At 72.6% G+C, this 113,036-nt stretch carries 105 protein-coding genes, 1 pseudogene and 1 riboswitch (2 of these 107 only partly in view); of the genes and pseudogenes, 62 read left to right on the top strand and 44 right to left on the bottom strand.

Annotated elements, in window-relative coordinates; all coding sequences use genetic code 11:
* Positions 1-443: the 3' portion of a cupin domain-containing protein gene (locus ACFUJY_RS13615; protein WP_383298314.1), read on the top strand. The gene continues 73 nt to the left of window position 1, outside the view; only the last 443 of its 516 coding nucleotides appear in the window; the start codon falls outside the window, past its left edge; it ends in the stop codon at positions 441-443.
* 33 nt (positions 444-476) lie between these two features.
* On the opposite strand, the gene ACFUJY_RS13610 is transcribed toward ACFUJY_RS13615, so the two are convergent.
* Positions 477-842: a nuclear transport factor 2 family protein gene (locus ACFUJY_RS13610; protein WP_383298312.1), complete on the bottom strand. Its 366-nt coding sequence runs from the start codon at positions 840-842 to the stop codon at positions 477-479.
* Between the two features lie 84 nt (positions 843-926).
* Between ACFUJY_RS13610 and ACFUJY_RS13605 the strand changes: the two genes are divergently transcribed.
* Complete coding sequence (locus tag ACFUJY_RS13605; protein WP_383298310.1) at positions 927-1,565, top strand: uridine kinase; 639 nt, start codon at positions 927-929, stop codon at positions 1,563-1,565.
* 21 nt (positions 1,566-1,586) lie between these two features.
* Here ACFUJY_RS13605 and ACFUJY_RS13600 read toward each other — a convergent pair whose 3' ends face one another.
* On the bottom strand, positions 1,587-2,489 hold the full coding sequence (locus ACFUJY_RS13600) for a carbohydrate kinase family protein (RefSeq protein WP_383298308.1): 903 nt from the start codon (positions 2,487-2,489) through the stop codon (positions 1,587-1,589).
* Positions 2,486-3,427, bottom strand: coding sequence for a pseudouridine-5'-phosphate glycosidase (locus ACFUJY_RS13595; protein WP_383298306.1), 942 nt, complete (start codon positions 3,425-3,427; stop codon positions 2,486-2,488). The genes ACFUJY_RS13600 and ACFUJY_RS13595 overlap by 4 nt, the downstream gene beginning before the upstream one ends.
* Positions 3,428-3,544: 117 nt before the next feature.
* Here ACFUJY_RS13595 and ACFUJY_RS13590 point away from each other — a divergent pair, with 117 nt between their 5' ends.
* Positions 3,545-4,366 carry a class I SAM-dependent methyltransferase gene (locus ACFUJY_RS13590; RefSeq protein WP_383298304.1) on the top strand — a complete coding sequence of 274 codons (822 nt, stop codon included), beginning with the start codon at positions 3,545-3,547 and terminating at the stop codon, positions 4,364-4,366.
* A 9-nt stretch (positions 4,367-4,375) separates the two neighbouring features.
* Here the strand turns inward: ACFUJY_RS13590 and ACFUJY_RS13585 are convergent, their stop codons facing one another.
* The gene (locus ACFUJY_RS13585) at positions 4,376-4,918 is read right to left on the bottom strand and encodes a methylated-DNA--[protein]-cysteine S-methyltransferase (protein ID WP_383298303.1); all 543 of its coding nucleotides are present in this window, start codon (positions 4,916-4,918) and stop codon (positions 4,376-4,378) included.
* A gap of 44 nt (positions 4,919-4,962) precedes the next feature.
* Positions 4,963-5,901: a glycerophosphodiester phosphodiesterase gene (locus ACFUJY_RS13580; RefSeq protein WP_383298301.1), complete on the bottom strand. Its 939-nt coding sequence runs from the start codon at positions 5,899-5,901 to the stop codon at positions 4,963-4,965.
* A 230-nt stretch (positions 5,902-6,131) separates the two neighbouring features.
* Between ACFUJY_RS13580 and ACFUJY_RS13575 the strand changes: the two genes are divergently transcribed.
* The 5 genes from ACFUJY_RS13575 to ACFUJY_RS13555 all read left to right on the top strand — a co-directional run bounded on the left by ACFUJY_RS13575 (position 6,132) and on the right by ACFUJY_RS13555 (position 13,304).
* The gene (locus ACFUJY_RS13575) at positions 6,132-7,010 is read left to right on the top strand and encodes an MHYT domain-containing protein (RefSeq protein ID WP_383298299.1); all 879 of its coding nucleotides are present in this window, start codon (positions 6,132-6,134) and stop codon (positions 7,008-7,010) included.
* A 39-nt stretch (positions 7,011-7,049) separates the two neighbouring features.
* On the top strand, positions 7,050-9,209 hold the full coding sequence (uvrB, locus tag ACFUJY_RS13570) for an excinuclease ABC subunit UvrB (protein WP_383298297.1): 2,160 nt from the start codon (positions 7,050-7,052) through the stop codon (positions 9,207-9,209).
* Positions 9,210-9,349: 140 nt separating this feature from the next.
* Positions 9,350-9,928 carry a TerD family protein gene (locus ACFUJY_RS13565; RefSeq protein ID WP_361029331.1) on the top strand — a complete coding sequence of 193 codons (579 nt, stop codon included), beginning with the start codon at positions 9,350-9,352 and terminating at the stop codon, positions 9,926-9,928.
* A gap of 163 nt (positions 9,929-10,091) precedes the next feature.
* The gene (locus ACFUJY_RS13560; RefSeq protein ID WP_383298295.1) at positions 10,092-12,032 is read left to right on the top strand and encodes a TerD family protein; all 1,941 of its coding nucleotides are present in this window, start codon (positions 10,092-10,094) and stop codon (positions 12,030-12,032) included.
* A 288-nt stretch (positions 12,033-12,320) separates the two neighbouring features.
* Positions 12,321-13,304 (top strand): TerC family protein, encoded by a 984-nt coding sequence (locus ACFUJY_RS13555; protein ID WP_383298294.1) that lies wholly within the window; start codon positions 12,321-12,323, stop codon positions 13,302-13,304.
* A gap of 51 nt (positions 13,305-13,355) precedes the next feature.
* On the opposite strand, the gene ACFUJY_RS13550 is transcribed toward ACFUJY_RS13555, so the two are convergent.
* Entirely contained in the window at positions 13,356-14,012 is a 657-nt protein-coding gene (locus ACFUJY_RS13550) for an MBL fold metallo-hydrolase (protein ID WP_383298293.1), read from the bottom strand.
* A 28-nt stretch (positions 14,013-14,040) separates the two neighbouring features.
* Positions 14,041-14,730, bottom strand: coding sequence for a maleylpyruvate isomerase family mycothiol-dependent enzyme (locus tag ACFUJY_RS13545; protein ID WP_383298292.1), 690 nt, complete (start codon positions 14,728-14,730; stop codon positions 14,041-14,043).
* A gap of 176 nt (positions 14,731-14,906) precedes the next feature.
* On the opposite strand from ACFUJY_RS13545, the gene uvrA reads away from it, so the two are divergent.
* The gene (gene uvrA / locus ACFUJY_RS13540) at positions 14,907-17,909 is read left to right on the top strand and encodes an excinuclease ABC subunit UvrA (protein ID WP_383298291.1); all 3,003 of its coding nucleotides are present in this window, start codon (positions 14,907-14,909) and stop codon (positions 17,907-17,909) included.
* Positions 17,910-18,116: 207 nt separating this feature from the next.
* Entirely contained in the window at positions 18,117-18,545 is a 429-nt protein-coding gene (locus tag ACFUJY_RS13535) for a Rieske (2Fe-2S) protein (RefSeq protein ID WP_383298289.1), read from the top strand.
* 31 nt (positions 18,546-18,576) lie between these two features.
* On the opposite strand, the gene ACFUJY_RS13530 is transcribed toward ACFUJY_RS13535, so the two are convergent.
* Positions 18,577-19,503, bottom strand: coding sequence for a hypothetical protein (locus tag ACFUJY_RS13530; RefSeq protein ID WP_383298288.1), 927 nt, complete (start codon positions 19,501-19,503; stop codon positions 18,577-18,579).
* A gap of 226 nt (positions 19,504-19,729) precedes the next feature.
* Between ACFUJY_RS13530 and ACFUJY_RS13525 the strand changes: the two genes are divergently transcribed.
* From ACFUJY_RS13525 to pgi, 12 genes are all read left to right on the top strand, one after another.
* Positions 19,730-20,380: a papain-like cysteine protease family protein gene (locus ACFUJY_RS13525; protein ID WP_383298286.1), complete on the top strand. Its 651-nt coding sequence runs from the start codon at positions 19,730-19,732 to the stop codon at positions 20,378-20,380.
* 4 nt (positions 20,381-20,384) lie between these two features.
* Complete coding sequence (locus ACFUJY_RS13520) at positions 20,385-21,227, top strand: hypothetical protein (RefSeq protein ID WP_383298285.1); 843 nt, start codon at positions 20,385-20,387, stop codon at positions 21,225-21,227.
* Positions 21,228-21,341: 114 nt separating this feature from the next.
* Complete coding sequence (uvrC, locus tag ACFUJY_RS13515; RefSeq protein ID WP_383298283.1) at positions 21,342-23,384, top strand: excinuclease ABC subunit UvrC; 2,043 nt, start codon at positions 21,342-21,344, stop codon at positions 23,382-23,384.
* On the top strand, positions 23,381-24,355 hold the full coding sequence (gene rapZ / locus ACFUJY_RS13510) for an RNase adapter RapZ (RefSeq protein ID WP_383298281.1): 975 nt from the start codon (positions 23,381-23,383) through the stop codon (positions 24,353-24,355). The genes uvrC and rapZ overlap by 4 nt, the downstream gene beginning before the upstream one ends.
* Positions 24,352-25,386 (top strand): uridine diphosphate-N-acetylglucosamine-binding protein YvcK, encoded by a 1,035-nt coding sequence (gene yvcK / locus ACFUJY_RS13505; protein WP_383298279.1) that lies wholly within the window; start codon positions 24,352-24,354, stop codon positions 25,384-25,386. Before rapZ ends, yvcK begins: the two co-directional genes overlap by 4 nt.
* Positions 25,377-26,366 (top strand): DNA-binding protein WhiA, encoded by a 990-nt coding sequence (gene whiA / locus ACFUJY_RS13500; protein ID WP_018104603.1) that lies wholly within the window; start codon positions 25,377-25,379, stop codon positions 26,364-26,366. Before yvcK ends, whiA begins: the two co-directional genes overlap by 10 nt.
* 260 nt (positions 26,367-26,626) lie before the next feature.
* Entirely contained in the window at positions 26,627-27,637 is a 1,011-nt protein-coding gene (gap, locus tag ACFUJY_RS13495) for a type I glyceraldehyde-3-phosphate dehydrogenase (RefSeq protein ID WP_073968324.1), read from the top strand.
* Between the two features lie 111 nt (positions 27,638-27,748).
* Positions 27,749-28,960: a phosphoglycerate kinase gene (locus tag ACFUJY_RS13490; RefSeq protein WP_383298277.1), complete on the top strand. Its 1,212-nt coding sequence runs from the start codon at positions 27,749-27,751 to the stop codon at positions 28,958-28,960.
* A 6-nt stretch (positions 28,961-28,966) separates the two neighbouring features.
* Positions 28,967-29,743: a triose-phosphate isomerase gene (tpiA, locus tag ACFUJY_RS13485; protein ID WP_164401362.1), complete on the top strand. Its 777-nt coding sequence runs from the start codon at positions 28,967-28,969 to the stop codon at positions 29,741-29,743.
* 110 nt (positions 29,744-29,853) lie between these two features.
* The gene (secG, locus tag ACFUJY_RS13480; RefSeq protein WP_143618920.1) at positions 29,854-30,090 is read left to right on the top strand and encodes a preprotein translocase subunit SecG; all 237 of its coding nucleotides are present in this window, start codon (positions 29,854-29,856) and stop codon (positions 30,088-30,090) included.
* Positions 30,091-30,199: 109 nt separating this feature from the next.
* Positions 30,200-30,535: an RNA polymerase-binding protein RbpA gene (locus ACFUJY_RS13475; RefSeq protein ID WP_073864697.1), complete on the top strand. Its 336-nt coding sequence runs from the start codon at positions 30,200-30,202 to the stop codon at positions 30,533-30,535.
* Positions 30,536-30,687: 152 nt separating this feature from the next.
* A complete protein-coding gene (gene pgi / locus ACFUJY_RS13470; RefSeq protein WP_383298636.1) occupies positions 30,688-32,340 on the top strand; it encodes a glucose-6-phosphate isomerase in 1,653 nt (550 codons plus the stop codon).
* 40 nt (positions 32,341-32,380) lie between these two features.
* On the opposite strand, the gene ACFUJY_RS13465 is transcribed toward pgi, so the two are convergent.
* The 6 genes from ACFUJY_RS13465 to tkt form a co-directional block, all read right to left on the bottom strand.
* Positions 32,381-32,737 carry a VOC family protein gene (locus tag ACFUJY_RS13465; protein ID WP_383298274.1) on the bottom strand — a complete coding sequence of 119 codons (357 nt, stop codon included), beginning with the start codon at positions 32,735-32,737 and terminating at the stop codon, positions 32,381-32,383.
* 96 nt (positions 32,738-32,833) lie between these two features.
* The gene (pgl, locus tag ACFUJY_RS13460) at positions 32,834-33,574 is read right to left on the bottom strand and encodes a 6-phosphogluconolactonase (protein WP_203601296.1); all 741 of its coding nucleotides are present in this window, start codon (positions 33,572-33,574) and stop codon (positions 32,834-32,836) included.
* A gap of 41 nt (positions 33,575-33,615) precedes the next feature.
* A complete protein-coding gene (opcA, locus tag ACFUJY_RS13455; RefSeq protein WP_383298273.1) occupies positions 33,616-34,626 on the bottom strand; it encodes a glucose-6-phosphate dehydrogenase assembly protein OpcA in 1,011 nt (336 codons plus the stop codon).
* Positions 34,623-36,155: a glucose-6-phosphate dehydrogenase gene (gene zwf, locus ACFUJY_RS13450; RefSeq protein WP_383298271.1), complete on the bottom strand. Its 1,533-nt coding sequence runs from the start codon at positions 36,153-36,155 to the stop codon at positions 34,623-34,625. Before zwf ends, opcA begins: the two co-directional genes overlap by 4 nt.
* Positions 36,156-36,160: 5 nt before the next feature.
* Positions 36,161-37,279, bottom strand: a complete 1,119-nt coding sequence (gene tal / locus ACFUJY_RS13445; protein ID WP_383298268.1) for a transaldolase — start codon at positions 37,277-37,279, stop codon at positions 36,161-36,163.
* Positions 37,280-37,311: 32 nt separating this feature from the next.
* On the bottom strand, positions 37,312-39,399 hold the full coding sequence (tkt, locus tag ACFUJY_RS13440; protein ID WP_383298267.1) for a transketolase: 2,088 nt from the start codon (positions 39,397-39,399) through the stop codon (positions 37,312-37,314).
* 476 nt (positions 39,400-39,875) lie between these two features.
* Between tkt and ACFUJY_RS13435 the strand changes: the two genes are divergently transcribed.
* Complete coding sequence (locus tag ACFUJY_RS13435; protein WP_383298266.1) at positions 39,876-40,823, top strand: heme o synthase; 948 nt, start codon at positions 39,876-39,878, stop codon at positions 40,821-40,823.
* A 92-nt stretch (positions 40,824-40,915) separates the two neighbouring features.
* Positions 40,916-41,278, top strand: a complete 363-nt coding sequence (locus ACFUJY_RS13430) for a hypothetical protein (protein ID WP_383298264.1) — start codon at positions 40,916-40,918, stop codon at positions 41,276-41,278.
* 82 nt (positions 41,279-41,360) lie between these two features.
* Here the strand turns inward: ACFUJY_RS13430 and ACFUJY_RS13425 are convergent, their stop codons facing one another.
* From ACFUJY_RS13425 to ACFUJY_RS13415, 3 genes are all read right to left on the bottom strand, one after another.
* Positions 41,361-42,374: a heme A synthase gene (locus ACFUJY_RS13425; protein WP_383298262.1), complete on the bottom strand. Its 1,014-nt coding sequence runs from the start codon at positions 42,372-42,374 to the stop codon at positions 41,361-41,363.
* Between the two features lie 108 nt (positions 42,375-42,482).
* Entirely contained in the window at positions 42,483-43,250 is a 768-nt protein-coding gene (locus ACFUJY_RS13420) for an ABC transporter permease (protein ID WP_383298261.1), read from the bottom strand.
* On the bottom strand, positions 43,247-44,179 hold the full coding sequence (locus ACFUJY_RS13415; protein WP_383298260.1) for an ABC transporter ATP-binding protein: 933 nt from the start codon (positions 44,177-44,179) through the stop codon (positions 43,247-43,249). The genes ACFUJY_RS13420 and ACFUJY_RS13415 overlap by 4 nt, the downstream gene beginning before the upstream one ends.
* 136 nt (positions 44,180-44,315) lie before the next feature.
* On the opposite strand from ACFUJY_RS13415, the gene ACFUJY_RS13410 reads away from it, so the two are divergent.
* The 9 genes from ACFUJY_RS13410 to ACFUJY_RS13370 all read left to right on the top strand — a co-directional run bounded on the left by ACFUJY_RS13410 (position 44,316) and on the right by ACFUJY_RS13370 (position 51,351).
* On the top strand, positions 44,316-45,056 hold the full coding sequence (locus tag ACFUJY_RS13410; protein WP_383298258.1) for a helix-turn-helix transcriptional regulator: 741 nt from the start codon (positions 44,316-44,318) through the stop codon (positions 45,054-45,056).
* Positions 45,053-46,474: a Fe-S cluster assembly protein SufB gene (gene sufB / locus ACFUJY_RS13405; protein WP_164637326.1), complete on the top strand. Its 1,422-nt coding sequence runs from the start codon at positions 45,053-45,055 to the stop codon at positions 46,472-46,474. Before ACFUJY_RS13410 ends, sufB begins: the two co-directional genes overlap by 4 nt.
* Before the next feature lie 70 nt (positions 46,475-46,544).
* A complete protein-coding gene (gene sufD, locus ACFUJY_RS13400) occupies positions 46,545-47,726 on the top strand; it encodes a Fe-S cluster assembly protein SufD (RefSeq protein ID WP_383298255.1) in 1,182 nt (393 codons plus the stop codon).
* Positions 47,726-48,043, top strand: a complete 318-nt coding sequence (locus ACFUJY_RS13395) for a bifunctional 3-phenylpropionate/cinnamic acid dioxygenase ferredoxin subunit (protein ID WP_018555702.1) — start codon at positions 47,726-47,728, stop codon at positions 48,041-48,043. The genes sufD and ACFUJY_RS13395 overlap by 1 nt, the downstream gene beginning before the upstream one ends.
* A 7-nt stretch (positions 48,044-48,050) precedes the next feature.
* A complete protein-coding gene (gene sufC / locus ACFUJY_RS13390; RefSeq protein WP_073968339.1) occupies positions 48,051-48,815 on the top strand; it encodes a Fe-S cluster assembly ATPase SufC in 765 nt (254 codons plus the stop codon).
* A complete protein-coding gene (locus ACFUJY_RS13385) occupies positions 48,812-50,068 on the top strand; it encodes a cysteine desulfurase (protein ID WP_383298253.1) in 1,257 nt (418 codons plus the stop codon). Before sufC ends, ACFUJY_RS13385 begins: the two co-directional genes overlap by 4 nt.
* Positions 50,069-50,088: 20 nt before the next feature.
* On the top strand, positions 50,089-50,544 hold the full coding sequence (gene sufU, locus ACFUJY_RS13380; protein ID WP_073968341.1) for a Fe-S cluster assembly sulfur transfer protein SufU: 456 nt from the start codon (positions 50,089-50,091) through the stop codon (positions 50,542-50,544).
* Positions 50,541-50,879 carry a metal-sulfur cluster assembly factor gene (locus ACFUJY_RS13375; RefSeq protein WP_018104628.1) on the top strand — a complete coding sequence of 113 codons (339 nt, stop codon included), beginning with the start codon at positions 50,541-50,543 and terminating at the stop codon, positions 50,877-50,879. The genes sufU and ACFUJY_RS13375 overlap by 4 nt, the downstream gene beginning before the upstream one ends.
* A 106-nt stretch (positions 50,880-50,985) precedes the next feature.
* On the top strand, positions 50,986-51,351 hold the full coding sequence (locus tag ACFUJY_RS13370; RefSeq protein WP_383298251.1) for a VOC family protein: 366 nt from the start codon (positions 50,986-50,988) through the stop codon (positions 51,349-51,351).
* Between the two features lie 19 nt (positions 51,352-51,370).
* Here the strand turns inward: ACFUJY_RS13370 and ACFUJY_RS13365 are convergent, their stop codons facing one another.
* Complete coding sequence (locus tag ACFUJY_RS13365; protein ID WP_383298249.1) at positions 51,371-52,432, bottom strand: hypothetical protein; 1,062 nt, start codon at positions 52,430-52,432, stop codon at positions 51,371-51,373.
* 108 nt (positions 52,433-52,540) lie between these two features.
* Here ACFUJY_RS13365 and ACFUJY_RS13360 point away from each other — a divergent pair, with 108 nt between their 5' ends.
* The gene (locus ACFUJY_RS13360; RefSeq protein ID WP_143618885.1) at positions 52,541-52,861 is read left to right on the top strand and encodes a multidrug efflux SMR transporter; all 321 of its coding nucleotides are present in this window, start codon (positions 52,541-52,543) and stop codon (positions 52,859-52,861) included.
* Positions 52,861-53,397, top strand: coding sequence for a TetR/AcrR family transcriptional regulator (locus ACFUJY_RS13355; protein WP_383298246.1), 537 nt, complete (start codon positions 52,861-52,863; stop codon positions 53,395-53,397). The genes ACFUJY_RS13360 and ACFUJY_RS13355 overlap by 1 nt, the downstream gene beginning before the upstream one ends.
* Before the next feature lie 15 nt (positions 53,398-53,412).
* Here ACFUJY_RS13355 and ACFUJY_RS13350 read toward each other — a convergent pair whose 3' ends face one another.
* Positions 53,413-54,714, bottom strand: a complete 1,302-nt coding sequence (locus ACFUJY_RS13350; protein WP_383298245.1) for a lipase — start codon at positions 54,712-54,714, stop codon at positions 53,413-53,415.
* A gap of 289 nt (positions 54,715-55,003) precedes the next feature.
* Here ACFUJY_RS13350 and dapD point away from each other — a divergent pair, with 289 nt between their 5' ends.
* Together dapD and ACFUJY_RS13340 are read left to right on the top strand one after the other, a co-directional pair.
* Positions 55,004-55,993 (top strand): 2,3,4,5-tetrahydropyridine-2,6-dicarboxylate N-succinyltransferase, encoded by a 990-nt coding sequence (dapD, locus tag ACFUJY_RS13345; RefSeq protein WP_383298243.1) that lies wholly within the window; start codon positions 55,004-55,006, stop codon positions 55,991-55,993.
* 393 nt (positions 55,994-56,386) lie between these two features.
* Positions 56,387-57,646, top strand: coding sequence for a hypothetical protein (locus ACFUJY_RS13340; protein ID WP_383298242.1), 1,260 nt, complete (start codon positions 56,387-56,389; stop codon positions 57,644-57,646).
* A gap of 64 nt (positions 57,647-57,710) precedes the next feature.
* On the opposite strand, the gene dapA is transcribed toward ACFUJY_RS13340, so the two are convergent.
* The gene (gene dapA / locus ACFUJY_RS13335; RefSeq protein WP_383298241.1) at positions 57,711-58,604 is read right to left on the bottom strand and encodes a 4-hydroxy-tetrahydrodipicolinate synthase; all 894 of its coding nucleotides are present in this window, start codon (positions 58,602-58,604) and stop codon (positions 57,711-57,713) included.
* 269 nt (positions 58,605-58,873) lie between these two features.
* Here dapA and ACFUJY_RS13330 point away from each other — a divergent pair, with 269 nt between their 5' ends.
* The 3 genes from ACFUJY_RS13330 (at position 58,874) to ACFUJY_RS13320 (ending at position 62,310) form a co-directional block, all read left to right on the top strand.
* Complete coding sequence (locus tag ACFUJY_RS13330; RefSeq protein ID WP_383298239.1) at positions 58,874-60,391, top strand: hypothetical protein; 1,518 nt, start codon at positions 58,874-58,876, stop codon at positions 60,389-60,391.
* A gap of 144 nt (positions 60,392-60,535) precedes the next feature.
* The gene (locus ACFUJY_RS13325; protein ID WP_383298635.1) at positions 60,536-62,032 is read left to right on the top strand and encodes an alkaline phosphatase PhoX; all 1,497 of its coding nucleotides are present in this window, start codon (positions 60,536-60,538) and stop codon (positions 62,030-62,032) included.
* Between the two features lie 47 nt (positions 62,033-62,079).
* Positions 62,080-62,310 carry a CarD family transcriptional regulator gene (locus tag ACFUJY_RS13320; protein ID WP_018104640.1) on the top strand — a complete coding sequence of 77 codons (231 nt, stop codon included), beginning with the start codon at positions 62,080-62,082 and terminating at the stop codon, positions 62,308-62,310.
* Between the two features lie 70 nt (positions 62,311-62,380).
* Here the strand turns inward: ACFUJY_RS13320 and ACFUJY_RS13315 are convergent, their stop codons facing one another.
* Together ACFUJY_RS13315 and ACFUJY_RS13310 are read right to left on the bottom strand one after the other, a co-directional pair.
* Positions 62,381-63,589, bottom strand: a complete 1,209-nt coding sequence (locus ACFUJY_RS13315) for a TerD family protein (protein WP_383298237.1) — start codon at positions 63,587-63,589, stop codon at positions 62,381-62,383.
* Positions 63,590-63,678: 89 nt separating this feature from the next.
* Positions 63,679-64,494: an NAD-dependent epimerase/dehydratase family protein gene (locus ACFUJY_RS13310; RefSeq protein ID WP_383298235.1), complete on the bottom strand. Its 816-nt coding sequence runs from the start codon at positions 64,492-64,494 to the stop codon at positions 63,679-63,681.
* Positions 64,495-64,692: 198 nt separating this feature from the next.
* On the opposite strand from ACFUJY_RS13310, the gene ACFUJY_RS13305 reads away from it, so the two are divergent.
* Together ACFUJY_RS13305 and ACFUJY_RS13300 are read left to right on the top strand one after the other, a co-directional pair.
* Positions 64,693-65,652, top strand: coding sequence for a 5-dehydro-4-deoxyglucarate dehydratase (locus ACFUJY_RS13305; protein ID WP_383298233.1), 960 nt, complete (start codon positions 64,693-64,695; stop codon positions 65,650-65,652).
* A complete protein-coding gene (locus tag ACFUJY_RS13300; RefSeq protein WP_383298231.1) occupies positions 65,649-66,827 on the top strand; it encodes a hypothetical protein in 1,179 nt (392 codons plus the stop codon). The genes ACFUJY_RS13305 and ACFUJY_RS13300 overlap by 4 nt, the downstream gene beginning before the upstream one ends.
* On the opposite strand, the gene ACFUJY_RS13295 is transcribed toward ACFUJY_RS13300, so the two are convergent.
* Complete coding sequence (locus ACFUJY_RS13295; protein ID WP_383298633.1) at positions 66,813-68,027, bottom strand: MFS transporter; 1,215 nt, start codon at positions 68,025-68,027, stop codon at positions 66,813-66,815. The genes ACFUJY_RS13300 and ACFUJY_RS13295 overlap by 15 nt on opposite strands.
* Before the next feature lie 265 nt (positions 68,028-68,292).
* Here ACFUJY_RS13295 and ACFUJY_RS13290 point away from each other — a divergent pair, with 265 nt between their 5' ends.
* The 12 genes from ACFUJY_RS13290 to ACFUJY_RS13235 all read left to right on the top strand — a co-directional run bounded on the left by ACFUJY_RS13290 (position 68,293) and on the right by ACFUJY_RS13235 (position 82,054).
* A complete protein-coding gene (locus tag ACFUJY_RS13290) occupies positions 68,293-68,949 on the top strand; it encodes a GntR family transcriptional regulator (RefSeq protein WP_383298230.1) in 657 nt (218 codons plus the stop codon).
* A gap of 29 nt (positions 68,950-68,978) precedes the next feature.
* Entirely contained in the window at positions 68,979-69,881 is a 903-nt protein-coding gene (locus ACFUJY_RS13285) for a dihydrodipicolinate synthase family protein (RefSeq protein ID WP_383298228.1), read from the top strand.
* Positions 69,878-71,605, top strand: coding sequence for an L-arabinonate dehydratase (gene araD, locus ACFUJY_RS13280; RefSeq protein WP_383298226.1), 1,728 nt, complete (start codon positions 69,878-69,880; stop codon positions 71,603-71,605). The genes ACFUJY_RS13285 and araD overlap by 4 nt, the downstream gene beginning before the upstream one ends.
* 144 nt (positions 71,606-71,749) lie before the next feature.
* Positions 71,750-72,679, top strand: a complete 930-nt coding sequence (locus ACFUJY_RS13275) for a carbohydrate ABC transporter permease (protein WP_383298225.1) — start codon at positions 71,750-71,752, stop codon at positions 72,677-72,679.
* A complete protein-coding gene (locus ACFUJY_RS13270) occupies positions 72,676-73,593 on the top strand; it encodes a carbohydrate ABC transporter permease (RefSeq protein ID WP_383298223.1) in 918 nt (305 codons plus the stop codon). The genes ACFUJY_RS13275 and ACFUJY_RS13270 overlap by 4 nt, the downstream gene beginning before the upstream one ends.
* Before the next feature lie 5 nt (positions 73,594-73,598).
* Positions 73,599-74,774 carry a Gfo/Idh/MocA family protein gene (locus ACFUJY_RS13265; protein WP_383298222.1) on the top strand — a complete coding sequence of 392 codons (1,176 nt, stop codon included), beginning with the start codon at positions 73,599-73,601 and terminating at the stop codon, positions 74,772-74,774.
* Positions 74,771-75,598 carry a PmoA family protein gene (locus tag ACFUJY_RS13260; RefSeq protein ID WP_383298220.1) on the top strand — a complete coding sequence of 276 codons (828 nt, stop codon included), beginning with the start codon at positions 74,771-74,773 and terminating at the stop codon, positions 75,596-75,598. Before ACFUJY_RS13265 ends, ACFUJY_RS13260 begins: the two co-directional genes overlap by 4 nt.
* Positions 75,595-77,136: a family 43 glycosylhydrolase gene (locus ACFUJY_RS13255; RefSeq protein ID WP_383298218.1), complete on the top strand. Its 1,542-nt coding sequence runs from the start codon at positions 75,595-75,597 to the stop codon at positions 77,134-77,136. The genes ACFUJY_RS13260 and ACFUJY_RS13255 overlap by 4 nt, the downstream gene beginning before the upstream one ends.
* Positions 77,137-77,218: 82 nt before the next feature.
* On the top strand, positions 77,219-78,553 hold the full coding sequence (locus tag ACFUJY_RS13250; RefSeq protein WP_383298216.1) for an ABC transporter substrate-binding protein: 1,335 nt from the start codon (positions 77,219-77,221) through the stop codon (positions 78,551-78,553).
* A gap of 109 nt (positions 78,554-78,662) precedes the next feature.
* The gene (locus ACFUJY_RS13245) at positions 78,663-79,484 is read left to right on the top strand and encodes a rhamnogalacturonan acetylesterase (protein ID WP_383298214.1); all 822 of its coding nucleotides are present in this window, start codon (positions 78,663-78,665) and stop codon (positions 79,482-79,484) included.
* Between the two features lie 60 nt (positions 79,485-79,544).
* Positions 79,545-80,894, top strand: coding sequence for a polysaccharide lyase family 1 protein (locus ACFUJY_RS13240; RefSeq protein ID WP_383298213.1), 1,350 nt, complete (start codon positions 79,545-79,547; stop codon positions 80,892-80,894).
* Between the two features lie 68 nt (positions 80,895-80,962).
* Entirely contained in the window at positions 80,963-82,054 is a 1,092-nt protein-coding gene (locus tag ACFUJY_RS13235) for a pectinesterase family protein (RefSeq protein ID WP_383298212.1), read from the top strand.
* 24 nt (positions 82,055-82,078) lie between these two features.
* Here ACFUJY_RS13235 and ACFUJY_RS13230 read toward each other — a convergent pair whose 3' ends face one another.
* The 7 genes from ACFUJY_RS13230 to ACFUJY_RS13200 form a co-directional block, all read right to left on the bottom strand.
* Entirely contained in the window at positions 82,079-82,789 is a 711-nt protein-coding gene (locus tag ACFUJY_RS13230) for a hypothetical protein (protein WP_383298211.1), read from the bottom strand.
* Positions 82,786-83,355: a SigE family RNA polymerase sigma factor gene (locus ACFUJY_RS13225; RefSeq protein ID WP_383298209.1), complete on the bottom strand. Its 570-nt coding sequence runs from the start codon at positions 83,353-83,355 to the stop codon at positions 82,786-82,788. The genes ACFUJY_RS13230 and ACFUJY_RS13225 overlap by 4 nt, the downstream gene beginning before the upstream one ends.
* Before the next feature lie 94 nt (positions 83,356-83,449).
* Positions 83,450-84,895, bottom strand: a complete 1,446-nt coding sequence (locus tag ACFUJY_RS13220) for a penicillin-binding transpeptidase domain-containing protein (protein ID WP_383298207.1) — start codon at positions 84,893-84,895, stop codon at positions 83,450-83,452.
* A gap of 100 nt (positions 84,896-84,995) precedes the next feature.
* Entirely contained in the window at positions 84,996-85,655 is a 660-nt protein-coding gene (locus tag ACFUJY_RS13215) for a response regulator (RefSeq protein WP_383298206.1), read from the bottom strand.
* Positions 85,652-86,917 carry a sensor histidine kinase gene (locus ACFUJY_RS13210; RefSeq protein ID WP_383298204.1) on the bottom strand — a complete coding sequence of 422 codons (1,266 nt, stop codon included), beginning with the start codon at positions 86,915-86,917 and terminating at the stop codon, positions 85,652-85,654. The genes ACFUJY_RS13215 and ACFUJY_RS13210 overlap by 4 nt, the downstream gene beginning before the upstream one ends.
* Positions 86,914-87,882, bottom strand: a complete 969-nt coding sequence (locus ACFUJY_RS13205; protein WP_383298203.1) for a hypothetical protein — start codon at positions 87,880-87,882, stop codon at positions 86,914-86,916. Before ACFUJY_RS13205 ends, ACFUJY_RS13210 begins: the two co-directional genes overlap by 4 nt.
* A gap of 87 nt (positions 87,883-87,969) precedes the next feature.
* A complete protein-coding gene (locus ACFUJY_RS13200; protein ID WP_383298201.1) occupies positions 87,970-88,740 on the bottom strand; it encodes an IclR family transcriptional regulator in 771 nt (256 codons plus the stop codon).
* Between the two features lie 169 nt (positions 88,741-88,909).
* On the opposite strand from ACFUJY_RS13200, the gene ACFUJY_RS13195 reads away from it, so the two are divergent.
* The 5 genes from ACFUJY_RS13195 to ACFUJY_RS13175 all read left to right on the top strand — a co-directional run bounded on the left by ACFUJY_RS13195 (position 88,910) and on the right by ACFUJY_RS13175 (position 93,607).
* Positions 88,910-90,430 carry an aldehyde dehydrogenase (NADP(+)) gene (locus ACFUJY_RS13195; RefSeq protein ID WP_383298199.1) on the top strand — a complete coding sequence of 507 codons (1,521 nt, stop codon included), beginning with the start codon at positions 88,910-88,912 and terminating at the stop codon, positions 90,428-90,430.
* Complete coding sequence (locus tag ACFUJY_RS13190; RefSeq protein ID WP_383298198.1) at positions 90,427-91,032, top strand: DUF1349 domain-containing protein; 606 nt, start codon at positions 90,427-90,429, stop codon at positions 91,030-91,032. The genes ACFUJY_RS13195 and ACFUJY_RS13190 overlap by 4 nt, the downstream gene beginning before the upstream one ends.
* Positions 91,033-91,081: 49 nt before the next feature.
* A complete protein-coding gene (locus tag ACFUJY_RS13185; protein ID WP_383298197.1) occupies positions 91,082-91,570 on the top strand; it encodes a GNAT family N-acetyltransferase in 489 nt (162 codons plus the stop codon).
* A gap of 114 nt (positions 91,571-91,684) precedes the next feature.
* Positions 91,685-92,404 carry a DsbA family oxidoreductase gene (locus tag ACFUJY_RS13180; RefSeq protein WP_383298196.1) on the top strand — a complete coding sequence of 240 codons (720 nt, stop codon included), beginning with the start codon at positions 91,685-91,687 and terminating at the stop codon, positions 92,402-92,404.
* Between the two features lie 141 nt (positions 92,405-92,545).
* Positions 92,546-93,607, top strand: a complete 1,062-nt coding sequence (locus ACFUJY_RS13175; RefSeq protein WP_383298194.1) for an aminotransferase class V-fold PLP-dependent enzyme — start codon at positions 92,546-92,548, stop codon at positions 93,605-93,607.
* A 1-nt stretch (position 93,608) separates the two neighbouring features.
* Here the strand turns inward: ACFUJY_RS13175 and ACFUJY_RS13170 are convergent, their stop codons facing one another.
* From ACFUJY_RS13170 to ACFUJY_RS13145, 6 genes are all read right to left on the bottom strand, one after another.
* The gene (locus tag ACFUJY_RS13170) at positions 93,609-94,631 is read right to left on the bottom strand and encodes a VOC family protein (protein ID WP_383298193.1); all 1,023 of its coding nucleotides are present in this window, start codon (positions 94,629-94,631) and stop codon (positions 93,609-93,611) included.
* Positions 94,632-94,730: 99 nt separating this feature from the next.
* The gene (thpD, locus tag ACFUJY_RS13165; protein WP_383298191.1) at positions 94,731-95,624 is read right to left on the bottom strand and encodes an ectoine hydroxylase; all 894 of its coding nucleotides are present in this window, start codon (positions 95,622-95,624) and stop codon (positions 94,731-94,733) included.
* A gap of 4 nt (positions 95,625-95,628) precedes the next feature.
* The gene (locus ACFUJY_RS13160) at positions 95,629-96,027 is read right to left on the bottom strand and encodes an ectoine synthase (RefSeq protein WP_164404377.1); all 399 of its coding nucleotides are present in this window, start codon (positions 96,025-96,027) and stop codon (positions 95,629-95,631) included.
* Positions 96,028-96,078: 51 nt separating this feature from the next.
* Entirely contained in the window at positions 96,079-97,341 is a 1,263-nt protein-coding gene (ectB, locus tag ACFUJY_RS13155; protein WP_383298190.1) for a diaminobutyrate--2-oxoglutarate transaminase, read from the bottom strand.
* An 85-nt stretch (positions 97,342-97,426) separates the two neighbouring features.
* The gene (ectA, locus tag ACFUJY_RS13150) at positions 97,427-97,891 is read right to left on the bottom strand and encodes a diaminobutyrate acetyltransferase (protein WP_164404379.1); all 465 of its coding nucleotides are present in this window, start codon (positions 97,889-97,891) and stop codon (positions 97,427-97,429) included.
* A gap of 384 nt (positions 97,892-98,275) precedes the next feature.
* Positions 98,276-99,382, bottom strand: a complete 1,107-nt coding sequence (locus ACFUJY_RS13145) for a pyridoxal-phosphate-dependent aminotransferase family protein (protein WP_383298188.1) — start codon at positions 99,380-99,382, stop codon at positions 98,276-98,278.
* A 157-nt stretch (positions 99,383-99,539) separates the two neighbouring features.
* Between ACFUJY_RS13145 and ACFUJY_RS13140 the strand changes: the two genes are divergently transcribed.
* Both ACFUJY_RS13140 and ACFUJY_RS13135 read left to right on the top strand, forming a co-directional pair.
* On the top strand, positions 99,540-100,616 hold the full coding sequence (locus tag ACFUJY_RS13140) for an amidohydrolase family protein (RefSeq protein WP_383298631.1): 1,077 nt from the start codon (positions 99,540-99,542) through the stop codon (positions 100,614-100,616).
* 322 nt (positions 100,617-100,938) lie between these two features.
* A complete protein-coding gene (locus tag ACFUJY_RS13135; protein ID WP_383298186.1) occupies positions 100,939-101,997 on the top strand; it encodes an SCO1860 family LAETG-anchored protein in 1,059 nt (352 codons plus the stop codon).
* 140 nt (positions 101,998-102,137) lie between these two features.
* Here the strand turns inward: ACFUJY_RS13135 and cobC are convergent.
* Positions 102,138-103,769: pseudogene (gene cobC, locus ACFUJY_RS13130) on the bottom strand (Rv2231c family pyridoxal phosphate-dependent protein CobC).
* 6 nt (positions 103,770-103,775) lie between these two features.
* Between cobC and ACFUJY_RS13125 the strand changes: the two are divergent.
* The gene (locus ACFUJY_RS13125) at positions 103,776-104,498 is read left to right on the top strand and encodes a ZIP family metal transporter (RefSeq protein ID WP_383298184.1); all 723 of its coding nucleotides are present in this window, start codon (positions 103,776-103,778) and stop codon (positions 104,496-104,498) included.
* A 14-nt stretch (positions 104,499-104,512) separates the two neighbouring features.
* On the opposite strand, the gene ACFUJY_RS13120 is transcribed toward ACFUJY_RS13125, so the two are convergent.
* From ACFUJY_RS13120 to ACFUJY_RS13090, 7 genes are all read right to left on the bottom strand, one after another.
* Entirely contained in the window at positions 104,513-105,958 is a 1,446-nt protein-coding gene (locus ACFUJY_RS13120; RefSeq protein WP_383298182.1) for a cobyrinate a,c-diamide synthase, read from the bottom strand.
* A complete protein-coding gene (gene cobO, locus ACFUJY_RS13115; protein ID WP_266537099.1) occupies positions 105,952-106,551 on the bottom strand; it encodes a cob(I)yrinic acid a,c-diamide adenosyltransferase in 600 nt (199 codons plus the stop codon). The genes ACFUJY_RS13120 and cobO overlap by 7 nt, the downstream gene beginning before the upstream one ends.
* Positions 106,551-108,572: a putative cobaltochelatase gene (locus ACFUJY_RS13110; protein WP_383298179.1), complete on the bottom strand. Its 2,022-nt coding sequence runs from the start codon at positions 108,570-108,572 to the stop codon at positions 106,551-106,553. The genes cobO and ACFUJY_RS13110 overlap by 1 nt, the downstream gene beginning before the upstream one ends.
* Entirely contained in the window at positions 108,569-110,122 is a 1,554-nt protein-coding gene (locus tag ACFUJY_RS13105) for a cobyric acid synthase (protein WP_383298177.1), read from the bottom strand. Before ACFUJY_RS13105 ends, ACFUJY_RS13110 begins: the two co-directional genes overlap by 4 nt.
* A complete protein-coding gene (locus ACFUJY_RS13100; RefSeq protein WP_383298175.1) occupies positions 110,119-111,123 on the bottom strand; it encodes a cobalamin biosynthesis protein in 1,005 nt (334 codons plus the stop codon). Before ACFUJY_RS13100 ends, ACFUJY_RS13105 begins: the two co-directional genes overlap by 4 nt.
* Before the next feature lie 122 nt (positions 111,124-111,245).
* Positions 111,246-111,375, bottom strand: a riboswitch (cobalamin riboswitch).
* Positions 111,376-111,520: 145 nt separating this feature from the next.
* Complete coding sequence (locus tag ACFUJY_RS13095; protein WP_383298173.1) at positions 111,521-111,754, bottom strand: hypothetical protein; 234 nt, start codon at positions 111,752-111,754, stop codon at positions 111,521-111,523.
* Positions 111,755-111,786: 32 nt separating this feature from the next.
* A protein-coding gene (locus ACFUJY_RS13090; RefSeq protein ID WP_383298171.1) for an anion permease crosses the window boundary here: on the bottom strand, positions 111,787-113,036 show its 3' portion. The gene runs 22 nt beyond the window's last position; 1,250 of the gene's 1,272 nt are visible here — the last part of the coding sequence; its start codon lies beyond the right edge, outside the window; it ends in the stop codon at positions 111,787-111,789.

Raw genomic sequence — 113,036 nt, 5'->3', positions numbered from 1 at the left:
CACTCGTCACCGCGGCGGGCGTGGCCGCGCTCGCCTTCGTACCGACGGCCGCCGGTGCCACGCCCGGCAGCGGGGTGACCGCCACCGTGGTCGCCAAGGGCACCTCGTCCGGCCCGCTGCGGGTGAGAGCGCCCGAGGGCCGGGCCGACGTCACCTTCAGCACCGCCACCATCGCGCCGGGCGGCTCCACCGGCTGGCACACCCACAGGGGCCAGCTGATCGTCGTCGTCAAGTCCGGCACGCTCACCCGCACCCTGGACGACTGCTCGGTCGAGGTGACCCCGGCCGGCACGTCCTTCGTCGAGCCGGCGGGGAGGAACCACCGCCACATCGGCCGCAACCTGGGCAGCGAGCCCGTGGTCCTCTGGGTGACGTATCTGCTGCCCGAGGGCAGCGCGCTCTCCGACGACGCCGAGGCGGTGGAGTGCCGGCCGGGGAAGTGACCCCTCGCGGGGCACTCGCCCGCCGGCCCGCCGTCAGCGGGCGAGTGTCTCGCCGTACGCGCCGAGACCGGCGATCACCAGCCCGTCGCGGAGGGTCAGCACCTCGTACACCCGGCCGCCGATCTGGTTGCGGTAGTCGATCACCAGCGTGTCGACGCTCGCCCGGACGTCCATCACCTCGAACTCCAGGTCCGGGATGAGTTCGAGCCCGCGCGCCCAGTACGCCCGCAGGGCGTCCTTGCCGCGCACGGTCCCGGACGGATCGCCGGTGAACCGCGCGATCATCGGGGAGCTGAAGGTCACGTCCTCGTGGTAGTGCGCCAGGATGCGTTCCAGGTCGCGGGAGTTCCAGTCGTCCTGCCAGCGCGCCGCGAACTCCCGGGCGAATTCAAGATCCATGGCCGTGACCGTAACCGCCGGGGCCGTCTCCGGCGGCGGGATTCCGGCATCCGGTCGCCGGGCGGGACGCGCGATGATGGACGGGTGCGATTCGAAGCGATCACCTGGGAACGGCTGACGGACGCGCTCGCCGCGCACGCCGACGCGCGGGAACCGGCCGACGGCGGACCCTGGCTGAAGATCGCCGTCGACGGAGCCCCGGCCGCCCGCCCCGGAGACCTGGCCGAATCCGTCGCCGACGCGCTGCGGCTCCGGGGCCGCGCCGTGCTCCCCGTGTCCACCGCCGGATTCCTGCGGCCGGCGAGTCTGCGGTACGAGTACGGGAAACGGGACCCGGACTCGTACTTCGGCAGCTGGTTCGACACCGGCGCCCTGTGGCGCGAGGTGTTCGGCCCCCTGGAACAGGGCGGCAGCGGGCGGGTGCTGCCCGACCTGTGGGACCCGGCCACGGACCGGGCCACCCGCAGCCCGTACCGGCGGCTGCCGGAAGGCGGGGTGCTGATCCTGCACGGGCCGCTGCTGCTCGGCCACTGGTTCCCGTTCGACCTCGCCGTCCACCTGCGGCTGTCGGCGGGTGCGCTGCGCAGGCGCACGCCGGAGGACGAGCTGTGGACCCTGCCCGCCTTCGCGCGGTACGAGGAGGAGGTGGCGCCCGCCGACAGCGCGGACGCGGTGGTGCGCGCGGACCACCCGGAGCACCCGGCGTGGACCGGGCTGCGGTGAGACGCGCGGGTCCGGGTCCCGTCACTCACCCGGCAACGCCGGCCGCCCGCCCACCGTCGTGACGGCCTCCGCTCCCGCCCGGCACCCCGCCGCCGCGGCCGCCGCGTCGTCCGCGCCCGCCAGCCGGGCCGCGAGGAAGCCGCCGGTGAACGCGTCGCCCGCCCCGGTCGAGTCCACGGCCCGCCCGACCGGCTCCGCCGGGACCCGGCCGGTCACCGCGCCCCCGCTGGCGAGCAGCGCCCCGCCCTCGCCGAGCGTCACGACGACCCGGCGGGCGGGCATGCTCAACTTGGCGGCCGCGTCCGCGGGGTCCGGCAGGCCGGTGAGGAGCCGGGCCTCGTCCGCGTTGGGCAGCAGCAGGTCCGCCCGCTCGGTCAGGGCGAGGAACCGGTCGACACCGAGCCCGGCCAGGAAGCCCGCCGACGCGGGGTCCACGCTCACCGGAACGTCCCGCCGTACGGCCTCCCGCAGGGCCAGCAGGGCCGTCGCCCGGCTCGTACCGGCGAACAGCAGATAGCCCGACAGGTGGAGATGGGCGACCCCGTCGAGCAGCGCGGGCGACCAGTCGTCGGGGGAGAGCCGCAGCACCGCGCCGCTGTCGGTGAGGAAGGTGCGCTCGGCGGCGGCGTCCACCAGGGCGACGACGGTCGCGGTCGGTGCCTCCTCGTCCACCGCGAGCAGCCCGCGCACCCCGGCCCGCCGCAGCAGACCGCGGTGCCAGTCCGCCGAGTCCGCGCCCACCCGGGCCAGCAGCCGCACGTCCCGGCAGCCCGCGTGCGCCGCCCAGCAGGCCACGTTGGCCCCCGCGCCGCCCGCCCGGGTCCGGATCACGGCGGCCGTGTCCGTGCCGTGGGCGAGCGCCGATCCGTGCCGGGCCACCACATCGGTGACCACGTCCCCGACGACGAGGAGACCGCCGCTCACCGCGCCGCCCAGGCGGTGGCGATCCGGGCGGCGAGCGCCACATTGCCCCGGACCGCCGCGAGGTTGGCCTCCAGTGAGGCGCCCCCCGTGCGCCGCACCAGGTGGTCCAGCAGGAACGGCGTGACCGCCTGCCCCGTGACCCCCTGCTCCCGGCACGCCTCCAGCGCCTCGGCCAGCACCCGGTCGTGCAGACCGGGGTCCAGCTGCTCCTCCTCCGGCACGGGATTGGCCACGATCAGCGCGGCCCCGGGGCCGCCCAGCGCGTCCTGGGCCCCCATCACCTCGGCGACCTCTTCGGGCGAGGTGACCGTCCAGTCGACCGGCTCGCCGGAACTGCGCAGGTAGAACCCGGGGAACGTCTCCGTGCCGTAGCCGAGCACCCCGACGCCCAGCGTCTCCAGGCGTTGCAGCGTGGCCGGGACGTCCAGGATCGACTTCACGCCCGCGCAGACCACGGTGATCCCCGTCCGCGCCAGCAGCCGCAGGTCCGCGGACTCGTCCTGCGTCTCGGTCCAGCCCCGGTGCACCCCGCCGAGACCGCCGGTCGCGAAGACCCGCAGCCCGGCCCGGGCCGCCAGGAACGCGGTCGCCGACACGGTCGTCGCCCCGCTCGCGCCGGCCGCCAGCGCCGGGGCGAGGTCGCGGTGCCCCAGCTTGCGCATCCCCGGGTCCTCGGCCACCCGTTCCAGCTCCGCCTTGTCCAGCCCGACCCTGGCCCGCCCGTCCAGCACCGCCACGGTCGCGGGCACGGCCCCCGCGGACCGTACGAGCCCTTCCAGCTCCCCGGCGACGCGCAGATTGCGGGGCCGGGGCAGACCGTGGGCGATGATCGTCGACTCCAGGGCGACGACCGGCCGGTGTCCGGCGAGGGCGGCCCGCACCTCTGCGGAGAGGACCGGCGCGTAAGGGGTGGCGTCGAGGGGCGCGTTGAGTGACATGTCCACATCCCTGTCGCGGGTGGGCGGGGCTCAAACGTGAGCGGATCCGGGTCGGCTCGGCGAGTGGCGCGAAACGTTCCGTCGGCAGCCGCGCCGGACAGCCCTTAGAGTCGGCCCATGTCTTCCGCGACCGGTCAACCCGCCTCCGCCGTACGTGACTTCTACGACGACCTGGCCTCCGACTACGACCTCATGTACGCCGACTGGCAGGCGAGCATCGAGCGCCAGGGCGCCGCGCTGTCGGGCCTGATCGGCACGGCGCTCGGCGGGGGCGCCGCGTACGACGTGCTGGACTGCGCCTGCGGCATCGGCACCCAGGCCCTCGGCCTCGCCGCGCTCGGGCACCGGGTCACCGGAAGCGACCTGAGCCCCGCCGCGGCGGCCCGCGCCGCGAGGGAGGCGGCCGGGCGCGGCCTGGGGCTGCGCACGGCCGCCGCCGACATGACCCGGCTGCCGTTCGCCGACCGCTCCTTCGACGCCGTCGTGTGCGCCGACAACTCGCTGCCGCATCTGCTCACCCCGGAAGCGGTCGCGGCTGCGCTCGGCGAGATGCGCCGGGTGCTGCGCCCCGGCGGCGTCCTGCTGGTCTCCACCCGGCCGTACGACCGGCTGCGCAGCGAGCGGCCCGCCTCCACACCACCGCAGCTCAGGGAGGAGGCCGGTGGCCGGGTCGTCACCTTCCAGCTGTGGCACTGGCGCCCGGACGGCGAGCGCTACGACCTGGAGCACTTCCAGCTGCACCCCGCGGCGGAGGGGGGCGACGGCTGGGACGTGCGCACGCGCCGCACGACGTACTGGGCGCTCACCCAGGACCAGCTCACCGGATACGCCCGAGGAGCCGGTCTGACGGAGCCCGCCTGGCACGGCCCGGCGGACACGGGCTTCTTCCAGCCGGTGCTGGTCGCGCACCGGCCGGGCGCGGCCCCGGAGCCCGACTGACAGCACCGCTCAGAACAGCGGCTCGGGCAGCACGCCCTCCAGCGCCAGCAGCCGCCGCTTGGTCTCCAGGCCGCCGCCGAAGCCGCCTATGCCGCCGTCGCTCTCCACCACCCGGTGGCACGGCACCACCACCGGAAGGGGATTGGCCCCCATCGCCGCGCCGACCGCCTGGGCCGCGCCCGGCTGCCCGACCCGCTCGGCCAGGTCCCCGTAACCGGCGACCGCCCCGTACGGCACGCCCCGCGCCAGTTCCTGCAGCACCTGGCGGTTGAAGCCGGCGGTCAGCGACCAGTCCAGGTCGAGCGAGAACTCCCGCAGCGTCCCCGCGAAGTACGCCGCGAGCTGACGGGCCGGCTCGGCCAGCCGGGCGGAACCGGGCGCCTCGACCGGCTCCGCGCCGAGCCGCCCGCGCAGCCGGTCGAGCGCCCCGTCCCGTATCTCCGGGCGGGCGTGGAAGACCACGCCGACCAGTCCGGTCTCCGTCGCGGCCAGCATCAACGGACCGATGGCGCTCTCGACGACGGTCCACTCGACGACCCCGTTGCTGTCCATGCCACCACCGTACGGCCGCCCACTGACAACGGGCCCGGGCCGCCTCAGCCCCGCGTGGCCGCGCGCACCACGTCGGGGGTGTTCGTGATGATGCCGTCCACCCCCATGGACTCGACCCGGCGCGCCGCCGCCGCGTCGTTCACCGTCCACGGGTTCACCCGGAGCGCCTTGCCGTGCGGGCCCTTCAGGGCGTGCACCGCCGTCACGTAACCGCCCGACAGACCGGCGTACGAGGGGTTGATCTGGTCGGTGAACGCGGCGTACGCGGGCAGCTCGGAGACGGCCGGGGCGCCGAGGAAGCCGGTGACCACGTCCGGGCGCAGCGAATGCACCGTACGCACGCTGTCGGCACCGAAGCTCTGGATCACCAGGCGGCGCTGGACGTGGCCCCGGTCCAGCCAGCCCTCCTCGCCCAGCACCCGGAGGGTCGCCCGCTCGATCCCCGGGTAACTCTCCGGGCTCTTGATCTCCAGCAGGAGGTTCTGGCCGTTGCGCCCGAGCCGCTTCAGATACTGGCGCAGGGTCGGCACCCGCGTCCCGGCGTACGCGGACCCGAACCAGCCGCCCGCGTCCAGCCGGGAGATCTCGGCGGCCGTGAAGTCCTTGACCGCCCAGGGCGCGCGGTCCGGGAAGACCTCCTCGGCGTTCGTCGTCCGCCTGAGGTCCGTGTCGTGGATCACGACCACCACCCCGTCCCTGGTGAGCTGGACGTCGTTCTCCACCCAGGTGAAGCCCAGGGCGTCGGCCCGGTCCACGGCCGGGAGCGTGTTCTCGGGGGCGTACGCGGAGGCGCCCCGGTGCGCGTAGACGCGCGGGTGGTCCGCCGCGGCGTCGGCGGCCCGGCGGACCGGGGCGAGCTGCTGGGCCGGGTGCCGGGGCAGCGGGGTGTCCGCTACCGGGGTGCCCGGATTCGACATCAGCAACGTGCCGGCGCCCATGACGGCGGCGGCGGCGACGGAGGCGGTGGCGGTGCCTGCGTACACGTGGACTCCTTGCGTCAGAGTTGCGGACGGCCCGAGCGTCCCAGCCGCCCCCGAACGGGGGACAGGCGAAGGATGGCCACCGTGTGAACGCACCTCGGGGACCGCGCCACGCGCCGTCGGCACGGTCGATAAGATGCGGCACTTCTGTTGTGTCTGCCGGGCCTTGCGCCCGGACGACAGGCCCTGGGATCGTCCTGACCCGGGCTTGCTGCTGCGAAGGGCGTACAAGGATGCAGGGCACGATCGACGGCTTCAGCTACGGGGCGGTGACCCCTGCGGCGGCGTTCCTCATGGCATGCCTCGGCGCGGCGCTGGGCCTGCGCTGCACCACGCGGTCACTGCGTACCGAGCGTTCCTTCAGGGCCGGCTGGTTGGCTCTCGGGGCGACCTCCATAGGTTCGGGCATCTGGACCATGCACTTCATCGCGATGGTGGGCTTCTCCGTCGAAGAGGTGCCGATCGGCTACGACAGACCGATCACCTTCGCCAGCCTCGCCGTCGCGATCGTCATGGTCGGCATCGGGATCTTCCTGGTCGGGTACCGGGGCGCCACCCGCATGGCCCTGGTGACGGGAGGCACGATCACCGGACTCGGCGTGGCCTCCATGCATTACCTCGGCATGGCCGGGATGAGGCTTGATGGGCAGTTCGAGTACGACACGGTCACCGTGGCGCTCTCCGTGGTCATAGCCGTCGTCGCCTCGACCGCCGCGCTGTGGGCCGCCGTGTCCATCCACGGCTTCCTGCCCAGCCTCGGCGCCAGCGTCGTGATGGGGGTCGCCGTGAGCGGCATGCACTACACCGGCATGGCCGCGCTCCGGGTCCACCTGCACCCGTCCGCCACGACCGCGGCCCACGCCCCCGGCGACAGCGCCGGCTCGCTGCTGGTGCCCATGCTGCTCGGCCCCGCCTGCTTCCTGGTGCTGGCCGCCGTCGTCGTCATGTTCGACCCGCTGGTGGTCATGGGCACGCCCGACTGGGACGACCCGCGCGCCGCGCGGACGCCCGGCGTCCCGGCCCCGCGCCAGGTGCCGCGCTTCGGCACGTACGCCGACCCGGCCTCCTTCCACTCCCGCCCGCGCGACGCCGTGGAGCCCGCGGACTGGTGAACCGGCCCCGTTGTCAGTGGCGGGTCGTACGGTGGTTGCATGCGGCCAGTCTCGAAGATCGAACGTACGGTGGCGCCTTTCGAGGTCGTCAGCCCCTACCAGCCCAGCGGCGACCAGCCCGCGGCCATCGCCGAGCTGGAGAAGCGCGTCCGCGCGGGTGAGAAGGACGTCGTGCTCCTCGGTGCGACCGGCACCGGTAAATCCGCGACCACCGCGTGGATGATCGAGAAGCTCCAGCGCCCCACGCTGGTCATGGCGCCGAACAAGACGCTCGCCGCCCAGCTGGCCAACGAGTTCCGCGAGCTCCTGCCCAACAACGCCGTCGAGTACTTCGTCTCGTACTACGACTACTACCAGCCCGAGGCGTACGTCCCGCAGTCGGACACCTACATCGAGAAGGACTCCTCGATCAACGAGGAGGTCGAGCGGCTGCGCCACTCCGCGACCAACTCGCTGCTCACCCGGCGCGACGTCGTGGTGGTGGCCTCCGTCTCCTGCATCTACGGCCTCGGTACGCCGCAGGAGTACGTCGACCGCATGGTCCAGCTCAAGGTGGGCCAGGAGATCGACCGCGACCAGCTGCTGCGCCGCTTCGTCGAGATCCAGTACACGCGCAACGACCTGGCCTTCACCCGGGGCACCTTCCGGGTGCGCGGCGACACCATCGAGATCTTCCCGGTCTACGAGGAGCTGGCCGTCCGCATCGAGATGTTCGGCGACGAGATCGAGGCCCTGTCCACGCTGCACCCGCTGACCGGCGAGGTCATCAGCGAGGACCGGTCCCTCCACGTCTTCCCCGCCAGCCACTACGTGGCGGGACCCGAGCGCATGGAGAAGGCCGTCAGCGGCATCGAGCGGGAGCTGGAGGAGCGCCTGGCCGAGCTGGAGAAGCAGGGCAGGATGCTGGAGGCCCAGCGGCTCCGCATGCGCACGACGTACGACATCGAGATGCTCCGCCAGATCGGCACCTGCTCCGGCGTCGAGAACTACTCGATGCACTTCGACGGCCGTGCCCCCGGCACCGCCCCCAACACCCTCCTCGACTACTTCCCGGAGGACTTCCTCCTGGTGCTGGACGAGTCGCACGTCACGGTGCCGCAGATCGGCGCCATGTACGAGGGCGACGCCTCCCGCAAGCGGACCCTGGTCGACCACGGCTTCCGGCTGCCGTCCGCCCTGGACAACCGCCCGCTGAAGTGGGAGGAGTTCCTCCAGCGGATCAACCAGACGGTCTACCTCTCCGCCACCCCGGGCACCTACGAGATGTCCCGGAGCGACGGCTTCGTGGAGCAGATCATCCGCCCGACCGGCCTGGTCGACCCCGAGGTCGTCGTCAAGCCCACCGAGGGCCAGATCGACGACCTGGTGCACGAGATCCGGGCGCGCACCGAGCGCGACGAGCGGGTCCTGGTCACCACGCTCACCAAGAAGATGGCGGAGGACCTGACCGACTACTTCCTGGAGCTCGGCATCCAGGTCCGCTACCTCCACAGCGACGTCGACACGCTGCGCCGCATCGAGCTGCTGCGCGAGCTGCGCTCCGGCGAGTACGACGTCCTGGTCGGGATCAACCTCCTGCGCGAGGGCCTGGACCTGCCCGAGGTGTCGCTCGTGGCCATCCTCGACGCCGACAAGCAGGGCTTCCTGCGCTCGGGCACCTCGCTGATCCAGACCATCGGCCGCGCGGCGCGCAACGTCTCGGGCCAGGTCCACATGTACGCGGACAAGGTCACCCCGGCCATGGCGCAGGCCATCGACGAGACCAACCGCCGCCGCGAGAAGCAGATCGCCTACAACACCGAGCGCGGCATCGACCCGCAGCCGCTGCGCAAGAAGATCAACGACATCGTCGCCACCATCGCGCGTGAGGAGGTCGACACCGAGCAGCTGCTCGGCACCGGCTACCGCCAGGGGAAGGAGGGCAAGGCACCCGTGCCCGTCCTCGGCAAGCACGCCGTCCCGGGCGACGGCAAGGCGGCGACGGCCGGGAAGTCCGCCAAGGCGGGCAAGGCGGGCCGGGACACGGCTGCGGTCACCGACCGCCCGGCGACCGAACTGGCCGGGATCATCGAGGAGATGACGGACCGGATGCGCGCCGCCGCGGCCGACCTCCAGTTCGAGGTCGCCGCCCGGCTGCGCGACGAGGTGGGGGAGCTGAAGAAGGAGCTGCGCCAGATGCGCGAGGCCGGTCTGGCCTGACCGGGCGGTCCGGGCCGGGACCGCATGTTGCAGGACCGACACAAAACGGCCCAGGCCCTCCGCGCGGGTGACACCACTGCGTAGGGTGCTGGGAAACCGCACAAGGAACGGTTGCGGGGAATGCGGAGAGGGGACAGCGCGTGACGGTCAATATGACCAAGGGTCAGGCCATCAGCCTGCAGAAGAGCGACGGGGGGACCCTGACCGCGGTACGGATGGGGCTCGGCTGGCAGGCGGCACCGCGCCGCGGTCTGTTCGGCTCGCGCACCCGGGAGATCGACCTGGACGCTTCGGCCGTCCTGTTCGCCGACAAGCAGCCGGTCGACGTCGTGTTCTTCCGGCACCTCACCAGCGACGACGGCTCGGTGCGGCACACCGGGGACAACCTCGTGGGCGGCGCCGGTTCCGGCGGCGACGACGAGGCGATCCTCGTGGACCTCCAGCGGGTGCCGGTCCACATCGACCAGATCGTCTTCACGGTGAACTCCTTCACCGGCCAGACGTTCCAGGAGGTGCAGAACGCCTTCTGCCGCATCGTGGACGAGACCAACGGCCAGGAGCTCGCCCGCTACACGCTGGACGGCGGCGGGCAGTACACCGCGCAGATCATGGCGAAGGTGCACCGCGCGGGCAACGGCTGGAAGATGACCGCCATCGGCACCCCGGCCAACGGCCGCACCTTCCAGGACCTCATGCCGGCGATCCTGCCGCACCTGTAGGACGGCATACCGGACCGCGAGGTCCGCACCGCGTCACGCGCAGCTCCCGGCGGCATCGGCCGCCGGGAGCTGCCCGCATCGCGGCACCACCGCACCACTCAGAGCAGAGACACCACGCACAGCTTCATCAACACCAGCGGTAATACGTCGAGGGGACAGGGCAATGACGGCCGAGCTGGTCCGGGGGCAGAACCACACCTTGCCCCAGACCCGTCTGGAGATCCGGATATCGGCCGGGGCGCCCGTCGTGGCCGGTGCCACGCTCGGCGACGAGCACGGCAGAGTGGCCGGCGTCGAGTGGGTCGCCCACCCCGGATCGCCGCAGCTGCACGGCCTCGAAGTCTCACGGCAGGCCGCCGCCGACCACCGCCTCGCCGTCGACCTCGACGCCCTGCCCGACGGCGTCCACCGGGTCACGGTGCTGCTGGCCCTCCCGCTCGCCGCCGGCGGCCCGACCCGGTTCGGCGCCGTCGCCTCTCCGTTCGTCGCGGTCACCGCCCTCGACGGCGCCGAGATCGCCACGTTCACGCTGACCGGCCTCGACAGCGAGTCCGCGGTCGCCGCCCTCGAGCTGTACCGCCGCCAGGGCGCCTGGAAGGTCCGCGCGGTCGGCCAGGGATACGCGGGCGGCCTCGCGGCCATGCTCGCCGACCAGGGCGTGGACCGGGCCGCCGAGCTGGCCGGGACGATCCAGGAGGCGGTCGCCCGGGGCCTGGCCCGCTCGGTGGCCCCGCCGCCGCCCCGCACCCCGGAGGGCGACCGGGTCAGGCACGCGCCCGCCCCGGCCCCCGCCCCGGGCAACGGGCAGCCGCCCGTCCCGCCGCCCGCGCCCGCCACGCCCCCGCAGCCCGAGCCCCTTGCGGAGCCGGCCGCCCCGGGCGGCCCGATCAATTACGCGCACCCGCGCCGCCAGCCCACCGCGCCCCCGCCGCCGCCCCCGGCCGCGCCGCCCGCCCGGCCGGGGCAGCCGGCGCAGCCCGTGGCCGGGGACGCGACCGGCTGGTCCATGGACGAGCGCCTGTACAACCAGGTCTGGGGCATGTTCGAGGACCTGGCCCGGGCCGTCGCCGCCTACCGCAGCGCCGTCGACTTCGCCGAGTCCCGGATGGACCAGGAACTGGAGCGCACCCTGTCCGACCCGCGCAGCCGCATCGGCGGAGCGGGCGACCGGGCCCGCGAGGAGGCCCGCGCCAAGCGCGACGAGCTGACCGACCGCGCCCGCGAGTCCCTGGACCGCGACCTCGCCCAGCTCGCCGCCGAGTCCGCCGTCGTGGAACCCGCGCTCCCCGCCCCCTACGCGGGCTGGGACAACCCCGTCTGGCACGGCTACCGGGTGCCGATGGAGATCCCCATGGCGCTGCGCATCGGCGACCTCCACCTCCCGGAACGCGCCGACCTGCGCATCCCGCTCCTCGTCCGGCTGCCGCTGGAGCGGGGCATGTGGATCGACAGCGGGCGGACGGCCTCCGAGGCCGCCGCGCTGACCGGCACGGACCAGCTGCGCAGGCTGGCGATGGAGACCGCCGTGCTGCACGCGGCCCGGCTGCTGGCGGTCTACCCGCCGAACGAGTTCACGGTCCACGTCATCGACCCGGCCGGTTCGGCCGCCGGCGCGCTCGCCCCGCTGGTCCGCTCCGGGGTGCTGCCCGCGCCGCCCGCTGCTGGGGCCCAGGGCGTCTCCTCGGTCCTCGCCCACCTCACCCGGCGGGTGGACCTGGTGCAGATGGCGATCCGGGCCGGGGCCGCCGACTCGCTGCCGCCGGACCTGGACCCGGCCGAGCAGCTGCTGATTGTCAACGACTTCCCGCACGGCTTCGACGACCGGGCGGTGACCCAGCTGCGCTACCTGGCCGACGAGGGGCCCTCGGTGGGCGTCCACCTGATGATGGTCGCGGACCGGGAGGAGGCGTCCGAGTACGGCCCGGTCCTGGACCCGCTGTGGCGTTCGCTGCTGCGGGTCACCCCGGTCGCCGACGACCATCTGGCCGACCCCTGGGTCGGTCACGCGTGGACGTACGAGCCGCCCAGGACGCCGCCGGGGAGCGCGGTCCTGGACCAGGTGCTGGAACGGGTGGCCCACGCCCGCCGCACCGGGCACCGCTGAGCCGCGCCCCGCTTCCGGACAGCCGGGCCGGGCTCGTAAAGCGCCCGGCAAACCACCTCTGACCTGCGATTTTGGAGATCCTTTAGACTTCTCTTTACCTTTCCTTGGTATTTCCTGTACCGTTCATGGAGCGGAGGGGAGTACTCCCATACGCGGCGTTCCCGTCAGTACGGACTGTGACCGGTCCCGGGGCGTCGGCCCAGGTGCGCAGCCCGCGCGCCCGGGTGGAAGAGACCTCCGGCAGCGACGACGCTGATCAGTAGCCCGTAGCGAACTGCCGGAGGCGCAGTGGACGTTTCATGGACCCTCTGGGCGCTGACCATCTTTGGTCTGTGCGCCCTCATCGCCGTCGACTTCTTCATCGGGCGCAAGCCCCATGACGTGTCGACCAAGGAAGCCGGGATCTGGACGATCGTCTGGATCGCGCTGGCCGCCCTCTTCGGGCTCGGGCTGCTCGTCTTCGGCGAGAGCCAGGCGTCGGGCGAGTTCTTCGCCGGCTACATCACCGAGAAGTCGCTCAGCGTCGACAACCTCTTCGTCTTCGTGCTGATCATGGCGAAGTTCTCGGTGCCCTCCCACCTTCAGCAGCGGGTGCTGCTGATCGGCGTACTGATCGCGCTGGTGCTGCGGGCGGTCTTCATCGCCGCCGGCGCCGCCGTCATCGCCAACTTCTCGTGGGTCTTCTACATCTTCGGCGCGTTCCTGATCTACACCGCCTGGAAGCTCATCCAGGAGGCCAGGGCCGACGACGAGGACGAGGAGTTCGAGGAGAACCGCCTCCTGAAGAACATCGAGCGCCGCTTCGGCGTCGCCGACCGGTACCACGGCACCAAGCTCTTCATCCGCAACAACGGCAAGCGCGTCCTGACCCCGCTGATGGTCGTCATGCTCGCCATCGGCACCACCGACGTGCTGTTCGCGCTGGACTCCATCCCCGCGATCTTCGGCCTCACCCAGGACCCGTACATCGTCTTCACCGCCAACGCCTTCGCCCTGATGGGCCTGCGCCAGCTGTACTTCCTGATCGGCGGTCTGCTGGAGAAGCTGGTCCACCTCAGCTACGGGCTGTCGGTGATCCTCGGCTTCATCGGCGTCAAGCTGGTGCTGCACGCCCTGCACGAGTCCGGGGTGCACGTCCCCGAGATCTCCATCCCGGTCTCGCTCGGCGTGATCTGCGGGGTGCTGATCATCACCACGGTCACCAGCCTCATGGCCAACAAGAAGAAGGCCGAGGCCGATGCCCGCGAGGCGAAGGCCGGAGACCGGGTCTAGGACCGCCCGTCCTCCCGTACCGCCGCGGCGGTACGGGAGGGACGCCCCGCCTCACCAGCCCCGGGCGCGCCACTCGGGCAGGTGGGGCCGTTCGTCTCCCAGCGTGGTGTCGCGTCCGTGGCCCGGGTAGACCCAGGTCTCGTCCGGCAGCGTCGCGAAGAGCTTGGTCTCCACGTCGTGCAGCAGGCTCGCGAACGCCTCGGGGTCCTTGCGCGTGTTGCCGACCCCGCCGGGGAAGAGGCAGTCCCCGGTGAACAGATGCGGCGCACCGTGCGGGTCGTCGTACAGGAGCGTGATCGAGCCCGGGGTGTGACCGGTCAGGTGGCGGGCGGTGAGTGCCACCTCGCCCACCCGGACGGTGTCGCCGTCCTCGACCAGGACCTCCGTCGGCACCTCGATGCCCTCGGCGTCGAACCGCCCCGCGTAGGTGCGCGCCCCGGTCGCCGCGACGACCTCGCCCAGGGCCCGCCAGTGGTCGCGGTGCCGGTGGGTGGTGACGACGGAGAGGATCGAGTCGTCACCGATCAGCCGCAGCAGCGTCCCGGCCTCGTCGGCCGCGTCGATCAGCAGCTGCTCACCGGTGGCCCGGCAGCGCAGCAGATAGGCGTTGTTGTCCATCGGGCCGACGGCGACCTTCGAGATCATCAGATCCGTCAGCTCGTGCACATCGGCGGGCCCGCCGACCCTGACCGCTCCGCTGTACGTCATGTCCCTCAGCCTATCGCCGGGGCACGGCCTACAGCGGGGGCAGCGCCGGAAGCGTGCCGCCTTCGACGGTCAGCGCCGAGCCGTCGCGCCGCCCGCTGAGCCAGCCCAGCAGCTCGGGCGCCGTGCCCCGGACCCCGACCGGCCCGCCCTCCGCGCCGCCGCCGGTCGTCCACGCGCGCCCGGTGTCGTCGGTGAGCGTCGTCGCCACGACCTCCGGGTTCCCGGCGAAACGCTCGACCAGGAAGTCGATCTCCCGCGCGGTGAACTCGTCCGGCAGGTCCTCCAGCTCGTAGCCGACGCCCAGGTCGACGTGGTGCAGCTCCACCTCGGCGCGGCGCCGGAAGGGCACCCGGGAGGCGGAGTCCGTCACATCGCGGCGCAGGGTCACCGTGCGCGACCAGTCGCCGGGCTCGGCCGCCGCCGCGACGAACCGGTCCGCGCTCGCCGCCAGGTCGGCCAGCTGCTCCGCGGCGGGCCGGGGGGCGTCCCGCTCGATCTCGCGGTCGCGGGTTTCGCTGTCTGCGTACATAGGCAGTCCGCGGAGAACATTTGCGAGCGCGTCGGCGTTACGGGAGAGGTGCGCGATGACATGACCGCGGCTCCAGCCCGGCAGCCGTGACGGCTCCGACAGTGCCGCGTCGTCCAGTTTCCCGGTGGCGCCGAGCAGTCGATCCGTCGCTTCACGGAGTGCTGCCAGGTCGTGCGCGTGATCAGTCATGGGGCCGAGCCTAGCCCCGGCCACTCGTTCGGGTGAAGGAGTTCTCAGCCGTCCGCAATTCGAATGTGCGTGCTATACGCTCGGAGTCGAAAGCTCCGTACACCGCTGTGGCGCCCCCCATACCCTGGGCGAGGGGCTCAGTTCCCCCGCTTCTCTCTAGAAAGGTGCGGACCGGCGTGGCCGACCGTCTCATCGTCCGTGGCGCTCGCGAGCACAACCTCAAGAACGTCTCGCTCGACCTCCCCCGCGACTCCCTGATCGTGTTCACCGGGCTCTCCGGGTCGGGCAAGTCGTCGCTCGCGTTCGACACGATCTTCGCCGAGGGCCAGCGGCGCTACGTGGAGTCGCTCTCTTCGTACGCCCGGCAGTTCCTCGGCCAGATGGACAAGCCGGACGTCGACTTCATCGAGGGCCTGTCGCCCGCCGTCTCCATCGACCAGAAGTCGACCTCGCGCAACCCGCGCTCGACGGTCGGCACCATCACCGAGGTCTACGACTACCTGCGGCTGCTCTTCGCCCGGATCGGCAAGCCGCACTGCCCCGAGTGCCACCGCCCCATCTCGCGCCAGTCGCCGCAGGCCATCGTGGACAAGGTCCTCGGCCTGCCCGAGGGCAGCCGCTTCCAGGTGCTCTCGCCGCTGGTGCGCGAGCGCAAGGGCGAGTTCGTGGACCTGTTCTCCGACCTCCAGACCAAGGGCTACAGCCGCGCCCGGGTGGACGGTGCCACCATCCAGCTCTCCGAGCCGCCCACGCTCAAGAAGCAGGAGAAGCACACCATCGAGGTCGTCATCGACCGCCTCACCGTGAAGGACAGCGCCAAGCGCCGGCTGACGGACTCCGTCGAGACCGCGCTCGGCCTCTCCGGCGGCATGGTCGTGCTCGACTTCGTGGACCTCCCCGAGGACGACCCCGAGCGCGAGCGGATGTACTCGGAGCACCTCTACTGCCCGTACGACGACCTCTCCTTCGAGGAGCTGGAGCCGCGCTCCTTCTCCTTCAACTCCCCGTTCGGCGCCTGCCCCGACTGCACCGGCATCGGTACGCGCATGGAGGTCGACCCGGAGCTGATCGTCCCGGACGAGGAGAAGTCCCTGGACGAGGGCGCCATCCACCCCTGGTCCCACGGCCACACCAAGGAGTACTTCGGCCGCCAGATCAACGCCCTGGCCGAAGCCCTCGGCTTCCGTACGGACATCCCCTGGGCCGGCCTGCCGCAGCGCGCCAAGAAGGCCCTGCTGCACGGCCACAAGATCCAGACCGAGGTCCGCTACCGCAACCGGTACGGGCGCGAGCGCGCCTACACCACCCCGTCCTTCGAGGGCGCCGTCCAGTTCGTCAAGCGGCGGCACTCCGAGGCCGAGAGCGATTCCAGCCGGGAGCGCTTCGAGGGGTACATGCGCGAGGTCCCCTGCCCGACCTGTGAGGGCACCCGGCTCAAGCCGATCGTCCTCGCGGTCACGGTGATGGAGAAGTCCATCGCCGAGGTCTCCGCGATGTCCATCAGCGAGTGCGCCGAATTCCTCGGCCGCCTCAAGCTGAACGCCCGCGACAAGAAGATCGCCGAGCGGGTCCTCAAGGAGGTCAACGAACGGCTGAAGTTCCTGGTCGACGTGGGCCTGGACTACCTCTCGCTGAACCGCGCCGCGGGCACCCTGTCCGGCGGCGAGGCCCAGCGCATCCGGCTCGCCACGCAGATCGGCTCCGGCCTCGTCGGCGTGCTCTACGTGCTGGACGAGCCCTCCATCGGACTGCACCAGCGCGACAACCACCGGCTGATCGAGACCCTGGTCCGCCTGCGCGACATGGGCAACACGCTCATCGTCGTGGAGCACGACGAGGACACCATCAAGGTCGCCGACTGGGTGGTCGACATCGGTCCCGGCGCCGGTGAGCACGGCGGCAAGGTCGTCCACTCCGGCTCGCTCAAGGAGCTGCTGGCCAACGACAAGTCGGTCACCGGGCAGTACCTGACCGGCAAGAAGTCGATCCCCGTGCCCGAGGTGCGGCGGCCCGTGGACCCCTCGCGGCTGCTCACGGTGCACGGCGCCCGGGAGAACAACCTCCGGGACATCGACGTCTCCTTCCCGCTCGGCGTGCTGACGGCCGTCACCGGCGTCTCGGGCTCCGGCAAGTCGACGCTGGTCAACGACATCCTCTACACCCACCTGGCCCGCGAGCTGAACGGCGCCAAGTCGGTGCCCGGCCGGCACACCCGGGTCGACGGGGACGACCTGGTCGACAAGGTGGTGCACGTCGACCAGTCGCCCATCGGCCGGACGCCCCGGTCCAACCCGGCCACGTACACCGGCGTCTTCGACCACGTCCGCAAGCTGTTCGCCGAGACGATGGAGGCCAAGGTCCGCGGCTATCTGCCGGGCCGCTTCTCCTTCAACGTCAAGGGCGGCCGCTGCGAGAACTGCTCGGGCGACGGCACCATCAAGATCGAGATGAACTTCCTGCCCGACGTGTACGTCCCGTGCGAGGTCTGCCACGGTGCGCGCTACAACCGGGAGACCCTGGAGGTCCACTACAAGGGCAAGTCCATCGCCGAGGTGCTGGACATGCCCATCGAGGAGGGCCTGGAGTTCTTCGAGGCCGTCCCGACCATCGCCCGCCATCTGCGCACGCTCAACGAGGTCGGCCTCGGGTACGTGCGGCTCGGCCAGTCCGCGCCGACGCTCTCCGGCGGTGAGGCCCAGCGGGTCAAGCTCGCCAGCGAGCTCCAGAAGCGCTCCACCGGCCGCACCGTCTACGTCCTGGACGAGCCGACCACCGGTCTGCACTTCGAGGACATCTCCAAGCTGATCAAGGTGCTCTCCGGCCTGGTCGACAAGGGGAACTCGGTGATCGTCATCGAGCACAACCTCGACGTCGTCAAGACCGCCGACTGGGTCGTCGACATGGGCCCCGAGGGCGGCAGCGGCGGCGGCCTGGTCATCGCCGAGGGCACCCCGGAGTACGTGGCGGGCGTCCCCGCCAGCCACACCGGGAAGTTCCTCCAGGACATCCTGGACGCCGACCGGGTCAGCGAGGCCGCCGTCCCGGCCGCCCGCAAGCCCGCCGGGAAGAAGGCCGCACCGGCCGCCAGGAAGACGGCGACGGCCAAGACGGCAGCCAAGAAGACGGCCGCGGCGAAGAAGCCCGCCGCCAAGAAGACGGCCCGCGCCCGCAAGGGCTGACACCGGGACGTGCGGTGCGAGGCGGCGGCCCCTGCCGGCAGGGGCCGCCGCCTCACCGCGTTCCCGAGGCCCCGACGGGCCACGACCGGCCCGCGCGCGGGGGCGTCCGTCTCCGCCGGTATCGTCGGTTACGTCACCGATGCCGCGGCCCGCCCCGGGCAGCCCCGGCACGGTTCCCGATCTGACCGCCCGACCCGTGGAGACCGCATGTCCGGCCAGCCCGCCGCCCGCCGCACCGTGCTGAAGGGCGCCGCTCTCGCGGGCGTCGCCGGGCTGGGAGCCGCCGCCTGCTCGACCGACTCGAAGCTCGGCCACGCCCAGACGCCGACCCCCACCGCCCCCGTCGAACTCGGCACGCCCGACGAGATCCCCGTCGGCCAGTCCAAGCTCTTCCGCGAGCAGCGCGTCGTCGTGACCTGCCCGGCCAAGGGCGAGTTCAAGGCGTTCAGCGCCCAGTGCACCCACGCCGGCTGCCTGCTGGACAAGGTCGAGAAGAACGAGGGCCACTGCCCCTGCCACGGCAGCCTGTTCGACACCACGACCGGCAAGGCCCTGCACGGCCCCGCGACCGTGCCGCTGCCCGCCGTCCCGGTCCGCGTCGAGGGCGGGAAGCTGATCGCGGGCCCGGACGCCTGAGCCGGCCCCGCTCACCGGCCCGCCCTCGGACCTACTCCCAGTCCCAGTCGATGCCCACCAGCCCCGGCCGCACCCCCTGCTCCACCAGATGCACGGTCCGGTGCCGGCCGGTCAGTGTGAGCTCCGCCCGGGCGCCCCGGGGCGCCCCCGCCGACGCCTGGGCGAAGCTCCGGCACCGCACCGGCAGCGCCTCCTCGTCGAAGCCGACCTGGAGCACGTACTGCCCGCCGCCGAAGGTGAAGCCGCGCATGTACTCGCCGCAGGGCCCGCCCGTGCCGTCCTCGAAGCCGTAGCCGAAGAGGTACGTGTCGCCCGCCCGCAGCCGGGTGTCGAACAGCAGCTCGGCGACCAGCACCCCCGTCTCCCGGTCCCAGCGGACCCGGCCCGTCCGGCAGTTCTCCCGGGCCCGCACCACGACCCGCGCCGGATCGCACCCGGGGTCCCCGACGTACACCGCGAGATAGCGGTCGATGCCGTCCCGGTGGGCGCGCACCACGTGCTGGGAGGTCCGCCGCAGCATCTCGCGCCCCGGCCCGACCCGTACCCGCTCCTGGTGGCCCACCGTGTGCAGCCCGCCGTCCGCCGGTGACTCCAGCCCCGCGAGCAGCCGCTCCACGACCCCGGAGGTCTCCACCAGCGAGCGGTACGTGCGCGCGGGCGGGCGCTCGGTGTCCGGGCGGGGCTCATCGGCGTCCAGCAGGCCGAGCAGCGAGTTCGGCGGCAGGGCGAGGACCTCCTCCAGCGCCCTCACCGCCCGCAGCGACTCCGGACGCTGCGGGCGGCGGGCGCCCTGCTGCCAGTAACTCAGGCTGGTCACGCCGAGCTTGATCCCCCGGTGCGCCAGATGGTGCCGGACCCGCTGGAGCGGCAGCCCGCGCACCGACAGCGCGGTGCGCAGGGCCAGGTGGAACGGCCCGCTGTGCAGCACCTGCGCCAGTTCGGCCTCGGTGTGCCGCATGGAACCTCCAGGTGAACGTTCACGCCGGCCGGCACGGGGCCGCGCCGGCGGGTGCCGGTCCGCAGGTGGCCGGGGGCGCGCGTTCACACCTCGGCCCCGGGCGTTCACACCGCGGTGTTCACCCGCATTCAAGCGTGTTGACCCGTCCCCGACAACGGTTGATGCTCCTCCACAGCGTCCGGACGCGCTCCTCGAACCCCCCACCCCCCGCCCCCGGAGGAACGCCATGCGCAACCCAGGAACCAGGCCGGCCCGGCTGTCGGTGACAGCCGTACTGGCCGCCCTGCTCCTCGCCGTCCCCACGGTGTCCGCGACCGCCGCCGACCAGCCCCGCACCGCCACCGCCCCGGTCCGGGCCGCCGACCGGACGGCGGCCGCCCCCACGGCCGCCCTCGCCGCCACCAGGCGGCTGAACATCACGATGCAGGCGCAGCAGAAGTCCAACTGGTGCTGGGCCGCGTCCGGCAACACCATCGCCACCTGGTACGGCCGCGACTACAGCCAGAACCAGTTCTGCAACGCCGCCTTCGGCCGCGCCCAGGGCTACGACTGCCCCAACTCGCAGGCCACGCTCGGCGACGTCCAGAACGGCCTGTACTGGGCGGGCATCACCCCCGGCTCGTACGTCAGCGGCTGGCTGCGCTACTCCACCGTGCAGACCGAGATAGCCGCCGGACGCCCGGTCGAGACCCGCATCCAGTGGTCGTCGGGCGGCGGCCACATGCACGTCCTGTACGGCTACGACGACGCCGACGGCCTCGTCTACTGGGGCGACCCCTGGCCCTCCAGCAATCGGTACAACTGGGCCTCGCACGCCTGGTACGTGAACAACGGCGAGTTCTCCTGGACCCACTCGCTCTACCGGATCGGGGCGTGACGCCATGACCACCACCGCTTCCCGGCGCGCCCGCCGACCCCTCGCCGCCGCCCTGGCCGCCGCCGGCGTCCTCGCCGGCACGGCCCTGCTCACCGCCGCCCCGCAGGCCGCCGCCGCCGACGGCCCCCAGGCCGGTCCCGCCGCCCTCGCCGCGGCCCACGAGGCCGCCACCGACGCCACCACCCTGCACACCCTGTCCCGGTTCTTCGCCCGCGAGGGCGCCGTCACCGAGAAGGCCGCCGCGCCCCGCATCCAGGGCGGGGCCGTGCCCGTGCGCACCCTGTCCGCCGAGTTCGTCGCGGGCGAGCCGGGCGCCCCCGTCGCCTCCCTCGACTACCTGGCCAGCACCGCCGTCTCCTCGGACGGCCAGAAGGCGTCGCTCTGGACGCTGCCGGCACCCGGCAAGGGCGGTGAGATGCAGGTGGTGAACATCGCCACCGGCGACGACGAGGCCCGCTACACCGCGGCCGGCGCCCGCAAGCTGCCCGGCGGCACGGTCTTCCACGAACCCCAGATCGACGCCTGGTACGTGCAGAAGGGGAACAAGGTCCTCCCGCTCGACCGGGACGCCGTGCGGGCGGTCGGCAAGCGGGGGACGACGCTCACCGCCTACCGGACCCGGGTGCACGCCGCCTACGCGGACAAGCTCCCCGGCTCCGCGTACGCCCGCAAGGGCGAGGCGGGCGGCTACGGGCCCGACGCGAAGAAGGAGACCGGCCCCGCCATCGCCGCCTCCGCGACCGCCCTGACCGCGGGCTCCACCGCGGCCGCCGGGGGCGCCGTCGCCGTACTCGCCCTGTGCGGCGTCACCGCCCTGCGTCTCAGGAGCCGCCGCAGGAGCGGGTGATCCGCCCCGCCCCACGACCCCGCGCTCCGGGACAGGTGCTCCCCACCCCTGTCCCGGAGCGCGGTGCCATCCGCGCACCCCGCGTTGTCGGCGGCCGCAAGTAGGGTGGGGAGCATGGCAGACCCCTCCAGCTACCGCCCCAAGCCGGGACAGATCCCCGACTCCCCGGGGGTCTACAAATTCCGCGACGAGCACCGCCGGGTGATCTACGTCGGGAAGGCCAAGAGCCTGCGCCAGCGCCTGGCCAACTACTTCCAGGACCTCTCCGGCCTCCACCCGCGCACGCGCACGATGGTGACCACGGCCGCCTCCGTGGAGTGGACGGTCGTCGCCACCGAGGTCGAGGCGCTCCAGCTGGAGTACTCCTGGATCAAGGAGTTCGACCCCCGGTTCAACGTCAAGTACCGCGACGACAAGAGCTATCCCTACCTGGCGGTCACGCTCAACGAGGAGTTCCCCCGCGTCCAGGTGATGCGCGGCGCCAAGAAGAAGGGCGTGCGCTACTTCGGCCCGTACGGGCACGCCTGGGCGATCCGCGAGACGGTCGACCTGATGCTCCGCGTCTTCCCCGTCCGCACCTGCTCCGCCGGAGTCTTCAAGAACGCCGCGCGCACCGGCCGCCCCTGCCTCCTCGGCTACATCGGCAAGTGCTCGGCCCCCTGCGTCGGCCGCGTCACCCCCGAGGAACACCGCGAACTGGCCGACGACTTCTGCGACTTCATGGCCGGCCGCACCGGCACGTACATCCGCCGCCTGGAGAAGGACATGATGGCGGCCGCCGAGGAGATGGAGTACGAGCGGGCCGCGCGGCTGCGCGACGACGTCGAGGCCCTGAAGCGCGCGATGGAGAAGAGCGCCGTCGTCCTCGCCGACGCCACCGACGCCGACCTCATCGCGGTCGCCGAGGACGAGCTGGAGGCCGCCGTCCAGATCTTCCATGTGCGCGGCGGCCGGGTCCGCGGCCAGCGCGGCTGGGTCACCGACAAGGTGGAGAACGTCGACACGTCCGGCCTCGTGGAGCACGCCCTCCAGCAGCTGTACGGCGAGGAGAGCGGCGACGCCGTCCCCAAGGAGGTCCTGGTCCCGGCCCTGCCCGACGACCCGGCGGCGGTCTCCCAGTGGCTCGCGGACCGGCGCGGCTCCCAGGTCAGCCTGCGCATCCCGCAGCGCGGGGACAAGAAGGACCTCATGGTCACCGTCCAGCGCAACGCCCAGCAGGCGCTCGGACTGCACAAGACCAAGCGCGCCTCCGACCTCACCACCCGCTCCCGGGCGCTGGAGGAGATCGCCGAGGCCCTGGGCCTGGACACCGCCCCGCTGCGCGTGGAGTGCTTCGACATCTCCCACCTCCAGGGCGACGACGTCGTCGCGTCCATGGTGGTCTTCGAGGACGGTCTCGCCCGCAAGGGGGAGTACCGCCGCTTCCAGATCAAGGGCTTCGAGGGGCAGGACGACGTCCGCTCGATGCATGAGGTGATCAGCCGCCGCTTCCGCCGCTACCTCCAGGAGAAGGAGCGCACCGGCGAATGGGAGGAGACCCCGGCGCCCACCGGTCCCGTCCCGGCGGTCCCGGGCGGCGGCGACGGCGCGGGGGACACCCAGGCCGCCGGGGAGTCCCGCGAGGACGACGGCCGCCCCAAGCGCTTCGCGTACCCGCCGCAGCTCCTCGTCGTGGACGGCGGGCAGCCGCAGGTCGCCGCCGCCAAGCGGGCCCTGGACGAGCTGGGCATCGACGACATCGCGGTCTGCGGCCTCGCCAAGCGCCTCGAAGAGGTCTGGCTGCCCGATGACGACGACCCGGTGGTCCTGCCCCGCTCCAGCGAGGGCCTGTACCTCCTCCAGCGCGTCCGCGACGAGGCGCACCGCTTCGCCATCACCTACCAGCGCGCCAAGCGGGCCAAGCGCATCCGCGCCAGTCCGCTGGACGCCGTCCCCGGCCTCGGGGACACCCGGAAGCAGGCCCTGATCAAGCATTTCGGCTCCGTCAAGAAGCTGAGGCAGGCGACAATCGAGGAGATCTGCGAGGTTCCCGGGATAGGCCGCAGGACAGCGGAGTCCGTGGCCGTCGCCCTCGCGGCGGCCGCCCCGGCCGCACCCGCCGTGAACACGGCCACAGGAGAGATCATGGAAGAGGACGACGGGGGCAGCACGACATGACCGAGCACGAACGAACCGAGCACGAACACGGGCACGACCGCACGGACCGAGCAGACGGAGCAGCACACGTGAGTACCGGCACCCCGACCGAGACGGGCGACGCCGCGGCGGCCATCCCGGAGCTGGTGATCATCTCCGGCATGTCCGGCGCCGGGCGCAGCACCGCGGCCAAGTGTCTGGAGGACCTCGGCTGGTTCGTCGTGGACAACCTGCCGCCCGCGCTGATCCCCACCATGGTGGAGCTCGGCGCCCGCTCCCAGGGCAACGTGGCCCGGATCGCCGTCGTCGTCGACGTGCGGGGCCGCCGCTTCTTCGACAACCTGCGCGAATCCCTGGCCGACCTGGACGCCAAGGGCGTCACCCGCCGGGTGGTCTTCCTGGAGTCCTCCGACGACGCGCTGGTCCGCCGCTTCGAGTCGGTCCGCCGCCCCCACCCGCTCCAGGGCGACGGCCGCATCGTGGACGGCATCGCCGCCGAGCGCGACCTGCTGCGCGAGCTGCGCGGCGACGCCGACCTGGTGATCGACACCTCCAGCCTCAACGTCCACGAGCTGCGCGCCAAGATGGACGCCCAGTTCGCCGGCGACGAGGAGCCGGAGCTGCGCGCCACCGTGATGTCCTTCGGCTTCAAGTACGGCCTGCCGGTCGACGCCGACCTGGTGGTCGACTGCCGCTTCCTGCCGAACCCGCACTGGGTGCCGGAGCTGCGCCCCTTCACCGGACTCAACGAGGAGGTCTCCTCGTACGTCTTCGACCAGCCCGGCGCCAAGGAATTCCTCAACCAGTACACCGAACTGCTCCAGCTCGTCGCCGCCGGCTACCGCCGCGAGGGCAAGCGCTATGTGACCATCGCGGTGGGCTGCACCGGCGGCAAGCACCGCTCGGTGGCCATGTCCGAGAAGCTGGCGGCCCGGCTCGCCACGGAGGGGATCGAGACCGTGCTCGTACACAGGGACATGGGGCGCGAGTGACCAGTCGCAATCTGCGCCTGCGCCGGCTGCGGGGCACGGCGCCCGCACCCTCCGTGCGCAAGCGCGGCGCCCAGCCCAAGGTCGTCGCCCTCGGCGGCGGCCGGGGCCTGTCGGCGTCCCTCACCGCGCTGCGCCGGATCACCGGCGATCTGACCGCCGTGGTCACCGTCGCCGACGACGGCGGCTCCAGCGGGCGGCTGCGCGAGGAGCTGGGCGTTCTGCCCCCCGGCGACCTGCGCAAGGCGCTGGCCGCCCTGTGCGGCGACGACGAGTGGGGCCAGACCTGGGCCCAGGTCATCCAGCACCGCTTCCAGTCCCAGGGCGACCTGCACGAGCACGCGGTCGGCAATCTGCTGATCGTCGCCCTCTGGGAGCAGCTGGGCGACCACGTCCAGGCCCTGGACCTGGTCGGCAAGCTGCTCGGCGCGCACGGCCGGGTGCTGCCCATGTCCGCCGTGCCGCTGGAGCTCCAGGCCCTCGTCAAGGGCCACGACCCGGACCGCCCGGAGGACGTGGACACCGTGCGCGGCCAGGCCACCGTCGCCCTCACCCCGGGCGAGGTGCAGTCCGTGCACCTGGTCCCGGCCGACCCGCCGGCCGTCCCCGAGGCGGTCGCCGCCGTCCGGGACGCGGACTGGGTGGTCCTCGGCCCCGGCTCCTGGTTCTCCTCGGTCATCCCGCACCTGCTCGTCCCCGAACTGCTGGACGCGCTGATCGAGACGAAGGCCCGCAAGGTCCTCTCGCTGAATCTCGCCCCGCAGCCCGGCGAAACAGAAGGCTTCTCACCGCAGCGTCATTTGGAGGTTTTGGGACGACACGCCCCTAAACTCGCCCTGGACGTGGTGCTGGCCGACGAGGCCGCCGTGCCCGACCGCGAGTCCCTCGCCGACGCAGCCAAACGGCTCGGTGCCGCGGTCGAGCTGGCGCCCGTGGCCTCACCCGACGGCGTTCCGATCCATGATCCGGAGCTGTTGGCCGCCGCGTACGACCGTATTTTTCGGATGCATGGAAGGATCGGCCCATGGCGATGACGCCGGCGGTGAAGGACGAAGTCTCCCGGCTTCCCGTGACCCGGACCTGCTGCAGAAAGGCAGAGGTCTCGGCGATTCTCCGGTTCGCGGGCGGCCTCCACCTGGTGAGCGGCCGGATCGTGATCGAGGCGGAGCTGGACACCGCGATGGCGGCGCGCCGGCTCAAGCGGGACATCCTGGAGATCTTCGGGCACAGCTCGGAGCTCATCGTGATGGCCCCCGGCGGGCTGCGGCGCGGCTCGCGCTACGTCGTACGGGTGGTGGCGGGCGGCGACCAGCTGGCGCGCCAGACCGGGCTCGTCGACGGCCGGGGCCGCCCCATCCGCGGCCTCCCCCCGCAGGTGGTCTCGGGGGCCACCTGCGACGCCGAGGCCGCCTGGCGCGGGGCGTTCCTGGCGCACGGCTCGCTCACCGAGCCGGGCCGCTCCTCCTCCCTGGAGGTGACCTGCCCGGGCCCGGAGGCCGCGCTCGCCCTGGTCGGCGCCGCCCGCCGGCTCTCCATCGCCGCCAAGGCGCGCGAGGTGCGCGGGGTGGACCGGGTCGTCGTCCGCGACGGCGACGCGATCGGCGCCCTGCTCACCCGGCTCGGCGCCCATGAGTCGGTGCTGGCCTGGGAGGAGCGCCGGATGCGCCGCGAGGTCCGGGCCACCGCCAACCGCCTCGCCAACTTCGACGACGCGAACCTGCGCCGTTCCGCCCGGGCCGCGGTCGCCGCGGGCGCCCGGGTCGGCCGCGCCCTGGAGATCCTGGGCGAGGAGGTCCCGGAGCACCTGGCGGCGGCCGGGCGGCTGCGCATGGAGCACAAGCAGGCGTCGCTGGAGGAGCTGGGCGCCCTCGCCGACCCGCCGCTGACCAAGGACGCGGTCGCGGGCCGCATCCGGCGGCTCCTCGCGATGGCCGACAAGCGCGCCCAGGACCTGGGCATCCCCGGCACGGAATCCACTCTCAGCGAAGAGCTGGCCGACGGCCTGGTCGGCTGAGCCGGGCCCGCGGCCCGCGCCCCGGGAGGGGAACGGCCCGCCGGCCCGCGGCCGTTGACGCTGCGTAATCGCCGCAGGGAAGGCCGTGCGGCACCCGGAGGCCCGTACCCCTACTGGGGAGTACGGGCCTTCCGCGCTCTTTCCGGCCCCGCTCGATGTCACCCCGGCGGCTCCGGAGAGGTAGGGTCGGAGGCGGTCGGGGACATCCCATACAACTCGCCGGCGTCGAAAACCGGCGTACCTAACGAGGAGATCGGTTCGTGACGATCCGCGTAGGCATCAACGGCTTTGGCCGCATCGGTCGTAACTACTTCCGCGCGCTGCTGGAGCAGGGTGCGGACATCGAGATCGTGGCTGTCAACGACCTGGGTGACACCGCGACCACGGCCCACCTGCTGAAGTACGACACCATCCTGGGTCGTCTGAAGGCAGAGGTCAGCCACACCGCCGACACCATCACCGTCGACGGCCACACCATCAAGGTGCTCTCCGAGCGCAACCCGGCCGACATCCCCTGGGGTGAGCTGGGCGTCGACATCGTCATCGAGTCGACCGGCATCTTCACCAAGAAGGCCGACGCCGAGAAGCACATCGCCGGTGGCGCGAAGAAGGTCCTCATCTCGGCTCCGGCCAAGGACGAGGACATCACCATCGTGATGGGCGTCAACCAGGACAAGTACGACGCGGCCAACCACCACGTCATCTCCAACGCGTCCTGCACGACCAACTGCGTCGCCCCGATGGCCAAGGTTCTGGACGAGAACTTCGGCATCGTCAAGGGCCTCATGACGACGGTCCACGCGTACACCAACGACCAGCGCATCCTGGACTTCCCGCACTCGGACCTGCGCCGCGCCCGCGCCGCCGCCGAGAACATCATCCCGACCACGACCGGCGCCGCCAAGGCGACCGCCCTGGTCCTGCCGCAGCTCAAGGGCAAGCTCGACGGCATCGCGATGCGCGTCCCGGTCCCGACCGGCTCGGCCACCGACCTGGTCGTGACCCTCCAGCGCGAGGTCACCAAGGACGAGGTCAACGCCGCGTTCAAGAAGGCCGCCGACGACGGCGACCTCAAGGGCATCCTGTACTACACCGAGGACCCGATCGTGTCCTCGGACATCGTCAGCGACCCGGCGTCCTGCACCTTCGACTCCTCCCTGACGATGGTCCAGGAGGGCAACACGGTGAAGATCCTCGGCTGGTACGACAACGAGTGGGGCTACTCCAACCGTCTCGTGGACCTCACCGTCTTCGTCGGCGGCCAGCTCTGAGCACCGCCGCACCGGCAGGCATCTCGATGTGAGCACGGGGCTCGAACAGCGCGACGCTGCGCTGTTCGAGCCCCCTCGCATGCTCACTCGTCCTCCAAGGAGTCCAGACAGATGAAGACGATCGACGCACTTCTCGCCGAAGGGGTCGCCGGCAAGCGGGTATTCGTCCGCGCCGACCTCAACGTGCCGCTCAGCGGCACCACCATCACCGACGACGGCCGCATCCGCGCCGTCGCCCCGACCGTCCGCAAGCTGGCCGAGGCCGGCGCCCGGGTCGTCGTCGCCTCGCACCTGGGCCGCCCCAAGGGCGCCCCGGACCCGGCGTTCTCACTGGCCCCCGCCGCCACCCGGCTCGGCGAACTGCTCGGCGCCGACGTGGCGTTCGCGACCGACACGGTCGGCGAGTCCGCCTGCGCCACCGTCGCCGCGCTCACCGACGGCCGGGTCGCGGTCATCGAGAACCTGCGCTTCAACCCCGGCGAGACCGCCAAGGACGACGCCGAGCGCGGTGCCTTCGCGGACCAGCTCGCCGAGCTGGCCGACCTGTACGTGGGCGACGGCTTCGGCGCCGTCCACCGCAAGCACGCCTCGGTCTTCGACCTCCCGGCCCGCCTCCCGCACGCCGCGGGCGACCTGATCGCCACCGAGGTCGGCGTCCTCAAGAAGCTCACCGACGACGTCCAGCGCCCCTACGCGGTGGTCCTCGGCGGCGCCAAGGTCTCCGACAAGCTCGGCGTCATCGACCATCTGCTGGAGCGCGCCGACCGCATCCTCATCGGCGGCGGCATGGCGTACACCTTCCTCAAGGCCCAGGGCCACGAGGTCGGCAGCTCGCTGCTCCAGGAGGACCAGATCCCGGCGGTCCAGGAGTACCTGCGGCGCGCCGAGGAGAAGGGCGTGGAGTTCGTGCTCCCCGTCGACGTCGTCGTCGCGCCCGCCTTCCCGGACCTGAAGACCAAGGCCCCGGCCCACCCGGACACCGTCCCCGCCGACGCCATGCCGGCCGGGCAGATGGGCCTGGACAACGGTCCGGAGACCAACAAGCTCTACGCATCGAAGCTCGCCGACGCGGCCACCGTCTTCTGGAACGGCCCGATGGGCGTCTTCGAGCACCCCGACTTCGCCGAGGGCACCCGGGCCGTCGCCCAGGCCCTCGTCGACTCCTCGGGCTTCAGCGTGGTCGGCGGTGGCGACTCCGCCGCCGCGGTCCGCATCCTGGGCTTCGACGAGAACGCGTTCGGACACATCTCGACCGGTGGCGGCGCCAGCCTCGAATACCTCGAGGGCAAGACGCTTCCCGGCCTCGCCGCTCTGGAGGACTGACCTTTCATGACCACCCGCACCCCGCTGATGGCGGGCAACTGGAAGATGAACCTCAACCACCTCGAGGCCATCGCGCACGTCCAGAAGCTCGCCTTCGCCCTGGCCGACAAGGACTACGACGCCGTAGAGGTCGCCGTCCTGCCGCCCTTCACCGACCTGCGCTCCGTGCAGACGCTGGTCGACGGCGACAAGCTGAAGATCAAGTACGGCGCCCAGGACATCTCGGCGCACGACTCCGGCGCGTACACCGGTGAGATCTCCGGCCCCATGCTCGCCAAGCTGAAGTGCACCTTCGTCGCCATCGGCCACAGCGAACGCCGCCAGTACCACGGCGAGACCGACGAGGTCTGCAACGCCAAGGTGAAGGCCGCGTACAAGCACGGCCTGACCCCGATCCTCTGCGTCGGCGAGGGCCTGGACGTCCGCAAGGCCGGCGAGCAGGTCGCGTACACCCTCGCGCAGCTCGACGGCGCCCTCAAGGACATCCCGGCCGAGCAGGCCGAGTCCATCGTGGTCGCCTACGAGCCGGTGTGGGCCATCGGCACCGGCGAGGTCGCCACCCCGGAGGACGCGCAGGAGGTCTGCGGTGCGATCCGCGTCCGCCTCGCCGAGCTGTACTCGCAGGAGCTGGCCGACGCGGTCCGCATCCAGTACGGGGGCTCGGTCAAGTCCGGCAACGTGGCCGCGATCATGGCCCAGCCCGACGTCGACGGCGCCCTGATCGGCGGCGCGGCGCTCGACGCGGACGAGTTCGTCAAGATCGTCCGCTTCCGCGACCAGTGAGTATGCGCTAGCGCCGATCCGTCGTACCCTTGCGGGGGCCGGGGAGGGTGACCTCCCGGCCCCCGTTGTTCGCACACGCAGTCGGTATTTCCGGAAAGTAGGGACCAGCCGTGATTCTGGGGTTCGAGATCGCCCTGATCGTCTTCAGCCTGCTGCTGATGCTGCTGGTGCTGATGCACAAGGGCAAGGGCGGCGGTCTCTCCGACATGTTCGGTGGCGGCATGCAGTCCTCCGTCGGCGGCTCCTCGGTCGCCGAGCGCAACCTCGACCGCATCACCGTCGTGGTCGGTCTGGCCTGGTTCGCGTGCATCGTGGTGCTTGGTCTGCTCATCAAGCTCGACAACTGACCCGTCGTACGCGTTTCCCGGTGACGGTGTAACTCCTTCCCCTGGACGCGCGTTGGGCCTTACGTAGACTGGGGCATCTTCGAGCACCATCACGCAGGGAGTTACGACCGTGGCAAGTGGCAACGCGATCCGGGGAAGCCGGGTCGGGGCGGGGCCGATGGGGGAGGCCGAGCGCGGCGAGTCCGCGCCACGGCTCCGCATCTCCTTCTGGTGCTCGAACGGGCACGAGACGCAGCCCAGTTTCGCCCATGACGCGCAGGTACCGGACACCTGGGACTGCCCCCGCTGCGGTTTCCCGGCCGGCCAGGACCCGGAGAGCCCGCCCGACCCACCGCGCACCGAACCGTACAAGACGCACCTCGCGTACGTACGCGAGCGCCGCAGCGACGCGGACGGCGAGGCCATCCTCGCCGAGGCCCTGGCGAAACTGCGCGGCGAGATCTGAGGACGTCCACCGGCCGGACACCGCCCTGGGTGCCCGGCCGGAATGCTTCCGCCGTGCCGCAGCCTGCCGCTGTCACCTCCGGCCGCCTGATCAATTAGGTTGGAGGGGCAGCGGGGAACTGCGGTAACGAGAGAAGTGGGCTGATGTCCGGGATGAACGCAACTAGCCGTACCAGGCTCAACCAGACGCCGGAATGGGCGGCACTGGCAAAGCACCGTGAGCAGCTCGGGTCGACCGGTCTGCGTCAGCTGTTCGCGGACGACCCGGAGCGCGGCACCGGGTACACCCTGCGGGTCGGCGACCTGCACCTCGACTACTCCAAGCACCTCGTCACCGGCGAGACGCTGACGCTCCTGCGCCAACTTGCCGCAGCCACCGACGTGTTCGGGCTGCGTGACGCCATGTTCCGCGGCGACAGGATCAACACCACCGAGGACCGGGCGGTCCTGCACACCGCGCTGCGCGCCCCGCGTGACGCCGTCATCGAGGTCGACGGCGAGAACGTCGTGCCCGCCGTGCACGCGGTGCTCGACAAGATGACGGCGTTCTCCGACCGCGTCAGGTCGGGGGAGTGGACCGGCCACACCGGCAAGCCCATCAAGAACATCGTCAACATCGGCATCGGCGGCTCGGACCTGGGCCCCGCCATGGCGTACGAGGTGCTGCGCTCCTTCACGGACCGCTCGCTCACCTTCCGCTTCGTCTCCAACGTGGACGGCGCCGACCTGCACGAGGCCGTCCGCGACCTCGACCCGGCCGAGACGCTGTTCATCATCGCCTCGAAGACCTTCACCACGATCGAGACGATCACCAACGCCACCTCCGCCCGGAACTGGCTGCTCACCGGCCTGCGGGCCGGTCAGGAGGCCGTCGCCAAGCACTTCGTGGCGCTGTCGACCAACGCGGAGAAGGTCGCGGACTTCGGCATCGACACGGCCAACATGTTCGAGTTCTGGGACTGGGTCGGCGGCCGCTACTCCTACGACTCCGCCATCGGCCTCTCGCTGATGATCGCCATCGGCCCGGACCGGTTCCGCGAGATGCTCGACGGCTTCCACCTCGTGGACGAGCACTTCCGCACCGCCCCCGCCGAGGAGAACGCCCCGCTGCTGCTCGGCCTGCTGGGCGTCTGGTACGGCGCGTTCTTCGACGCCCAGTCGCACGCGGTGCTGCCCTACAGCCACTACCTGTCCAAGTTCACCGCGTACCTCCAGCAGCTGGACATGGAGTCCAACGGCAAGTCCGTGGACCGCGACGGCAACCCCGTCGACTGGCAGACCGGACCGGTCGTCTGGGGCACCCCCGGCACCAACGGCCAGCACGCCTACTACCAGCTGATCCACCAGGGTACGAAGGTCATCCCGGCCGACTTCATCGGCTTCGCGCAGCCGGTCGAGGACCTGCTGCCCGGGCTGGTCGCCCAGCACGACCTGCTGATGGCCAACTTCTTCGCCCAGACCCAGGCCCTCGCCTTCGGCAAGACGCCCGACGAGGTGCGCGCCGAGGGCGTCCCCGAGGAGCTGGTGGCGCACAAGACGTTCCGGGGCGACCACCCCACGACGACGATCCTCGCCGAGCGGCTCACCCCGTCCGTGCTGGGCCAGCTGATCGCGCTGTACGAGCACAAGGTCTTCGTCCAGGGCGCCGTCTGGAACATCGACTCCTTCGACCAGTGGGGCGTCGAGCTCGGCAAGGTCCTCGCCAAGAAGATCGAGCCCGTCCTCACCGAGGGCAAGGGCGGCGAGCAGCTGGACAGCTCCACCGCCGCGCTCGTCTCCACCTACCGCGAGCTGCGCGGGCGCTGAGCCCCGCCCGAGGGGCCCCGGCCGTTCCGGCGGGGGCCCCTCAGCCGTGTGTCGTGTCGATGACGCAGAAGCGGTTGCCCTCCGGGTCCGCCAGCACCACGAAGTCCGGGTCCTCCGGATACAGCGCCCAGTCGACCTCCGCCGCGCCGAGCGCGAGCAGCCGGGCCACCTCGGCGTCCTGCTCCTCCGTGTACAGATCGAGGTGGACCCGGGGCACCTCCTGCACCGGGGAGTCGCTGCGGCCGAGGGCGAGCCCGGCACCCGGCCCCTCGGCGGGGACCAGCACCACCCAGTCGTCCCGGGCCGGCTCCCGCTCCACGTAGCCCAGGGCCGCCTTCCAGAAGGCCGCCGCGCGCGCCACGTCCGACGCGCCCATCACCACGGTTCCGATATGCATGGGGTGAGCCTTTCACGTACCGGCCCCGGAAACGCGGCGGGCCCGGTCCGCTCCGAAGAGCGAACCGGGCCCGGCGGAAAGCCCGCTGACGGCCGGTCAGGCCGAAGCCGGCGGGTACAGGGCGCGCGGGAGGCGGGAGGCCGCCGCCGCGTCCAGCAGCCACAGCGTCCGGGCGCGGCCGTAGGCACCGGCCGCCGGCGCCTGGATCTCGCCGGCCCCGGACAGGGCGATCGCGACCGCCTCCGCCTTGTCCTCGCCCGCGGCCAGCAGCCACACCTCGCGCGCCGCCCGGATGGCGGGCAGCGTCAGCGAGACCCGGACCGGCGGCGGCTTGGGCGCGCCGTGCACCCCGACGACGGTGCGCTCGGTCTCCCGCACCCCGGGCAGTTCCGGGAAGAGCGAGGCGACGTGCGTGTCCGGGCCGACGCCCAGCATCAGCACGTCGAACTCCGGCACCGGGCCGTGGTCCTGGGGCGCGGCGGCCGCCGCCAGCTCGGCCGCGTACCCGGCGGCCGCGGCGTCGGCGTCCGGGCCGTAGGGGCCGTCCGAGGCCGGCATCACGTGCACCCGTGAGGGGTCCAGGGGCACGGCGTCCAGCAGGGCCTCGCGGGCCTGCGTGACATTGCGCTCCGGGTCGCCCTCCGGCAGGAACCGCTCGTCGCCCCACCACAGGTCGAGCCGCGACCAGTCGACCGCGTCCCGGGCGGGCGCGGCGGCGAGCGCGGCCAGCAGGCCGTTGCCGTTGCGCCCGCCGGTGAGCACCACCGAGGCGTCGCCGCGCGCGGCCTGGGCGTCCACGATCTTCGTGATCAGCCGGGCCGCGGCGGCCTGCGCCATCAGCTCCTTGTCGCGGTGCACGACGAGCTGCGGGACTCCGGTCACTTCGCCGCCGCCTTCTTCGCCGGGGCGGCCTTCTTCGCGGCGGGGGCCGGGGCCGCCGCCTTCGCCGACTCGCCGGAGCCCGCCTTGCGGAGGCGGTCCACGCCGAACTTCACGGTCGACTCGTAGATGTTGTCCGGGTCCAGGCGCCGCAGCTCCTCCGCGAGGAGCTCCGCCGTCTCGCGGCGCTTGAGCGCCACCGCGCGGTCCGGCTGGCCCACCATGCAGAGCGTGGCGAGCGAGCCGTCGGCCCGGTCCAGGACGATGTCGCCGTTCTTGGTGACCATCCGGACGGCCGTCAGACCGGGGCCGCCGGACGTGGTGCGCTCCACCGGCACCCCGAGCCGGTCCGCGAGCCACATGGCCAGCAGCTCGCAGCTCGGGTTGTCCGACTCGCCCTCGACCGTGGCCGAGACGATCTCCGCCGGCTGCTGGTCGAGCGCGGCGGCCAGCATCGAACGCCACGGCGTGATGCGCGTCCACGCCAGGTCCGTGTCACCGGGCTGGTACGTGTCGGCGCGCACCCCCAGCTCGTCCAGCGGGTGCTCGGCGGAGTAGGTGTCGGTGATCCGGCGCTGGGCCAGCGCGCCGAGCGCGTCCTTCGCCGGGTCGGCGGGGGAGTCCTGCGGCCACCACACCACCACCGGGGCGTCCGGCAGCAGCAGCGGCAGGACGACCGACTGGGCGTGGTTGGCCAGCTCGCCGTGGAGCCGGAGCACCACGGTCTCGCCGGAGCCCGAGTCGGAGCCGACCCGGATCTCGGCGTCGAGCCGCGCGTCGCGGCGGGTGCGCGGCGAACGGCTGAGCCGCTTGATGACGGCGATGATCCGCGAGGGGTGCTCCCGCGAGGAGTCGCTCGCCGCCTTCAGCGCGTCGTAGGCGTTCTCCTCGTCGGTGACGATGACGAGGGTGAGGACCATCCCGATCGCCGGGGCGCCGACCGCGCGCCGGGCCGAGATGAGCGCCTGGTTGATCTTGCTGGACGTGGTTTCGGTGAGATCGATCTTCATGGCCGGCGCCAGCTCCGTCCGTCGCGTGCGAGCATCTCGTCCGCCTCGGCCGGACCCCAGGTGCCGGCCGGGTACTGGGCGGGCTTGCCGTGCTTGTCCCAGTACTCCTCGATCGGGTCGAGGATGTTCCAGGAGAGCTCGACCTCCTGGTGGCGCGGGAAGAGGTTGGCGTCGCCGAGCAGGACGTCGAGGATGAGCCGCTCGTACGCCTCCGGGCTGGACTCCGTGAAGGACTCGCCGTACGCGAAGTCCATCGTGACGTCCCGTACCTCCATCGAGGTGCCGGGCACCTTGGAGCCGAACCGCACGGTGACGCCCTCGTCCGGCTGCACCCGGATGACCAGGGCGTTGCCGCCCAGCTCCTCGGTGGCGCCGGACTCGAAGGGCAGGTACGGGGCGCGCTTGAAGACGACCGCGATCTCCGTGACCCGGCGGCCGAGCCGCTTGCCGGTGCGCAGGTAGAACGGCACGCCCGCCCAGCGGCGGTTGTTGATCGTCAGCTTGATCGCGGCGAAGGTGTCGGTCTTCGACTTGGGGTCGATACCGTCCTCCTCCAGATAGCCGACGGCCTCCTCGCCGCCCTGCCAGGCGTGCGTGTACTGGCCGCGCACCGTGTGCTTGCCCAGGTCCTCGGGCAGCTCCACCGCCGTGAGCACCTTGAGCTTCTCGGCGACCAGGGCCTTCGGGTGGAAGGAGCCGGGCTCCTCCATCGCGGTCAGCGCCAGCAGCTGGAGCAGGTGGTTCTGGATGACGTCACGGGCGGCGCCGATGCCGTCGTAGTAACCGGCCCGGCCGCCGATGCCGATGTCCTCGGCCATCGTGATCTGCACGTGGTCGACGTAGCTGCGGTTCCAGATCGGCTCGAACATCGTGTTGGCGAAGCGGAGCGCCAGGATGTTCTGGACGGTCTCCTTGCCGAGGTAGTGGTCGATCCGGAAGACCTCGTTCGGCGGGAAGACGTCGTGCACGATCTGGTTGAGATCCTGCGCGCTCTTCAGGTCGTGGCCGAACGGCTTCTCGATGACGGCGCGGCGCCAGCTGCCCTCCTTCTGGTCGGCGAGCCCGTGCTTCTTGAGCTGCTGGACGACCTTGGGGAAGAACTTCGGCGGGACGGACAGGTAGAAGGCGAAGTTGCCGCCCGTGCCCTGCGCCTTGTCCAGCTCCTCGATCGTGGCCCTCAGGGTCTCGAAGGCCACGTCGTCGTCGAAGTTGCCCTGCACGAAGCGCATGCCCTGGCTGAGCTGCTGCCAGACCTCTTCGCGGAAGGGGGTACGGGAATGCTCCTTGACGGCGTCGTGGACGACCTGGGCGAAGTCCTCGTCCTCCCAGTCGCGGCGCGCGAAACCGATGAGCGAGAAGCCCGGCGGCAGCAGGCCGCGGTTGGCCAGGTCGTACACGGCGGGCATCAGCTTTTTACGGGACAAATCGCCCGTGACGCCAAAGATGACCAGGCCCGACGGCCCCGCGATGCGCGGGAGCCGTCGGTCCTGGGCGTCACGGAGCGGGTTGGCTCCGGGAACACCAGACAAAATGGTCAGCCCTTCGAAGGAGCGAGGCGCTGCAGCTCCGCCTCGGTCGACTTGAGCAGGTCGTTCCAGGCCGTCTCGAACTTCTCGACGCCCTCGTCCTCCAGCACCTGCACGACGTCGTCGTAGTCGACGCCGAGCTTCTTGATGGTGTCGAGGTCGGCACGGGCCTGGTCGTACGCACCGGCGACGGTGTTGCCGATGATCTCTCCGTGGTCCGCCACCGCGTCCAGAGTCGCCTCCGGCATGGTGTTGACCGTGTTCGGCGCGACCAGGTCCACGACGTACAGGGTGTCCTTGAGGGCCGGGTCCTTCACGCCGGTCGAGGCCCACAGCGGACGCTGCTTGTTGGCGTGCGCCTTGTCCAGGGCGGCCCAGCGCTCACCGGCGAAGACCTCCTCGTACGCCTCGTAGGCGAGACGGGCGTTGGCCAGGGCTGACGTGCCCTTCGCGGCCTTGGCCTCGTCGCCGCCGATGGCGTCCAGGCGCTTGTCGATCTCGGTGTCCACGCGGGACACGAAGAAGGACGCCACCGAGTGGATCTTGGAGAGGTCCAGGCCCGCGGCCTTCGCCTTCTCCAGGCCCGCCAGGTAGGCGTCCATGACCGCGCGGTAGCGCTCCAGCGAGAAGATCAGCGTGACGTTGACGCTGATGCCCCGGCCGATCGTCTCGGTGATCGCGGGCAGGCCCGCCTTGGTCGCCGGGATCTTGATCAGCGTGTTCGGGCGGTCCACCAGCCAGGCCAGCTGCTTGGCCTCGGCGACCGTGGCCGTCGTGTCGTGCGCCAGGCGCGGGTCGACCTCGATGGAGACCCGGCCGTCCTGGCCCTCGGTCGCGTCGAAGACCGGGCGCAGGATGTCGGCCGCGTCCCGGACGTCCGCGGTGGTGATCATGCGGATCGCCTCCTCGACGGTCACCTTGCGGGCCGCGAGGTCGGTGAGCTGCTGGTCGTAGCCGTCGCCCTGCGAGATGGCCTTCTGGAAGATCGACGGGTTGGTCGTGACCCCCACGACGTGGCTCTGGTCGATCAGCTCGGCGAGGTTGCCCGAGGTGATCCGCTTGCGCGAGAGGTCGTCGAGCCAGATCGCCACGCCCTCGTCGGAGAGGCGCTTGAGTGCGTCTGTCATGAGAAATGCATCTCCTACTAGTCGTATACCGGTCAGCGCGTGGCGGCGGCGAGGGATTCCCGGGCGGCGGCGGCGACGTTCTCGCCGGTGAAGCCGAACTCCCGGAACAGGACCTTCGCGTCCGCCGAAGCGCCGAAGTGCTCCAGCGAGACGATCCGGCCGGCGTCTCCCACGTACCGGTACCAGGTCAGGGCGATGCCCGCCTCGACGGCCACGCGTGCCTTGACCGACGGCGGCAGCACGCCGTCCTTGTAACCCTGTTCCTGCTCCTCGAACCACTCGACACACGGCATCGACACCACACGGGTCGGAATTCCGGCCGCCTGGAGCTCCTCGCGCGCCTCGACGGCGAGCTGGACCTCGGAGCCCGTACCGATCAGCACGACCTGCGGCTCGCCGCCCTCGGCCTCGAAGAGCACGTAGCCGCCCTTGGCCGCGTCCTCGTTCGCCTCGTACGTCGGCACGCCCTGACGGGTCAGCGCCAGACCGTGCGGGGCGCCCTCGCCGAACACCTTGGTGTGGCGGCGCAGGATCTCGCGCCAGGCGATGGCGGTCTCGTTCGCGTCGGCCGGGCGCACGACGTTGAGGCCCGGGATGGCGCGCAGCGAGGCCAGGTGCTCGACCGGCTGGTGGGTCGGGCCGTCCTCGCCCAGGCCGATCGAGTCGTGCGTCCACACGTAGGTCACCGGCAGGTGCATCAGCGCGGACAGGCGCACGGCGTTGCGCATGTAGTCGGAGAACACCAGGAAGGTGCCGCCGTAGATGCGGGTGTTGCCGTGCAGCGCGATGCCGTTCATGGCGGCGGCCATGGCGTGCTCGCGGATGCCGAAGTGGATCGTGCGGCCGTACGGGTCGGCCTCCGGCAGGGGGTTGCCCGCGGGGAGGAACGACGACGTCTTGTCGATCGTGGTGTTGTTCGAACCGGCCAGGTCGGCGGAGCCGCCCCACAGCTCGGGGATGATCCCGCCGAGCGCCTGGAGCACCTTGCCGGACGCGGCGCGGGTGGCGACGCCCTTCCCGGTCTCGAAGACCGGGAGGCTGTCCTCCCAGCCCTTGGGCAGCTCGCCCGCGGCGATCCGGTCGAAGTCGGCGGCGCGCTCGGGGTTGGCGGCGCGCCAGGCGTCGAAGCCCTGCTGCCACTCGGCCTTCGCCTCGCGGCCCCGGTCCAGGGCGCGGCGGGTGTGCGCGATGACCTCGTCGGCGACCTCGAAGGACTTCTCCGGGTCGAAGCCGAGGACCTTCTTGGTCGCGGCGACCTCGTCGTCGCCGAGCGCGGAGCCGTGCGAGGCCTCGGTGTTCTGGGCGTGCGGGGCGGGCCAGGCGATGATCGAGCGGGCCGCGATGAACGACGGGCGCTCGGTCTCGGCCTTGGCGGCCAGCAGCGCGCGGTAGAGGCCCTCGGGGTCCAGGTCGCCGTTGGGCAGCTGGTCGACGCGCTGGACGTGCCAGCCGTACGCCTCGTAGCGCTTGACGGTGTCCTCGGAGACCGCGGTCTCCGTGTCGCCCTCGATGGAGATGTGGTTGTCGTCCCACAGCAGGACCAGGTTGCCCAGCTTCTGGTGGCCGGCCAGCGAGGACGCCTCGGCCGAGATGCCCTCCTGGAGGCAGCCGTCACCGGCGACGACCCACACCATGTGGTCGAACGGGGAGGTGCCGGGGGCCGCCTCCGGGTCGAACAGACCGCGCTCGTAGCGGGCGGCCATGGCCATGCCCACGGCGTTGGCGACGCCCTGGCCCAGCGGCCCGGTCGTCGTCTCGACGCCGGTGGTGTGGCCGTACTCCGGGTGCCCCGGGGTCTTGGAGCCCCAGGTGCGGAACGACTTCAGGTCGTCCAGCTCCAGGCCGTAGCCGGCCAGGTAGAGCTGGATGTACAGGGTCAGGCTGCTGTGGCCCGCCGAGAGCACGAACCGGTCGCGGCCGGTCCAGTCCGCGTCCGCCGGGTCGTGCCGCATCACCTTCTGGAAGATGGTGTACGCGGCGGGAGCCAGGCTCATCGCCGTGCCCGGGTGGCCGTTTCCGACTTTCTGTACGGCGTCCGCGGCGAGGACGCGGACGGTGTCCACGGCCCGCTGGTCCAATTCGGTCCACTGGAGGTCTGTGGTGGTCGGCTTGGTGCTCACCCTGAGTCAGGGCTCCTCTCCAACTGTTGTAGACCGGTGACTGTGACCGCACCGGATGCTGTCGAGCCTACCCCCGTCCGTGCCCGTGTTTTCCGGCTCCTACCAGGGTGCGGGCGGCCCGCGGAATCCGCCTCCCGTATGAGCGGAAGGGCTCACCGATGGGCTTCTCCGATGAGCGCGGAGAGCCACTCCTGGGCGCTCCGAAGAGCGGTCCCGAGCGCGGTTGCGGGGGTGCCGGATGTGCCCCGGCCCACCCCCGCGCCGACCGCTCCGACAGGTGTGCGTCACTCGTGCGTACGAGGCACCTCGCGCCCGTCCTCGCGGTGCCGCCGGGATCGCCCTCCGCGCCACATCAACACGACCCCACCCCCGCGAAGGGCGGCCTGTCCCCAACGTCTACAGTGGTCGGGTTCGCGCAAGTCTTCACTGGGCCCTCACGCCCGGAGCTTGCTGGGATTTCTCTGTCAGGGGTGTGCGTGACGGCCGTCGAGTCCCGACCCGCAGGGGTCGCCTTGACTCCGAGCCCAGGGGGCCAACGCCCGTTCGGGGCCCGTGTCAAGGCATTCGTGGCACTGACCAAGCCTCGGATCATCGAGCTGTTGCTGATCACCACTGTTCCGGTGATGTTCCTGGCCGCTCAGGGTGTACCCGACCTGTGGCTCGTGCTCACTACCACCATCGGCGGCTATCTGTCCGCCGGCGGTGCCAATGCACTGAACATGTACATCGACCGCGACATCGACGCGCTGATGGACCGCACGTCGCAGCGCCCGCTGGTCACCGGCATGGTGAGCCCGCGCGGGTGCCTGGCCTTCGGCATCACCCTCGCGGTGGTCTCGACGGTCTGGTTCGGGCTGCTGGTCAACTGGCTGTCGGCGGCGCTGTCGCTCGGCGCCCTGCTCTTCTACGTCGTGATCTACACGATGCTGCTCAAGCGCCGCACCTCGCAGAACATCGTCTGGGGCGGCATCGCGGGCTGCATGCCGGTCCTCATCGGCTGGTCCGCCGTGACGAACGAGATGTCCTGGGCCGCGGTCATCCTCTTCGCCGTCATCTTCTTCTGGACGCCGCCGCACTACTGGCCGCTGTCGATGAAGGTCAAGGATGACTACGCGCGCGTCGGCGTCCCGATGCTCCCGGTCATCGCGTCCAACCGGGTGGTCGCCCGCCAGATCGTCGCCTACAGCTGGGTGATGGTCGCCGTGTCGCTGCTCCTCACCCCGCTGGGCTACACCGGCTGGTTCTACACGGCCGTGGCGCTCCTCACCGGCGGCTTCTGGCTCTGGGAGGCGCACGCGCTGCTCAGCCGGGCCAAGGCCGGGGTGACGGGCGCGAAGCTCAAGGAGATGCGGCTCTTCCACTGGTCGATCACCTATGTGTCGCTGCTCTTCGTGGCCGTGGCGGTGGACCCCTTCCTGCGGTAGGACCCCTGCTCCGTCCGACGGGCGGGGAGCGTGGCACAAGCCACGCTCCCCGCCCGTCGCCGGTTGATCTACCCGCCGGTAGCATCCTGTCCATGGCAGAGACGGCAGAAGCTGGGACCCAGCAGGTGGACGGCAGGCGGGCGGCGCGCGCGGAGCGCAGGGCGGCCCGGCTGGCCAAGCAGATCGGCGCCTTCGCGAAGGCGCACGGCGGTGCCGAGGGACAGGTCGCCTACCTCGGGCAGATGGGCGCCCGCATCGTCCTGGTGGGCGAGGACGGCGACTGGGGCGATCTGGTCGCCCCCTCGTACGAGGTCGCCGAGAGCGCCGCGCGGAAGTCCGGGATCACGCTCCACGAGTCCTTCGACGGCGAGTTCGCGGCGAAGGTGCGCACGGGCCCGTACGAGTGGAGCCGGATGGCCGGCATCCAGGTCGGCGGCCCGTCCAACGCGGCCTGACACGGAAACGGACCGGGGCTCCCGCTCCAACGGCGTAGCGCCGCGGAGCGGGAGCCCCGGTCCGTTCGTGTGTGCGCCCGCCTCAGCCGGCCGCGGCGGGCTCCGCCTGCTCGACCGCCGACTCGGGCACCCCGGCGACGGCAACCGGCCGCTCCCGCAGCGACAGCAGTACGCGGACGACCCCGATCCACACCAGGCACGAGCCGAACATGTGCACGCCGACCAGGATCTCCGGCACGTCGGTGAAGTACTGCACATAGCCCACGATCCCCTGGGCCATCAGGATCAGGAACAGCTCCCGGGTCCGGCGCAGCGGCCCGATCGGCGCGTCCACGGCCTTCAGGACGAACCAGAGCGCCACCGTCAGCGCCACCACGACCCAGGCCAGGTCCGCGTGCAGCTGGGCGACCATCTTCCAGTCGACCGGAATGCGGTGCACGTCGCTGGAGTCGCCCGCGTGCCGCCCGGCGCCCGTGACCACCGTGCCCACGGCGACCAGCAGCCCCGCCGCCACGGCCAGCAGCCAGGCCAGCTGCGCGACCGCCTTGCCGACCAGCGGGCGCGGCGCCTCGTCGCCCTCACGGAGCCGCTGCCAGGTCAGCAGGGCGACCGTGAGCAGCGCGGTGGTGAGCAGGAAGTGCGCGGCGACGGTGTACGGATTGAGGCCGACGAGCACGACGATGCCGCCGAGCACCGCGTTGCCCATCACGATCCAGAACTGGACCCAGCCGAGCCGCGTGACGCCGCGCCGCCAGGGCTTCGCGGAGCGGGCGGCGATGATCGCCCAGCCGACGGCCGCGCACAGCACGTACGTGAGCATCCGGTTGCCGAACTCGATGGCGCCGTGGAAGCCCATCGCGCTCGTCGCCGTCAGGCTCTCGTCGGTGCACTTCGGCCAGGTCGGGCAGCCGAGGCCGGAGCCGGTCAGCCGGACGGCGCCGCCGGTCACGACGATGAGGACGGCCATCACGATGGCGGACATGGCCGCGCGGCGCACCGTACGCGGCTCGGGCGTCCAGCGTTCGGCGATGTACAGCAGCGGGTTGCGCAGGGCTTGAGCGACTTCGGCTCGGGTCAGCTTGGGCACGCGCACCATGGTAGGACGCCGCTTGTGCAAGCTTTCACGAGGGACCCCGCCCTGACCGGCGCGACGCCCCCTGGGGGGACGAGTTGGCGGAAAGCGCGACGGAACGCGTTCGCCGGCTCACTCCCAGCGGAAGAACCGGGCCGCCGCGCCGAGCCCCAGCACCGTCCAGGCCGCCAGGATGCCCAGGTCGCCCCACGGCGTCCCGGAGCCGTGCTGGAGGACGTCCCGCAGCCCGTCCGAGAGGGCCGCGATCGGCAGCAGCCCCAGCACCGACTGCACCGCGTCCGGGAACTTCTCCAGGGGCACGATCACCCCGCCGCCCACCAGGAGGAGCAGGAAGACCAGGTTGGCCGCGGCGAGCGTCGCCTCCGCCTTGAGGGTGCCGGCCATCAGCAGCCCGAGCCCCGAGAAGGCGGCGGTCCCCAGGACCAGGAGCAGCAGTACCGCGAGCGGGTTGCCGTGCGGCGACCAGCCCAGCGCGAAGGCGATCACCGTCAGCAGGACCACCTGGAGCACCTCGGTGACCAGCACGGACAGGGTCTTCGCGGTCATCAGCGCCCAGCGGGGCAGCGGGGAGGCGCCGAGCCGCTTCAGCACCCCGTAGCGCCGCTCGAAGCCGGTGGCGATGGCCTGGCCGGTGAACGCGGTCGACATCACGGCCAGCGCCAGCACGCCGGGGGTGAGGAAGTCGACCGGCTCGCCCGCGCCGGTGTCCACGATGTCCACGGAGCTGAAGAGCACCAGCAGCAGCGTCGGGATGACCACGGTCAGCAGCAGCTGCTCGCCGTTGCGCAGCAGCATCCGGGTCTCCAGCGCGGTCTGCGCGGCGATCATGCGCGGCAGCGGGGCGGCGCCCGGCCGGGGGGTGTACGTACCGGCGCTCATGCGCGCAGCTCCTTGCCGGTCAGTTCGAGGAAGACGTCCTCCAGGGTGTGGCGCTCGACGGAGATGCCGGAGGGCATCACGCCGTGCTGCGCGCACCAGGAGGTGACGGTGGCCAGCAGCTGCGGGTCGATGTCGCCGGTGATGCGGTACGTGCCGGAGCTCAGCTCGTCCGCCCGCGTGCCGTCGGGCAGCGCCTTGAGCAGCGAGCCGAGGTCGAGCCCGGGGCGGCCGGTGAAGCGCAGGGTGTTCTCGGCGCCGCCCCGGCACAGGGCCTCGGGCGAGCCCTGGGCGACGATCCGGCCGGCGTCGATGACGGCGACCTCGTCGGCCAGCTCCTCGGCCTCGTCCATGAAGTGGGTGGTGAGCACCACGCCGACGCCGTCGGCGCGCAGCTCCCGGACCAGGTCCCAGGTGGAGCGGCGGGCCTGCGGGTCGAGGCCGGCGGTGGGCTCGTCCAGAAAGACCAGCTCGGGCCGGCCGACCACCGCCATGGCCAGCGCGAGCCGCTGCTGCTGGCCGCCGGACAGCCTGCGGTAGGGGGTCCGGCCGCAGGAGCCGAGGCCGAGGCGTTCGATCAGGGCGTCGACGTCGAGCGGGTGGGCGTGCAGCTTGGCCGTGTGGCGGAGCATCTCGTCGGCGCGGGCGCCGGAGTAGATGCCGCCCGACTGGAGCATCACGCCGATCCGGGGGCGCAGCCGCGCGGCGTCGGCGACGGGGTCGAGGCCGAGGACCCGGACGGTCCCGCCGTCGGGGCGGCGGTAGCCCTCGCAGGTCTCGATGGTGGTGGTCTTGCCGGCGCCGTTGGGGCCGAGCACGGCGGTGACCGCGCCGGCCGGGATCTCCAGATCGAGGCCGTCCACCGCGGTCCTGTCGCCGTACCGCTTCACCAGGCCGCTGATCCGGACGGCCGGGCGGGGCTCGCTGTTCATGGCGAATGAGTCTAGGCAGCCGCCGGCCGCCTCCCGGCCCCGGGGCTCGATTAGGTGACCCTAAGTGATGGAGAGCACCGTTGATCGTTTCGGACCGTGGTTGTCACGGCCGGAGGAATTACGCAACAATGGCGTTGTGAAATACACGGGCGAGGCTCCCCAGGAGGAACTCGCGACCGGTGAGCGCTCGACGCGCAACCGCGTCGCGCGGTCCATCCTGGACCACGGCCCGTCCACCGTCGCCGAGCTGGCGAAGCGCCTGGGGCTCACCCAGGCCGCCGTCCGCCGCCATCTCGACGCGCTCGCCTGCGACGGTGTGGTCGAGGCCCGCGAGAAGCGGGTGTACGGGGCGCGGGCCCGTGGCCGCCCGGCCAAGGTCTTCGCCCTCACCGACTGCGGCCGGGACGCCTTCGACCAGTCCTACGACACGCTGGCCGCGGACGCTCTGCGCTGGATCGCCGAGACCGCGGGCGACGAAGCGGTCATGGCGTTCGCCCGGGCCAGGACCGCCGCGCAGTCGGCGGCGTACCGCGCGGCGATCGAGGCCGCGGACCCCGAGTCCCGTACGGAGGCGCTGGCCAAGGCGCTCTCCGCCGACGGGTACGCTGCTACGGCGCGCAGCGCGCCGGGCCCGCAGCAGGGTGAGCAGCTGTGCCAGCACCACTGCCCGGTCGCGCACGTCGCCGAGCAGTACCCGCAGCTGTGCGAGGCGGAGACGGAGATCTTCTCCAGCCTCCTGGGGACCCATGTGCAGCGTCTGGCCACCATCGCCCACGGCGACGGGGTGTGCACGACGTACATTCCGCGCAGCGGACACCCCACCCCACAGACCACCGATTCAGCATCTGCAAGCACGGCCGGGAGGAACCCCGCATGACGCTCCCCACGGAGACTGCCCACCCTGAGCTCGAAGGGCTGGGCACGTACGAATTCGGCTGGGCCGACTCCGACGCGGCAGGCGCGGCGGCCAAGCGCGGCCTCTCCGAGGCTGTCGTCCGCGACATCTCGGAGAAGAAGAACGAGCCGGACTGGATGCTGAAGCTGCGGCTCAAGGGCCTCCGGCTCTTCGACAAGAAGCCGATGCCGAACTGGGGCTCGGACCTGTCGGGCATCGACTTCGACAACATCAAGTACTTCGTCCGCTCGACGGAGAAGCAGGCGGCCTCCTGGGACGACCTGCCCGAGGACATCAAGAACACGTACGACAAGCTCGGCATCCCGGAGGCGGAGAAGCAGCGCCTCGTCGCCGGTGTCGCCGCGCAGTACGAGTCCGAGGTCGTCTACCACCAGATCCGTGAGGACCTGGAGGAGCAGGGCGTCATCTTCGTCGACACCGACACCGCGCTGAAGGAGCACGAGGAGCTCTTCAAGGAGTACTTCGGCACCGTCATCCCGGTCGGCGACAACAAGTTCGCGTCGCTGAACACGGCCGTGTGGTCCGGCGGCTCGTTCATCTACGTGCCCAAGGGCGTCCACGTGGACATCCCGCTCCAGGCGTACTTCCGTATCAACACGGAGAACATGGGCCAGTTCGAGCGGACGCTGATCATCGTCGACGAGGACGCCTACGTCCACTACGTCGAGGGCTGCACGGCCCCGATCTACTCCTCCGACTCGCTGCACTCCGCGGTGGTCGAGATCATCGTGAAGAAGGGCGGCCGCTGCCGCTACACGACGATCCAGAACTGGTCGAACAACGTCTACAACCTGGTCACCAAGCGCGCCGTGGCCTACGAGGGCGCGACCATGGAGTGGGTCGACGGCAACATCGGCTCCAAGGTCACCATGAAGTACCCGGCCGTCTACCTGATGGGCGAGCACGCCAAGGGCGAGACCCTGTCCATCGCCTTCGCGGGCGAGGGCCAGCACCAGGACGCCGGCGCCAAGATGGTCCACATGGCCCCGAACACCTCGTCCAACATCGTCTCCAAGTCGGTGGCGCGAGGCGGCGGCCGCACCTCCTACCGCGGTCTGATCGAGATCGGCGAGGGCGCGCCGGGCGCGAAGTCCAACGTCCTGTGCGACGCGCTGCTCGTGGACACGATCTCCCGGTCCGACACCTACCCGTACGTGGACGTCCGCGAGGACGACGTGTCGATGGGCCACGAGGCGACCGTCTCCAAGGTCTCCGAGGACCAGCTCTTCTACCTGATGAGCCGCGGCATGACCGAGTTCGAGGCCATGGCGATGATCGTGCGCGGCTTCGTCGAGCCGATCGCGAAGGAGCTCCCGATGGAGTACGCCCTGGAGCTCAACCGGCTGATCGAGCTGCAGATGGAGGGTTCGGTCGGCTAGTACGCCGCCGAGGCCGGCCCCCGAGTCCCCCGACACCTGTCCGACCGAGAAAGTGAGCACTACGACAGCCATGGCTGAGGCTCAGAACATCCCTGCGGGGTCCACCACCGCCGGTTCCATCGCGGTGGCCGCGGAGTCGACCGTCGCCACCCGCATGAGCGCGCCCCCGTCCTTCGACGTCGCGGACTTCCCCGTCCCGCACGGCCGCGAGGAGGAGTGGCGGTTCACCCCGCTGGAGCGGCTGCGCGGCCTGCACGACGGCACCGCCACCGCCACCGGCAGCGGTGTGAAGGTCGCCATCGAGGCCCCCGAGGGCGTCGTGGTCGAGACCGTCGGCCGCGACGACGCCCGGCTGGGCAAGGCCGGCAAGCCGGTCGACCGGGTGGCCGCGCAGGCGTACACGTCCTTCGAGCAGGCCCACGTCGTCACGGTGCCCAAGGAGGCCGTGCTGACCGAGCCGATCCGGATCGCCGTGCACGGCGAGGGCGGTGTCGCCTACGGCCACCAGGTCGTGGAGCTGGGCGCCTTCGCCGAGGCCGTCGTCGTCATCGACCACACCGGTGACGCGGTGCTCGCGGCCAACGTCGACTACGTCCTGGGCGACGGCGCCAAGCTGACCGTGGTCTCCGTGCAGGACTGGGACGAGCGCGCGGTCCACGTCGGCCAGCACAACGCGCTGGTCGGCCGGGACGCCTCGTTCAAGTCCGTCGTCGTCACCTTCGGCGGCGACGTGGTCCGGCTGCACCCCCGGGTCGCGTACGCGGGCACCGGCGGCGAGGCCGAGCTGTTCGGCCTGTACTTCACCGACAAGGGCCAGCACCAGGAGCACCGCCTCCTGGTCGACCACAACACCCCGCACTGCAAGTCCAACGTGGCCTACAAGGGCGCCCTCCAGGGCGACGAGGCGCACGCGGTGTGGATCGGCGACGTGCTCATCCAGGCCGCCGCCGAGGGCACCGACACCTACGAGATGAACCGCAACCTGGTCCTCACGGACGGCGCGCGGGTCGACTCCGTGCCGAACCTGGAGATCGAGACCGGCGAGATCGTCGGCGCCGGCCACGCCTCCGCGACCGGCCGCTTCGACGACGAGCAGCTGTTCTACCTCCAGTCCCGCGGCATCCCCGCCGAGGAGGCCCGCCGCCTCGTCGTGCGCGGCTTCTTCGCCGAGCTGGTCCAGCAGATCGGTCTGCCGGACGTCGAGGCCCGGCTGCTCGACAAGATCGAGGCCGAGCTGGAGGCGTCGGTCTGATGGCCTTCGTCAAAGCCTGTGCGCTGAGTGAGCTGGAGGACGACACCCCCAAGCGGGTGGAGCTCGACGGCACGCCGGTCTCCGTCGTCCGCACCGAGGGCGAGGTGTTCGCGATCAACGACATCTGCTCGCACGCGAACGTCTCGCTGTCCGAGGGCGAGGTCGAGGACTGCTCGATCGAGTGCTGGCTGCACGGATCGAGCTTCGACCTGCGCACCGGCAAGCCGTCCGGCCTTCCCGCGACGCGCCCCGTCCCCGTATACCCCGTCAAGATCGAAGGGGACGATGTGCTCGTCTCCGTCACCCAGGAGTCCTGAGTCACCCATGGCAACGCTTGAAATCCGCGACCTGCACGTCTCCGTCGAGGCCGACAACGCCACGAAGGAGATCCTCAAGGGCGTCGACCTGACCGTGAAGCAGGGCGAGACCCACGCCATCATGGGCCCCAACGGGTCCGGCAAGTCCACCCTCGCGTACTCCCTCGCAGGCCACCCCAAGTACACGATCACCAGCGGCACGGTGACCCTGGACGGCGAGGACGTCCTGGAGATGTCGGTGGACGAGCGGGCCCGCGCCGGCCTGTTCCTCGCCATGCAGTACCCGGTCGAGATCCCCGGGGTCTCGGTCTCCAACTTCCTGCGTACCTCCGCCACCGCCGTCCGCGGCGAGGCCCCCAAGCTGCGTACCTGGGTCAAGGAGGTCAAGGAGACGATGGCCCAGCTCCAGATGGACCCGGCCTTCGCCGAGCGCAACGTCAACGAGGGCTTCTCCGGCGGTGAGAAGAAGCGCCACGAGATCCTTCAGCTGGAGCTCCTCAAGCCGAAGGTCGCCATCCTGGACGAGACCGACTCCGGCCTGGACGTCGACGCCCTGCGCATCGTCTCCGAGGGCGTCAACCGGGTCCGCGAGACCGGCGAGGTCGGCACCCTGCTGATCACGCACTACACCCGGATTCTCCGTTACATCAAGCCCGACTTCGTGCACGTGTTCGCCAACGGCCGGATCGCCGAGTCCGGCGGCGCCGAGCTCGCCGACAAGCTGGAGAACGAGGGCTACGAGGCGTACGTGAAGGGTGGCGCTGCCGCGTGACATATCTGCCGGGCCTCCTCGACACCGAGGCGATCCGCAAGGACTTCCCCCTCCTGGACCGCACGGTCCACGACGGCAAGAAGGTCGTGTACCTGGACAGCGCGGCGACCTCGCAGAAGCCGCGCCAGGTCCTCGACGCCCTCAACGAGTACTACGAGCGGCACAACGCCAACGTGCACCGCGGGGTGTACACGATCGCGGAGGAGGCCACGGCGCTGTACGAGGGCGCCCGTGACAAGGTCGCCGCCTTCATCAACGCGCCCAGCCGCGACGAGGTCATCTTCACGAAGAACGCCTCGGAGTCGCTGAACCTCGTGGCCAACATGCTCGGCTGGGCCGACGAGCCCTACCGGGTCGACCACGAGACCGAGATCGTCACCACGGAGATGGAGCACCACTCCAACATCGTCCCCTGGCAGCTGCTCTCGCAGCGCACGGGCGCGAAGCTGAAGTGGTTCGGCATCACCGACGACGGCCGGCTCGACCTGTCCAACATCGACGAGATCATCACCGAGAAGACGAAGATCGTCTCCTTCACGCTGGTCTCGAACATCATGGGCACGCACAACCCGGTCGAGCAGATCGTCCGCCGCGCCCAGGAGGTCGGTGCGCTCGTCTGCGTCGACGCCTCCCAGGCGGCCCCGCACATGGTGCTCGACGTGCAGGCGCTCCAGGCCGACTTCGTGGCCTTCACCGGTCACAAGATGGTCGGCCCGACCGGCATCGGCGTGCTCTGGGGACGGCAGGAACTCCTGGAGGACCTGCCGCCGTTCCTGGGCGGCGGCGAGATGATCGAGACCGTGTCGATGCACTCCTCGACCTACGCCCCCGCGCCGCACAAGTTCGAGGCCGGTACGCCCCCGATCGCCCAGGCCGTCGGCCTCGGCGCGGCCGTGGACTACCTCTCGACGATCGGCATGGAGAACATCCACCGCCATGAGCAGGCCATCACCGGCTACGCGGTGAAGCGCCTCCTCGAAGTGCCGGACCTGCGGATCATCGGTCCGGCCAGCGCGGAGGACCGCGGCGCGACGATCTCCTTCACGCTCGGCGACATCCATCCCCACGACGTGGGGCAGGTCCTGGACGAACAGGGCATCGCGGTCCGGGTCGGCCACCACTGCGCCCGCCCGGTCTGCCTGCGGTACGGAATTCCTGCGACGACGCGAGCGTCGTTCTATCTGTACTCCACGCCCGCCGAGGTCGACGCCCTGGTGGACGGCCTGGAACACGTCCGGAATTTTTTCGCCTAGACGCGGCTGGGGATTGACTCGTGAAGCTGGATTCCATGTACCAGGAAGTGATCCTGGACCACTACAAGCACCCCCACGGGCGCGGTCTGCGGGACGGCGACGCCGAGGTGCACCACGTCAATCCGACGTGTGGTGACGAGATCACGCTGCGGGTGCGGTACGACGGCGAGACCATCGCCGACGTGAGTTACGAGGGCCAGGGCTGCTCCATCAGCCAGGCCAGCGCGTCCGTGCTGAACGAGCTGCTGGTCGGCAAGGAACTGGGCGAGGCGCAGAAGATCCAGGCCGCGTTCCTGGAACTGATGCAGTCGAAGGGGCAGCTGGAGCCCGACGACGCGATGGAGGAGGTGCTGGAGGACGCGGTCGCGTTCGCCGGTGTCTCCAAGTACCCGGCCCGGGTGAAATGTGCGCTGCTGAGCTGGATGGCGTGGAAGGACGCGACGGCGCAGGCGCTGTCCGAAGGGAAGACCGCATGAGCGACAACGAGACCGTGACGACCAAGCCGGCCTCCGAGGAGGAGGTCCGCGAAGCGCTGTACGACGTGGTCGACCCCGAGCTGGGCATCGACGTCGTCAACCTGGGGCTGATCTACGGCATCCACATCGACGACGCCAACATCGCCACCCTCGACATGACCCTGACGTCCGCGGCCTGTCCGCTGACCGATGTCATCGAGGACCAGGCGAAGTCCGCGACGGACGGCATCGTCAACGAGCTCCGGATCAACTGGGTCTGGATGCCGCCGTGGGGCCCGGACAAGATCACGGACGACGGGCGCGAGCAGCTGCGCGCGCTCGGCTTCAACGTCTGAGCCTTCGCGCACGGCCCGTACGGCCCCGTACGACGGAAACGGCCCCGGCATCCGCCGGGGCCGTTCCGGCGTTGTCGCCGTGGGGGGTGCCGGGCAGACTGTGCCCATGGCTCTTCGCTTCCACCAGCTCGCCGTCGATGCCCACGATCTGCCCGCCCAGGCGCGCTTCTGGTGTGCCGCCCTGGACTGGCGGGTGCTCTACGAGGACGCGGACGAGATCGTCATCGGGGCCGACGAGGCCGCGCTGCCCGGCATCTGCTTCCTGCCCGTGCCCGAGGACAAGGCGGTCAAGAACCGGCTGCACATCGACCTCTCACCGGACGACCAGGCCGCCGAGGTCGAGCGGCTGATCGGGCTCGGTGCCCGGCGCGTCGAGGTCGGCCAGCCGTCGGACGTGACATGGGTGGTGCTGGCCGACCCGGAGGGCAACGAGTTCTGCGTCCTGCGCCCGAAGAAGACGCTCACCGACTGAGGCCGGGGCGCCGGGGCCGCTACGCGGGGTGCCGCGGCGGTACGGCGGCGGCCTCGGCGAGGACGGGCGCCAGGTCCTCGGTGCGGATGCGCCGGTCCACGTAGAGCAGCCCGGTCACCAGCGGCGGGAACACCGCGACGATCAGCTGGCTCACCAGCTGCCCGAGCACCCCGACGACCAGGTAGCCGCCGAGTGCCGTGAGGATCGCGGCCGGGTGCGTGTTCTCGTCGAGGGCCGAGCCGCCCAGCGCGCCCGTGAACATGCCGAGGAAGGTGAACGGCAGCTGGATGATGTAGCTCGCCGCCGCGGCGATCATGCCCGCGAGCAGCGTCATTCCGCAGGTCCGCCACCAGTGGCCGCGCACCAGCAGGGCCGAGCGGCGCATCGAGGCCACGGGCCCCTGGTTCTCGAACACGGCGGCCGAGGGGGCGAGCGACAGCCGCACCCAGAGCCAGAGGGCCAGCGGGACGAAGGCCAGGAAGCAGACCGCGCCCACGACGATCAGGGCCACCGCGCCCCCGCCGCCGTCCGTGGCGACCGCGGCGATGATGCCCCCGGTGAGCGCGGCCATCGCCAGGACCATCGGCACCATGGTGATCAGCCCGGTCAGCAGGGCCGCGCCGACCACCGCGGGCGTCCGTGCCCAGGCCCGCCGCCAGATCGCGGAGAACGTCGTCGGCCGGCCCAGCACCGCTTCCTGGAGGACCGCCGGCACCGCCGCGTAGACCACGGCCGAGGCGATCACCAGCGCGAGGAAGCCGAGCAGTACGACCACGCCGAACGCGACGATCACCGGTACCACGTCCCCCGAGGCGGCGCTCTCGCCCTCGTCCAGCTCGAAGAGCCGGTCCAGGTGGTCCGAGACCGCCGAGTACGCGACGGCGACCGCCGCGGCCACCAGCACCAGCGCCCCGCCGTACAGTGCCGCGCCCACCGCGAAGAGCTGCTTGCCGTAGCGGCCCAGCGTCGAGAACGCGCCGTTGAATATGTCCCCCAGCCTCAACGGGCCCAGGGGTATGACCCCCGGCTTCGGCGGCGTCCAGCCACCACCCCAGCCGCCCCACCCTGCGTCCTGCGCCACTGCCACTCCGTCTGTCTGTTCGATCATGTACCGGACGGACCACGGTAGCGCCCCTGGTCCCCGGTGACTCCGCCCGTGCGCGGGCAGCCGTTGCGTACACTCGTACACATGGGATACGGACTGCTCGCCGCGGCCATCGCCGCGGAGGTGGCGGGGACGACCGCCATGAAGTACAGCGAGGGATTCACCCGGCTGTGGCCCTCACTGATCACCGTCGCCGGCTATCTGCTGGCCTTCTCCCTGCTCGCCCAGACCCTCAAGACCCTGTCCGTCGGCACCGCCTACGCGATCTGGGCGGGCGTCGGAACGGCGGCCGTGGCCCTCATCGGGATGTTCTTCCTGGGGGAGTCCGCCAGTCCGCTCAAGGCGCTCGGCGTCGTGCTGGTCATCGCCGGTGTGGTGGTGCTCAACCTGGGCGGGGCGCACTGATGGCGCGGCGGTACGACCCCGAGCGGCGGGACCGGATCATCGACGCGGCGATCCAGGTGGTCGGCGAGCGGGGCATCGCCGGGCTGAGCCACCGCTCCGTCGCCGCCGAGGCCGATGTGCCGCTGGGTTCGACCACCTACCACTTCGCCTCGCTGGAGGAACTGCTGATCGCCGCCCTGCGCCGGACCAACGAGAACTTCGCCGCCGTCCTGCGCGAGAGCCCTGCCCTCGCCGACCCGGACGCCGACCTCGCCGCCGAACTCGCCCGGCTGCTCGGCGAGTTCTTCGCGGGCGGCCGGGGCCGGGCCGAGCTGGAGTACGAGCTGTATCTCGCCGCCGTGCGCAGGCCCGCGCTGCGCCCGGTCGCCGCCGAGTGGACCGACGGCGTGACCGCCCTGCTCCGCCCCCGCACCGACCCGGCCACCGCGCGCGCCCTCGTCGCCCTGATGGACGGCATCTGCATCCAGGTGCTCCTCACGGGCGGTGCGTACGACGAGGCGTACGCACGGGAGATGCTGGGGCGGGTCGCGGGCTGAGGAGGCGGAAGCCCGTCAGCGCCGGGGCAGCCCGGCGAACCAGCGGACGATGCGCGGGGTGGCCGCGACGTTCGACCCCAGGTGGCGCGAGCCGTGGTAGTCGGCCGCGCCGAGGTCCGTGACCGGGGCGTGCACCCCGTTCCCGGCCAGCACCGCGCGGCAGATTTCCGTGTTCGCGGTCGCCGCCTGCTCGTCGCCGGACGCCATGTAGAGGCGCACCGGCGCGCGCGGCGCCCAGTCCGAGCAGACCGCGTCCGTGGTCCGCAGCGCCTCGGCCAGGGCGCCCGTCGGGTGCGCGAGCAGGGCGCGGCCGTGCCCGGTCAGCAGCTCGTCCAGCGCCCCCGGAGTGCCCGCCATCAGCTCCTGGCCGGTGTGCGCACCGTCGAAGAGGGCCTCCACCGTGCCGGCGTACGGCTCCCGGAACACCTCGGCCGGGTCCGCGTAGACGGCGTGCAGACGGTTGAAGGCGACCAGGGCGTACGCGGCGTAGAGCACGCTCGACTTGGCGTCCAGCTCGCCCGCGAGGAGCGCGCGCAACTCCGCGCCGCCGAAGTCGTACGCCCCGCTGACCGGTGCCAGCGCGCCGAGCCGGAACCAGTGGTCCTCGCCCGCCTGGAGCGCCCGGCCGAGCCCGAGGGCCGCTGACGCGCCCTGGGAGAAGCCGGTGACCATGACCTCGCGGTCCAGGACGTGCCCGGTGCGGGGCGCGAAGGCGCGGGCGGCCCGGAGCATGTCCAGGGACGCGGTGGTCTCGGAGCCGATGTCCATCCAGGGGTGGAGGCCGGGCCCGGCGCCCATGCCGAGGTAGTCGGGCGCCACCGCGAAGGACCCGGCCGAGGCGTGCGCGATCACCGGGGCGGAGACGAAGGCGGCGCGCTGGGCGGAGGGCGCGTCGTCCTTGTGGCTGCCGGTGCCGTGGGCGAAGGAGACGGCGCGCAGCCGGGGCGCGCCGCGCAGGGGTACGGCGACGAGTCCGCTCGCCGTGGTGGGCCGGCCGTGCGCGTCGACGGTCCGGTAGACCAGCCGGTGGGCGGCGACGCCGTACCGGACGGTGTCCGTGTCGAACCCGGCCGCGGTCAGGTCGGCGGAGACCGCCTGCGGGGTGGCCAGGGTGTACAGCCTCTCGGCGGAGATCAGCGTGCCCCGGCCGGCCGCCGCGGCGGGTGCGGTGGCGTGGGCGGGCGAGGCGGGTGCCGGCGCCGCCAGGGCGGCCGGGCCGCTCAGCAGCAGCCCGCAGCAGGCGGCGGCCGCGATGGTGCGCGGGAGCACGCGGGAGCGGCGGGCGGGGAAAGCGGGCGAGGGGGCGGGTGCGGTCATGGGCCTCTCCGACTCAGGTGTGTTCTCGGGCACTTGAGCCTTTCGCGGCCCGGTGCCCGCGCGCATTGACGGGAGCCCTCGGCCTTGTCGGGGGCTGTCCCCCACACGGGTCAGCGGCTGTCCGCACCCCCGGCCGCCGCCGGCGCCGCTTCCAGAGCCTGTACGCGGGCGCCCCGATCAGCGGCCGGGTCCCGGCCCGGCCGCTGGGCGGCGCCCTGTACACCGCCGCGCCGCCCGGACGCTGGGACGGGTTCGCCCGCGCGGCCCCGGTGCGGTTAGGTTTCTGGTCATGACCGACACGACTTCCCCCCGTACCACCGGCGCCGTCGCCGCCGGCCTCGCCACCGTCGCCGGCGACGGTGCCGTTCTCGACACCTGGTTCCCCGCCCCCGAGCTCACCGCCGAGCCCGGCCCCGCCGGAACCGAGCGGCTCGGCCCCGACCAGGCCGTCAACCTGCTCGGCGAGGGCGCCGCCAAGGCCATCGGCGTCGACGCCCGTCGCGGGGTCGAGGTCGTCGCCGTGCGCACGGTCATCGCCTCGCTGGACGACAAGCCGCTCGACGCCCACGACGTCTACCTGCGCCTGCACCTGCTCTCGCACCGCCTGGTGCAGCCGCACGGGCAGAACCTGGACGGCATCTTCGGCCACCTCGCCAACGTCGCCTGGACCTCCCTCGGCCCGGTCGCCGTGGACGACCTGGAGAAGGTGCGGCTCAACGCCCGCGCCGAGGGCCTGCACCTCCAGGTCACCTCCGTCGACAAGTTCCCGCGCATGACGGACTACGTGGCGCCGAAGGGCGTGCGGATCGCCGACGCCGACCGGGTGCGCCTCGGCGCGCACCTCGCCTCCGGCACGACCGTGATGCACGAGGGCTTCGTCAACTTCAACGCCGGCACGCTCGGCACGTCCATGGTCGAGGGCCGCATCTCCGCCGGTGTCGTCATCGGTGACGGCTCGGACATCGGCGGCGGCGCCTCCACCATGGGCACGCTCTCCGGCGGCGGCAAGGAGCGCATCGTGATCGGCGAGCGCTGCCTGGTCGGCGCGGAGGCCGGGGTCGGCATCGCGCTCGGCGACGAGTGCGTCGTCGAGGCCGGGCTGTACGTCACCGCCGGTACGCGCGTCACCATGCCGGACGGCCAGGTGGTCAAGGCCCGCGAGCTCTCCGGCGCCTCGAACATCCTCTTCCGCCGCAACTCGGTCACCGGCGCCGTCGAGGCCCGCCCGAACAACGCGGTCTGGGACGGCCTCAACGACGTCCTGCACAGCAACGACTAGGACGTGTCCGGGCTCGGACCGTGTGCGGTCCGCCCGCTGTCCCGGAGTGACGATCGGGGGCAGCGGGCGGCGGCGGCCGTCCGCGCGCGGGAGCAACTTCCCTCTCCAGCACTCCTGTTGAAGCCGTGAGCACGCGTTATCTCCATGGCCTTCGACGTAGGGGCGATGCATCATGGAGTCATGGTGACGGTCCCTCGGTGGCGCTTCCGTGAACACGGCCGGGACGTGCTGGCTGCCGCCCTCTACGGGGGCAGGCGCCGAGCCCGTGCACGCGTTGACCGGTGGTGGGCGGCCGGCGGAGCCCGCCGTGACGACGTCTGGCGGGACGCGTGGTCCCTGCTGTCGGAGGCGAACTGGTTCGGCGACGGCAAGCGGCTGGAGGGGGTCGCTCCGGTGCTGGACTTCCTGCTTGAGGCCGACCCCACTTCCCCTTACCGGCCGCGAGTCCGGCTGACCGCCTGTCTGCCGCAGACCGCCGCCGACCTGCCGGACGGCGAATACGCGGGAGGCATGGATCTTCAGCAGCTGGTCGAGGACGCCCTGAGGTCACCCGACCTCGCATTGCGCCAACGGTTGGCCGACCTGCTGTCCGTCACCGACCAGCCCTGTCTGCTGGGCGCTCTGGAAGCCGCTTTCCGGCTGCGGGTGCGCCCGGGGGCAGTTCGTTCCCGGGCGGCACCGCCCGGCCATGAGACCTGGTGCGGCCTGTGGCGTGGGGGCGAGCCGGATGCGCTCCTGCAGATCGTCTGTGCCAATCCGAACCTGCCTCGGCCTCCCGCCCGGCCCGGCGACATCGACCTGGTCCTGCTCGCGCTCTTGAAGAACCGGGCCGATCTGCTGCCGGCATTCCAACAGGACGCTCTCGCACTGCGGCTGCTGGAGTATCTCGGCACGTGGCTGCCGGAAGAGCTGCACGAGCGGTGTCGCCGTGCGTTGCGTGACCTGTCGGCCCAAGGAGGCACCACGGCGGTGTGCCGGCAGGCTCTGCTCGGAGACTCCGAGGCCATCGCCGCGACCCGCGACGCCGGGTTCCGGCCGGCCAGCGCCGCCTGGGCGCCCGTGTTCTTCCTGCTCACTCGGCAGTTCGCGGCCTATCGAGAAGCCGATCCGGACGGGCGGCTCCTCCAGCTGTTGTGCTCCACCCCGGACTCGATGCTCACGGACGACGTCGTCATCGGCCGGATTCTGGCGCTTCTGGACTCGGACCTGCCGGACGACGTGGCCGCGGCCGTACGGCGGTCCCTGCGCGATCTCGCTCCCTTGGACCCCCTTTCCGTCGAAGGCGCCAGACGCCAGGACATGCGAGGGGCCGTCCTGGCCCGCGCGATCGCCCTGGAGCCGGAGGCGGTCGCGGCCGTGGTCGACGCGGGCTACCTGCCCGAGGACGACGACCAGAAGCTGCTTCTTCCGCTGCTCTTCCTCACCGAGCAGTTCGAGCCGTACGACCGCGAAGACCCGGACGGCACACGGCTGCGCGCCGTCCTCGCCGAGGAGCGTCATCGGTACGAGCGCGCACACTTCCGGACTGTCGCACAGCGGGCCGGACGCCCGGATCCCTGGCCGCCCGAAAAGCCGTCGCCGCCGAGGGACCGGACGTCGACCCAGGGGCTCGGTAGCTGGCCGACCAGCTTCGGCATCGGCGGCCACTTCTGAACGGGGGGTCCGGCATCGGCACCTCCTCCCGGTCGTGGCCCCGGCATGACCGGGAGGACACGTCCTAAGCGGCGACGAGCAGTGCCTCGTAAGCCGCACGCAGTCCGTCGGACGCCTCGCGCCCCGCGGGCTGCAGCGGTTCCCGCACCGGGCCCGCGGCCAGCAGCGCCTTCGCGGTCACCGTGCCGGGCAGCCCGGACGCCATCATCAGCGCGGTCAGCGGGGCGAGCCGCGCGTTCAGCCGGGCCGCCCCGGCGGTGTCCCCGGCGTCGAACGCGTCCAGCACCGCCCGCATCCGCCCGGGCACCACGTTGGCGACCGTGCTGACGTATCCGGCGCCGCCCACCGCGTACAGCGGCAGGTTCAGTTCCTCGCAGCCCGAGTAGTAGGCGAGCCCGCCGGCGGCGATCACCCGGGTGGCCGTCAGCAGGTCCTGCGAGCAGTCCTTCACCGCCACGACGCGCGGGTGCTCCGCGAGCCTGAGCATGGTCTCCGGCTCGATGCGGGTGCCGGTGCGGCCGGGGATGTCGTACAGCATCACCGGCAGGCCGGCCGAGTCCGCGATCCGCCGGAAGTGCGCCTCCACGGCCGCCTGCGGGGGCCTGCTGTAGTACGGGGTCACCACCAGGAGCCCGTCCGCGCCCGCCCGTTCCGCCTGACGGGCCAGCTCGATCGTGTGCCGGGTGTCCGCGGTGCCGACCCCCGCCACCAGCGGCACCTGCGGCCCGACCGCGTCGCGTACCGCGCGCAGCAGTTCCGCCTTCTCGGCGTCGGAAGTGGTCGGGGACTCCCCGGTCGTGCCGCTGAGCACCAGCCCGTCGCAGCCGCCCGCGACCAGGGCGGCGGCGTGCGCGGCGGCGGCCTCCCGGTCGAGGGCGCCGTCGGCGGTGAACGGCGTGATCATGGCACAGAGGGCGCGGCCGAAGGGGCGCGGGCGGGCGGAGGCGGAAGGCGTCATATCCGCAGTCTCGGTGGCTCAACCGTGAAGGTCCACTTAGATCTGCTGTGCGTGAAGGTGAAGCAGCGCTCAAGAGTGCGCGGCACTCCGCGCGGCGGGGGTCCGAGGCCCGGGGCGCTTGCCCGCATTCCGGTCGGCAGGCGGCGAAATGCGTTTACGCTTAGGGCGTGTTCCGCCCGAGCCCCGCCGAAGGTTTTGGGCCGCGGTACACGTCCTGAGCCGGCCGGCCCGGCGACCGAGACCCCCGTACGTTCCGAGGAGACCCCCTGATGTCCGCAGAGCGCCCGACCCTGCCGCCGGTCCGGCTGCACACCGAGGCCGAGCTGGCACGGGACGCCCTTGCCGCACCGCTGCTCGCCCGTGCCGCCCGGCTCGCCCGCTGGGCCGGCCCGGACACCAGGGTCGGTGCCGGCGGCGAACTGTCCGACGCGCAGCTGCCCGCCGCCGCCGAACTCCTCGGCCTCACGCCGGACGAGGACGGCGCGGCGGAGGCCAGCGAGGCATGGCGGCTCGCCGTGGACACCGGGCTGGTCGAGATCGAGGACCCCGCCGGCGGGACCGGAGACCCGGACGACGGCTTCGGCGGGGACGAGGGCTTCGGCGAGGACGACGAGGCCGGGGACGACGAGCCGGCCGGTACCGTCACGGCGGGGGAGAACCTGGCGCTGCTGACCGGGGGGTCACCGGCAGACGTCCTCGCGATCTGGCTGGACGGCCTGGAGGCCGCGTACGCCGACGCCACCGCGCCCGCCTTCGACGACTTCGCGGACCTCATCGGCGAGGACGGCTCGGTCGACTTCGACGCGCTCGACTGGGACCCGGAGACCGAGACGGAGTTCCTGGACGGCGTCCTCGGCAACCTCTACCTGCTCACCGTCGGCGAAGGGGCGGACGGGGCGCCCGTGCCGCTGCCCGCGCTCGCCGCCTCGATGATCGTCCCCGACGACATGGGCGAGCCCACCGACGACGTCCTCGAGCAGGTCTCGGACGCGATGATGCGGCTGGACGACCAGTTCCGGGTCCTCGAACCCATCGGCATCGTCGAGTACCAGCCGGTGGACGAGGCGCTGCTGGTCGAGGAGGGCGAGGACGCCCTGTCCCCGGGCGACGAGGAGGACGTCACCCGGTACGGCATGGTCCGGCTGACGCCCCTCGGTCTCTACGGCATCCGCGCCCGCATGCTGGACGCCGGAGTGGACGCCCCGGCGATCGGAGACCTCGCGGACAAGGGCGCCGACGCGCTCCTCGGCGGTGTCGCCCACTACCCGGAGTCCGCCGCGCGCGCCGAGATCCAGCTGTGGCTCACCCGCCGGGGTCCGGACGGCGCCGCCGCCGAACTCCTGGACGCGGCACGGGGCGCGGACGAGCTGGGGCCGTTGCGCAGGCTGCACTGCCAGCAGGCGCTCGCCCTGGTCGGCGCCGAGGCGGAGCCCGCCGTGCGCGCGGTGCTCGACGACCCGGAACTCGGCGGCCTGGCCCGCGTCTGGCTCGCCGAACGCGGCGCGGAGGGCGTCCCGGCGCCGTCGGAGGAGATGATCTTCTGGCTCGCCATCGACACGATCGCGGCCCAGCTGGAGGCCGCCGGCGACCTCGAAGAGCTCCAGGGCCTGGTCGAGGGCCTGTCCGGCCAGCACAGCGGCTTCTTCGAGGAGGCGTGGCGCGTCGACCACCCGGCCACGGCGGACGTCCTGGAGGCGATGGGGCGGCTGCACAGCGACAAGAAGCAGGCCAAGGACGCCCGCAAGGCCGCCTTCAAGGCGCGCTCGCGCGGCGGTTCGGCCGACTGAGCGGGCGTACCGCGACGGTGCGAGGGGCGGCCGAAGTTCACCGAACGGGTCGCCCCGAAGTCGTCGCAGGTTCAACTGGTGTTGGGGAACGGACGGAACGGTGAGCCCGTCAACAGCACGCCCCCGCAGCACCAGGAGTACGTGATGGCCTTCACGCGCAGGGAATTCACCACACAGTCCGCCCTCACCGGCGCCGGCATCGCCCTCACCGGAACCGTCGCCGCGCTGGCCACCGCGCCCGGCGCCCTCGCCGCCGGGGGCCCGGCCCACGGCCACGGTCACGGCCACGACGGCCACGGCCACGGTCACGGCCACGACGGCCACGGTCACGGGCACGGCCACGACCACGGCCCCGGGTACGGCGCACTGCGCCCCGACCCGAAGGGCATACTCGCGCTGCCCGCCGGCTTCTCGTACCGGATCATCACGCACTGCGGGGTCACCAAGCTGGACAGCGGCGAGTACACGCCGTCCAACCACGACGGCACGGCCGCCTTCGAGGGCCCGCGCGGGGTGACCCTGCTGGTCAACAACCACGAGCTGAGCGGCACCCGGGCCGGCTGGGAGCACCCCGTGCCCCTCACCGAGGGCCTGGTCTACGACCCGGTCGCGGCGGGCGGCTGCACCGTCGTGGAGACCCGCCGCGACGGCCGCACCGCCGAGTGGGTCGGCATCGCCGGCACCTCCACCAACTGCGCCGGCGGTGCCACCCCCTGGGACACCTGGCTCACCTGCGAGGAGACCGAGGACAAGGCCGGCAAGAACGGCCTCCTCAAGGACCACGGTTACGTCTTCGAGGTCGACCCGTACGACAAGCGCGCCAACCGCTCGCCGCGCCCGATCAAGGCGTTCGGCCGGTACGCGCACGAGGCGGTCGTCATCGACCCCAAGCAGGGCCACGCCTACCTCACCGAGGACGCCTCGGGCCCCAACGGCCTGCTCTACCGCTGGGTGCCGCCGCACGGCTTCCGGCACGGCCGGGGCAAGCTGCGCACCCTCGCCGACGACGCCGGGGTCCTCCAGGCGTTCAAGTGCTTCGACAAGAACGGCACGTTCGTCGACGACCTCTCCCGGGCCACGAAGACCGGCACCGTGTACGGCGTGGACTGGGTGGACGTGCCGGACCGCGACGCGAAGTCCGTCTCGGTGCGCAAGCAGTTCAAGGACGGCCAGGTCACCCGTGCCCGCAAGCTGGAGGGCATGTGGTGGGCCGACGGTGGCGCGTACATCGTGTCCTCCTTCGCCCGTGGCGAGAGCCCGGTCCAGCACGACGGCCAGGTCTGGTTCTACGACCCGAAGCGCCGCACGCTCACCCTGAAGGTGCTCCTTGGAGTGAACCCCGACCCGTCGAAGGACGGCGCGTTCGACGGCCCGGACAACATCACCGTCTCGCCGTACGGCGGCCTGGTCATCGCCGAGGACGGCGACGGCGTCCAGCACCTCTTCGGGGCGACCGAGAGCGGCCGCACGTACCCCATCGCGCGCAACGAGCTGAACATCGGCAGCGAGGAGGAGCCGGAGTACAGCGAGTTCACCGGGGTCACGTTCTCGCCGGACGGGCGGACGCTGTTCGCCAACATCCAGACCCCGGGGATCATGGTCGCGATCACCGGCCCGTGGAAGCGGCAGCCCAACCGTTAGCAGCGGGGCATGGCGTCGGGCCGTCCGGGGGCGCATACTCGACATCAATGAAACAGTCAGCCGGCTCCCGGCGCCACCTGCCGTCCAGTCCCTTCAACCGCCCGGCCCAGGCGGCCCCACCGGTCGAATTGTTCGACGTGGGTGACCGGGTCTCGCACGACCAGTTCGGTCTCGGGCGCGTCCTCGCCGTCGAGGGCGACAACGACGCGGTGCTCATCGACTTCGCGGGCCGTCAGGGCCGCATCATGAGCCCGTACTCCAAGCTCACCAAGCTCTGAGGCCGTCACAGGGGCCGTCCGCCAGCCGCGCGGACGGCCCCTGAGCCATGGTTTACGGCCGAGCCGTGGCCTACAGCGCCTGGGCGGCCGGCTTGACCATGCCCCGGACGGTCCGCGACTTCACGAAGTCGCCCATCGCGGTCATCTCCCACTCGCCGGAGAACTGCTTGATCAGCTTGGCCATCATCACGCCCGTCTGCGGCTCCGCCCCGGTCAGGTCGAAGCGGACCAGCTCCTCGTCGGTGGCGGCGTCGACCAGCCGGCAGTACGCCTTGGCCACCTCGGTGAACTTCTGGCCGGTGAACGAGTTGACCGTGAACACCAGGCCCGTCGCCTCCGCCGGGATGCGGCCCAGGTCCACGACGATCACCTCGTCGTCCCCCGCGCCCTCACCGGTGAGATTGTCCCCGGAGTGCTTGATCGCGCCGTTCAGGACGGACAGCTTGCCGAAGTAGCAGCTGTCCAGGTGGTTGCGCCGGGGGCCGTACACGATGACCGAGGCGTCCAGGTCGATGTCCTTGCCCCGGAACGCGGGCTCCCAGCCGAGGCCCATCTTGACCTGGGAGAGCAGCGGGCGCCCCGCCTTGACCAGCGAGACCGTCTCGTTCTTCCGGAGGCTGACCCGGCCCTTGTCCAGGTTGATCCTGCCGGGCGCGGGCGGCGTCGCGGGGGCGGCGGGCGCGGGAGGGGCGGCCGGGGGCGCGGGGGCGGCGACCGGTGCCGGGGCGGCGGCCGGCGGCGGGGGCGCGGGGGTGGTGACCGCGGGAGCGGCGGGGGGCTCCTCGACCGTGACGCCGAAGTCCGTGGCGATGCCGGCCAGGCCGTTCGCATAGCCCTGGCCGACCGCGCGGACCTTCCAGGCGCCGCCGCGCCGGTAGACCTCCATGATCACGAGCGCGGTCTCGGTGCCCAGCCGGGGCGGGGTGAAGGAGGCGATCACGGCGCCGTCGTCCGCGTTGCGCACGGTGGCGGTCGGCTCGACGCCCTGGAAGGTCTGCCCGGCGGCGTCCGGGCTCGCGGTGACGACGATCTTCTCGATGCCGGCGGGCACCGACGCGGTGTCCACGACGACGGCGTCCGGCGCGCTGCCGCCGCCGGAGCGGTAGCTCACGCCGGGGCCGGTGGGCTGGTTGTAGAAGATGAAGTCGTCGTCGGAGCGCACCTTGCCGTCGGCGGTGAGCAGCAGGCCCGAGACGTCGAGCCGCACGGGCGCGGCGACGTCCACCGCCACGCGGACGGCGGTGAGCGGAAGGTTCGAGCCAGGTGTCATAGCGGTCATGTCGGATGAACGAACGACCCGGCTTTGCCGTTCCCTTACCTTTCGGCAGCTTCGCCCGGATGGCGGAATGCCCCGTTCCGGGGCCCTGGTCAGTGCGGCCAGACCGGCGGGTTGGTGCAGAAGTGGCCGCCGAGGTGGGCGTGGTCCGGGTTGGCCGGGTCCAGCTCGCCGTGTTCCGCGACGAGCTTCGCCGCGTACGGCTCCGAGTCGTCGCGCGGTTCGTAGCCCAGCGCGCGGGCCGAGGTGAGGTCCCACCACAGCCGGGTGTTGTCCGACGAGCCGTACACGACGGTGTGTCCGACGTTCCCGGCGGTGAGCGCGGCGTCGAAGAGCCGGGCCCCGTCGGCGGGGCTCATCCACACCGAGAGCATCCGCACGGACGTCGGCTCCGGGAAGCAGGAGCCGATGCGGACGGAGACCGTCTCCACGCCGTGCAGGTCCCAGTACAGCTGGGCCAGGTCCTCGCCGAACGACTTGGAGAGGCCGTAGAAGGTGTCGGGGCGGCGCCGGGTCTCCACCGGGATCAGCGGATCGCCCGGGAGCGGGCGCGGGGTGAAGCCCACCACGTGGTTGGACGAGGCGGACACCACGCGGCGGACGCCGGCCTCGCGCGCCGCCTCGTACAGGTTGTAGGTGCCCTCGATGTTCGCCTTGAGGATCTTGTCGAACGAGGCTTCCAGGGAGATGCCCGCGAGGTGGATGATCGCGTCGACCCCCGTCACGGCCGCGCGCAGCGCCTCCCGGTCCCCGAGGTCGGCCGTGATCGCGTCCGGCTCGCCCTCGATCGGCACCATGTCGAACAGGCGCAGTGTGTAGCCGTGGGCGGGCAGCAGTTCGCGCATCAGCGTGCCGAGGCCGCCGGCGGCGCCGGTGAGCAGGACGGTGCGGGGCTTTTCGGCGGGCATGCGGGGTCTCCTCTTGGATCAGGTTCACATGCGTGGACAAGGTATGCGGGGGGTCGGGGGGCGTCAAGGGAACCCGGTCGAGGGTTGGTCCGGACCGGGGCGTCGGCGCCTTGACCCCGGCGCCCCGCCGGGCCTAGCTTAGGCGTCGTTCATGAATATGGACATCAATCAGAGATGCGCACGCCTCAGGAGGCGCCCGTGAGCTCAGACCCGCTTGCCGCCCGGCTCACCGCCGTTGCCGGGCCGCTCTTCTTCCCCGTCACCGCGTACGACGCGACCGGCTCCGTCGACCTGGACGCCTTCCGGGCGCACGTCCGCCAGGGCATCGACGCGGGCGCGGCGGCCGTCTTCGCGTGCTGCGGCACCGGGGAGTTCCACGCCCTGACACCGGAGGAGTTCCGGAGCGTCGTCGCCGCCGCCGTGGCGGAGACCGCCGGGCAGGTGCCGGTCGTCGCGGGCGCCGGGTACGGCACCGCGCTGGCCGTCCACTTCGCGGAGCTCGCCGAGGAGGCCGGCGCGGACGGGCTGCTCGCCATGCCCCCGTACCTGGTCCACGCGGACCAGGAGGGGCTGCTGGCCCACTACCGGACGCTGGCCGGGGCGACCGGCCTGGAGACCATCGTCTACCAGCGCGACAACGCCGTCTTCACCCCCGAGACCGTGCTCGCCCTGGCCCGGACGCCGGGGATCGCCGGCCTGAAGGACGGCTACGGCGACCTGGACCTCATGCAGCGCATCGTGAGCGCCGTGCGCACCGGGCTGCCCGGGCGGGACTTCCTCTACTTCAACGGGCTGCCCACCGCCGAGCTCACCGGCCTCGCCTACCGGGGCATCGGCGTCACGCTGTACTCCTCGGCCGTCTTCGCCTTCGCCCCGGACATCGCGCTCGCCTTCTACCGCGCCCTGGACTCCGGCGACGACGCCCTGGCCAACGCGCTGCTCGACTCCTTCTACCGGCCGCTGGTCGAGCTCCGGGCCCAGGGGCGCGGCTATGCCGTGTCCCTGGTCAAGGCGGGGGTCCGGCTCAACGGCCTGGACGTCGGGCCGGTGCGCAGCCCGCTCACCGAGCCGCCGGCCGCCCATATCAAGGAGCTGACGGAGATCATCGCGAGCGGGCGCGCCCTGCTGGAGCGGCACGGGGCGGAGGGGCGCGGATGAGGGCGTCCGCCTTCCTCTACCCGTGGGACGTCGTCGGCGACCCCGACGCCCCCGCCCGCATCGCGGACCTCGGTGTCCAGCAGGTGACGCTCGCCGCCGCCTACCACTCCACCCGGGCGCTGACCCCCCGCCACCCCGGCCACCGCATCGTCACGGCCGAGTACGCGGCGGTCCTGTACCCGCCGGACGAGGACCGCTGGGCGGGCCGGGCGCTCCGCCCGTACCGGCAGGCGTGGACGGCCTCCGACGACCCCTTCGCCGAGGCCGCCGAGGCGCTGTCCGGGGCCGGTCTCGACGTGCACAGCTGGGTGGTCCTCGCGCACAGCTCCCGGCTGGGCGCGGACCATCCGGACACCTCCGTGGTCAACGCCTACGGGGACCGCTATCCGTGGGCGCCCTGCATCGCGCGCCCGGAGGTCCGGGCCTGGCTGGTGGACCTGGCGGCGGAGGCGGCGGTACGCGACGGGGCGCGGGGCACCGAGCTGGAGTCCTGCGGCTGGTACGGCTTCGCCCACCTGCACGCCCACGACAAGGTGGCGGGCGTCGGGCTCGGGGACGCGGCGCAGTACCTGATGTCGCTCTGCTTCTGCGCCGTCTGCCGGGCCGGTTACGCCGGACAGGGCCTCGACCCCGAGGAGCTGGGCGCGGCCGTGCGCCGGGCCCTGGCGCCGGTCTGGTCCGGGTCCGGAGCACCGGAAGCGGGCTGGGACGCCGTTGGGAAGCTGCTCGGCGCCGACCTCGCGGAGGCGACGCTGCGGTGGCGCACCGGGGTGGCCCGGGGCCTCCAGGAAGCGGTGACCGGCGCTGTGCGGGCGGCCGCCGCGCCCGGGTTCCAGGTGCTGCTGCACGCCGACCCCGCCCCGTACCGCTGCGGGGCCAACGTGGGCGTCGACCCCGGGCACGTCCTGTCCGTGGCGGACGGCGTGGTGCTGCCGTGCACCGGGGCGGACGCGGCGCGGGAGGCGGTGCTCGGGCCGTTCGCCGGCGCCTCCGACGCGGTCGTCGCCGCCAACTTCACCGTGGTGCGCGGCATGGGCGGCAGCCCGGACACGCTGGAGTGGGACGCCGCGCACGCCGCGTCGCTCGGCGCGAACCAGCTCCGGCTGTACCACGCGGGCCTGGCCTCCGACCCGGACCTCGCGACGGTCGCCGGGGCGCTCTCACGCCTCGGCTGAGACGGGCGGGCCGCCGGGAGCCACCGGCCTCCGGCGGCCCGCCGCCAGCAGCAGCGCCGCCGTCAGGACCGCCCCCGCGCCCACCAGCGGCAGCAGCACCGTGACGTCCACCCGCGCCACCAGACCCGCGCCGATCCCCAGCGCCACCGCGTTCGGCGCCATCATCAGCGTGTCGGCGGTCGCCGCCGTCCGGCCCAGGACCGCGTCCGGGGTCTCCCGCTGCACCGCCGTCAGCGCGGCGATCAGCACGCACGGCAGGCCCACCCCGATCAGGGCGCACGCGGTCAGCGCCACCGCGTCGGACGGCACGGCCCGCAGCCCCACCGCGACCCCGAACACCGCGATCCCGGCCGCCGCGAACACCCGCCCCGGCAGCCGGCGCATCAGCGCGCCCGCGATCAGCCCGACCGTGACGGACCCCAGGCCCTGGGCGACCGACAGCACACCGGCGTACGCGGGGGAGTGGCCGAGGGTGCCGTCCACGACGGCGTACAGCGCCGCCCCGTTGAGCCCCGCGCACAGCATGGTGGCCGAGGCGGCGAGGACCAGCGGGCGCAGCACCGGCGACCCCCACACCTGCCGTAGGCCGGCCGCCCGGCCGCCCGGCACCAGTGGTGCGGAGCGAGCCGTCCGGCGTACCCGCAGCAGGGCGTAGAGACCGGCCGCCAGGGCGAAGGAGACGGCGTCCAGGAGTGCCACGGCGCCGCCGCCGAAGCGGGCGTAGAGCCCGGCGCCGGTCAGCGGGGCGACCAGTTTCATGCTCTCGTTCGCCATCATCCGCAGACCGTTGAAGTCGCCCAGCAGGTCGGGTGCGACCGCCCCCGCCACCACGGCCGACTCCGCCGAGTCCATCAGCACCGAGGCGCACCCGTACAGCACGAGCACCGCGAACAGCAGCCATACGCGCCCCTCCGCGCCCACCGCCGCGAGCACGGCCGTCAGGGCCGCCATGGCGGCGTTCGCGCCCACCAGCAGCGGCTTGCGCGGCAGGCGGTCCGCCACCGCGCCGAGCGGCGGTCCGAACAGGACCGGCAGCCAGACCGCGAACAGCGCGAGCGCCGCCAACGCGTCCGAGCCGGTCAGCGACTTGACCCAGATCCCGGCCGCCAGCGTCATCGCCGAGCTGCCGAATCCGGAGACCACGACCGCCGCCAGGAACAGCCCCGCCGTCCGGTCCCGTAGCACCCGCCCCACCGCCATCACACCCACCGCACCTTCCTGACCTGCACGTTCGTCATGCGGTCAGGCTGACGGCTGAGGCCGCGGCGCGGCATCGGGCAGATGCCCTACGCCGGGGAACTCCCGGCCGGCACACCGGAATCCGTGTACGGCACATGTCCCGGTCGCGCGAAGTTCTTTCGTCAGAAGCGTTGACGAAACATTCGCGACGGCCCTAGCTTCATCGCGTCGTACTCCGTACGTCATATATGAGACGCGATACGCGAGATGTGAGAGCCCTGCACCCATGACCTTTGCGCCCACCCCGATTCCGTCCCGCACCCAGTACGTGCTGGAGGCGGTCAAGCACGCGATCCTCACGGCACAACTGAGGCCGGGGCAGGCGCTCGTGGAGACCGAGCTCGCCGCGCAGTTCGGGGTCTCCAAGACCCCCGTCCGCGAGGCGCTGAAGACCCTCGCCGGCACCGGACTCGTCGTCATGAGCCAGTACAAGGGCGCCACCGTCCGGCTGGTCGACGCGGCCATGGCCCGCGAGGTGTACGACGTCCGGCTGCTGCTCGAACCCGAGGCGCTGCGCCGCTCGATCACCCGCAAGGCGTCGCTCGACGAGGCGCAGGAGGCCCTGGAACGGGCGGACTCGGCGGGCGACAAGGCCGACAGGTCGCTCGCCAACCGGGACTTCCACCGGGCGCTCTACCTGCCCTGCGGCAACCCGCTGCTGGCCCGGATGCTGGACGAGGTCCGCGACCAGGCGGCGCTCGTCTCCACGGTCGCCTGGTCCGCCATCCCCTCCTGGGAGCGGGAGGCGGCCGAGCACCGGGAGATCCTGCGGCTCGCGCTCGCCGACGACGCGGACGCGGCGGCCGGGGCCCTGCACGACCACATCGCGTCGTTCGTCCGCCGCGCCTTCCCCGACGACGAGGACGGGGGCGGCACGGCGTGAACCGGCACACCGACGAAAGGCCAGTCCGCATGGACCTCACACCGCTGAAGGCGGCCCTCGCAGATGTCGTGGCGATCCCGGTCACCCCGTTCGCCGGGGACGGGACCATCGACACGACGGCGCACCGCGCCCTGCTGCGGAGACTGCTCGACGGCGGCGTGCGCATCGTCACCCCGAACGGCAACACCGGGGAGTTCTACGCGCTCACCCCCGAGGAGCGGCGCACCGTCACCGAGCTGACCATCGACGAGGCCGGCGGCCGCGCCACGGTCCTCGTCGGCGTCGGGCACGACGTGCCGACGGCCGTCGCCGCCGCCGAGCACGCCAGGGACGCCGGGGCCGAGATGGTGATGGTCCACCAGCCCGTCCACCCGTACGTCTCGCAGGGCGGCTGGATCGACTACCACCGCGCCATCGCGGAGGCGGTGCCCGGGCTCGGGGTCGTCCCGTACATCCGCAACCCGCACCTGGACGGCACCTGCCTGGCCGTGCTCGCCGACAGCTGCCCCAACGTCATCGGCGTCAAGTACGCGGTGCCGGACGCCGCCCGCTTCGCCGCCTTCGCCCGCGACGCGGGGCTGGACCGCTTCGTCTGGGTCGCCGGGCTCGCCGAGCTGTACGCCCCGGCCTACTTCTCGGCCGGCGCCACCGGTTTCACCTCCGGGCTGGTCAACGTGGCGCCCGGCGTCTCGCTGGCCATGCTGGAGGCGCTGCGGGCCGGCGACCACCCGGCGGCCATGAAGGTCTGGGAGCAGATCCGCCGCTTCGAGGAACTGCGCGCCGACCGGCAGTCCGCCAACAACGTCACCGTCGTCAAGGAGGCGCTGGCCGCTCTCGGGCTGTGCGACCGCTCGGTGCGCCCGCCCAGCCGGGTGCTGCCCGAGGCGCAGCGCGCCGAGGTCGCCGACCAGATCGCCGGGTGGTCCATATGACCGCCCGCATCGCCCCCGAGGAGCTGCGCAGCCACCAGTGGTACGGCACCGACGGGCTCCGCTCGTTCAGCCACCGCGCCCGCACCCGCCAGCTCGGTTACCTCCCCGAGGAGCACCTGGGCAAGCCGGTCGTCGCGATCCTCAACACCTGGTCGGACATCAACCCCTGCCACGTGCACCTGCGCGACCGGGCGCAGGCCGTGAAGCGCGGGGTCTGGCAGGCGGGCGGCTTCCCGCTGGAGTTCCCGGTCTCCACGCTCTCGGAGACCTTCCAGAAGCCGACCCCGATGCTCTACCGCAACATGCTGGCCATGGAGACCGAGGAGCTGCTGCGCTCCTACCCGGTGGACGGCGCGGTGCTGCTCGGCGGCTGCGACAAGTCGACGCCCGCGCTGCTGATGGGCGCCGCGTCCGTGGACCTGCCGGCCGTCTTCGTACCGGCCGGGCCGATGCTGCCGGGGCACTGGCGCAACGAGGTCCTGGGCTCCGGCACCGACATGTGGAAGTACTGGGACGACAAGCGCGCCGGGCTCATCGGCGACTGCGAGATGGACGAGCTGGAGAACGGCCTCGCCCGCTCGCCCGGCCACTGCATGACCATGGGCACCGCGTCCACCCTGACCGCCGCCGCCGAGGCGCTCGGCGTCACCGTCCCCGGCGCCTCCTCGATCCCCGCCGTCGACTCCGGCCACGACCGGATGGCCGCCGCCTCCGGCCTCCGCATCGTCGAACTGGTGTGGCAGCAAAGGAAGCTGTCGCAGATCCTCACGGCGGAGGCGTACGAGGACGCCGTCGCGACCGTCCTCGCGCTCGGCGGGTCCACCAACGCCGTCATCCACCTCATCGCGATGGCCGGCCGCTCCGGTATCGAGCTCACCCTGGACGACTTCGACCGCATCGCCCGCACCGTCCCGGTCCTCGCCAACCTGCGCCCCGGCGGGAAGTACCTGATGGAGGACTTCCACTTCGCCGGCGGGCTCCCCGGCTTCCTGGCCCGGATCGCCGACGTCCTCCACCTGGACCGCCCGACCGTCGCCCACGACACCCTGCGCGAACAGCTCGACGGCGCGCTCGTGCACAACGACGACGTCATACGGGAGCGCTCCAACCCGCTCGCCGACGAGGGCGGAGTGGCGGTGCTGCGCGGCAACCTCTGCCCGGACGGCGCCGTCATCAAGCACATCGCCGCCGAACCGCACCTGCTGCGCCACACCGGGCCCGCGGTCGTCTTCGACGACTACAAGGAGATGCAGCGCACCATCAACGACCCGGCGCTCGCGCTCACCCCCGACCACGTCCTGGTCCTACGCAACGCGGGCCCCAAGGGCGGCCCCGGGATGCCCGAGTACGGCATGCTGCCGATCCCCGACTACCTGCTCAAGCAGGGTGTACGGGACATGGTCAGGCTCTCCGACGCCCGGATGAGCGGCACCAGCTACGGGGCGTGCGTGCTGCACATCGCGCCCGAGTCCTACGTCGGCGGGCCGCTCGCCCTCGTCCGCACCGGTGATCTCGTCACCCTGGACGTGGAGGCGCGGCTGCTGAACCTCGACGTGCCCGACGAGGAACTGGCGCGCCGCCGCGCCGAGTGGACCCCGCCGCCCGTCCGGTACGAGCGCGGTTACCAGGCGCTCTACCAGGACCAGATCACCCAGGCCGACACCGGCTGCGACTTCGCCTTCCTGGCCCGGCCGGGAGAAGTGCCCGACCCGTACGCAGGCTGAAACGGCCCCACAGGAATTCCGGCGCTCCCTTGTTCGGCATACCGAACGCCATGCGGGAAGCGCTTGCGCACTACACGCACCACCGGCTCCGCCGCGCAACACCGCACGACCCGCACCCCCGTACAGAGAGAACGGAGACGTGTCATGGCCCAAGCCTCCGCCGCGGCCACACCGCCCAAGGTGCCCAGGCGCCGCTCCGCGAGCCCCCGCAGGCTGCCGTATCTGCTGATCGCCCCCGCGGGGCTGCTGATGCTCGGCTTCATCGCCTACCCGGTGGTCAGCGTCTTCTACTACAGCCTGCAGAACTACAACGTCACCAAGCCGTGGCGGAACGGCTTCGCCGGCTTCGACAACTTCACCCGGATCTTCACCGAGGACGACCAGTTCTGGACGACGCTCGGCTTCAGCGCCCAGTGGGTCTTCGTGCAGGTCGCGCTCCAGCTCACGCTGGGGCTCGCGCTGGCCCTGATCGTCAACCAGACCTTCGTCGGCCGGGGCATCTCCCGCGCCATGGTCTTCTCGCCCTGGGCCGTCTCCGGGGTGCTGACCAGCACCATCTGGATTCTGCTCTACAACTCCTCGACCGGCTTCAGCCGCTACCTCGCGGACGCCGGGATCGGCGAGTACGGCACCTCGGTGCTCTCCGACACCGGCACCGTCTTCTGGGCCGCGACCGTCTCCGAACTCTGGCGCGGCGTCCCCTTCTTCGCCATCCTCATCCTCGCCGACCTCCAGTCCGTCTCCAAGGAGCTGTACGAGGCGGCCGCCGTGGACGGCGCCGGACGGATGCGGCAGTTCTTCCACATCACCCTGCCCCATCTGCGGGACGCGATCATCCTGTCCACGCTGCTGCGCGGGGTCTGGGAGTTCAACAACGTCGACCTGCTCTACACGCTCACCGGCGGCGGACCGGCCGGCGAGACCACCACCCTGCCGCTCTATGTCGCCAACACCGGCATCGAGGGCCACGACTTCGGCTACGCCTCCGCACTCACCACCGTCGCCTTCGTGATCCTCCTCTTCTGCTCGATCGTCTATCTGCGCCTGAGCAAGTTCGGAGGCGACCACAAGTGACTGCCGCCCTCGCCGAGAAGAACGGCACCCACGCCGCACGGCCGGCCGCCCCCGAGGGCCCGCCGCCCGCCACGCCCCGCCGCGGGTCCGGCCGCGAACGCGCCTTCGACGACGTACCGCGCTGGCAGATCTACGTACCCCTGGGCATCTACCTGATCTTCACGCTCGTCCCGTTCTACTGGATGTTCCTCTTCGCCGTACGGCCCGCGGGCTCCACCTCGCTGGTGCCGTGGCCGATGACCGGGGAGCACTTCTCCAAGGTCTGGAACGAACGCAGCTTCGCCGTCTTCTTCCAGAACAGCATGATCGTCGGCGTCTGCACCCTGGTCGCCACGACCCTGGTCGCCCTGGCGGGCGGCTACGCCCTCGCGCGGTTCGACTTCAAGATCAAGAACGGCTTCATGCTGGCGCTGCTCTGCTCGCAGTTCATCCCCGGCGCGCTGATGCTCGTCCCGCTCTTCGAGATCTTCAAGAACCTTCAGATGATCAACTCCCTGGGCAGTGTGGTCATCGCCGAGACGGTCTTCCAACTGCCGCTCTCCATCATCCTGATCAGCGGATTCATCAAGAACGTGCCGCCTTCCCTGGAGGAGGCCGCCTGGGTGGACGGCTGCTCGCGCTTCCGGGCCTTCTGCGCGGTCGTGCTGCCGCTGCTGCGCCCCGGGCTGATCGCCGTCGGCTCGTTCGCCTTCGTGCACAGCTGGAACCACTTCCTGTTCGCCCTGATGTTCCTCAGCGAGCAGGACAAGCAGACGATCCCGGTCGGCCTGAACACCCTCATCGGCGCGGACAGCGTCGACCTGGGCGCACTCGCCGCGGGCGGGGTGATCGCCGCGGTGCCCGTGGTGATCGTCTTCGCCTTCATCCAGAAGTGGCTGATCACCGGCTTCAGCGCCGGCGCCGTGAAGGGGTGACGGACATGACCACGCTGCCCCCCACGCCCCCGGTACCGATCGTCCTCGCGGGCGCCCGGGGCCACGGCCGCTGGCACCTCGCCAACATCCGCCGCCTCCAGCACCGGGGCCTCGTCCGCCTCGCCGGCATCTGCGAGCTCACCCCGCTCGACGCCACCGAACTCGACGCCTTCGCGGACGACCCCCCCGAGCAGTCCGCCGACTTCGGCGCCCTCCTGGACTCCACCGGGGCCCGCGCCGCCGTCGTCTGCACCCCCATCCAGACCCACACCGCCCTCGCCCTGACCGCCGCCGGGCGCGGCGTGCACCTCCTCCTGGAGAAGCCGCCCGCCGCCACCCGCGCCGACTTCGACCGCATCCTCGCCGGGGTGCGGGACGCGGGCACCGCCTGCCAGGTGGGCTTCCAGTCCTTCGGCTCGCACGCCGTCCCCGCCATCCGGGAACTCGTCGCCACCGGCGCCATCGGCACCGTCCGGGGGTACGCGGCGGCAGGCGCCTGGGTCCGCGACGACGCCTACTACCGGCGCGCGCCCTGGGCCGGACGGCGCCGCATCGGCGACACCGACGTGGTCGACGGCGTCCTCACCAACCCGCTCGCCCACGCCGTCGCCACCGCCCTCGAACTCGCCGGGACCACCGCCGAGGACGTCACCGCCATCGACACCGAGCTCTTCCGCGCCCACGACATCGAGGCCGACGACACCTCCTGCGTACGCGTCACCACCACGTCCGGGCCGCCCGTCACCGCCGCCGTCACCCTCTGCGCGGAACAGGCGGGGGAGCCGTACGTCATCGTCCACGGCGACCGCGGCCGCATCACCTTCTGGTACAAGCAGGACCGCGTCCTCGTCCAGCGCGCCGGACACGGCCCGCTGGAAACCGTGCACGGGCGCACCGACCTCCTGGAGAACCTGGTCGCCCACCTGACGGAGGGCACCCCGCTCCTCGTACCACCGGAGCGCACCGGCGCGTTCATGGAGGTCGTGGAGGCCGTACGGACCGCGCCCGAACCGCGCCCCCTGCCGTCCGACGCCTGGCACACCGCCCCCGTGCCCGGCACCGGCGCCACCCGCCGGGTGGTGCGCGGCATCGACGCCCTGGTCGCGTCCGGCGCCGAGACCCTCGCACTCTTCTCCGAACTCGGCGCCCCCTGGGCGCTCAGCGAGGTGACCTCCTCATGACGACCACCGCCCTGCTCAGCTGCGCCGGCCGCCCCGTCGGCCGCTACACCTACATCCCCACCGACGCGGGACGCCCCTACCTCCACCCGGTCACCACCCTCGCCGGCACCCCCGTCACCGAGGAGCGCCCGGCCGACCACATCCACCACCTCGGCGCCTCCGTCGCCGTCCCGGACGTCTCCGGACACAACTTCTGGGGCGGGCGCACCTTCGTCCGGGGCCAGGGGCCCACCGTCCTCGACAACCACGGAACGCAGCGCCACCTCGGCTGGAAGCTGTGCGACCCGGACGGCTTCGTGGAGGAGCTCGGCTGGGAGGCCGGCGGCGGCGAACTGCTGCGCGAGCACCGCACGGTGGCCGCCACCGCCCTCTCGGACACCGCCTGGGCGCTGGACTTCTCCTTCTCGCTCACCAACCCCGGCCCCGGCGACCTGTCGATCGGCAGCCCCGCCACCAACGGCCGCCCCGGCGCCGGATACGGCGGCTTCTTCTGGCGCGCCCCCAAGGAGCCGGCCGCGCCCGCCGTGTTCGGCCCGACGGCGGACGGCGAGGAGGCGGTGCACGGGCGGGCCGCCGACTGGGTCGCGCTCTGCGGCGACGGCTGGTCCCTGGTCTTCGCCGGGGCCACCGAGGAGACCCGCCGCGACCCGTGGTTCGTGCGGACCACGGAGTACCCGGGCGTCGGCTCCTCCCTCGCCGCCGCCGAACGGCTGCCCGTCCCGGCCGGCGCCACCGTCGTGCGCCGGATCGTCACCGTCGTCGCGGACGGCCGGCTCGACCGGGCCGGCGCCGCCGCCCTCGTCCGCCGGGCGGTGACCGCGTGAGCGCCCGGCCCCCCTGGACCGCCGATCTCGGCGACGGCACCTACCGCAACCCGGTCCTCAACGCCGACTGGTCCGACCCCGACGTCATCCGGGTCGGCGACGACTTCTACCTCACCGCCTCCAGCTTCGGCCGCGCCCCCGGGCTGCCGCTGCTCCACTCCCGCGACCTCGTCAACTGGACGCTGACCGGGCACGCCCTGGACCGCCTGGAGCCCGCCGCCGAATTCTCGGTGCCCCGCCACGACTGCGGGGTGTGGGCGCCCTCGCTGCGGCACCACGCCGGACGGTTCTGGATCTTCTGGGGCGACCCCGACCACGGCATCCAGCAGATCAGCGCCGAGGACATCCGCGGCCCGTGGACCGCGCCGCACCTGGTGAAGGCCGGGCGGGGACTGATCGACCCGTGCCCGCTGTGGGACGAGGAGACCGGCGAGGCGTACCTCGTGCACGCCTGGGCCAAGTCCCGCTCCGGGATCAAGAACCGGCTCACCGGCCACCGGATGAGCCCCGACGGCCGGGAACTCCTCGACGGCGGCACGACCCTGATCGACGCCGACACGCTGCCCGGCTGGTTCACCCTGGAGGGCCCCAAGCTCTACCGGCGCGGCGGCGAGTTCTGGATACTCGCCCCGGCGGGCGGGGTCGCGACGGGCTGGCAGGGCGCCTTCCGCTCCCGCGACTTCTTCGGCCCGTACGAGGAACGCGTCGTCCTCGCCCAGGGCGGCACCGATGTCAACGGCCCGCACCAGGGCGGCTGGGTGACCACCCCGTCCGGCGAGGACTGGTTCCTGCACTTCCAGGAGCGCGGGGCGTACGGAAGGGTGGTGCACCTCCAGCCGATGCGCTGGGACGAGGACGGCTGGCCGGTCATCGGCGACGCCGGCCGACCCGTCGCCACGCACCGCAGGCCCGCCCTGCCCGCCCAGCCCGTCGAGGCCCCGGCCTGCGACGACGGCTTCCCGGGCGGCCGGTACGGCAGGCAGTGGCAGTGGACGGCGAACCCGCGCCCCGGCTGGACCGTCGAGCACGCCGGGGACGGGCTGCGGCTGAGCTGCGTACCGGCCCAGGACGCGCACGACCTGCGGCTCCTGCCCCACGTACTGGTCCAGCGGCTGCCCGCCGAGACGTTCACCGCCGAGGTCGGACTGGCCCTGGACAGCGAGGCGCCCGGGGCGAGGGCGGGGTTCGCCGTGCTCGGGGACGCGTACTCCTGGATCGGCCTCGAACGGCAGGCGGAGGGCGGGGTGCGGCTGGTGCACCGGTTCGCAGAGACGACCGCCGCCGCCGAGCGCGACGCCGGGCACGCCAGGCCGGCGCCTTCGGGCACGGCGCGGCTGCGGATCGAGGTGGCGCCCGGCGCCCGGTGCCGCTTCCTCGCCGACACCGGGGACGGGGCCGGGTTCCAGCCCTCCGGGCAGGTCTTCGCCGCCACCCCGTGGCGCTGGGTCGGCGCGCTGCTCGGACTGTTCGCCACCGCGCCGCCCGGGACCGGCCCGGCCGGGACCGCCCGCTTCACCGGCTTCCACGTAACGGCGTGACCGGACGACCGTCCGGCGCGCAACCCCCCATGCACGCGTACGACCCGAGAGACCCGAGAGAACCGAGAGAGAAGAGCCGATCATGAACATCTCGAAGACGCAGCGGGGGCGCGCCACGGCCGCCGTCTCCCTCGCGGCGGTGCTCGCCCTGACGGCGACCGCGTGCGGCGACGACGGCAGCGACAGCGGCAACGAGGGCAGCGGCAAGGGCGAGATCACCTTCTGGGACAACAACGGCGGTCCGCGCACCGCCGTCTGGAAGGAGATCATCAAGGACTTCGAGAACAAGTACCCGGACATCAAGGTCAAGTACGTGCCGATCCCGATCGCCGACGTGCAGTCCAAGTACGACACCGCCATCGCGGGCGGCGGAGTGCCGGACGTCGGCGGCGTCGGCACCGCCTACCTGGCCAACATGGTCTCGCAGGACGCCCTGGAACCGCTGGGCGACCGGATCAAGGACTCCTCGCTGAGCGGCAAGCTCGTCGAGGGCATGGTCGAGAGCGTCAAGGACGCGGCCGGCCGGGGCGACGAGATGTACACCGTGCCGACCTCCGCGAACAACGGCGCGCTGTGGTACCGCACCGACCTCTTCAAGGCGGCCGGGCTCGAAGCGCCCACCACCTGGGCGAAGTTCTACGAGGCGGCCGAGAAGCTGACCGACGCCAAGCACAACAAGTTCGGCTACACCATCCGCGGCGGCGCCGGCTCGATCGCCCAGGCCGTCGACGCCGCGTACGGGCAGTCGGGCATCACCGAGTTCTGGAACGGCGACAAGACCACCCTCAACGACCCCAAGAACGTGGCGGCGCTGGAGAAGTACGTCGCCCTCTACAAGAAGACGACGCCGTCCGCCGACGTCAACAACGACTTCACCAAGATGGTCGCCCAGTTCGACACCGGCACCATCGGCATGCTGAGCCACAACCTCGGCTCCTACCAGGACCACCTGAAGGCCCTCGGCAAGGACAAGTTCGCCGGCATACCCAACCCGATCGGCGACGGCGGCACCCGCGTCCAGGTCTCCAACCCGGTCGACGGCCTCGGCCTGTTCAAGGCGAGCAAGAACAAGACGGCCGCCTGGAAGTTCATCGAGTTCGCCGCCTCGCACGAGTCGAACAGCAAGTGGAACGAGTCCGCGGGCGCCATCCCGGCCAACACCGAGGCCGCCAAGGACCCGTGGATCAGCGAGGCCGCGCCGACCGAGCTGGCCGCGAAGGCCCTCACCGACGGCTCCACCAAGATCGTGCAGCTGCCGTACTACCTGCCCGACTGGAACAACATCAGCAAGGCCGACAACGAGCCGGAGTTCCAGAAGCTGCTGCTCGGCAAGGTCACGGCCAAGGCGTTCCTGGACAAGATGGCCGACGAGCTGAACGCGGCCCAGAAGGAGTGGAAGGAGCGGAGCGAGGGCTGACCCGCTCCCGCCGGCGCGGGGCCGGTGGCGGGACCGCCGTCGGGCGGCCCGCCCCGCCCCGCAGTCCCTGCCCTTCTGCGTACCCACCCACGAGAGAGGCAGTTCCACCGTGTCACTGACCCGCAGGCAGACCGCGGCGGCCCTCGCCGCGCTGCCCCTGGCGCTCGCCGCCACCCCGGCGACGGCGCACGGCGCCGCCCGCCGCACCCGCACCGTGCACATCGCGGGCGACTCGACCGCCGCGCAGAAATACGCCGACGCCGCCCCCGAGACCGGCTGGGGCATGGCCCTGCCGTTCTTCCTCGGGCACGGGCTCACCGTGGCCAACCACGCCATGAACGGCCGCAGTTCCAAGAGCTTCATCGACGAGGGCCTGCTCGCCGCCCTGCTGGAGCGGGTCCGCGCGGGCGACCTCCTGCTGATCCAGTTCGGCCACAACGACGAGAAGACGACGGACCCGGCGCGCGGCACCGACCCGTACACCACCTACCAGGACCACCTGCGCCAGTACATCGCCGAGGCCCGCGCCCGGCGCGCCCGGCCCGTGCTGATCACCCCGGTCGAGCGTCGCAGGTTCGCCGCCGACGGCACCGCCAGGCCCACCCACGGCGCGTACCCGGCCGCCATGCGCGCCCTGGCCGCCGAGGAGCGGGTGCCCCTGCTCGACCTGCAGGCGCGCACCCTCGCCCGCTGGCAGGAACTCGGACCCGACGGCACCGAGGCGTACTTCAACTGGCTGGAGCCCGGCGAGTCCCCCAACTACCCCGACGGGCGGCAGGACAACACCCACTTCCGGCCCGCCGGTGCCGTCGAGGTCGCCCGGATGACGGCCCGCGCGCTGCTCGACGCACGCGTGCTCGCCCCGCGTGAACTGCGCCGGCTCGGCGCACACGTACCCGAGACGTGGATCAGCTGGCCGCCGGCCCCCTGACGCCCGCGCCACCCCCTCGTTCCCCTTACACAGGTCCCGCACCAGAACCGAGGATTTGTCATGCCCACACGCACTTTTGCCCGCCGGAACCGCGCCCGCGCCATCGCCGTCACGATGGGCTGCGCCTCCCTGGCCCTCGCCCTGAGCATCCCCGCCCAGGCCGCCCCGCACCCGCACGGCAAGAAGAAGGGCATCGAGCGCGCCGTCCTCGCCGACGGTGACGGCTGGGCCGCCGCCGAGGGGTCCACCACCGGCGGTGCCGCCGCGACGCCCGACCACGTCTACACCGTCCACAACCGCGCCGAACTCATCGCCGCCTTCGAGGACGCCGGCGACGCGCCGAAGATCGTCCGGATCGCCGGGACCGTCCACGGCAACGCCGACGCCGAGGGCAACCCGATCGACTGCGAGGCGTACCAGACGGACGGCTACACCCTGGACAAGTACCTCGCCGCCTACGACCCCGAGACCTGGGGCCGGGAAGAGGTCCCCGCCGGGCCGATGGAGGACGCCCGGCTCGCCTCCGCCAAGCTCCAGAAGGCCGCCGTCAACGTCTACGTGCCGTCCAACACCACGCTGATCGGCGTCGGCAGGGACGCCGAGGTGATCGGCGCGTCCATCCAGATCCAGAACGTCTCCAACGTCATCGTCCGCAACATCAGCTTCAAGGACACCTACGACTGCTTCCCCCAGTGGGACCCGACCGACGGCGACACCGGCCACTGGAACTCCGAGTACGACAACCTCGTCGTCTACGGCTCCGACCACGTCTGGGTCGACCACAACACCTTCAGCGACGGGGACCGCCCCGACGCCGACCAGCCCCGCTACTTCGACGAGCTGTACCAGCAGCACGACGGGCTCTTCGACATCGTCAAGGGCGCCGACCTCGTCACGGCCTCGTGGAACGTCCTCAAGGACCACGACAAGACGATGCTCATCGGCAACAGCGACAAGGCCGGGGAGACCGACCGGGGCAAGCTCCGCGTCACCCTGCACCACAACCTGTTCAAGGACCTCAACGAGCGCGCGCCCCGCGTCCGCTTCGGCCAGGTCGACTCGTACAACAACCACTTCGTCGCCACGAAGGGCAGCGTCTACGGCTACTCGTACGGCATCGGCGCCGAGTCCCACCTGGTCGCGGAGCACAACGCGTTCTCGCTCAGCCGCGAGTTCGACAAGGCGAAGATCCTCAAGAAGTGGTCCGAGTCCTCGCTCACGGCCGCCGACAACTGGGTCAACGGCCGCCGCACCGACCTGATCGCCGTCCACAACGCGGGCGTCCCCGGGGAGCAGCTGACCACGGGCGCCGGCTGGACACCCACCCTGCGCAACCGGGTCGACCACCCGCTGCTGGTGCCGCTCGTCGTGGGCCTCGGCGCGGGCGCGGGCCGGCTGCCCGGCGCCTGACAGCCGCCCCCATCCTCCGCCGGCGCCCGCACGGCGCCGGCGGAGGCCGCCCCCGCAAAGGAGTACCGATGCCCACCCGCCGCACCGCGCTGGCCCTCCTCGCCGGCTCCACCACCGCACTCGCCCTTTTCACCGCCCCGCCCGCCCTCGCGCACGGGCGCCCCTTCGGCCGCTACGGCTCACCCGCCCGCCGCCTCGGCCGCGCCACCCTGTACGTCGACGCGCGGGGCCGGGGCGACCACACCACCGTCCAGGCCGCCGTGGACGCGGCCACCGGCACCGGACGCACTCTGGTCATCGCCCCCGGCACCTACCGGGAGACCGTCGACATCCCGGCCGACCGGACCGGCCTCACCCTCATCGGCGCGAGCGGCGACCCGCGCGACACGGTGATCGTGTACGACAACGCCAACGGCACCCCGCGCCCCGACGGCTCGGGCACCTACGGCACCAGCGGGTCCGCCACCGTCACCGCCCGGCCCGCCGGACTCACCGCCCGCCACCTCACCTTCGCCAACGACTGGCTGCGCGCCGACCACCCGGACTACACCGGCACCCAGGCCGTCGCCGTCAAGGTGACCGGCGACCGCTCGTCGTTCACCGGCTGCCGCTTCCTGGGCCACCAGGACACGCTGTACGCGGACTCCCCGTCGCTCGCCGTCTTCGCCCGGCAGTACTACCGCGACTGCTACGTGGAAGGGGACGTCGACTTCGTCTTCGGCCGCGCGTCGGCGGTCCTGGACCGCTGCCACTTCCGCACCCTGGCCCGCACCGACCTGGCCGGGCCGCCCCACGGCTTCGTCTTCGCGCCCAGCACCGCCGGGGCCGACCCGCACGGCTTCCTGGTCCTGCGCTCCCGCGTCACCAGCACGGCCCCCGACGGGTACTTCAAGCTGGCCCGCCCCTGGGTGCCGTCCTCGGACCCCACCGCGCACCCGATGCTGACCGTGCGCGACAGCCACCTCGGCGCCGGCATCGACACGGACGAGCCGTACGGCACCATGTCGGCCGGCTTCCCCTGGCAGGACCAGCGGTTCGCGGAGTACCGCAACACCGGCCCCGGCGCACGCGTCACCGTCCCGGCCAACCGGCCGCAGCTCACCCCGGCCGAGGCGCGGGAGCACACCCCGGCCGCGTGGTTCGGGGACTGGCGGCCGTAGCGCCTTCCCCGGATCGGGCCCCGGTCAGCGCGAACGCCCGAAGTAGTCGCCCACCGACGCCTTCCCGCCGGAGGCGCGGACCGCGCGCGCGGTCACGTAGTCGCCGGTGGCGTCCCGGTCGCCCTCCGCGTGGTTGTACTGCCCGGCGAACGTGTGCGTGCCGGCCGGGACGCTCCGCCCGGCACGCAGCGTCCACCGGTAGACCAGATAGCCGCCGCTCTCGTTCACCGACACGGTGAAGTCCGGCTCGGGCAGGGAACGCCAGGAGCCGGTGCTGTTCACCCCGCCCGTCAGGGCGACCCGCAGCTCCACGGTGAGCGCGGACAGCGGCTCGGTGGTCCGCAGCGTGACGTTGCTCTGCGCCCAGTACGCGTTGGAGTGCGGGTCGACCACGCCGCCGGTCCACAGCGGTCCGTCCTCGGGCCGCAGCCCGCCCCGGGCGGCCGGGGTGCTCGCGGCGGGGGAGGGCGCCGAGGCCACCGGGCCGCCGCGCGCCCGGTCGTCGTCGCCCGCCGAGGTGACCGCGAACGCGCCGGCCGCCAGCACCCCGCAGACCGCCGCCGTCGCCCCGGCCACCCGCAGCCACGGACGCACCGCGCGCGGCGGACGCACGGACCGGGGCGCCGGGCCGCCGTCCGCCATCCCGCGCTCGATCCGGGCCAGCATCCGGGCCCGGTCGGGGCGGTGGGCCTCGGCGGCCTCCCGCAGCCGCCGGGGCAGCTCCTCGTCCTTCACCGTTCTCCTCCGCTGCGCTGCGCCGCGACGGCCGCCCGGACCCGCACGGCGGGCGTCTCGGGTCCCAGCAGCCGCTGCAGTTCCGCGACGGCACGCGAGGTCTGGCTCTTCACCGTACCCACCGAGATCCCCAGCACCAGCGAGGTGTCCCGTTCCGAGAGGTCGAAGGCGTGCCGCAGCACCACACAGGCCCGCTTGCGGAACGGCAGCCGCCGCAGCGCCTCCTGCACGTCCACCACCGCCGGCACGTCGGGCCCGTCGGCCGCCCCCTCGTCCCCGCCGCCGCGCGGCGCCCAGAACAGGGCGATCCGGCGGCGCTCGCGGACCGCGCTGCGGATGCGCGTCCTGGCCAGGTTGGCGACCACGCCCCGTGCGTACGCCACCGGGTGCCCGGCCTCGCGGACCCGGTCCCAGCGGTGCCAGAGCGCGAGCAGGGCGTCGGCCGCGAGGTCGTCGGCGGCATCCGCCTCACCGGTCAGCAGATGGGCGAGGCGGGCCAGTTCCGCGTAATGCGCCTCGAAGAACGCGTGGAACTCGGCGGCGGCATCGTCGACTGCTGTGCCCACGGCTACCTCGTCCCCTGCGCTCGCACGCCCGGCCCGTCCGGATACGCCCCCGCCGGGGCGAGAGCGTATCGCAAGCGCTTCGACGGGGCAGGACCTACCGCCGCAGCGCCGCCTCCATCATCTTCCTGGCGACCGGCGCCGCGAGCCCGTTGCCGCTGACCTCCGAAGCGGTCGAACCGGAGTCCTCCACGACCACCGCGACCGCGACCTCCTGGCCGCCGGACTTCGCGTACGAGGTGAACCAGGCGTACGGCGTGTTGCTGTTGTCCACGCCGTTCTCGGCGGTGCCCGTCTTGCCGCCGACCTCGGCCCCGGCGATCCGGGCGTTGGTGCCGGTGCCCTTCTCCACCACGGTCACCATCGCGCTGCGCAGCTGCTTCGCGGTCTCCTCGGAGACGATCCGCTCGGTGTCGCCGTCCGCGAAGTCCTGCAGCGTGCCGCCGTCCCCGTCGGTCACCTTCGACACCATGTGCGGGGCGGCCAGCTCACCGCCGTTGGCGAGCGCGGCCGAGACCATCGCCATCTGGAGCGGGGTCGCGGTCACCTCGAACTGGCCGATGCCCGTCAGCGCCGTCTGCGGCTTGTCCATGTCCGTCGGGTACACGCTCCTGGACGCCCGCACCGGCACGTCCAGCTTCTCGTCGTTGAAGCCGAACTTCTCCGCCATCGCCCGCACCTTGTCCTGGCCCAGGTCGGCGGCGGCCTTGCCGAAGACGTTGTTGCAGGAGTACTGGAGGGCGACGCGCAGCGAGGCGTTCTCGCAGGGCGCGGACGCGCTCTCGTTCGGCAGCGGAGTGCTGGTGCCCGGCAGGGTGTACGGCACGGGGCTCTTTGTCGGCTCGTCCACGGAGCCGTACAGCCCGTTCTCCAGCGCCGCCGCCGCCACGACCAGCTTGAACGTCGAACCGGGCGCCAGCGGCTGCCGCAGGGCGCGGTTGACGAGCGGCTTGTCCGAGTCGTCGAGCAGCTTCTTCCAGGTGTCGCCGTCATTCGTGCCGCTGATGTCCGACGGGTCGTACGACGGGGAGGACACCATGCCCAGGATCTGCCCGCTCCTCGGGTCGATCGCCACGGCCGCGCCCTTGTCGTCGCCGAGCGCGTCGCTCGCCGCCTTCTGGACGTCCGGATCGATCGTCGTCACCACGTCCCCGGGCGCGGACCGCTTCCCGGTCAGCACGCCCAGCGGACTCTTCAGCCGGTCGTCGGTGCCGTCCAGCACATGGCTGTAGATCCCTTCGAGCTGTGTCGAACCGTACGCCTGCGAGCTGTAGCCGGTCACCGAGGAGTAGAGGCCGCCCTGCCGGTAGGTGCGCTTGTACGCGAGATCGCTGCCCTCCGTCCGCTTCGAGCCCGTGACCGGCGTACCGGCCACGATGATGTCGCCCAGCGGCTGCGCGTACTGCGCGATGATCTTCCGCCGGTTGTGGTCGTCGTCTGCGAGCGCCTTGGCCTGGTACGCCTGCACCCAGGTCGCCCGCCCGAGGAGGGCGAGGACCAGCAGCAGGCAGAAGACCGAGGCGCGCCTTATCGTCTTGTTCATCCCGCTTGGGTGACGAGCGGCGTCCGGCGTGGCGTTCCCGGTTGTGCCGCTTCTCACCGATTCCTCATACGGTGACCACGGCGTGCACGGCCGTACGGGCTCAGCCCGGCGTGATGAACCCCGACTCGTACGCCGTGATCACCGCCTGGGTACGGTCCCGGGCCCCGGTCTTCGCGAGGACCGCCGCCACATGCGTCTTGGCCGTCGCCGCGCCCACCGCCAGCCGGTCCGCGATCTCCGCGTTCGTCAGCCCCGCCGCGATCAGCCGCAGCACCTGCGCCTCCCGCTCGGTGAGCCGCGCGGCCCAGGGCGGGGCGGGGGCCGGCGCGGGCGACCCGTACGCGGCGGCGAGCTGCCGCACGGCGGCCGGGAAGAGCAGCGAGTCGCCGCACGCCACCAGCCGGACCGCCTGCACCAGCTCCTCGGCCGCCGCCCGCTTCAGCAGGAAACCCGCCGCCCCGGCGCGCAGCGCCTCGTACACATAGGCGTCGTGCTCGAAGGTGGTGACGACCACGACGCGCGGGGCCGGGTCGAGACCGGCCAGGATCTGCTCGGTGGCCCGGATGCCGTCCGTCTCGGGCATCCGCACATCCATCAGCACCACGTCGGGCCGCAGCGCCCGCACCACGGAGACCGCCTCGGCACCGGTCGCCGCCTCGCCGACGACCTCCAGGCCGTCCTCGGCGTCCAGGATGGCCCGCAGCGCGGTGCGCACCATGCGTTCGTCGTCGGCGAGGACGATCCGGACCGGCGTGCTCATCGTGGCTCCTTCGCGGGGGCGTGCAGGGGGAGGCGGGCGGCCAGCCGCCACACGCCGTCGTCGCGGGGGCCGGCCTCGGCGGCGCCGCCCAACAGCAGGGCGCGTTCCGCGACGCCGGTCAGGCCGCGTCCGCCGCCGGGGCGGACGGCCGGGGGCCCGGGCGGGCGCGCGCTGTCCAGGACGAGCGTCAGCTCGCGGCGGCCGACGCCGAGCCGCAGCCGCACCGGCGACCCGGGTACGCCGTGCCGCAGTGCGTTGCTCAGGCCCTCCTGCACGATCCGGTACGCCTCGGCCGAGACGGGCCCGGGGACCGTGCCCGGGTCGCCGTCCGCCTCGTAGCGCACGGGTACCCCGCACCGGGCGAGCAGCCCGCCGAGCGCGTCGAGCCCGGGGCCCGCGAGCGCGCCGGGTCCTTCGACGTCCTGCCGCAACAGGCCGAGCACCGCGTCGAGTTCGCCGACCGTGCGCCGCGTGGTCTCCTCGATCGCGGTGAGCGCCTGCCGGACGAACTCGGGGTCGCTGTCGAGGACCCGGCGGGCGGCTCCCGCCTGGAGGGTGACGGCGCTCAGCGCGTGGCCGACCGAGTCGTGCAGCTCCCGGGCGAGCCGGTTGCGCACGGCCAGCTCGGCGGCCCGGCGCTCGGCGACGGCGAGCCGGTCGTCCGGGGTCGGGCCGAGCAGCACCGGAGCCCGGTCCGCGAGCAGCGCCCCGGCCGCCGCCGCGCACCCCGCCAGCGCGACGAGCATGGCCGCCCCGGCCGGGGGCGCGACGGCCAGGAGCCAGGGGTGGTCCAGGGCCGGGCCGACGTCCCGGGCGGCGGATTCGCGCAGGGCCGGGACGAACGGCAGCGCCATCACGCAGACCGCGAACGGGACGAGCGCCAGGGTCATCCCGCTGATGATCCCGCCCAGCCCCACATGCAGCGTGAACCAGGCGGCCGAGCGCACCCGCGCCTGCCGGGAGGCGGCGGGCCCGTCCGCGAGCGGCCGGTCCGGGGCCGGGCCGCACAGGGCGCGGGCGGCGGCCACCGAGAGGGGCCGGGCGGTCGGCAGCAGCGCGGTGACGGCGGCCATCGGCAGGGCGTAACCGAAGGCGGAGAACTGGGCGGAGAGCGAGGTGAAGGCGTTGGTGCCGGGCGCGTACAGGCCGACGACCACCGTGCCGACGAGGAAGTACGGCATCAGCAGGGCACCGCCGATGATCAGGTGCAGCCAGCGCAGCCGGGCGCGCCGGCCCACGAGCCGGGTGGTCAGCGGGGTCATGCCGAGGCGCCCCGCGAACCGGCCGCGCGCTCCGCGAGGAAGTACGCGCCGAGGGTCACCACCAGCGTTCCGACCAGCATCTGCACAGCGTAGGTGAGCACCATCCCGGGGGTGGCCCGTTCCGCGGCCTCCGCGGCCGGGTTCAGCGAGCCCAGGCAGAGCCAGCCGCCCCAGCAGGCCGTCGCCCCGGACCCTCCCCAGGCCAGCGCGAGCGGCACCCGCAGCGGCAGCGCCGGCCGGCGGAAGGCCAGCAGCAGGACCCCGGCCACGGCGACCGCGACCCACAGCGCGAACACCGCCTCCAGCACGTAGAAACCGCTGTCCCGCCCGGCTGCCCGGTTCGGGCTGAGGCCGGCCGTCGAGCCCGCCGCCCAGAGCAGATGCGCGGTGCCTGGCGCCAGGGCCAGCAGCGAGGCGGCGACGGCGGCGACCCGCAGCGCGGGGGCGGTCGGGCTCGCGGGCAGCTCGCCCGGCGTGCCCCGCCAGAGGTGGCCCCAGCGGTCGCGGGCGTACAGTGCGAACAGGGCACCCAGGGACAGGCCCTGGAGGATGAAGCCGCCGTAGACGACACCGAACACCCACTCGCTCAGGTACGGCCGGCCGCCCGCGGCCTCCGCGCCGCCGGTGCTCCCGCCCAGCGTCCGGACCAGCAGCTGCGCCGGATAGCCGGTCATGATCGGCAGCAGCAGCCCGGTCGCCGTCCACACCGGCAGCACGAGCAGCCAGGCCGGCACCCGCCGTCCCCACGGCCGGGTGAGCAGCAGGGCCAGGACCACCACCGCGCCGTCCATCAGCACCGAGCCGCCGTTGGCGACGGCCATCAGGGCGCGGTGGTCCAGCAGCCCGCTGCCGTCCGGGATGCCGATCCGGCTGCCCGCCACCCAGGCGGTCTTGAGCGTGATGTACGGCAGACAGGACACGATGGCGACGGTGCGCAGCGCGGTGCGCGCGGAGACGGAGGTCATGGCCCCCACGCTGCCGGGCGGCGCGTCCGGGCACGTCCTGCCCGGCGACGATCCGCCTCCGCCGCGCGGGGGAGACGGGCCGGGGCGTCAGAGCCTGCGGGTGGCGAGCGTCAGCCGGTCGCGCGCGTCGAACAGCGCGTCCTTGACCAGCTGTTCGTGCGCGGGCGTGAGCCGGGCGACCGGCACCGAGCAGCTGATGGCGTCCCGGGCCGGGGTGCGGTACGGGACGGCGACCCCGAAGCAGCGCAGCCCCAGCGTGTTCTCCTCGCGGTCCACCGCGTACCCCTGCTCGCGGATCTGGTGCAGCTCCTCGATGAGCTTCTCGCGGTCGGTCAGGGTGTGTTCGGTGAGCGCGGGCAGCGTCTCGGGCAGCATCTTGCGGACCTGCTCGTCGCCGTAGGTGGCGAGCAGCGCCTTGCCGAGCGAGGTGGAGTGCGCGGGCAGCCGGCGGCCGACGCGGGTGAAGGGGCGCAGGTAGTGCTGGGACTGACGGGTGGCCAGGTAGACCACGTTGGTGCCGTCGAGCCGGGCCAGGTGGATGGTCTCCGTGGTGTCGTCGGAGAGCCGGTCGAGCGTGGGGCGGGCCGCGGCGACGACCTCGTCGCCGTCGATGTACGAGGTGCCGACCAGCAGCGCCCGTACGCCGATCCCGTAGCGCGTGCCCGTCGCGTCGGTCTCCACCCAGCCCAGCTCGACCAGGGTGCGCAGCAGCATATAGAGGCTGGACTTCGGGTAGCCGACCGCTTCCTGGACCGCGGCGAGCGAGTGCATGCCGGGCCGCCCGGCGAAGTACTCCAGCAGCTCGACCGTCCGTACCGCGGACTTGACCTGTGCCCCACCCGACTCGGGAACCGACATCGCCCTGTGCCCCTTTCACCCCGCCGACGAAACCCTGCGACTTCTTGCCAACACCGAACGCCCGGAAATAGAGTCGCTTCACATTCACGTTCAGGAACGCTGTTCAGAATACCGAACAGCTTATACCGGACGACTTCTGATGTGCGGCAGTGGAGCGGAAGGAAACACGGTGGCAGCAGCACCAGTCTGGAGCGTCGACCCCCGCACCGGGAACCCGCGCGAGCAGGTTGCGGTGGAGGCCACAGCGGAGGAGGTCGACCGCGCGGTCCGAGCCGCTCACGCGGTACGCGACTCCCTCGCCGACCGCGTCACACGCGCCGCGTTCCTGCGTACGGCCGCCGACCTGCTCACCGAGGCCGGGGAGCAGGTCGTCGAGGCCGCCGACGCCGAGACGGCCCTCGGCCCGGCCCGGCTGACCGGCGAGCTGGCGCGCACCGCGGCCCAGCTGCGGGCCTTCGCCGAGGTGGTGGACGAGGGCGCCTACCTCGACATCCACATCGACCACGCGGACCCCACCCGCACCCCGCCCTGGCCCGACCTGCGCCGCTACAAGATCCCGCTCGGTGTCGTCGCCGTCTACGCCGCCAGCAACTTCCCGCTCGCCTTCTCCGTCCCCGGCGGCGACACCGCCAGCGCCCTCGCGGCCGGCTGCCCCGTCGTCGTCAAGGCCCACCCGGACCACCCGGCGACCTCCGAGCTGTGCGCGTCGATCCTGCGCCGGGCCGCCGCGCGCACCGGGCTGCCCGAGGACGTCGTCACCCTCGTCCACGGCTTCGACGCCGGCGTCGCCCTCGTCCGCCACCCGCTCGTCGCCGCCGCCGGCTTCACCGGCTCGGTGCGCGGTGGGCGCGCCCTCTTCGACGCCGCCGCCGCCCGCCCCGCCCCCATCCCCTTCCACGGCGAGCTGGGCTCCCTCAACCCCGTCGTCGTCACCGAGGCCGCCGCCGCCGAGCGCGGCGAGGAGATCGGCGCGGGCCTGGCCGGTTCGATGACCATGGGCGCGGGCCAGTTCTGCACCAAGCCCGGATTCGTCCTGGCACCCGAGGGCGAGGGCGGCGACCGCCTGCTCAAGGCGCTCACCGAGGCCGTCAGCGACACCGAGGCCGGGGTCCTGCTCGACCACCGCATGCGCGACGCCTTCCTCGCCGGGGTCACCGAGCGCACCGCGCTCCCCGGGGTGGAGGCCCCCGTCACCCCCGGCGCGGGCGGCGAGCACACCGTCGCGGCCGGCTTCCTGACCGTCCCGGCCCGCACGCTGGCCGCCGAGGGCCCGCACGACGCGCTCCTGGAGGAGTGCTTCGGCCCCGTCACCGTCGTCGCCCGGTACGCCTCCGAGGACGAGGCCACCGCCGTCCTGACCCGCCTCCCCGGCAACCTCACCGCCACCCTCCACATCGCCACCGAGGAGGCCGGAGGCGGCGCGGCGGACCTCCTCGCCGCCCTCACCCCGCTCGCCGGGCGGGTCCTGGTCAACGGCTGGCCGACCGGCGTCGCCGTCGCCCCGGCCCAGCACCACGGCGGCCCCTACCCGGCCACCACCTCCACCTCCACCTCGGTCGGCGCCACCGCCATCGAACGCTGGCTGCGCCCGGTCAGCTACCAGACCACCCCCGACGCGCTCCTCCCGCCCGAGCTGCGCGACGCCAACCCGCTGAACCTGCCCCGCCGCGTGAACGGAGCCCCCGCGTGAACCTCCCCGAACTCCCCTTCGCGCTCCGGCCGTACGGCCCCGACGGCGGCTGGGCGTACGAGGACGGCGTGCTCACCGCGCGCGCCGGCGCCCGCCAGGACCGCTTCGTCCCGCCGGGCGGCGACAGCCTGGAACCGGCGAGCGACGCGCCCCGGCTGCTGGGCGCCGCCCCGGCGGGCGACTTCCGGCTGACCGCCCGGGTGAAGGTGGGCTTCGCCGCCGCCTTCGACGCGGGCGTGCTCTACCTCCACGCCGGCGACCGGGAATGGGCCAAGCTCTGCCTGGAGCTGTCCCCGGAACGCCCGACCGTCTGCACGGTGGTCACCCGGGGCCACTCCGACGACGTCAACTCCTCCGTCGTGGACGGCGACACGCACTGGCTGCGTCTGAGCCGTACGGGGAGCGCCTTCGCGTTCCACGCCTCGGCCGACGGCGAGAAGTGGACCTTCGTCCGCGTCTTCACGCTCGGCACCCCGGAGCAGGCGGCCACCGCCTCCGTCGGCTTCCTCGCCCAGTCGCCGACGGGCGAGGGCTGCGAGGTGGTTTTCGACCGGATCTCCTTCCGGCCGGAGGGCCTGACCAACCTGCGCGACGGCAGCTGACGGTCCGGGGCGGCGGAACCGACGCCCCGGACCGTACGTCCTCCCCACCATGATCCGTACAGCGAAGCGGGACGACCTCGACGCGATAGTCGCCCTGCACACCGAGGCCAGGGCCACCTACTACAGCGGGCATCTCGCCGAGGAGGAGTACGCGGGTCCGGCCGAGGTGGGCCGGGCCTGGGACGGCTGGGCCCGCGCGGTGGACCGGGAGGACGCCACCGTGCTCGTCGCCGAGGAGGACGGCGCCCTCGTCGGCATCGCCGCCCACTCGGTGCGCGACGGGTGGACGTACCTCACCCAGCTCCACGTCTCCCCGGCGCGCTGGCGCGAGGGGGTTGGCAGCGCCCTGCACCGCGCGTGCCTCGCCGACTGGCAGCGGCGCGGCGTGACGCGGGCCCGCCTGGAGGTCTTCGAGCCCAACGAGCGGGCCCAGGCGTTCTACGCGGCGTGCGGCTGGGTCGCCGATCCGGAGACGCCCCGGCACGGCGACCATCTGGTGCTGCGCCTCGCGGTGCCGGAAGCGCCCGGGCGCCCCTGAGGGCAGGGGGGGCGGCGCGGGAATGGCGCGGGCCCGGCATACGTTGGGGCGGGGAGCGGAGGGTGCCTCCGCGCCCTGCCGCAGCCGTCGAAGAGTCCGGAGAGAAGAAAAGTCATGCGCGTCGAGATCTGGAGCGACATCGCCTGCCCCTGGTGCTATGTCGGAAAGGCCCGTTTCGAGAAGGGTCTCGCGGGCTTCGCCCATCGCGACGACGTCGAGGTGGTGCACCGCTCCTTCGAGCTCGACCCCGGCCGCGCCAAGGACGACACCGAGCTGGTCACCGACATGCTGGCGCGGAAGTACGGGCGCACCCCCGACGAAGTCCGCTCGATGGAGGCCAACGTCGCGGCCAACGCCCGGGCCGAAGGGCTCGGCTACCTCACCGAGGGACGCGACCACGGCAACACGTTCGACATCCACCGCCTGCTGCACCTGGCCAGGGCCCGCGGCCGCCAGGACGAGCTCCTGACCCTCGCCTACCGGGCCAACTTCGCCGAGGAGCGGTCCGTCTTCGACGACGCCGTCCTGCTGGCCCTGGCCGTCGAGGCGGGACTCGACGCCGACGAGGCGCGCGCGGTGCTCGCCGACCCCGAGGCGTACGCCGAGGAGGTGCGGGCCGACGAGCAGGAGGCGGCCGAGCTGGGCGCCAACGCGGTGCCGTTCTTCGTGTTCGACCGCCGCTACGGCATCTCCGGCGGCCAGCCCGCCGAGGTCTTCACCCAGGCGCTGGAACAGGCGTGGAAGGACCGCCCGGTGACTGCGGCCGCCGACGCGGCGGCCTGCGACGCCGACGGGGCCTGCGAGGTCCCCGGAGCGGCGGCCCGGAACGCCTGACCCGGCCACGCGGGCCGCTCCCGGCGGCCCGCGTCCCGGCCCGCGCCCGCACCCCGGATGCCGGATACATAAGCATCGCTTGGGGTTTTCCGTGAAATTCTGTCAATTGACCCCAGGTCGGCGAAGGTTCACGCTGAAGGCATGACGATCTCTCCGCTCAGTCGTGCCGTCGCCGCCGAGTTCGCGCCCGAGACCACCTACCTCAACACCTCCACCTGCGGGCTGCTGCCCCGCCGCACCGTCGACGCGGTGAAGGCCCTGGCCGAGGAGAACGCCTCCGGCCGCCGGGACGGCTCCGGGGACTTCGAAGCGGTGAACCGGGCCCGTGCGGGATTCGCGCGGCTCGTCGGCGTCGGGGCGGACCGGGTGGCCGTCGGCGGCTCGGTCGCCGCCCATGTCGGCCTGATCGCGGCCTCCCTGCCGCCGGGCGCCGAAGTGCTCGCTCCCGAAGGAGAGTTCAGCTCAGTCGTCAGCCCGTTCTCGGTCCGGGGCGACTTCAGGACGCGCTACGTGCCGCTGGAGGACCTGGCCGGGGCGGTGCGTCCGGGGACCGCGCTGGTCGCCCTCTCCTCGGTGCAGTCCGCCGACGGCCGGCGCGCCGACCTGGACGCGGTCCGGGCCGCCGCGGCCGCCCACGGCGCCCGCACGCTGCTGGACGCCACCCAGTCCGCGGGCTGGCTGCCGCTGGACGCCGGGGCCTACGACTACACGGTCACCGGCGGCTTCAAGTACCTGCTCTGCCCGCGCGGCACCTCGTTCCTCACGGTCACCGAGGAGGCCCAGGAGCACCTGAAGCCGGTCTTCGCGGGCTGGGTGGCGGCCCAGGACACCTGGAACAGCACCTACGGACCCGTCACCGAGCTGGCCGCCGACGCCCGCCGCTACGACGAGCCCCCGGCCTTCCTCGCGTACCACGGCGCCGAACACTCCCTCGCCCTGCTCCACGAGATCGGCATCGACGCCCTGCACGACCACGCCCTGAAGCTCGCGGACCGCTTCCGCACCGGGGTCGCGGCCCTCGGGCACCCGACCGTCCCGGCGGACACCGTCGTCGTCGCGGTGCCCGGCCTCGGCGACCGGGCACCGGAGCTCCAGCGGGCCGGGGTGCTGGTCGCCGGCCGGGCCGGCAATCTGCGCGCGTCCTTCCACCTCTACAACACCGACGCGGACGTGGACCGCGCGCTCGACGTGCTCGCCCGCTGACTCAGTCCCGCGGGGCCGCCGGCGGGGCGCTGCGCCACTTCCACGACGTCACCCGCTCGCGGCCGGGCAGCTCGGCGCGACCGGTGCACCAGAGCAGCACGGCCCACCGGTCCTTGTCGTCCGGCGCCTCCGGGAAGAGCCGGGCCAGCGCCCGGTCGCACAGCCCGGCGGGCGGCTCCCAGGAGACGCCCAGGCCCGCGGCGATGTCATGGGCGTGCACCAGGGTCTCCACGACCCCCATGGCCGCGAAGCCCTCCGGGTCGGAGACCCCGTAGCTGTGGAACGAGCGGGTGGCCGGGGAGGCCGTACGGACCATCGCGGCCAGCAGCGCGCCGCTCGCCTCCACGGTCCGGAGCAGCCCCGCCACGCCCGCGTCCGGGTCCGCGAAGACCGTGTTCCACGGGCCGCCCTCACGCCGGGCGCTCCAGTGGTAGGGCACCCCGCTCTCCAGCGACGGCGTACGCGGGCCGAGCTGGACGGCGTACGCGAACAGGTCGTCGCTCAGGTGCTCCGCGGTCTCCCAGCAGTCCCACGTCAGCGGGCCGGCCGGGACGCGCCAGTCGTCCCCCGCCGCGCCGGCGAGCGTGTCGACCGCCAGCCGGACCGCCCGCTCCACGTCGTCCGCGGTGACCGGCAGCCGCGTACCGGTGAGCGCGGCCCGTTCAGCGGCGCCGCACTCCACGCAGAACTCGTTGCCCTCCGGGTCCGCCAGCGTCGCCCAGCCCCGTCCGTTCGGCTTGCGGTGGTCGGCGACCAGGGTGGCGCCGAGGGCCAGCAGCCGCTCGACCTCCTCGTCCCGGGTGCGGTCCTCGGGCTGGATGTCCAGGTGGACGCGGTTCTTGGTCCGCTTGCGGTCCGGCACGGTGACGAACAGGAGGGCGGCGCCCGGCGCTTCGACCAGGGCCTCGGGGTCGCCGGGGTGGTCCTCGTCGGAGAGCGGTGCGCCGAGCACGGCCGACCAGAAGGTGCCCAGGGCGTAGGCGTCGGCGCAGTCGACGGTGATGTGCTGTACGTGGGATGTCATGCGTTCACTGTCGCCGTCGGTCCCGCCCCGGTCCACCGAGATACGCCGGGGAGGGTGGCACGGTCTCCCGTACCACCCTCCCCAAGGCCCTGCCGGGACCTACTTCACCGGGGTGAAGTCGCGCGCCCCGATGAACTCCGGGCGGCGGACCGGCGCCGCGAACGGCTCCTGCGCGGTGTTCTCCACGCTGTTGAACACGATGAACACGTTGCTGCGCGGGTACGGCGTGATGTTGTCGCCCGAGCCGTGCATGGCGTTGCAGTCGAACCAGGTCGCCGAACCGGGCTTGCCGGTGAACAGCCTGATGCCGTGCCGGTCGGCCATCTTCGTCAGCGCCTCGTCGGACGGGGTGCCCGCGTCCTGCATCTGGAGCGACTTCTTGTAGTTGTCCTTCGGCGTCTCACCCGCGCAGCCGAGGAACGACTTGTGCGAACCGGGCATGATCATCAGCCCGCCGTTGGTGTCGTGGTTCTCGGTCAGCGCGATCGACACGGACACCGTCCGCATGTTCGGCAGACCGTCCTCCGCGTGCCACGTCTCGAAGTCCGAGTGCCAGTAGAACCCCGAAGCCCCGAACCCGGGCTTGACGTTGATCCGCGACTGGTGGACGTAGACGTCCGAGCCGAGGATCTGGCGGGCCCGGCCCACCACCCGCTCGTCGGCGACCAGCCGGGCGAAGACCTCGCTGATCCGGTGGACCTCGAAGACCGACCGTACGGACTGCGACTTGGGTTCGATGATGGAGCGCTCGTCGGCGCGGACGGCGGGGTCGGCGATCAGCCGCTCCAGCTCGGCGTGGTAGCCGGCCACCTCGTCCGGGGTGATCAGCTGGTCGACGGTCAGGAAGCCGTCGTGCTCGTAGCCCTGGAGTTCCTGGGCGGTGATGGGACCCGGCGCGCCCGGCGCGGACCAGATGACCGGGTCCTGTCGGGGAGTGGTCATCTCGGCGGCGCCGCGCGAGGGGTACAGGTCGGTGCGTACGTCGGTGGTCATGGGTTCAGCCCTCCTCGGTCAGCAGTGGGTAGACACCGTTCTCGTCGTGCTCCTCCCGTCCGGTGACCGGCGGGTTGAAGACGCAGACGCAGCGGAAATCGGACTTCGGCCGCATCGTGTGGCGCTCGTGGCCGTCGAGCAGGTACATGGTGCCCGGCGTGATCCAGTGCTTCTCACCGGTCTCGTCGTTGGTCAGCTCGGCCTCGCCCTCGACGCACAGGACGGCCTCGATGTGGTTCGCGTACCACATCGACGTCTCGGTCCCCGCGTACATCGTGGTCTCGTGGAGCGAGAAGCCGACCTTCTCCTGGGCGAGCACGATGCGCTTGCTCTCCCAGGTTCCGGAGGCGGCCTTGATATGCCGGTCGGTGTTCTCGACGTCGGCGAACGATCGGACGATCACGGTGGTTCGATGCCTTTCTCTCTACGAAGGTGAGGTGTGCGGTCCGGGCCGTCAGGCGGTCTCCCGGACGGCACGGGCCAGCGTGCGCAGGCCCTCGTCCAGCTCCTCGGGCGTGATGGTGAGCGGCGGCAGCAGCTTCACGACCTCGCTCTGCGGGCCGGAGGTCTCAAGGAGCAGCCCCAGTTCGAACGCGCGGGCGCAGACCGCGGTGGCGCGCGCCGGGTCCTCGAACTCCAGGCCCCAGACCAGCCCGCGGCCCCGGAACCGGGCGCTCTCGTGCTCGCCGCAGATGGCCAGCATCGTCTGCTCGACCTGCTCGCCGCGGGCCAGCGTCTGCTTCTCCATCTGGCCGTCGGCCCAGTAGGCGTCCAGCGCGGCGGCGGCGGTGACGAACGCGGGGTTGTTGCCGCGGAAGGTGCCGTTGTGCTCGCCCGGCTCCCAGACGTCCAGCTCCGGCTTGAACAGGCAGAGCGACATGGGCAGTCCGTAGCCGCTGATGGACTTCGACAGCGTCACGATGTCCGGCGTGATGCCGGCCTCCTCGAAGGAGAAGAAGCCGCCGGTACGGCCGCAGCCCATCTGGATGTCGTCGACGATCAGCAGCATGTCCTGGCGGTGGCACAGGTCCTGGAGCGCGCGCAGCCACTCGGCACGGGCCACGTTGATGCCGCCCTCGCCCTGGACGGTCTCCACGATCACGGCGGCCGGGTGGTTGAGGCCGGAGCCCTGGTCCTCCAGGAGCCGCTCGAACCAGAGGAAGTCGGGGACCTGGCCGTCGAAGTAGTTGTCGAACGGCATCGGCGTGCCGTGCACCAGCGGGATGCCGGCACCGGCCCGCTTGAACGCGTTGCCGGTCACGGCCAGCGAGCCGAGCGACATGCCGTGGAAGGCGTTGGTGAAGGAGACGACGGACTCGCGGCCCTTGACCTTACGGGCGAGCTTCAGCGCCGACTCGACCGCGTTGGTGCCGGTCGGGCCGGGGAACATCACCTTGTACGGCAGGTCGCGGGGGCGGAGCACGACGTTCTGGAAGGTGTCCAGGAAGGCGCGTTTGGCGGTGGTCGCCATGTCGAGGCCGTGCGTGATGCCGTCGCGTTCGATGTAGTCGATCAGCGCGCGCTTGAGCACCGGGTTGTTGTGGCCGTAGTTGAGCGAGCCCGCGCCGGCGAAGAAGTCCAGGTACGAGTGGCCGTCCTCGTCGGTCAGCCGGGCGCCCTGGGCGCGGTCGAACACGGCGGGCCAGCCGCGGCAGTAGCTCCGGACCTCGGATTCCAGGGTTTCGAAGACACTGAGAGCGGGCGGGGTGATGGTCACAGCGGGTCTCCTGCGTGAGGTGGTGTGACGGGCGGCGTTGAAGGAAGCTGCGGCGGGCCGGCGGCCCGGCGGGGGAAGCGCGCGCTCAGGCGTGGAACGGGCCGATGCGGTACAGCACTTCCGGCAGGTGGGTGCCTTCGGGGAACAGTCCGCCGTCGAAGAGCACCTCGCGCTCCAGGGCCACGTCGTGGCGCCGCGCGTAGGAGGTGAACAGGCGGTCCGACGCGGTGTTGTCGGGGGTGACGGTCGTCTCGACCGAGGCCAGGCCCTGTTCGGCGGCGACCCGCGCGGTCAGGGAGTCCAGCAGCTTCGCCGCCAGACCCGTACCGCGGTGGCCGTGGTCGACGGCCACCTGCCAGACGACGAGCGTCTCGGGACGGTCCGGCCTGATGTACCCCGTCACGAAGGCGACCGGGGAGCCGGTCTCGTCACGGGCGACCACGGAGGTCGCCGCGAAGTCACGACACCACAGCAGGTAGCTGTACGAGGAGTTGAGGTCCAGGACCTCGGAGTCGCGGGCGATACGCCAGATCGCGGCTCCGTCCTCCACTCGTGGCGTGTCGATCGTAAGGAATTCGCTTCGGGCACTTGCAAAATCTGCTGGTGCGGCGGTCATGGCATTTGAATTTACCCAGCAAATTTCTAAATTGCATCGACGCAAGGGGTTGGGTGAGGCACCCGCCTGTGTTATCAGGCGGGTGCGCGCACCGGCGCGAACCGCCTTCCTTTTCTGGTGTTCTGTCCGGTATTTTTCGGGCAAATCTCCGACTGTGTGGAGTCGGTCACAAGCCCATAACTCTCTCCACACACAAGCGGAATGGCCTCTGGGAACAGCTTGATAACTGGGGTGTTTAGCCCGGAGATAAGCGGGCATAAGAATGCGGGGAGCTGCTCTGATTCAGGCAGCTCCCCGCATTGTTCGCCGGACGTGTTTTTATGCGCTGGGCCAGGTTTCCGAAACGGCCTTACGGGCAGCCTCCAGATCGACCTGCCGGCCGGTTTCGGCCAGCGCCGACCCCAGAGCCGCGAGCGAGGAGAGCACCGCGCCCCGCGTCGCATCCACCCCGTAGTGATTGACCCGGATCATCTCCTCGGCCAGCGCGCCCCCGCCCGCGATGAGCGGCAGCGAGGGCTCGTCCGCGAGCGCCCGCGCGACCAGTCCGGAGGCGTCCACGCCCTCGGGCGCGCGCAGCGTGGTCGCCACCGGCGCCGCGTCCCGCGCCTCGTGCACGTAGGGCGTCAGTCCGCCGCCCAGCGCCACCGCACCGGCCCGGGTGGCCGCGGCGGCCGCCGCGTGACGGGCCATCAGCGCGTCCAGGCCCTCCGCCTCGATCCGCTCCACGCACGCTTCCAGGGCCAGCATCTCCAGCTGGGCAGGGGCGTGCAGCAGCGCCTTGCGGCCGCCGTCGATCCAGCGCTCCTTCCAGTCGAGGACCGACAGGTAGGACCGGCGCGGCGCCTGCGGGTTGGCGGCGATCCGCTCCCAGGCCCGCGCGCTCACCGACACCGCCGAGACCCCGGCCGGGCCGCCCATCGCCTTCTGCGCCCCGATCACGCACAGGTCCACGCCCCAGGCGTCCGGCAGCAGCGGCTCGGCGCCCACCGAGGCGACCGCGTCCAGCATGAACAGCGCGCCGTGCGCCCGCACCACCTCGCCGATCTCCGCGACCGGGTTGGTGTTCCCGGTCGCCGCCTCGGCGTGGACCAGGGAGACGAAGTCGATCTCCGGGTGCGCGGCGAGCGCCTCGGCGACCTGCTCCGCGGTGACGGCCGTGTGGAACGGCACCTCCAGGTCCACCACCTCGGCCCCGCAGTCGCGCAGCCAGTTCCCGAAGGTCTGCCCGTAGGGGCCGGTCACGACGTTCAGCGCCGTCGAACCGGGCCGGGCGCCGCCCCGGATGCAGCCCTCCAGGGGCAGCAGCGCCTCGCCCTGCATGATGACGACGTCCTGCTCAGTGGCCAGCAGACCGGCCACCCGCCGCTCGATCGCCGCGAAGTGCGCGGCGGTCAGCGGAGCGAGGTCGAGGAAGGGGTGCGTCACGGCGGTGCTCTCTTCGGTGTCTGTCGGCGGGCTCCGGCCGGCTGACCGGGCGTCTTCGAGAGTACCCAGCACCGCTCGGACGGGCCGGGACAGGGCATGTCGTACGCGGTGGGCCCCTCGTACAGTGCTGTGCATGAGTGATCACGGGGCAGCGCGGGTGCTGCATGTGAAGGGGCGGGTGCTCGTCGGACCCGACGAGGTCAGGGACGAGCTCTGGGCGGTCGGGGGCCGGATCACCTACGAGCGGCCGCCCGGCGCGGACGACGCCGTCACCGTCACCGGCTGGGCCCTGCCCGGACTGGTCGACGCCCACTGCCACGTCGGGCTCGACCACCACGGCGCCGTCGACGCCGCGACCAGCGAGAAGCAGGCCCTGGACGACCGGGAGGCCGGGGCGCTGCTCCTGCGGGACGCGGGCTCGCCCGCCGACACCCGGTGGATCGACGACCGCGAGGACCTGCCGAAGATCATCCGGGCCGGCCGGCACATCGCCCGGCCCCGCCGCTACACCCGCAACTACGCCTGGGAGGTCGAGCCCGACGAGCTCGTCCCCTACGTGGCCCGGGAGGCGCGCCGGGGCGACGGCTGGGTCAAGCTCGTCGGCGACTGGATCGACCGCGAGGTGGGCGACCTGACGGCGCTCTGGCCGCGCGAGGCGGTCGGGGCGGCCATCGCGGAGGCGCACCGGCTGGGCGCCCGCGTCACCGCGCACTGCTTCGCGGAGGACTCGCTGCGCGACCTGGTCGAGGCCGGGATCGACTGCGTCGAGCACGCCACGGGCCTCACCGAGGAGACCATTCCGCTCTTCGCCGAGCGCGGTGTGGCGATCGTCCCCACCCTGGTCAACATCGCCACCTTCCCCTCGCTCGCGCAGAGCGGCGAGGCGAAGTTCCCGCGCTGGTCCGCCCATATGCGCCGGCTCCACGAACGCCGTTACGACACCGTGCGCGCCGCCTACGACGCCGGGGTGCCGGTCTTCGTCGGCACCGACGCGGGCGGGGTCCTGGCGCACGGCCTGGTGGCCGACGAGGTCGCGGAGCTGGTCAAGGCGGGCATCCCGGCCCTGGAGGCGCTGTCCGCGACGACCTGGGGGGCGAGGGCCTGGCTCGGCAGGCCCGGCCTGGAGGAGGGGGCGCCGGCCGACCTCGTGGTGTACGACGAGGACCCGCGGGAGGACGTGCGGGTGCTGGCCGGGCCGCGCCGGGTGGTCCTGAACGGACGCGTGATCGGCTGACGCGCCACGTTGACCAGCAGTGACCGGAGGGCGGCCCGCTCGTTGAACCCTCTCCGCGCATACGGAAGGGCGACGGTACGGGCCGCCTCCTCGCGGTCCGAAACGCCCTGGGACTCAGTGAAACGGGTGAACCCGAGGAACGCACGTGCCGGAATATTCGAATACAGACGCGGAAACCCCCCTTTGGAGTGAACTGGCTTCAGGTGTCCGCAAGTTCACCCTCTGTGCGTAAAGATTCACGGAGTCGAGGCCACCGGTGCCCGCGATGTCCCCCATTGGACGGCGCCGGTGGCTCCATGTCTCCTGTGGGGGTTCCACCATCTTGAACAGCAACACCTTCCGCCTCGCCGCCCTGGCGGTCGCCGCCGCTCCCGTCGCCCTTCTGGTCACGGCCCCGGCCCATGCCGCCCCCGCGACGACCACCACGGCCGGCGGTGAAGGGCAGGCGAGCGCGGTCGTGCTCCGCACCGCACTCGACGTCTCCCTCCTCGACAAGACGGTCGACGTGCCGTTGAAGGTCACGCTCAACGAGGTGCGGGCACCGCGCACCGCCGAGGAGACCGCGCTCAGCGTGCGGCTCGACGGGGTGAACCGCGGAAAGCCGTTCAGCGTCCTCAAGGCGGACGTGGCCACCGCGAAGGCCACCGCCGACAAGCACCGGGCAGCCGGCCACAGCAATCTGGCCCAGGCGAAGGTCAGCCTGCCGGGCCTGTCGGTGTTCCCGCTGGTCGAGATCGAGAAGGTCACCTCGAAGGCGGTCTGCGAGGTGGGCAGCAGGCCGGTCGCCGAGTCCAACGTGCTCGGGCACGTGTCGGTGCTCGGCAAGCGCGTCACGCTCACGGCCGGGGGCACCACGCGGGTGGCGGTGCCGGGGATCGGCGAGGTGACGCTCGACCTGTCCAAGACGGAGACCACCTCGCGCACGGCCGCGGCGGTGGCGCTCCGGCTGAAGGTGTCGGTCAACCCGGGCGAGCTGAACGTCGCGGACGTCCAGGGCGAGGTCACGCTCGCGGAAGCGACCTGCGAAACCCCGAAGGGCCACGGAGGCCACCCGGGCGGCGGCGACAACGGCGGGAACGGGAACGGAGGCGGTGATAACGGGGGCAACGACAACGGCGGCGCGACCGGGGGCGGTTCGACGGACGGCGGCTCCGGCAACGGCGGCTCCACGGGGGGCGGTGGTGACGAGGCCGGCTCCACCGGGGGCGGCGGTGACGTGAAGACCCAGACGGGCACGGACCAGGCACCGGCCGCCGCCGGCGCGGACCTGGCCGAGACGGGCAGCAGCTCCAGCACCCCGTACCTCGCGGGCGGCGCCGCGCTGCTGCTGGCGGCCGGCGCGGGCGCCATGGTCCTGACCCGGCGCCGCGCCCGAGGCTGACGGCCCGAGGGGAGGAACCCCGGGGGAGGGGAGGGTGAGCGGTGCTCCGAGGGGGGAGCACCGCTCACCTGCCGGATCACCGTCCCCTCATCGGATCACCGCCCCCTCATCGGAGCGCTGCTCGCCCCCGGTTCTCCGCTCTACCGCCCCGCCACCGTCAACGCCTGGAGCGCCAGGTCCAGCGCCTGGAGGAAGCGGTTGGTCGTCGTCCGGTCGCGCACCGCCAGCCGCAGCCAGCCCTCCCCGAGCCCCGGAAACGTATCTCCTCGCCGCGCCGCGAACCCCAGCATCCGCAGCCGTTCCCTTATCTCGGCGGCCCCGTCGAGGCGGACGAGCACGAACGGCCCCTCGGCCGGCTCCACCACCCGGACCTCCGAGAACTCCCGCAGCCCGGCCACCAGATGGGCCCGGTCCACCGCGATCCGGTCCGCCGCACCGGCGGCCTCCGCCAGCGCCCGCGGCTCCACGCACGCCTCCGCCGCCGCCAGCGCGGGCGACGACACCGGCCACAGCGGCTGCGCCTCCGCCAGGGTGCGGATCGTCTCCGGGGCGGCCGCCACGTAACCGATGCGGAGCCCGGCGAGCCCCCAGGTCTTGGTGAGGCTGCGCAGGACGACGAGCCCGGGGACGTCCGTCCGCCCGCACAGGGCCTCGCGTTCGCCCGGCACCGCGTCCATGAACGCCTCGTCCACCACCAGGGTCCGCCCGGGGCGCGCCAGGCGTTCCAGGACGGCGGCGGGATGGAGCACGGACGTCGGGTTGGTCGGGTTGCCGACGACCACCAGGTCCGCGTCGTCCGGAACCTCCGCCGGGTCGAGCCGGAAGTCGTCCGAGGCCCGCAGCAGCACCCGCCCCACCTCGTGCCCGGCCGCGCGCAGCGCCGCCTCCGGCTCGGTGAACTGGGGGTGCACCACGTACGGCCGCCGGGCGGGCAGCGCACGGGCGATCAGGACGAACGCCTCCGCCGCGCCCGCCGTCAGCAGGACGCGGTCGGGCGGCAGTCCGTGCCGTGCGGCAACGGCCTCGCGGGCCTCGCGCCCGTCCGGGTAAGCGGCGAGCGTGCCCAGGGAGCCGGCTATGCGCTCCTTCAGCCAGGCCGGAGGGGTGCCGGCCCGTACGTTGACGGCGAGATCGGTCAGATCCCGGCCCCGTCCGCGTACTTCGGCGTCGCCGTGGTGACGCAGATCGTGGGTGCCCGAGCCTGTCGCGTCGGGACTCTCAGTGGGAGTGTGCATGACCGCCGTGGTGGGGGTGTGGTGTGGGGGTGTGCGCCGTGGCCTGGGTGGACTCCGGCAGGATGACTATGCGCCCCGCACCCTGTTTCACGCAACGGTCCCGACGCTGCACGCAACGTTCCCGGCGGGCCGGCGCGCGACCGCGCAGGTGGCCATCGACGGGCGTCCGTCGTGCGGCCGTGACTTCCTTTTGGGTACGAGGAGTTGACCGCCGCCGACGAGGGCGGCGGCCTCGGCCACCGAGGGGGTGCCGAGGGCGGTGAGCGCCGCGCCGGAGGGGTGCGGGACGGGGACCCGGGCGAGCACGTCCGCCGGGTACGCGCGCAGCGGGACCCCGAGCCGGGCGGCGGCGGCCACGACCCCCGGCTCCCGGGCCTTCGCCGTCACGGTGGCCAGCTCGGCGATCTCCGTGAGCCCCGCCTCCCGCAGCACCTCCAGAACCAGCCCGGTGACTTCGTCGGCGCGCACGCCCCGGGAGGCGCCGACCCCGACGACGAGCGCGCCGAGATGCGCGGGGCGGGGTGCATCGGCTAGCAAGAGGCCATGGCGGTGTTCGTCGCGCTCGGCGCGTTCCTGATGACCCTGGCGGGCGGCTGGGTCGCCCAGCGCGTCAGCGACCGCCGCCACCTGGTCCTCGGTCTGGCCGGCGGACTGATGCTCGGCGTGGTCGGCCTGGACCTGCTGCCCGAGGCGGTGGAGGCGGCGGGCGGCCTCGTCTTCGGCGTCCCGGCGGCACTGCTGCTGTTCGTCGGGGGCTTCCTCGTCGCCCACCTGGTGGAGCGGCTGCTCGCGGTGCGCCAGGCGGCACACGGGGCGGCCGAGGAGCGGGTCCCGCAGGTCGGGCTGACGGCTGCTGCCGCGATGGTCGGCCACAGCCTGATGGACGGGGTGGCGCTCGGCGCGGCGTTCCAGGTCGGCGGCGGGATGGGGGCGGCGGTCGCGCTCGCCGTGATCACGCACGACTTCGCGGACGGCTTCAACACGTACACGATCACCAGCCTGTACGGGAACGCCCGCCGCAAGGCCCTGACGATGCTCTTCGCGGACGCGGCGGCGCCCGTCGTCGGCGCGGCGACCACGCTGCTGTTCACCCTGCCGGAGGAACTGCTCGGCTGCTATCTCGGCTTCTTCGGCGGCGCGCTGCTGTACCTCGCCGCCGCCGAGATCCTGCCCGAGGCCCACCACGACCACCCGGCCCGCTCCACGCTGCTGTGCACGGTGGCCGGGGTGGGCTTCATCTGGCTGGTGGTGGGCCTCGCGCAGTGAGCCGGTCTCCGGGTTCACCCCCGGCACCGCTCGACGAACCGTGCGGCGGTGCCGGGCGAAGCGGCCCAGTGGGTGTGCAGATAGCTCGCGTGCACGTTGCCCCGGACGAACCCCTCGACGCGCCGCTCGGGCCGGTGCATGCCCCAGGCGGGCTCGTCGCCCGCACCGGGCTCGATGACGGTCCGGTGGAACTCGTGCCCCCGCATCCGCGCCCCGGCGGGCGCCAGCACGTTGTCGGTGAGCGCCACGGCGTCCCGGTACCCCAGCGTCAGCCGCTTGGTCATCCGCGCGTCGGCGTCGAGCACCCCGCACATCGGCAGCCCGTCCAGGGAGCGCGCCAGATACAGCAGCCCGGCACACTCGGCGGCCACCGGCGCCCCCGAGAGCGCCAACTCCGCCACGGCCTTGCGCAACGCCTCGTTGGCCGACAACTCGGGGGCGTACACCTCGGGGAACCCGCCCCCGATGACGACGCCCCGGGTCCCCAGCGGCAACGCCTCGTCCCGTAGCGGATCGAAGGTCACGACGTCAGCCCCCGCAGCGGCGAGAAGCTCGGTGTTCTCGGCGTACGAGAACGTGAAGGCGGCCCCGCCGGCAACGGCGACGACGGGCTTCACACCTGAGGCCGAACCCAGCCCCTCCGGCGCTTGAGGAGCGGGGTCCGGGGCAGAGCCCCGGTTACGGGAAGGGGCGGGGAGGGGAACAGCCCCGCCGAAGGCGCCCTCCACCGCCGCGTCCGCTCCCCAAGCCGCCTCCGACAACGGCGGAGCCGACCGCGCCAACGCCGACAACCCCTCCAGATCACACCCCGCGGCAACCTGCCCGGCCATCACCGCGACAGCGGCCACCGCGTCAGCGCGCCGCTCCGCCACCGGCACCAACCCCAGATGCCGCGACGGCACAGCAACCCCCTCCGCCCGCCGCAAGGCGCCCAGCACCGGCACCCCGGACTCCTCCAACGCCTCCCGCAGCAGCGCCTCGTGCCGGTCGGACCCCACCTTGTTGAGGATCACCCCGCCGATCCGCACCTCCGCGTCCCAGGACGCGAAGCCGTGCACCAGCGCCGCCACCGACCGCGACTGCGAGGACGCGTCCACGACGAGCACCACCGGCGCCCGCAGCAGCTTCGCCACATGCGCGGTGGACGCCAGTTCGCCGAGGCCCGAGGCCCCGTCGTACAGCCCCATCACGCCCTCGACGACGGCCAGCCCGCACCCCCGCGCGCCATGCGCGAACAGCGGGGCGATCAGTTCCGGCCCGCACATGTACGCGTCGAGATTGCGCCCGGGGCGCCCCGTCGCGAGCGTGTGGAAGCCGGGGTCGATGTAGTCGGGGCCCACCTTGTGCCCGGACACCGCGAGCCCGCGCGCGGCGAACGCGGCCATCAGCCCCGTGGCGACGGTGGTCTTGCCGCTCCCGGACGAGGGCGCGGCGACGACCAGGCGGGGGATGTTCACCACTCGATGCCCCTCTGGCCCTTCTGCCCGGCGTCCATCGGGTGCTTGACCTTCGACATGTCCGTCACCAGGTCCGCCGCGTCCAGCAGCGCGGCGGGCGCGTTGCGGCCGGTGATCACCACGTGCTGCGTACCGGGCCGGTCGCGCAGGACGGAGACGACCTCGTCGGTGTCGATCCACCCCCAGTGCAGCGGGTAGGCGAACTCGTCCAGCACGTACAGCCGGTACGTCTCGGCGGCCAGGTCGCGCTTGACCTGCTCCCAGCCCTCGCGGGCCTTCGCCTCGTTGTCCGTCTGGTCGTCGCGCTGGACCCAGGACCAGCCCTCGCCCATCTTGTGCCAGGCGACGGGACCGCCCTCGCCGCTCGCGCCGAGGACCTTCAGCGCGTTCTCCTCGCCGACCTTCCACTTCGCCGACTTGACGAACTGGAAGACCCCGATGGGCCACCCCTGGTTCCAGGCGCGCAGCGCGAGCCCGAAGGCCGCGGTCGACTTCCCCTTGCCGATGCCGGTGTGCACCATCAGCAGCGGCCGGTTGCGCCGCTGCCGGGTGGTGAGTCCGTCGTCCGGCACGCTCTCCGGCTGTCCCTGCGGCATTACGCGACCCTCCTGTCGGTGTGCCCGGGGCCCGTGCCCCGGACGTCCTTGACCAGCCCGGCGATCGACTCGGCGCGCAGCTCGTCCAGCGTGACGGCGGTGCCGCCCAGAGCGGTGGCGAGACCCGCAGCGAGTCCCAGCCGTACCGGGCCCGTCTCGCAGTCCACGACGACCGACGCGATGCCCTCGGCGGCGTGCAGCCGGGCGGCCCGCGCGGCCAGCTCCACGGGCTGCGGTCCGCCGGTCGCGCGGCCGTCCGTCACCACGACCAGCAGGGCCCGCCGGGACGGGTCGCGCAGCCGCTCCACCCGCAGCACGTCATGGGCCTTCAGCAGCCCGGCGGCCACCGGGGTGCGCCCGCCCGTCGGCAGCGACTCAAGCCGGGCCGCCGCCGCGTCCACCGACGAGGTCGGCGGCAGCGCCACCTCCGCATCCCGGCCGCGGAAGGTGACCAGGCCGACCTTGTCGCGCCGCTGGTAGGCGTCCATCAGCAGGGAGAGCACCGCGCCCTTCACGGCGCCCATGCGCTGCCGGGCGGCCATCGACCCGGAGGCGTCCACGACGAACAGCACGAGATTGCCCTCGCGCCCCTCCCGCGTCGCCTGCCGGAGATCGTCCCGACGCACCACGAGCCCCCGCCCGGACCGGCCCCGCGCCCGCTGGTGCGGGGCGGCGGCCACGACCGTCGCGGCCAGATGCAGCTTCGTCAGCGCACCCTCGGGCCGCCGCGCCCCCGTCGTCCGCCCCTGCTCGGTGCGCGCCCGGGACCGTCGCCCCGCCGCGCCCTCACCGAGACCGGGCACGCTGAGCATCTTCGTGCGGAACGGCTCACCGGCCGTCACGGGCTGCTGCTCACCGCCCTGGCCCGGCACGGGGGCCCCGGGCGCGTCGTCCGCCCCGCCGGCGGGCTCGGGCGGCGTGTCGGGCCCGTCCCCCTGCGGCGGCAGCCCGCCGCCGCCCCCGCCGTCACCGCCGCCACCGGGCCCGTCCGGCTCCGGCTCGTCGTCCCCGCCGCCGTTCCGCTCCAGCGTGTCGTCCAGCTTGTCCTCGTCGAGCCCCGGCGCGTCGAAGGGGTTGCGCCGGCGCCGGTGGGGGAGCGCGAGCAGCGCCGCCTGCCGGACGTCGTCGGCGCCCACGTCGGTGCGCCCCGCCCACGCGGCCAGCGCGGTCGCGGTCCTGGCCATGACGATGTCCGCGCGCATCCCGTCGACCTCGAAGGCCGCGCAGGTCGCCGCGATCTGCCGCAACGCCTTGTCGCCGAGCACCACGTCGGGCAACAGCGCCCGCGCGGCCGCGATCCGTTCCCGCAACTCCGCTTCCTCGGCGGCCCAGCGCGCCGCGAAGGCCGCCGGATCGTCCTCGTACGCGAGCCGCCGCCGCACCACCTCCACCCGCTGGTCCGTCTCGCGGGACGCCGCGACCTCGACGGTCAGCCCGAACCGGTCGAGCAACTGGGGCCGCAACTCGCCCTCTTCGGGGTTCATCGTGCCCACGAGCAGGAACCGCGCCGCATGCCGTACGGAGACGCCCTCGCGCTCCACGTACGAGGCACCCATGGCCGCCGCGTCCAGCAGCAGGTCGACCAAGTGGTCGTGGAGGAGGTTGACCTCGTCCACGTACAGGATTCCGCGGTGCGCGTCCGCGAGCAGCCCCGGTTCGAACGCCTTCACGCCCTCCGCGAGGGCCCGTTCGATGTCGAGCGCCCCCACGAGCCGGTCCTCGGAGGCGCCGACCGGCAGCTCCACGGTCCGCGCCGCCCGCGACACGCCGGACGCGTCCTCGTGCGGGCCGTCCGGACACGCCGGATCGGGCGCGGCGGGGTCGCACGAGAACCGGCACCCCGGCACGACGGCGACCTCCGGCATCAGCGCGGCCAGCGCGCGCACGGCGGTCGACTTGGCGGTGCCCTTCTCACCACGGACCAGCACCCCGCCCACGGCCGGGCTGACCGCGTTGAGCAGCAGCCCGAGCCGCAGGTCGTCCTGGCCGACGATGGCGGTGAAGGGGTAGGGCGTACTCACAGGGCCTCCTTGACGGGGATGGCGGGCGCTCCCGGCGGGATGAACGGCAGTCCGGACGGCGCGCCCGACTCGATGAGCCGCCACAGCGCGTCGGTGTCCGCGTGTTCCTCGATCAGGTCGCCGAGGCGGTCGAGCTGTTCCTCGCGCAGCGCGGCGAAGCAGGTGTCCGGGGCGGGCACGAAGCGGCGGCCCGCGATCCGGGCGACCTCGGTCAGGAACCGGCGGCGGAACGCGTCGCTCTCCAGCGAACCGTGCCAGTGCGTCCCCCACACCGCCCCGGACCGGCAGCCGTCCAGCGGAGTGCCCCGGCCGTCCGTCAGGAACGGTTCGCCGCCGCGCACATCGGCGACCCCGTGGTGGATCTCGTACCCCTCGACGGGCTCACCGAGCGCCTCGCCGGACGGCCGGGCGAGGGTCTTCTCGCGGTCGAAGCGGACCCGCACCGGCAGCAGCCCGAGCGCGTCGACCCGTCCGGCGCGCGACTCGACCTCGTCCTCGATGTGCTCGCCCAGGATCTGGTAGCCGCCGCAGATCCCGAGCACCGGCCGGCCCTCGGCGGCGCGCCGCCGCAGCGCGTCGGCGAGCCCGCGTTCGCGCAGCCAGGCGAGCGCCTTCACGGTGCCCCGGGTGCCCGGCACGATGACGAGGTCGGCGTCGGCCAGCTCCTCCGCCCGGTCCACGAACCGCACGACGACACCGGGTTCGGCGGCCAGCGCGTCCACATCGGTGAAGTTCGACATCAGCGGGACCGCGCACACGGCGACGCGCAGGACGTCCTCGCCGTGCGGCGGGGCGACCGCCGACTCGCGTACGGTCCCGCGCAGCGACACCCTGAGGCCGTCCTCCTCGTCGATGCCGAGCCCGTGCGCGAAGGGCAGCACCCCGTACGTGGGACGGCCCGTCAGACCGCGCAGCATGTCGAGCCCCGGCTCAAGCAGCGAGACGTCGCCCCGGAACTTGTTGACCAGGTACCCCGCGATCAGCTCCTGGTCCTCGGGCGCGAGCAGCGCGGTCGTCCCGAAGAACGAGGCGAAGACCCCGCCCCGGTCGATGTCCCCGACCACCACGACCGGGAAGCGCGCGGCGCGGGCGATGCCCATGTTCACGATGTCCGTGCGCCGCAGGTTGATCTCGGCGGGCGACCCCGCGCCCTCGCAGATCACCGCGTCGTACGTGCTCCGCAGCTGCTCCAGGCAGTCCGTGACGGTGGACAGCAGCCGTTCCTGCCGTCCGCCGTGGTAGCCGCGGGCGCTCATCTCGCCGACCGGCCGCCCCATCAGCACGACCTGGCTGGAGCGGTCGCCGCCGGGCTTGAGCAGCACCGGGTTCATCAGGGCGGTCGGCTCGACGCGGGCCGCCTGGGCCTGCATCGCCTGCGCCCGGCCGATCTCGGCGCCCTCCCGGGTGACGAAGGAGTTCAGCGACATGTTCTGCGCCTTGAACGGGGCGACCTTCACGCCCCGGCGCACCAGCCAGCGGCAGATGCCCGCCGTGACGACGCTCTTGCCCGCGTCCGACGTGGTTCCGGCGACCAGCAGTCCGCCGCTCATATCGCTCTCCGTCCAGAGGTACGAGGTCCTTGAGGTCCCCCGGTCCGTCCCGCGAACCGGCGTGCGACCGCTCCCGCGCCCAGCCGGGCGGCCACGCCGACGCCGAGGGCGAGCACGCCCACCCGGCGCGAGAGCCGCACGGCACGCTCGATGTCCCCGGTCTCCACGGCACGGCCCGCCGCCCCGTTGAGCACCGGCCGGTGTTCGACGCGCCCCCCGTACGCCAGGGTCCCGCCCAGCCGTACGCCGAGCGCCCCGGCGAACGCGGCCTCCACGGGCCCCGCGTTGGGGCTCGGGTGCTTCGCGGCGTCGGCCCGCCAGGCCCGTACCGCCTCCCGGGGACGGCCGCCGGAGGCCACCGCGAGCAGGGCGGTCAGCCGGGCGCCGGGCCAGCCCGCGAGGTCGTCGAGGCGGGCGGAGGCCCAGCCGTACCGCAGGTAGCGGGGCGACTTGTGGCCGACCATCGCGTCGAGCGTGTTGGCGGCGCGGAAGCCGACGAGCCCGGGGACGCCGGCGAGGGCGCCCCAGACGAGGGCGCCGACCACGGCGTCCGAGGTGTTCTCGGCGACGGACTCCACGACGGCGCGCGCGATCCGGGGGCCGTCCAGCGCCTGCGGGTCGCGCCCGCACAGGTGCGGCAGCCGCTCCCGGGCCAGCTCGACGTCGCCGGCGGCGAGTGCCGAGCCGATGGCCCGGGCCTCGCGTCCCAGCGACGTACCGCCGACGACGGACCAGGTGGCGGCGGCGGTCAGGGCCACCGAGGCGGCGGGACGGCGGCGCAGGGCACGGGCGGCGAGCGCGGCGCTCCCGGCGGCGCCCCCGGCGCAGATCAGGGTGTGCAGGGCGCCCCGGCCGCGGTGGTCGCGCCAGAGCCGGTCCTCGACGGCCGCGGCGGCCCGCCCGAAGGCGGCGACCGGGTGTCCCCTGCGGGGGTCACCGAGCAGCAGGTCGGCGATCAGGCCGGCGGTGGCGCCGTACGCGTAGATGCGATCGGCACGCACGGTTCAGCCGGCCGTACCCGAGGCCGCGGACAGATGAGGTGGGGAGAAGGTCGCACGGCAGCCGGGCATGGCGATATGTCCTCACTCAGGGTCCGCGCCCTGGTTCGACGTGACGGCGACGAGAGTCTCCTGGCTTCCGGATCGGCGGGTTCCCCGGTCTTCCAGCCCGCTCGCGCGGGCCGTGACGTGCGGTGGGGGACCGCTCCCCGGTGACAGTGGCGGGACCGCGCCGGATTCGCACCGGCTTCCTCTGCTGTCGCCGTAATGGCTCCGGCAGTCCACCACGCCCCGCGAACGCCCGTCAACTCGCCGTTGACCTGCGGCGGTGCGGTGTGGGCGGACGCACACCGGGCCGGACGCACCCGAGGTGCGTCCGGCCCGGGGGAGAGGTGGTGCGTCAGGCGACGATCAGATAGATGCCGTACGCGACCGCCGCCGCGCACAGCCCGAAGCAGACGTACGCGCCGGCGCGCGCCAGCAGGACCGACGAGCCCGCCGGACCGCCCTCGGCGGCCGGTTCCGGCTGCTTGGAGAGGCCGACGATGCCGAGCGTGAAGAGGCCCACCAGGGCGACGGTGGTGACGAGGGAGACGCCGAAGACGGTGCCCAGAGCTGCCCAGTCGATGTTCATACGGGGTGTCCTTACCGGAGTACCGGGGTCTGTCAGACCGTGGCGGGTCGGGCCGGATCGGCGGCGACGGGACCGGCGGGCGCCGGAATGGTGGCGGCGAGGTCGGCGGCCTGGGCCGCGGTGGGCGGCGGGCTCACGGCCGCGATGGCCTGGGTGACGACACCCGCGGGCTCGGCCGGGGCCGCGTCCTCGGTGCCGGGCGCGACATCGCCGTGGCCGACGGGCTTGCGGCGCGAGAGCAGCCAGATCGCCCCGGAGCCGGCGACCAGGAGGACCGCGACGACCACGACGCCCCAGGTGCCCTGCTTGGTCAGGAACTCGGCTCCCGCACCGACCAGACCGGCGGCCGGCAGGGTCAGGCCCCAGGCGACGAACATCCGGGTGGCGGTGGACCAGCGGACCACACCCCCGGCACGGCCGAGGCCCGCCCCCATCACGGCCCCGGAGCAGGACTGCGTGGTGGAGAGGGAGAAGCCGAGGTGCGAGGAGGCCAGGATGACGGTGGCCGCGCTGGTCTGGGCGGCGAAGCCCTGCGGGGGCTTCAGCTCGGTCAGGCCGCTGCCCATGGTGCGGATGATGCGCCAGCCGCCGAGGTACGTGCCGAGCGCGATGGCCAGGCCGGCGCTGACGATGACCCAGACCGGCGGGTTGGAGCCGGGGGAGAGGACGCCGCCGGTGACCAGGGCGAGGGTGATGATGCCCATGGTCTTCTGCGCGTCGTTGGTGCCGTGGGCGAGCGAGACGAGCCCGGCCGAGGCGATCTGCCCCGCCCGGTAGCCCTTGGCGGTCGCCTTCTCCTGGGCGTCGTTACGGATCTTCCCGCCGATGCGGTACGTGAGCCGGGTGGCCAGGAGCGCGGCCACACCGGCCACGAGCGGGGCGGCGACGGCGGGCAGCAGCACCTTGGTGACGACGGTGCCGCCGTTGACCGACGACCAGCCGGCGGACATCACCGCGGCGCCGATGAGGCCGCCGAACAGTGCGTGGGAGGAGCTGGACGGGAGCCCGACCAGCCAGGTCAGAAGATTCCACAGGATGGCGCCGACGAGCGCCGCGAAGATGACCTCGGTTCTGAGGCCGTCCTCGTTGACGATCCCGCCGGAGATCGTCTTGGCGACCTCCACGGACAGGAACGCGCCGACCAGATTGAGAACGGCGGACATCGCGACCGCCGTCTTGGGTTTGAGTGCGCCGGTCGAGATGGTCGTGGCCATCGCGTTGGCGGTGTCGTGGAAACCGTTCGTGAAATCGAACACTAGAGCTGTCACGATCACTATCGCGA

The organism is Streptomyces sp. NPDC057249 (assembly GCF_042669245.1).
GTDB lineage: Bacteria > Actinomycetota > Actinomycetes > Streptomycetales > Streptomycetaceae > Streptomyces.
This window is presented reverse-complemented; position numbering and strand designations above follow the sequence as displayed.

Bases quoted from the DNA above. Each gene is read 5' to 3' on its own strand.
- whiA (WP_018104603.1), top strand. From the start codon at position 25,377: ATGGCGATGACGCCGGCGGTGAAGGACGAAGTCTCCCGGCTTCCCGTG.
- ACFUJY_RS13425 (WP_383298262.1), bottom strand. From the start codon at position 42,374: ATGGTGCGCGTGCCCAAGCTGACCCGAGCCGAAGTCGCTCAAGCCCTG.
- ACFUJY_RS13530 (WP_383298288.1), bottom strand. From the start codon at position 19,503: ATGCGGCACACCGAGGCCGAACTGGCGCAGGTGCTGCACAGCGGGCCG.
- ACFUJY_RS13575 (WP_383298299.1), top strand. From the start codon at position 6,132: ATGCAGGGCACGATCGACGGCTTCAGCTACGGGGCGGTGACCCCTGCG.
- tpiA (WP_164401362.1), top strand. From the start codon at position 28,967: ATGACCACCCGCACCCCGCTGATGGCGGGCAACTGGAAGATGAACCTC.
- dapD (WP_383298243.1), top strand. From the start codon at position 55,004: ATGACCGACACGACTTCCCCCCGTACCACCGGCGCCGTCGCCGCCGGC.
- cobO (WP_266537099.1), bottom strand. From the start codon at position 106,551: ATGCCGCAGGGACAGCCGGAGAGCGTGCCGGACGACGGACTCACCACC.
- ACFUJY_RS13465 (WP_383298274.1), bottom strand. From the start codon at position 32,737: ATGCATATCGGAACCGTGGTGATGGGCGCGTCGGACGTGGCGCGCGCG.
- rapZ (WP_383298281.1), top strand. From the start codon at position 23,381: ATGACCGAGCACGAACGAACCGAGCACGAACACGGGCACGACCGCACG.
- ACFUJY_RS13310 (WP_383298235.1), bottom strand. From the start codon at position 64,494: ATGCCCGCCGAAAAGCCCCGCACCGTCCTGCTCACCGGCGCCGCCGGC.
- ACFUJY_RS13420 (WP_383298261.1), bottom strand. From the start codon at position 43,250: ATGAGCGCCGGTACGTACACCCCCCGGCCGGGCGCCGCCCCGCTGCCG.
- ACFUJY_RS13295 (WP_383298633.1), bottom strand. From the start codon at position 68,027: ATGGCGGTGGGGCGGGTGCTACGGGACCGGACGGCGGGGCTGTTCCTG.
- araD (WP_383298226.1), top strand. From the start codon at position 69,878: ATGACCGCCCGCATCGCCCCCGAGGAGCTGCGCAGCCACCAGTGGTAC.
- ACFUJY_RS13375 (WP_018104628.1), top strand. From the start codon at position 50,541: ATGAGCGACAACGAGACCGTGACGACCAAGCCGGCCTCCGAGGAGGAG.
- ACFUJY_RS13525 (WP_383298286.1), top strand. From the start codon at position 19,730: ATGCGCAACCCAGGAACCAGGCCGGCCCGGCTGTCGGTGACAGCCGTA.
- ACFUJY_RS13395 (WP_018555702.1), top strand. From the start codon at position 47,726: ATGGCCTTCGTCAAAGCCTGTGCGCTGAGTGAGCTGGAGGACGACACC.
- ACFUJY_RS13215 (WP_383298206.1), bottom strand. From the start codon at position 85,655: ATGAGCACGCCGGTCCGGATCGTCCTCGCCGACGACGAACGCATGGTG.
- ACFUJY_RS13175 (WP_383298194.1), top strand. From the start codon at position 92,546: ATGACGATCTCTCCGCTCAGTCGTGCCGTCGCCGCCGAGTTCGCGCCC.
- ACFUJY_RS13250 (WP_383298216.1), top strand. From the start codon at position 77,219: ATGAACATCTCGAAGACGCAGCGGGGGCGCGCCACGGCCGCCGTCTCC.
- ACFUJY_RS13260 (WP_383298220.1), top strand. From the start codon at position 74,771: ATGACGACCACCGCCCTGCTCAGCTGCGCCGGCCGCCCCGTCGGCCGC.
- ACFUJY_RS13590 (WP_383298304.1), top strand. From the start codon at position 3,545: ATGTCTTCCGCGACCGGTCAACCCGCCTCCGCCGTACGTGACTTCTAC.
- dapA (WP_383298241.1), bottom strand. From the start codon at position 58,604: ATGACGCCTTCCGCCTCCGCCCGCCCGCGCCCCTTCGGCCGCGCCCTC.
- sufD (WP_383298255.1), top strand. From the start codon at position 46,545: ATGGCTGAGGCTCAGAACATCCCTGCGGGGTCCACCACCGCCGGTTCC.
- ACFUJY_RS13430 (WP_383298264.1), top strand. From the start codon at position 40,916: ATGGCAGAGACGGCAGAAGCTGGGACCCAGCAGGTGGACGGCAGGCGG.
- ACFUJY_RS13125 (WP_383298184.1), top strand. From the start codon at position 103,776: ATGGCGGTGTTCGTCGCGCTCGGCGCGTTCCTGATGACCCTGGCGGGC.
- uvrC (WP_383298283.1), top strand. From the start codon at position 21,342: ATGGCAGACCCCTCCAGCTACCGCCCCAAGCCGGGACAGATCCCCGAC.
- ACFUJY_RS13265 (WP_383298222.1), top strand. From the start codon at position 73,599: ATGACCACGCTGCCCCCCACGCCCCCGGTACCGATCGTCCTCGCGGGC.
- tal (WP_383298268.1), bottom strand. From the start codon at position 37,279: ATGACAGACGCACTCAAGCGCCTCTCCGACGAGGGCGTGGCGATCTGG.
- ACFUJY_RS13545 (WP_383298292.1), bottom strand. From the start codon at position 14,730: ATGACTGATCACGCGCACGACCTGGCAGCACTCCGTGAAGCGACGGAT.
- ACFUJY_RS13200 (WP_383298201.1), bottom strand. From the start codon at position 88,740: ATGTCGGTTCCCGAGTCGGGTGGGGCACAGGTCAAGTCCGCGGTACGG.
- ACFUJY_RS13355 (WP_383298246.1), top strand. From the start codon at position 52,861: ATGGCGCGGCGGTACGACCCCGAGCGGCGGGACCGGATCATCGACGCG.
- sufB (WP_164637326.1), top strand. From the start codon at position 45,053: ATGACGCTCCCCACGGAGACTGCCCACCCTGAGCTCGAAGGGCTGGGC.
- ACFUJY_RS13275 (WP_383298225.1), top strand. From the start codon at position 71,750: ATGGCCCAAGCCTCCGCCGCGGCCACACCGCCCAAGGTGCCCAGGCGC.
- ACFUJY_RS13315 (WP_383298237.1), bottom strand. From the start codon at position 63,589: ATGACCGCTATGACACCTGGCTCGAACCTTCCGCTCACCGCCGTCCGC.
- ACFUJY_RS13560 (WP_383298295.1), top strand. From the start codon at position 10,092: ATGACGGCCGAGCTGGTCCGGGGGCAGAACCACACCTTGCCCCAGACC.
- ACFUJY_RS13285 (WP_383298228.1), top strand. From the start codon at position 68,979: ATGGACCTCACACCGCTGAAGGCGGCCCTCGCAGATGTCGTGGCGATC.
- ACFUJY_RS13320 (WP_018104640.1), top strand. From the start codon at position 62,080: ATGAAACAGTCAGCCGGCTCCCGGCGCCACCTGCCGTCCAGTCCCTTC.
- opcA (WP_383298273.1), bottom strand. From the start codon at position 34,626: ATGAAGATCGATCTCACCGAAACCACGTCCAGCAAGATCAACCAGGCG.
- sufC (WP_073968339.1), top strand. From the start codon at position 48,051: ATGGCAACGCTTGAAATCCGCGACCTGCACGTCTCCGTCGAGGCCGAC.
- ACFUJY_RS13325 (WP_383298635.1), top strand. From the start codon at position 60,536: ATGGCCTTCACGCGCAGGGAATTCACCACACAGTCCGCCCTCACCGGC.
- ACFUJY_RS13235 (WP_383298212.1), top strand. From the start codon at position 80,963: ATGCCCACCCGCCGCACCGCGCTGGCCCTCCTCGCCGGCTCCACCACC.
- ACFUJY_RS13550 (WP_383298293.1), bottom strand. From the start codon at position 14,012: ATGACGTACAGCGGAGCGGTCAGGGTCGGCGGGCCCGCCGATGTGCAC.
- ACFUJY_RS13290 (WP_383298230.1), top strand. From the start codon at position 68,293: ATGACCTTTGCGCCCACCCCGATTCCGTCCCGCACCCAGTACGTGCTG.
- ACFUJY_RS13095 (WP_383298173.1), bottom strand. From the start codon at position 111,754: ATGAACATCGACTGGGCAGCTCTGGGCACCGTCTTCGGCGTCTCCCTC.
- ACFUJY_RS13330 (WP_383298239.1), top strand. From the start codon at position 58,874: ATGTCCGCAGAGCGCCCGACCCTGCCGCCGGTCCGGCTGCACACCGAG.
- ACFUJY_RS13360 (WP_143618885.1), top strand. From the start codon at position 52,541: ATGGGATACGGACTGCTCGCCGCGGCCATCGCCGCGGAGGTGGCGGGG.
- uvrB (WP_383298297.1), top strand. From the start codon at position 7,050: ATGCGGCCAGTCTCGAAGATCGAACGTACGGTGGCGCCTTTCGAGGTC.
- ACFUJY_RS13210 (WP_383298204.1), bottom strand. From the start codon at position 86,917: ATGACCCCGCTGACCACCCGGCTCGTGGGCCGGCGCGCCCGGCTGCGC.
- ACFUJY_RS13205 (WP_383298203.1), bottom strand. From the start codon at position 87,882: ATGACCTCCGTCTCCGCGCGCACCGCGCTGCGCACCGTCGCCATCGTG.
- ACFUJY_RS13170 (WP_383298193.1), bottom strand. From the start codon at position 94,631: ATGACATCCCACGTACAGCACATCACCGTCGACTGCGCCGACGCCTAC.
- ACFUJY_RS13585 (WP_383298303.1), bottom strand. From the start codon at position 4,918: ATGGACAGCAACGGGGTCGTCGAGTGGACCGTCGTCGAGAGCGCCATC.
- ACFUJY_RS13415 (WP_383298260.1), bottom strand. From the start codon at position 44,179: ATGAACAGCGAGCCCCGCCCGGCCGTCCGGATCAGCGGCCTGGTGAAG.
- ACFUJY_RS13520 (WP_383298285.1), top strand. From the start codon at position 20,385: ATGACCACCACCGCTTCCCGGCGCGCCCGCCGACCCCTCGCCGCCGCC.
- thpD (WP_383298191.1), bottom strand. From the start codon at position 95,624: ATGACCACCGACGTACGCACCGACCTGTACCCCTCGCGCGGCGCCGCC.
- ACFUJY_RS13350 (WP_383298245.1), bottom strand. From the start codon at position 54,714: ATGACCGCACCCGCCCCCTCGCCCGCTTTCCCCGCCCGCCGCTCCCGC.
- ACFUJY_RS13595 (WP_383298306.1), bottom strand. From the start codon at position 3,427: ATGTCACTCAACGCGCCCCTCGACGCCACCCCTTACGCGCCGGTCCTC.
- ACFUJY_RS13180 (WP_383298196.1), top strand. From the start codon at position 91,685: ATGCGCGTCGAGATCTGGAGCGACATCGCCTGCCCCTGGTGCTATGTC.
- ACFUJY_RS13610 (WP_383298312.1), bottom strand. From the start codon at position 842: ATGGATCTTGAATTCGCCCGGGAGTTCGCGGCGCGCTGGCAGGACGAC.
- pgi (WP_383298636.1), top strand. From the start codon at position 30,688: ATGAACGCAACTAGCCGTACCAGGCTCAACCAGACGCCGGAATGGGCG.
- ACFUJY_RS13535 (WP_383298289.1), top strand. From the start codon at position 18,117: ATGTCCGGCCAGCCCGCCGCCCGCCGCACCGTGCTGAAGGGCGCCGCT.
- ACFUJY_RS13220 (WP_383298207.1), bottom strand. From the start codon at position 84,895: ATGAACAAGACGATAAGGCGCGCCTCGGTCTTCTGCCTGCTGCTGGTC.
- ACFUJY_RS13300 (WP_383298231.1), top strand. From the start codon at position 65,649: ATGAGGGCGTCCGCCTTCCTCTACCCGTGGGACGTCGTCGGCGACCCC.
- pgl (WP_203601296.1), bottom strand. From the start codon at position 33,574: ATGGCGCAGGCCGCCGCGGCCCGGCTGATCACGAAGATCGTGGACGCC.
- ACFUJY_RS13490 (WP_383298277.1), top strand. From the start codon at position 27,749: ATGAAGACGATCGACGCACTTCTCGCCGAAGGGGTCGCCGGCAAGCGG.
- ACFUJY_RS13370 (WP_383298251.1), top strand. From the start codon at position 50,986: ATGGCTCTTCGCTTCCACCAGCTCGCCGTCGATGCCCACGATCTGCCC.
- ACFUJY_RS13185 (WP_383298197.1), top strand. From the start codon at position 91,082: ATGATCCGTACAGCGAAGCGGGACGACCTCGACGCGATAGTCGCCCTG.
- ACFUJY_RS13105 (WP_383298177.1), bottom strand. From the start codon at position 110,122: ATGAGCGGCGGACTGCTGGTCGCCGGAACCACGTCGGACGCGGGCAAG.
- ACFUJY_RS13240 (WP_383298213.1), top strand. From the start codon at position 79,545: ATGCCCACACGCACTTTTGCCCGCCGGAACCGCGCCCGCGCCATCGCC.